This window comes from Enterobacter cloacae complex sp. R_G8, assembly GCF_024599795.1.
Lineage (GTDB): Bacteria > Pseudomonadota > Gammaproteobacteria > Enterobacterales > Enterobacteriaceae > Enterobacter > Enterobacter dissolvens.
Genome location: NZ_CP102246.1, coordinates 1,144,644 through 1,259,986, shown reverse-complemented (window position 1 = coordinate 1,259,986; position 115,343 = coordinate 1,144,644). Strand labels below are relative to the sequence as shown.

Sequence of the window (115,343 nt, the reverse complement as noted above, 5' to 3'; positions counted from 1 at the left end):
GCTGGCAAAGGCGGGTACGCAAAGCGAGACTAAAGGGAAACGCAGCCGCGCTGAGTGGTTTGCGCTCTTTGCCGTCTGCGGTGAACTTGGCGCGGTGCTGGGCCCGGTTGCCGGGGCTTTGCTCACGGGGCTGGGGTTTCGCCAGGTGGCACTGGCTGGCGCGGGGGTCTTCGTCGTCGCGCTGATTGTGCTCTACTTCTGCCTTCCGGCTGCGCGACACAGCAAGCAGACACTCACAATTGTTCCCTGGTGGACGACCTTCCGTCAGCCGCGTTTTGTCGCTTTTATCATCGCCTACAGTTCGTGGCTGTTGAGCTACAACCAGCTCTATCTGGCGCTGCCGGTGGAGATCCAGCGCGCCGGCGGTAACGAGAAAGATCTCGGCCCCCTGTTTATGCTGGCCTCTGTGCTGATCATCACCTTGCAGCTTCCGCTGGCGCGTTTCGCCCGACGCGTGGGCGCGGTAAGAATTTTGCCGGTGGGCTTTTTGCTGCTCTCGGCCTCCTTTGCGAGCGTGGCGATGTTCGCCCCGGCTGCGCCATCAGAGGGCTGGCTGCGGTTACTTCCGTCCGTGTGTCTTGTGACGCTGTTGACGCTGGGGCAGATGCTGCTGGTGCCCTCGGCAAAGGATCTGGTTCCACGCTTTGCAGAGGAGTCGACGCTTGGCGCGCACTACGGCGCACTCGCCACCGCTGGCGGTGTTGCGGTGCTGGCGGGAAATTTACTGTTTGGCAGTCTGCTGGATCGCGCCCTGGTGCCCTCACCTCAGGCAATGTATCCCTGGCTGCTGCTGGCCCTGTTCCCGTTATGCAGCGCGGTCGCCCTGAACGTCATTTGTCGCCCCTTCAGGGGCTGAAGCCGTTACTTTTTGGGGCGATACTTTTCCGGTAATTCCGGTACCGGACGACGATCGTCCAGCAGATGGCGTACCGTCAGGATCGGGTGACGCCATAGCATGCGTGGCCCTGCCCAACGCATTATCTGCTTCATCTCTTCACGCCTGGCAGGCTGGTAGCAGTGTACCGGACACTGTTTACAGGCCGGTTTGTCCTCACCAAAGACACACTTATCCAGACGCTTATCCGCATAGGCGTTCAGCACCTGATAATGCCCCGCTTCCTGAGAAGCCTCCGGGCACTGCTTTTCATACAGAGCGATCATTCTGGCGATCGTCTTTTTTTCTCGCGAAATTCGTTTACCAGACATAGCAGCTCACCGTTTGAAACATGCATCAATAATACCTTTTTATACCCTGATTTTCAGTTGTTGCATGTCGTTTTCTGAAGCCGCCTTCCACTATTAAGCCCACACTCGCCGTTTTTTACTGGTATTTTATACAGGCATTACAAACACACATTGCCCGTCGTTATGGAGGCTGTATGCAAGAGATCGCTATGACCAAACACTATCGCCACTTAAAAGTCGGTTATTTCAGAAAACGTCACGAAAACCGGAAAACCAAAATCCCGACACGCTACAGCGTACATGCGGCATTAAGCTTAAAAGGCGACTGGCTTGAGCAGGCAGGGTTTACCACCCACTCTCAGGTGCGGGTGGGCGTTGAACAGGGGAAAATTGTCATCGAACTACTGAAAGAAGATCTCAGCGAGAACAGAAGAAAATAGGACGCTTACCGACGGTAAATAGAAACCCTCTGGGCCCTTGTTTCAGAATGGTATAGTTCAATTTATGGTTCGGGTAAATAAAGAAATCAGGCAACACGTCGCCGAGCACGTTATCCGGCAGAGAATCTTCGTTAACGTCATGGATCTTAACGGAGGTAAACTGGAAAGAGTCCTTGTTTTCAGTCCAGATATAAGACACGTCTCTTCGGATAGACGCTATCGCCTTATCGTTTTTAAAATACGTACCGCCTACCGCGACAACACCGGTCTGCTTCTGCATGGTATACATAAAGTCCAGCGTAAGGTGTGCGCGGACATCCTCATGATAAACAACAACAGAAACTGAACAGGCTTCCGTATCATGTTTTTTTTCTAAGCGATAATGGTAAAGCCAGGACGCCAGTGCGCCCGCAGCAAACAGTAAGAGACACATTATGGCAGTGGACTTTTTAGTCACTGATTGTACCCCCTGAAATAAAGCGTAACGCACCCTGCATCTTCTTCTTGTTCATACGGTTTTCTGCAAATAAGTACCGAAAGTGCCGGAGCCGTACTGGTTGAGGAGAAATAGACCCACGGGTATTTTTTACAATCGAGCCCCGTTTGCATGATAATTTTTTTATAACGCGTGTAGTTTCCGATGCTTTTAATATCATCGTTTCGTGAGAAAAAATGGCACCCATTTTCGGTGCTGCTTATGGTGTAATCTTTAAAAAAATCTTTCTTTGAATAGTCATGCACGGCCAGATGGAGAATAAAATAGCCCAGCCCAAAAGAGAGGGCCATAAAAAGCAGTGGAAGATAGCGACGATAGTGATGACGCGGGGTCTTATCCTTCACCTGAACGGCAGCAGTTTCCGCAATAGCCTCTTTCGGGACGGTGACAGGCCGGGCTTCTGCTGTCGCGCTTTCTGATTCTGCTACGTCGTTTTCAATTCGGGCGACCTTAACTTCTTTTTTAATCTGGAACCCTTTTCTGGGTACCGTGGCAACCAGCGTGTCGTCAGTCTCTCCCGTCGTGCGCAACCCACGCCGGATGATGGAGATATTCTGATAAAGGGTATTGGCCGGAACTAACATTCCGTCTTCACCCCAAACTTTAGTGAAGAAATCCCTTTGATTAACCACTTCCGGGGCGGACTCAAGCAGGAGAACCAGGCAACGACTGGCTGGCGTGGTCAGAATGACGCTTAACTCCGGTCGGGCCATAGAGACAAGTAAGTTTTTCTCTGGACAAAATTTAATATTATCGTTAATTATCCAGAACATATGATACTCACTATGCAATAAACAGAATCAGAAAACAGTTGCCAGAGTTAGCAAGTATACTCTGCGAATATTCCTTGTCAAAGCAGTAAGTTATGGCGTTTGTTCAGCAGTAACGCTGAAATAAAAATAATATGAGCATAATAGAATATTGTGCCCACATCGAAGACAAATACGTTTTTGAAACAGAAAAAGTAAGGTTCACGTTATATTCTGACGCCTTTATTCCCGTTTACGTTTAATACGCAAGGAATATCGCGCGGTGTTCCTGTAGCGTTACCGGACCAGCGCGCCTGCCGCAATTGCGGCAAGACAGGCCCACGTCTTCAGCATCGCTGGAATCAGGTACGCATTTTAGTCGAAAGAGCCTGCACGTCTGTTTTCCTGTCCAGCAGAGTCCGTTATCATGGTCCGTGAACGATTCATGATAAGAAACGCAGGATGTCATGCGTTCCAATGAGAGAGTAAGAAACCTGACAATAAAAAAGACAACTCATTGAAATTGAAAAAAATGGACACGGTAACCTAATGAGTACACTTGAAAATTTCGACGCCCACACCCCAATGATGCAGCAGTACCTGAAGTTGAAAGCACAGCATCCGGAAATCCTGCTGTTTTACCGCATGGGCGATTTTTACGAGCTGTTTTATGACGATGCTAAACGGGCATCGCAGCTGCTCGACATCTCTCTGACCAAACGTGGCGCATCGGCAGGTGAGCCTATCCCGATGGCAGGCATTCCGCATCATGCGGTAGAAAACTACCTGGCCAAGCTGGTGAATCAGGGCGAGTCGGTGGCCATCTGTGAGCAGATCGGCGATCCGGCCACCTCAAAAGGCCCGGTAGAACGCAAGGTCGTGCGAATCGTCACGCCAGGCACCATCAGCGATGAAGCCCTGCTCCAGGAGCGCCAGGACAACCTGCTGGCAGCACTCTGGCAGGATGGTAAAGGGTTTGGTTACGCCACGCTGGATATCAGCTCCGGACGGTTTCGTCTGAGCGAGCCGGCTGACCGGGAAACCATGGCTGCCGAACTCCAGCGCACCAACCCGGCGGAACTGCTGTATGCCGAAGATTTCGCCGAAATGGCGCTGATCGAAGGTCGTCGCGGTCTGCGCCGCCGTCCGCTGTGGGAATTTGAAATTGATACCGCGCGCCAGCAGCTCAATCTGCAGTTCGGCACCCGCGATCTGATTGGCTTTGGGGTGGAAAACGCCCCGCGCGGGCTGTGCGCCGCGGGCTGCCTGCTGCAGTATGTGAAAGACACCCAGCGCACCGCCCTGCCGCATATCCGCTCTATCACCATGGAGCGCCAGCAGGACAGCATCATTATGGATGCGGCCACGCGCCGGAATCTGGAGATCACTCAGAACCTGGCGGGGGGTGTTGAGAACACTCTGGCATCCGTCCTCGATAACACCGTGACGCCGATGGGCAGCCGCATGCTGAAGCGCTGGCTGCATATGCCCGTCCGCGATACGGATACGCTCGTTTGTCGTCAGCAGACCATTGCCGCGCTGCAGGATCGCTACACCGAGCTGCAGCCCGTGCTGCGTCAGGTGGGCGATCTGGAGCGTATTCTGGCTCGCCTGGCACTGCGCACGGCGCGGCCTCGCGATCTTGCACGGATGCGTCACGCCTTCCAGCAGCTACCGGAACTGCGTGCTCAGTTGAGTGACGTTGACAGCGCACCGGTTCAGAAACTCCGCGAAACCATGGGCGAGTTCGCTGAACTCCGCGATCTGCTTGAACGCGCGATCGTTGATGCGCCGCCGGTTCTGGTCCGCGACGGGGGCGTCATTGCCCCTGGCTATAACGAAGAGCTGGACGAATGGCGCGCGCTGGCTGACGGCGCAACGGATTACCTCGACAAGCTGGAGATCCGCGAGCGCGAACGTCTCGGACTCGATACCCTGAAAGTTGGCTATAACGCGGTACACGGTTACTACATTCAGATCAGCCGCGGACAGAGCCATCTGGCGCCGATTCACTATGTGCGTCGCCAGACGTTGAAAAACGCTGAGCGCTACATCATTCCTGAGCTGAAAGAGTATGAGGACAAAGTTCTCACCTCGAAAGGCAAAGCGCTGGCCCTGGAAAAGCAGCTTTACGACGAGCTGTTCGACATGCTGATGCCACACCTCGCGGACCTGCAGTTAAGCGCAGGTGCGCTGGCGGAGCTGGATGTGCTGGTGAACCTGGCAGAGCGCGCTGAAACGCTGAACTATACCTGCCCGACCTTTACCGATAAGCCCGGCATTCGCATTACCGAAGGCCGCCATCCGGTGGTGGAGCAGGTACTCAACGAACCGTTTATCGCCAACCCGCTGAGTCTGTCACCGCAGCGCAGAATGCTGATCATTACCGGTCCGAACATGGGCGGTAAAAGTACCTATATGCGCCAGACAGCACTTATCGCGCTGCTCGCGTATATCGGCAGCTACGTGCCGGCGCAAAAAGTGGAGATTGGCCCCATCGATCGTATCTTCACCCGCGTGGGTGCGGCGGACGATCTGGCCAGCGGTCGTTCCACCTTCATGGTCGAAATGACTGAAACCGCCAATATCCTGCACAACGCAACAGAACACAGTCTGGTGCTGATGGATGAAGTCGGACGCGGCACCTCAACCTACGACGGACTGTCGCTGGCGTGGGCGTGTGCCGAAAGCCTGGCGAATAAAATCAAGGCCATGACGCTGTTCGCGACGCACTACTTTGAACTGACGCAGTTGCCGGAGAAAATGGAAGGCGTGGCAAACGTCCACCTGGATGCACTGGAGCATGGTGATACTATCGCCTTTATGCACACGGTGCAGGATGGTGCGGCGAGCAAGAGCTATGGTCTGGCCGTCGCGGCGCTGGCGGGTGTGCCTAAAGAGGTGATTAAACGCGCGCGTCAGAAACTGCGCGAGCTGGAAAGTCTGTCGCCGAATGCAGCCGCCACCCAGATTGATGGCACGCAGATGTCGCTGCTGGCTCCTGCGGAAGAGACCTCCCCCGCCGTTGAAGCGCTGGAGAATCTCGATCCAGATTCCCTGACGCCGCGTCAGGCGCTGGAGTGGATTTATCGGCTGAAGAGTCTGGTGTAGTTCTCTGCGATCTTTGCCCGGTGGCGCTGCGCTTACCGGGCCTACGGGTTTTGTAGGACGGGTAAGGCGAAGCCGCCACCCGGCAAAACAGACCGCACGATGTTACCGCCCGGTAAGTGTAGCGCCACCGGGCTTTTTTTTACAACAATGGCGGAATGGTTGGCACCTGCGGCGCCTCATCAATATCCTTCTGCGTCATGCGGAACGCTTCCGGATAATGTTCACGGCTGGTACGACGCAGCGGCTCGGTATCGCGCCAGGTATACAGACAGTGCTGGCACTGATAAACCGTCCAGACCCCTTTCACCGGTGATGTGGCCATCACCTCAATATGCTCATCGGCACAACGTGGACAAATCATCTTTTCCTCCTTATTGACGTGCTGCCAGCATCGCGGTCAGCTTTTCAGCCCAGGCTTTGGTTTCAGGTAAATCCTGCACCGGCTGGCTGTAGTGACCGCGGTTATCCGGCGCGACAGGCGTGGTGGCATCAATAATCAGCTTGTCAGTGATCCCTGCCGGGCTGGAGCCCGGGTCGAGCTCAAGAACCGACATGTTCGGCAACTGCACCAGATCGCCTGCCGGATTCACTTTCGAGGACAGCGCCCACATCACCTGCGGCAGGTTGAACGGATCCACGTCTTCATCCACTATGATCACCATCTTCACGTAGCCCAGACCGTGTGGCGTGGTCATGGCACGCAGGCCAACTGCGCGGGCAAAACCGCCATAGCGTTTTTTGGTGGAGATAATCGCCAGCAGGCCGTGGGTGTACATGGCATTCACCGCCTGGACTTCCGGGAACTCTGCTTTTAACTGCTGATACAGTGGCACACAGGTCGCCGGGCCCATCAGGTAGTCAATCTCGGTCCAGGGCATCCCCAGATAGAGCGACTCGAAAATCGGTTTGGTGCGGTACGAGACTTTATCAATTCGCACTACCGTCATGTTGCGCCCGCCGGAATAGTGCCCGGTAAACTCACCGAACGGCCCTTCGATTTCACGTTTACGGCCTTCAATCACCCCTTCCAGGATCACTTCTGAACCCCACGGCACATCGAAACCGGTCAACGGTGCCGTGGCAATCGGATACGGGCTTTCACGCAGCGCCCCGGCCATTTCATATTCGGATTGATCGTATTTCAGCGGCGTCGCACCCATCAGGGTGATTATCGGGTCGTTGCCCAGCGTAATCGCCACCGGAAGATCTTCACCGCGCTCTTCGGCTTTATGCAGATGCAGGGCGATATCGTGCATCGGCACTGGCTGCAGGCCGAGCTTACGTTTGCCCTTCACCTCCATACGATAAATACCGACGTTCTGCTTGCCGAAGTGGTCCGGGTCGAGCGGATCGCGCGACACGACACACGCTTTGTCGAGATAAAAGCCCCCGTCCCCGTCGTTGAGACGGAACAGCGGCAAAATGTCGAACAGGTTGATGTCTTCGCCGTCTACCGTATTCTGCGCCCACGCAGGATTAGCGCGCCGCTCGGGCGTAACCGGGAATTTATCCCAGCGGCGAATGAATTCGTCGATCTGCTTTTTTACCGGCGTATTTGCAGACAATCCCATGGAGATAGCGTGGTTTTGCCAGGAGCCGATGGTGTTCATCACCACCCGGGCATCGGTAAATCCGCGAATGTTATCGAACCACAGCGCAGGTGCGCCGTCACCAATTCGTCCCGTCGCGTTGGCGGCCGCCGCCAGATCCGGTTCCGCATTGACCTCTTCTTCAATTTTCAGCAGTTGCCCTTGCTCATCGAGCGCCTGCAGGAAGCTTCTCAAATCATCAAATGCCATCTTTATTCTCCTGTGAAAAATGTTTCGCCGCCTGCAAACCGTTCCAGCGACGCGCTTTTGTATGCTCCAGACCAAACTGGTCGAGCACGCGGGTCACGATGTGTTGGGTGATGTCATCGGCGGTTTGCGGGTGGTTGTAATACGCAGGCATGGGCGGCACCATCGCCACACCCATGCGAGAAAGCGCGAGCATGTTCTCCAGATGAACAGTGCTGAGCGGCGTTTCACGCGGGACCAGCACCAGCTTGCGCCCCTCTTTCAGCACCACGTCTGCCGCACGGCCCACCAGCCCTTCGGCATAGCCCGCGCGGATCCCCGCCAGCGTTTTCATACTGCAGGGAATGACGATCATGCCGTCGGTGCGAAACGAGCCGGATGAAATGGTGGCGGCCTGATCGGCCGGGCTGTGGACAACATCAGCCAGGGCGGCGACATCCTGCGCGGTATAAGGCGTTTCCAGCTCGATGGTGGTTTTTGCCCATTTCGACATCACCAGATGGGTCTCGACCTCCGGCATGTCGCGTAACGCCTGCAGTAAAGCCACCCCCAGCGGAGCACCTGTTGCCCCCGTCATTCCGACTATCAATCTCATTCAGCACCTCAATCAATTCGTTCGCATACGAACATATTGAGTAAACTACTCCCGGAACGCCTGCCTGACAAGATCGTTCGCATACGATCACACTAAATGCTAAAAACTGCTGCGTTAAAATCGCAGGCAATAGCGGCTATCATAGGGGGAGAATTTTTTCGTCGGAGTGTTCATGGAACTGAGACAAGAAGCGTTCCACCTGTTACGGCAGCTTTTTCAACAGCATACGGCCCACTGGCAACATGCTTTACCGGAGCTGACCAAGCCACAATATGCGGTGATGCGCTCTATTGCCGAAAATCCGGGAATCGAACAGGTCGCCCTGACGGAAGTGGCGGTAAGCACAAAAGCGACGCTGGCCGAAATGCTGAGCCGCATGGAATCACGTGGGCTGGTGAAGCGCGAACATGATCCTGCGGATAAGCGCCGCCGGTTTGTCTTCCTGACGCCTGAAGGGGAAGCCCTGCTTGCAAGCTGTAAACCGGTCGGCAACGAGGTGGATGAGGCGTTTTTAGGGCGTCTCAGCAAAGATGAGCGGGAACAATTTACGGCACTGATCAAAAAGATGATGCACGATTAGTTCACGCGGGCACGCATAAAATCAATAAATGTCCGGACCTTAGCGGGCACATGCTGGGCATCCGGATAAACGGCATAGATGCCCTGCTGAGCAAAGGTGTATCCCGGTAAAAGCGATACCAGATCGCCCGAATTCAGTGCGTTTCGCACCAGCCACTCCGGCAGCAGCGCCACACCACATCCCGAATGTGCGAAAGCCATCAGCGCCTGGGCGCTATCGGCGTACAAGCGCGGGGCTTTTTTGATCTCAAAGGCAACCAGATTGCCATCCGCATCTTTCACCAGCCAGTGCAGCGGCGAAGGTAAACGCTCGTGAACGATCCATTCTGCCTGGGCCAGGTGTTCGAGAGATTCAACGGGATGGTTAGCCAGCCACCCGGGGGCGGCAACCGGCAGGATCGAAAAGTGTGAAATCAGGGCTGCGTGGTAGCGCGAATCAGCGAGTGTTCCCAGCCGGATGGCGACATCAAAGCGCTCCGAGATGAGATCGGCATGCTGAGACGACGAAACATGACGAACGCGGAGGTCCGGGTGCTGCTGGCTAAATTCGGCCAGCAAAGGCACAACCACCTGCGAACCGTACTCGGGCGTGGTGGTGATCCGCAATTCCCCGGTCAGGCCGGCATGGTTAGCGCGAACGTCATCCTGCAGGCGTTCAGCCTCCTGTAAAAGCCTGACGCTTCGCTGATGAAAAAGCACGCCCGCCTCGGTTAACGTCAGGCGACGGGTGGATCGCAGCAGCAGCGTGACTCCCAGCTCATCTTCCAGCTGGCGAATATTGAAGCTGACCACGGCCTTTGTCAGCCCCATCGACTCTGCGGCGGCAGTAAAACTGCCCGCATCCGCTACCGCCACAAACATCGCCGTTCGCTGGAGATTCAGCATCGTTAACCTTCATTATTGTCAAAATAGTTTTGACAGTATATCGCGAATTGTTGCGTTTATCGGCACCGGACAAGCCGATACGATACGCCCCTCACCGGAGGATCCACCATGACGTATCGCAGCAAAGTCGCCGTAGTCTATCTGCTGGGCTTTTTTCTTGATTTGATCAACATGTTTATCGCCAGCGTCGCCTTTCCGGCAATGGCGCAGACCTATCACGCCACGCCCTCTGCACTTGCCTGGGTCAGTAACGGGTATATTGCCGGCCTGACGCTGGTGATCCCGTTCAGCAGTGCCCTGACGCGCCGCATCGGGGCAAAGCACGTCATCCTTCTCTCGCTGGTTCTCTTTAGCGTAGCCTCCACCGCGGCAGGATTGTCTGCCACACTTGAAACTCTGATTGCCTGGCGAGTGCTGCAAGGCGTGGGCGGTGGCTTATTGATCCCCGTAGGGCAGGCGCTGACCTGGCAACAGTTTAAAGCGCATGAACGCGCCAGGCTCTCTTCCGCCGTCATGCTGGTTGCACTGCTTGCCCCCGCATGCTCACCTGCGTTAGGGGGCCTACTGGTTCAGGCTTTAAGCTGGCGGTGGGTATTTTTTGCTACCCTCCCGGTTGCTCTCCTGACCTTTGCATTGGCCTGTCTGTGGCTTAAGCATGAAATGCCAGCGATAAAAGCAAACCGACTGCTGAACCTGAGTTTGATCGCCGATCCGCTTCTGCGCGTTTCCATGATGGTTTATGTATGTGTCCCCGGCATGTTTATCGGAATAAACGTCACGGGCATGTTTTATATGCAGAGCGTGGCCAACATGACGCCAGCCGCGACGGGCATGCTGATGCTGCCGTGGTCTCTGGCATCGTTTATGGCCATCACCGCAACGGGCCGTTACTTTAACCGTGTCGGCCCCCGACCTATGTTGATCGCGGGATGCCTGCTTCAGGCGTCAGGTATTCTGCTTTTGCTCAACGTCAGTGCGACCACGGGCACGTTGCCAGCGACCGTTGCGTTTGCATTAATGGGCGCAGGAGGCAGCCTTTGCAGCAGTACGGCGCAGAGCAGCGCATTTCTGACAACGCGTCGGGAAGAGCTGGCTGATGCCAGCGCGCTGTGGAATCTTAATCGTCAGCTGAGTTTTTTTACGGGTGCCTTTCTGCTGGCACAGGTGCTGGATCTGGCCCAGAGGTATTTGCCCCCCGTCACCGCGTGGCATGGGATGTTTCTGGTTGCTTCGGCCATCACTCTGGTGCCCGTCATCTCTGTATTTCGTCTTAACAACCCGCAGGTGCTTACGCACCTGCAACAGGAGAAACCATGACGCCTTTCGAACACGACATCATTGATATTCATATCGCACTGGAAAGCTGGCTGGGTGCCGGTGAAGGTCATGTTGATGCCCTGCTCGCCCGTTTCCAGCCTGACTTTCTGATGGTTCCCCCGACTGGGGCGCATTTAAACCATGACGCCCTTGCCCGTTTTCTGCACGCCCAGCGTGGAAGCCGACCCGGCCTGAAAATCATCATTGATGAGTTAGCCACGATTCAGTCATGGGATAACGGTGCGGTACTTCATTATCGGGAGACGCAGACCCGCCCGGACCAGCCCGTCAACGTACGCTGGTCAACCGCGGTGCTCAATCGGGAAGGCGAGACGATCAGCTGGCGTCTGCTGCACGAAACAGCGCAGGCGTAAGAGATAAAAAAGGCCCGTCTCACGACGGGCCTTTTTCTGACGAAAGGTTGCTTATTCGCGGAACAGCGCTTCGATATTCAGACCTTGCCCCTGCAGAATTTCACGCAGGCGACGCAGACCTTCAACCTGAATCTGACGAACACGTTCACGGGTCAGGCCAATTTCACGGCCGACGTCTTCCAGTGTCGCAGCTTCATACCCCAGTAAACCGAAACGACGTGCCAGCACTTCACGCTGTTTGGCGTTCAGTTCGAACAGCCATTTAACGATGCTCTGTTTCATGTCATCGTCCTGCGTGGTGTCTTCCGGACCGTTGTCTTTCTCATCGGCCAGGATATCCAGCAGCGCTTTTTCGGAGTCGCCACCCAGCGGGGTGTCAACCGAGGTAATGCGCTCGTTGAGACGCAGCATGCGGCTTACGTCATCAACCGGTTTGTCGAGTTGCTCAGCAATCTCTTCTGCGCTTGGCTCGTGGTCCAGTTTATGGGACAACTCGCGCGCGGTACGCAGATAGACGTTCAACTCTTTGACGATGTGAATCGGCAGTCGAATCGTACGGGTTTGGTTCATAATCGCCCGTTCGATGGTCTGACGAATCCACCAGGTCGCGTAGGTGGAGAAGCGGAACCCACGTTCAGGGTCAAACTTCTCTACTGCGCGGATGAGACCTAAGTTGCCCTCTTCAATCAGGTCCAGCAGAGCCAGACCACGATTGCCGTAACGACGGGCAATTTTCACGACCAGACGCAAGTTACTTTCAATCATGCGACGGCGCGAGGCAACATCACCACGCAAAGCACGACGTGCGAAATAGACTTCTTCTTCGGCCGTTAACAGTGGGGAGTAACCAATCTCCCCAAGGTAAAGCTGAGTCGCGTCCAGTACACGCTGTGTGGCACCCTGCGATAACAGCTCTTCTTCAGCCAAATCGTTATCACTGGGTTCCTCTTCTACTAAGGCTTTTTCGTCAAAAGCCTCTGCTCCGTTCTCATCAAATTCCGCATCTTCATTTAAATCATGAACTTTCAGCGTATTCTGACTCATAAGGTGGCTCCTACCCGTGATCCCTGAACGAGACACCCTGGCTGGCATGCCCCGTCAATTTATCGCTGCGGCAAATACTGCAGCGGGTTTACGGATTTCCCCTTGTAACGAATTTCAAAATGCAAGCGTGTAGAACTGGTTCCGGTGCTACCCATGGTAGCGATTTTTTGCCCCGCCTTAACTTCTTGTTGTTCCCGGACCAGCATTGTGTCGTTATGGGCGTAGGCACTCAGGTAATCATCGTTATGTTTGATGATGATAAGATTACCGTAACCGCGCAGAGCGTTACCGGCATACACAACGCGTCCGTCTGCGGTCGCGATGATAGCCTGTCCCTTACTTCCTGCGATATCGATCCCTTTGTTCCCTCCTTCGGAGGAAGAGAAGTTCTCGATAACCTTACCGTCAGTTGGCCAGCGCCAGGTTGAGATTGGCGAACTGGAACTCATACTGCTGGCAGTCGGTTCAGTAGAGCTAACCACAGGTGCCGTAGCCGGTGCTGTGACAGCAGTCGCAGTCCCTTTATTATTCGGCAACATTTTGTTAGCAGTCTGATCACCTGAATCTTCAGAATACGTAATTACAGGTTGTGAAGCAACCACCGTGGTGGATTTTTGTGCAGGCTTAACGCTGTTATTTTGCGCGGTCACATCCGCTGCAGAAACGGTGTTACCAGGCGTAAGCGGCGTACCCGTCGCGTTGCCCACCTGGAGCGTCTGCCCGACTTCCAGCGCATACGGTGCCTGGACGTTGTTGCGCTGCGCGAGGTCACGGAAATCGTTCCCGGTGATCCACGCGATATAGAACAGCGTATCGCCACGTTTCACGGTATAGGTGCTGCCGCCGGTATAGCTGCCTTTCGGAATGTTCCCATACTGACGGTTATACACTATGCGGCCATTTTGGGTCTGAACAGGTTGTTCGACTGGCTGAATCTGTGTTGGCTGTGTAACAGGTTGTTGCACAGGCTGAATCTGTGGTGTTTGCTGCGGCGCAGCAGTACCCATTTTAGGCGGCGGCGTGATCAACATTCCGCTGGACGTGTTACCGGAGCCGCTGGTTCCGCCGACGGAACTGACAGGCGCAGGTGCATTGTTAGAACTCGTACAGCCTGCCAGCCAGAGCGAAACCAGTGATAATGCCGCAACACGGCTGATGGTGAATTTAGGGCTTCCCGCGCTCATTTATCCCCCAGGAATGTGTTAACTACCAGTGATTTAAAATTAACCGTGATGGCACGACTCTTTCGCGCCACACCATACGCTGAATTTGCCTTAATAACCCTGGATAATTCCGAGTCTTAGGCCAGTTCCCCCTTTACCAGAGGCACAAAGCGCACGGCTTCTACGGTATCGATAATAAACTCGTCGCCACGTCGACGAACGCGCTTCAGCAGCTGCTGCTCATCGCCAACAGGCAGAACAAGAATGCCCCCCTCATCCAGCTGCGACAACAGGGCCGCAGGGATCTCAGGTGGAGCGGCCGTCACGATGATTGCGTCAAACGGGGCGCGAGCCTGCCAACCCTGCCATCCATCACCGTGTCGTGTCGAAACATTGTGTAAATCAAGTTGTTTCAGGCGACGACGCGCCTGCCACTGTAAACCTTTGATCCGCTCGACGGAGCACACATGATGCACCAGATGCGCCAGAATCGCTGTCTGATAACCGGACCCGGTGCCAATCTCCAGCACGCGGGAGTCGGGGGTGAGCTCCAGCAGCTCCGTCATGCGTGCCACCATGTAGGGCTGCGAAATCGTCTGGCCTTGCCCGATGGGCAACGCCACGTTCTCCCACGCTTTGTGTTCAAACGCCTCATCTACAAATTTCTCACGCGGAACCTGGGCGAGCGCATGCAGCACATGCTCGTCGCGGATCCCCTGTGCGCGAAGTTGTTCCAGAAGAGTTTGTACACGTTTGCTTACCATTGCGCGTTCACTCCTGCGCGATCAAGCCAGCCCGACACCACATCATGCGCGCTATACGCGGTTAAATCTACGTGCAGTGGCGTCACCGAGACATAGCCTTCATCCACGGCAGCAAAGTCGGTATCCGGCCCCGCATCGCACTTATCGCCAGGAGGGCCAATCCAGTAAAGCGTATTGCCGCGCGGATCCTGTTGCGGGATAACCTGATCGGCCGGATGACGGCTTCCGCAACGCGTGACGCGAATGCCCTTGATTTCATTCAGCGGGAGATCCGGCACGTTGATATTAAGAATACGCCCGGTGCGCAGCGGTTCACGGTTCAGCGCCCGCAGGATAGAACAGGTCACCACGGCTGCGGTGTCGTAGTGGGTGTGACCGTTTAGCGACACCGCCAGCGCCGGAAACCCAAGATGACGGCCTTCCATTGCGGCCGCCACGGTTCCGGAGTAGATCACGTCATCGCCAAGATTCGGCCCGGCGTTAATCCCGGAAACGACAATATCCGGGCGCGGGCGCATCAGCGCATTCACACCCAGAAACACACAGTCCGTCGGCGTGCCCATCTGCACGGCAATATCGCCATTTTCAAAGGTAAAGGTGCGAAGCGACGACTCCAGCGTCAATGAGTTAGACGCTCCACTGCGGTTACGATCGGGAGCCACGACCTGCACATCCGCAAATTCGCGAAGGTGTTTCGCCAGCGTCTGAATGCCTGGCGCATGGATCCCGTCATCGTTACTCAGCAATATTCGCATAATCACCCGACGTGTTGATAAGTTCCCTGACAACACTGGTGGCAAAGCTACCTGCCGGTAGCCAGAAGCGTAACTCAACGGTTACGTCATCCCACCAGTTCCAGCTTAACTGCTGCGGGTAGAGCAACATCGCCCGGCGTGCTGCTTCGACTTTTTCCCGCACCAGCAATGATTGTAATTCCTGCGCTTCGGCAACGGCTGCCTGCTCCGCGGCCAGCGCGTCACCCTGCGTACCCCAGTCGCCCGAGCCAGGCAAGGCCGCGGTGATCATCAGCGTTTTGGCGTCCACACGCGACTGAACATCGGCCATTTCGTCAGCCGTTGCCACAAACCAGCTGCCGCGTCCCGCTAATTGTAGCGCATCGCCGACAACAACTTGATTCGCGTCCGGTTTTTTCAGCCGTTCGCTTACGATCTGATTAAACAACGCACTGCGGGCCGCCGACAACCAAAAACTGCGTTTATTCCTGTCACGCACCGGCGCATCGCTTTGCGCCCAGCGCAGTGCGCCCTGCAGGTTACTGCCGCCGATACCAAAGCGCTGCGCACCAAAGTAGTTCGGCACGCCGTGGTCATTAATGGCCTGCAGACGCTTTTCCACGTCGTCACGGTCGGTCACTTCACGCAACACCAGAGTAAAGTTGTTACCTTTCAACGCCCCCAGACGCAGTTTGCGCTTGTGGCGCACGTACTCCAGCACCTTACAGCCCTCAAGCTCAAATTTGCTTAAATCAGGCATCGCATTACCGGGAACGCGCGCGCAAAGCCACTGTTCGGTGACCGCGTGTTTGTCTTTTTGTCCCGCGAAGCTCACTTCGCGGGCATGGATTTTGAGGAATTTCGCCAGCGCATCGGCCACAAAGCGGGTATTGCAGCCATTTTTGAGGATGCGCACCAGGATATGCTCGCCTTCGCCGTCCGGCTCAAAGCCCAAATCTTCCACGACCACGAAATCTTCGGGGCTGGCTTTCAGCAGCCCACTCCCCTGCGGTTTACCGTGCCGGTAGGTCAGGTTGTCAAAATCGGTCATTTGCTCGCCTTCACCAGCAGCGCCACGGCTTCGCAGGCGATGCCTTCGCCGCGACCGGTAAAGCCCAGTTTCTCGGTGGTGGTCGCTTTAACGTTAACGTCATCCATATGGCAACCCAGATCTTCAGCGATAAATACGCGCATCTGAGGAATATGCGGCAGCATTTTGGGGGCCTGGGCGATGATCGTCACATCGACGTTACCCAGGGTGTAGCCCTTCGCCTGAATACGGCGCCAGGCTTCACGCAACAGCGCACGGCTGTCTGCCCCTTTAAACGCCGGATCGGTGTCCGGGAACAGCTTGCCGATATCGCCCAGCGCCGCCGCGCCCAGTAAGGCGTCGGTTAAGGCGTGTAACGCCACGTCGCCATCAGAATGCGCCAGCAGCCCTTTTTCATACGGAATGCGCACGCCGCCAATGATAATTGGGCCAACGCCTCCAAAGGCGTGTACATCAAAACCGTGTCCAATTCGCATTATGCCTTCTCCTGATGGGTCGAACGGGTAAGATAAAATTCCGCGAGCTGTAAATCTTCCGGACGCGTCACTTTTATATTATCAGCGCGCCCTTCAACAAGCGTTGGGTGGAAACCGCAATACTCCAGCGCAGAGGCTTCGTCCGTTATGGTCGCACCTTCCGTAAGCGCCCGCGTTAAGCAGTCGTGGAGTAATTCACGGGGGAAAAATTGTGGCGTCAGCGCGTGCCATAAATCGACACGTTCAACGGTATGGGCGATAGCCTGTTTACCCGGCTCAGCGCGCTTCATGGTGTCGCGAACCGGGGCGGCCAGAATGCCACCGACTTTACTGGTTTCACTTAGCGCCAGCAGGCGCGCAAGATCGTCCTGATGCAGACACGGGCGCGCAGCGTCGTGGACCAGCACCCATTGGGCATCGCCGGCGGCCTGGATGCCCGCCAGTACGGAATTGGCGCGCTCGGCGCCGCCATCAACGACGGTGATCTGCGGATGATGTGCCAGCGGTAACTGTGCGAATCGGGCATCGCCCGGACTGATAGCGATGATCACGCGCGTCACTCGGGGATGCGCCAGCAGCGCCGCCACAGCGTGTTCGAGGATCGTTTTATCGCCAATAGAGAGGTATTGCTTGGGACATTCTGTCTGCATGCGCCGGCCAAAACCCGCGGCCGGCACCACGGCGCATACGTCCGAAAAAGTCACTGCCATGTCGTAATCCTGGGCCTGATTATCGATTGTTCTGTGCTGAGCCCTGATTGCGTTTAGACGCATCCGGAACCAGACGATAAAAGGTTTCGCCCGGCTTAGTCATACTGAGTTCATTGCGTGCGCGTTCCTCAATCGCCTCTTGCCCGCCATTGAGGTCATCAATTTCAGCAAAGAGTTGATCGTTTCGCGCCTTAAGTTTGGCGTTTGTTGCCTGCTGAGCCGCGACGTCATCGCTTACCCGGCTATAGTCGTGCAGTCCGTTCTTACCGAACCACAGCGAATATTGCAGCCAGATCAGCAAAGCCAGCAACAGCAGCGTTAGTTTACCCATCCTGCCCCCTGAAAAACGGCATCTTCATCCCACAACGCCCCCGGCGCTCTATGCCGGAGTAACAGAGATGCCGCAACATCGCGGGCAAATGTACCACATTTTTTCCGCAGAATCGCCCTGCACAATATCGTCACACAGTTGGTTACGGTTTGAATTATGGCTGAAGTTAGCCCATGAGCCACAAAAATAACAGACCAAACATCAGGACCACCGTCACAATCGTGACAACGGTACTGTAAAGCAGTTTGCCGTTAAGCAGCGAATGCAGGGCAATGCCGACGACAACCGCCACGGGCATCAGCGCCAGGAAGAAGGGCCAGGTGTAGAGAAAGAAGAACAGCGTGTTACCGCCGTAGATGAGAAACGGGATGCCCAGCGCCAGCAACCACGAGACGAAGCCGACGAAGGCCCCGGGAAATGACCAGGTCGTCTCGTCGTCGGTCGCTATCGGATCCGACCCGGTGGTAATCATGTAGTTTTCACTGTTGCGCATAGCTAATCCTGTGACCGTGACTCATCGTTCGGGGAGACAGCTCCCGAACGATACCGTCTCAGGATCTGATAATATCGTCCCGTCTGAGCAGGTCTAATAATTGGCTTACTAAATTTGTTACCAATTGTTGACCTTCCAGGTGAATCTCAGGGGATTCAGGCGCTTCGTAGACCGAGTCGATGCCGGTGAAGTTTCGCAGTTCACCCGCGCGGGCTTTTTTATACAGCCCTTTCGGATCGCGCGCTTCACAGATTTCCAGCGGCGTATCGACAAACACCTCGATAAAACGATCCTGACCGACGCGCTCGCGCACCATCTGGCGCTCGGCGCGGTGAGGCGAGATAAACGCGGTCAGCACCACCAGCCCGGCATCCGCCATCAGGCTGGCGACTTCCCCAACCCGACGGATATTCTCTTTGCGATCCTCATCGCTGAAGCCCAAATCACTGCACAGGCCGTGACGCACGTTGTCGCCGTCCAGCAGGTAGGTGCTTACGCCCTGCTGATGCAATGCCTCTTCCAGCGCCCCCGCAACCGTCGATTTACCGGAGCCGGACAGCCCGGTAAACCACAGCACAACCCCACGGTGACCGTGGAGTTGCTCGCGCTGAGCGACGGTGACCGGATGAGGATGCCAGACGACGTTCTCATCATGGGCGGCCATTACTTGCCTCCCAGCAGATCGCGCGCACCCCAGTGCGGGAAGTGCTTACGCACCAGCGCATTCAGTTCAAGCTCAAAGGCGCTGAATTCCGACACCGCTGTCGCCTGTTGATTAGGCTCGCGCACCATGCCAGCACCGACGGTGACGTTGGTCAGGCGATCGATAAAGATAAGCCCTCCCGTTACCGGGTTTTGCTGGTATTTGTCCAGCACCAGCGGCTCGTCAAAGGTGAGATCCACCAGGCCGATACCGTTCAACGGCAACTCGCTCACTTCACGCTGGGTCAGATTATTGATGTCCACCTGGAACTGAATACCGTCCACGCGGGCGCGTGTTTTCTTACCGGCAATTTTGATGTCGTAGCTTTGACCTGCCGTCAGCGGCTGTTCAGCCATCCACACCACATCCACAGCAGCACCCTGCACCGCTGCCAGCGTTTCGTGCGCATCCACCAGCAGATCGCCGCGGCTGATATCAATCTCATCTTTCAGCACCAGCGTTACCGCTTCACCGGCGCCGGCTTCCTGCAGATCGCCATCAAAGGTGACGATACGGGCAATGGACGATTCCACACCGGACGGCAACACTTTGACGCGCTGCCCCACCGTGACGGAGCCAGAAGCGATTGTGCCGGAGAAGCCGCGAAAATCGAGGTTCGGGCGGTTAACGTACTGCACCGGGAAGCGCATTGGCTGGGTATCCACCACGCGCTGAATTTCAACCGTTTCCAGCACTTCCAGCAGCGTCGGGCCGCTGTACCACGGCATGTTGGCGCTCTGGGAGGCGACGTTGTCCCCTTCCAGCGCGGAGAGCGGTACAAAGCGGATATCGAGGTTACCCGGTAGCTGTTCAGCAAAGGTCAGGTAGCTCTGGCGGATCTCCTCAAACGTCTCTTCGCTGAAGTTCACCAGATCCATTTTGTTCACCGCCACCACCAGGTGTTTGATCCCCAGCAGCGTGGAGATGAAGCTGTGACGACGGGTTTGATCCAGCACGCCTTTACGGGCATCGATGAGCAGGATCGCCAGCTCACAGGTTGATGCACCGGTGGCCATGTTGCGGGTGTACTGCTCATGCCCCGGCGTGTCGGCAATAATAAATTTGCGCTTCTCGGTGGAGAAATAGCGATACGCAACATCAATGGTGATGCCCTGCTCGCGCTCCGCCTGCAGGCCGTCCACCAGCAGCGCCAGGTCGAGCTTTTCGCCCTGGGTACCATGACGTTTGCTGTCGTTATGCAGGGAAGAGAGCTGGTCTTCATAGATCTGACGCGTGTCGTGCAGCAGACGACCAATCAGCGTGCTTTTACCGTCATCAACGCTACCGCAGGTCAGAAAGCGCAGCAGGCTCTTGTGTTGTTGCGCATGCAGGTATGCTTCTACGCCGCCTTCATTGGCAATTTGTTGGGCAATCGTGGTGTTCATGGCGGCTCCTTAGAAATAACCCTGACGTTTCTTCAGTTCCATCGAGCCTGCCTGGTCGCGGTCAATGACGCGGCCCTGTCGCTCGCTGGTGGTCGATACCAGCATCTCTTCGATGATCTCTGGCAGCGTTTGCGCGTTGGACTCCACCGCGCCGGTCAGCGGCCAGCAGCCGAGAGTACGGAAACGCACCATCTGTTTTTTGATCACTTCCCCAGGCTGCAGGTCGATACGATCGTCATCGATCATCATCAGCATGCCGTCGCGCTCCAGCACCGGGCGCTCAGCCGCCAGGTAAAGCGGAACGATTTCGATATTTTCCAGATAGATGTACTGCCAGATATCCAGCTCGGTCCAGTTGGAGAGCGGGAAGACGCGAATGCTTTCGCCTTTGTTGATCTGGCCGTTGTAGTTGTGCCACAGCTCGGGACGCTGGTTTTTCGGATCCCAGCGGTGGAAGCGGTCACGGAAGGAATAAATACGCTCTTTGGCGCGGGATTTCTCCTCGTCACGGCGCGCGCCGCCGAAAGCGGCGTCAAAACCGTACTTGTTTAGCGCCTGCTTCAGCCCTTCGGTTTTCATGATGTCGGTGTGTTTAGCGCTGCCGTGAACAAACGGGTTAATGCCCATCGCCACCCCTTCCGGGTTTTTATGCACCAGCAGCTCACAGCCGTAGGCTTTGGCGGTACGGTCGCGGAACTCGTACATCTCACGGAATTTCCAGCCGGTATCAACATGCAGCAGCGGGAACGGCAGCGTGCCCGGATAAAACGCTTTACGCGCCAGATGCAGCATCACGCTGGAATCTTTGCCGATGGAGTACATCATCACCGGGTTAGAGAACTCGGCGGCCACTTCGCGGATAATATGGATACTTTCCGCTTCGAGCTGTCGCAGGTGAGTAAGTCGTTTTTGGTCCATAACCGTTCCTTAAGCCAGATTCACCACAGAGGAGCCAAACCCCTCTGAGTCTGTTGTATGTTGAAACCAGGCGAGCGTGCTGTGCAGCTGTACCACTTCGCCCACCACGATAAGCGCGGGCATCGGGGCGTCTTTCGCCAGGATTGCAAGGTCTTGTAGCGTACCGGTCACCACACGCTGATCGACGCGGGTGCCGCGAGAAATGACAGCCACCGGCGTTGTCGCCTCGCGACCGTGCTGAATAAGTTGTTCACTGATATCCGCCGCCTTCATCGTGCCCATATAAATAGCCAGCGTCTGTCGGCTCTGTGCCAGATGCGACCAGTCAAACGGCGTGCTGTCGGCCTTATAATGGCCAGTCACAAAGGTCACGCTCTGGGCGTAATCGCGGTGCGTAAGCGGAATACCGGCATAGGCCGTTACCGCGGAGGCCGCCGTAATGCCCGGCACCACCTGGAACGGTACGCCCGCTTCGGCGGCCGCCTGCAGCTCTTCGCCACCGCGACCAAAGATGAACGGATCGCCCCCTTTCAGGCGCACCACGGTTTTACCCGCTTTTGCTGCGGCAACCAGCATCTGATTGGTATCGTGCTGCGGTACCGAGTGCTCGCCTGCGCGTTTACCCACGCAGATTTGCTCGGCATCGCGACGGATTAGCTCGCGCACGCCATCGGTGACCAGATGGTCATAGAACACCACATCCGCATCCTGTAGCACCTGCAGGCCGCGTAAGGTCAGTAACCCGGCATCACCCGGCCCGGCACCCACCAGAATGATCTCCCCGCCCGTGCTGCCGGGATTATCCAGTTCGTCTTCCAGGAGCTGCTGCGCCGCCGTTTCATTACCGGCATGCATCAGGCTGGCAAAGCGGCCACGGAATACCCGCTCCCAGAAGCGACGGCGCTCCGTTACGCTGGTCAGGCGGGTTTTCAGATGGTTGCGCCAGTAGCTCGCTTTCTCTGCCATACGGCCGAGACTGGTGGGTAACAGCGCTTCAATCTTTTCACGCAGCACGCGCGCCAGCACCGGCGCGGTACCGCCGGAGGAGATCGCCACCAGCAGCGGCGAGCGGTCGACAATCGACGGGAAGATAAACGAACACAGCGGCTGATCGTCCACGACGTTCACCAGCCGGTGACGGGCCTGAGCCGCGTCGGAAATCCGGCGGTTGAGTGCGCTGTCTTCCGTTGCCGCAATCACCAGCACGACGCTGTCGATTTGTGACTCGTCGAACTCCGCCTCGTCCACGACCCGCACTTGCGCCCCTGCACGCTCAAGAAACGCGATTTTGCGATCGGCGATCTCACCCGTTCCGACAACCAGTACGGGTCTCTCTTTTATCGCGGCAAACAGGGGCAGATAGTCCACAAACGCACACTCACTCAAAATCAGGAATAGTGGGACTATAGGGGGCGGTTTAGACCGAATGAAATTACGAATTGGAATGAGTAGTTACTCAATGGAATAACGCTCTGGAAAAGCAAATATCAAAAAGTGCTTAACACGCGAAATTTCGGGCATTTAAGAGCAATTCAAATTGTGTCCGCGCGATCACAGTTTCATACTAAGCGGGTTAAAATTTTGCTCTGTTTTTAAGGACTCACTATGTTTTCCGCAACGCGCCACCGTATTGCAGCCCTGGCGCTCGGCGTTTGCTTTATCCTTCCGGCTCAGGCAAAAAATCAACCGTATGGTGAAATCGCCAATATGCAGGCGCGGCATATTGCCACCGTTTTTCCCGGCCGCATGACCGGCTCACCCGCGGAAATGCTCTCCGCTGACTATCTTCGCCAGCAGTTTGCCGATATGGGCTACCAGAGCGATATCCGGTCGTTTCACAGCCGCTACATCTATACCTCACGCAATAAAACCAAAAACTGGCATAACGTGACCGGCAGTACGGTGATTGCGGCACACGAAGGTAGCTCGGCTGAGCAGATCATTATTATGGCGCACCTGGACACCTACGCCCCCTTGAGTGACGCCGATACCGATAACAATCTGGGTGGGCTGACGCTGCAGGGCCTGGACGATAACGCGGCAGGTCTCGGTGTGATGCTTGAACTGGCCGAGCGAATGAAAGACATCCCGACAAAATACGGTATTCGCTTTGTGGCCACCAGCGGTGAAGAGGAAGGCAAACTCGGCGCTGAGAATCTCCTTAAGCGCATGAGCGCGGAGGAGAAGAAAAATACGCTGCTGGTGATTAACCTCGATAATTTAATCGTTGGCGATAAGCTCTATTTTAATAGCGGACAGAGTACGCCGGGTACCGTGCGTAAACTGACCCGTGACCGTGCGCTGGCGATTGCGCGCAGCCATGGTGTCTATGCCACAACCAATCCGGGTGGCAATCCTGCTTATCCGCGCGGAACGGGCTGCTGTAACGACGGCGAAGTGTTCGATAAAGCGGGTATTCCGGTGCTGTACGTCGAAGCCACAAACTGGGCACTGGGCAAGAAAGATGGCTATCAGCAGCGGGCGAAAACGAAAGCCTTTCCTGACGGCACGAGCTGGCATAACGTGATGCTGGATAATCAGCAGCACATTGATAGCGCGTTGCCGCAGCGGATTGAGCATCGCAGCCGCGATGTGGTGAAAGTGATGCTGCCGCTGGTGAAGGAGCTGGCGAAAGCGGGGAAAGCTTGACGTCGTGCGGCCTGATGCCCTCACCCTAACCCTCTCCCACCGGGAGAGGGAGGAAAAATCATTACCCTTCGTGCAACCCGCACTCGCGCTTCAGCCCAAAGAATCGCGTCTCTTCTTCCGCCATTCCCGGTTCCCATTTGCGCGTGGTGTGGGTATCCCCCACTGACAGATAACCCTGGTCCCACAGCGGATGGTATTTCAGTCCGTGTTTTTGCAGGTACTGGTACACCGTCCGGTTATCCCAGTCGATGATCGGCAGCACTTTAAACACGCCGCGCTGCACTGCCAGCACCGGAAGCGTGGCCCGGCTGCCGGACTGTTCGCGGCGAAGACCGGCAAACCAGGTCTGCGCGTTCAGCTCTTTCAGCGCACGGTTCATCGGCTCGACTTTGTTGATCTCATTGTATTTCTCAATGCCCTCAACGCCCTGCTCCCACAGTTTGCCGTAGCGCGCCTCCTGCCAGGCCGCGCTCTGCTCTGCGCGGTACACTTTCAGGTTCAGCTTAAGCTTGTCCGTCAGCTCATCGATAAACTGGTAGGTTTCCGGGAACAGATAGCCGGTATCGGTGAGGATCACCGGAATATCCGGGCGGATCTGATTCACCAGATGCAAACTGACCGCCGCCTGAATGCCAAAGCTCGACGAGAGCACGTAGTCACCCGGCAGATTTTCCAGCGCCCACGCCACGCGCCCTTCGGCGTCGAGCTTTTCCAGCCGGGCGTTAGTTTCTGCGAGCGCCAGAATACGTTCGACTTTTGGCAATGCGTTAAGCGCGTTTAGATCGAGTACGGACATAATTACCTCTCGTGGTTACTCCCAGAAATCCCTTGCGGGATCGAGCACCGGGCGAATAATGCCCGCACGCACCGTAAAGTCGCCGAAGCCTTCACCCGCTTCGCGCTCTTTCGCCCAGCGCCCGACAAGCTCGTCGATGGAATCGAGAATTTCTGGCTCAGTGATGTTCTCGCGGAACATACGCGGAATACGTGTACCGATACGGTTGCCGCCCAGATGCAGGTTATAGCGACCCGGCGCTTTCCCCACCAGTCCCAGTTCGGCCAGCATCGCGCGGCCGCAGCCGTTCGGACAACCGGTAACACGCATAACAATATGCTCGTCCGGAATGCCATGTTTTTCCAGGATCGCTTCCACCTTATCGGTGAAGGACGGCAGGAAACGTTCCGCTTCCGCCATCGCCAGCGGACAGGTCGGGAACGACACGCAGGCCATGGAGTTTTCACGCTGCGGCTTCACCGCATTCATCAGCCCATGGTCACGCGCCAGTTTCTCGATCTTCGCCTTCTGACTCTCCGGCACGCCGGCAATAATCAGGTTCTGGTTGGCGGTAATGCGGAACTCACCTTTATGGATCTTCGCGATTTCCAGCAGACCGGTTTTCAGCGGACGCCCCGGATAATCCAGAATACGCCCGTTTTCAATAAACAGCGTCAGGTGCCATTTATTGTCGATGCCTTTGACCCAGCCGATACGATCGCCGCGACCGGTGAATTCATAAGGACGGATCGGCTCAAATTTGATCCCCGCGCGACGCTCCACTTCCTCTTTGAACGTGTCAACGCCCACGCGCTCCAGGGTGTATTTGGTTTTCGCGTTTTTACGGTCGGTACGGTTGCCCCAGTCGCGCTGGGTGGTAACCACCGCTTCCGCCACGGCCAGCGTGTGCTCCAGCGGCAGGAATCCGAACTCGCTCGCGGTGCGGGCATAGGTCTTCTTGTTACCGTGTTCAATGGACAGACCGCCGCCCACCAGCAGGTTAAAGCCCACCAGCTTGCCGTTTTCGGCAATCGCCACAAAGTTCATGTCGTTGGCGTGCAGATCGATGTCGTTCTGCGGTGGGATCACTACCGTGGTTTTGAACTTACGCGGCAGATAGGTCTGACCGAGGATCGGCTCTTCATCCGTGGTGGCCACTTTTTCCTGATCGAGCCAGATCTCCGCATAGGCGCGGGTACGCGGCAGCAGGTGCTCAGAGATCTTCTTCGCCCACTCATAGGCTTCAGCGTGCAGCTCAGACTCATACGGGTTAGAGGTGCAGAGCACGTTACGGTTCATGTCGTTGGCCGTCGCCAGCGCGTCCAGACCGACGGAGTGGAGCATCTGGTGTACCGGCTTCACGTTCTTCTTCAGAATACCGTGGAACTGGAAGGTCTGACGGTTGGTCAGACGGATGCTGCCGTAAATCGTGTTTTCGCCGGCAAATTTATCAATCGCCTGCCACTGTTTGGTGGTGATCACCCCGCCCGGCAGGCGGCAGCGCAGCAGCATCGCGTGACGCGGCTCCAGCTTCTGTTCAGCACGCTCGGCGCGGATATCGCGATCGTCCTGCTGATACATACCGTGGAAACGGATCAGCAGAAAGTTGTCGCCTTTGAAACCGCCGGTGAGACCGTCATTCAGATCTTCAGCAATGGTGCCGCGCAGATAGTTGCTTTCCAGCTTCATGCGCTCGGCGTCGGTCAGTTTACCTTCGACCACCAGGGGTCCTGGATGTTTTTCGCTCATTAGTAGACATCTCGCTGATAACGGCGCTCAACGCGCAGCTCACTTAAAAATTCATCCGCCGCTTCGGCATCCATACCGCCGAATTCGGCAATCACTTCCAGCAATGTCTGCTCAACGTCTTTCGCCATGCGATTGGCGTCGCCGCAGACATAAATGTGGGCACCGTCATTGATCCAGCGCCACAGCTCTGCGCCCTGTTCGCGCAGTTTGTCTTGTACGTATACTTTTTCTTTCTGATCGCGCGACCAGGCCAGATCGATGCGGGTCAGCACCCCTTCTTTCACGTAGCGCTGCCACTCAACCTGGTAGAGGAAATCTTCGGTAAAGTGCGGGTTGCCGAAGAACAGCCAGTTTTTGCCCGGAGCCTCGTCCGCCGCACGCTGCTGCATAAAGGCGCGGAACGGCGCAATGCCGGTGCCCGGACCAATCATAATCACCGGTGTTTCCGGGTTCGCCGGCAGACGGAAGTTGTCGTTGTGCTCGATAAAGACGCGCACTTCACCCTCTTCCTCCACGCGGTCAGCCAGGAAACCTGACGCACCACCCGTACGCGGGCGGCCTTCGATGTCGTAGCGCACCACCCCCACGGTGATATGGACTTCGCTCTCGACTTCAGCCTGCGACGACGCAATGGAGTACAGGCGCGGCGTCAGCGGACGCAGCAGGCCGATCAGCGCATCAGCATCCAGCTGTGCCGGAGAGAAACGCACCATATCGACAATTGGCGTGGTCGCCGCGTAATGCTGCAGCTTCGCCTTATCACCAACTAACGGCAGCAGCGATTCGCTACGCGTTAAGGTGGCATAGTTCTCAACGATATTGGCGGTATTCACCGTCAGCTCGAAGTGCCACTGCAGCGCTTCAGAGAGCGGCTGCGTTTTGCCTTCGACGGTGACAGGCTCGTCGCCTTTCAGCCACAGCAGTTCAACCAGCTCCTTGACCAGCGCCGGATCGTTTTGATACCAGACACCTAACGCATCGCCCGGCTGATAGCGCAGACCGGAGTCGCCCAGATCGATTTCGATATGGCGAACATCTTTTTCAGAGTCGCGGCCGGTAATTTTTTGATTAACCGACAGGCTTGCTGCCAGCGGTGCCTCTTTGGTGTACGGGCTGGTGTGGATCTCGTTGACCACGCCGGTCGCGGTGATCGCAGCCTGCGCTGGCGTCTCTTTCGGTACGCGTGCTTTCAGCACGTCAACAATGCGCGCACGCCATTCGGCAGCGGCAGTCTGGTATTCTACATCCGCATCAACGCGGTCCAGCAGACGCTCTGCGCCCAGCTCCGCCAGTTTGCTGTCGAAATCTTTACCGGACTGGCAGAAGAATTCATAAGAGGTATCGCCCAGGCCGAACACGGCAAACGCAGTGCCATCGAGTCTGGGCGCTTTTTTCGAGAACAGGAATTTATGCAGCGCGACCGCCTCTTCAGCGGGTTCGCCCTCGCCCTGTGTTGAGGCCACAACCACCAGCAGTTTTTCTGACGCGATCTGTTTGAATTTATAATCCCCGGCGTTCACCAGGTTCACGTTCAGTTTGGCGGCCAGCAGGTCGTCACGCAGCGCTTCTGCCACGCGGCGGGCATTGCCCGTCTGGGAAGCGGAGATAAGCGTAATGGCAGGAATTTCTACCGCCGTTGCCGGAGCCGCAGCCACAGCGCCAGGCTGCTGGTTGAGCATTCCCCAGAAATAGCCGGAGACCCAGGCAAGCTGGGTGGGAGAAAAATCAGAGGTGGCAGCCTGAAGGCGCGCCAGTTGCTCCGGGTTCAGGGGAAGCAAATTTGAAGGTGGGGCCTGTGTTGTCATGCGTCGTTATGTTCCAGTAGCCAAGCGGACTTTAAGCGAATAAATCCAAACTGAAGATAAGGTTAACGGCGAGGATAATAACAATTAAAGAAGGGATGGAAATAATAAATAACCAAATGGACTAACCTGTTTTAGTTATCGTTCTTAACGGTAAAAGCGATAAATTAAGCCACTGTAATCTAAAGATAAAAACGGCATCAACGCGCCATTTTTGCCGGAGTGAAGGTAAAGGCCGTTTTAGTTAATGCTAAAAATTGTGCTTTCCGGTACTATGCGGCGGTTTTTTCCGCATTACTGAGAGCGATCATGTCCACCACACTGTTTAAAGATTTCACCTTCGAAGCCGCCCACCACCTTCCGCATGTTCCTGAGGGGCATAAATGCGGCCGTCTGCACGGGCATTCGTTTATGGTGCGTCTTGAGATCACCGGTGAAGTTGATCCGCATACCGGTTGGATCATGGACTTTGCTGAGCTGAAGGCAGCATTTAAGCCAACGTACGATCGTCTGGATCACTATTACCTGAACGATATCCCGGGACTTGAAAACCCGACCAGCGAAGTGCTGGCAAAATGGATTTGGGATCAGATGAAACCGCTGGTGCCACTGCTGAGCGCAGTGATGATCAAAGAGACCTGCACGGCAGGCTGCGTGTATCGCGGCGAGTGATACTTGCCGGGTGGCGGCTTCGCCTTACCCGGCCGACAAAAGCCTCGAACCGTAGGCCCGGTAAGCGCGAGCGCCACCGGGCTTTTTTTAGGCAATATTCAGGTATTTGTGCGTCTGCATCGACAGGCGCCAGTTACGCGCGATACAGGTTTCAATGCACAGGCGCGTGGCGTCTTCTTTCTGGCTAATCGGCTGCAGCGCAATCACGCGCTGTTTTTCATCGGTCAGCGTGGCCAGCAGTTCATCCAGCGCTTCGATATCCCGTACTCGCCCTACCGGGTGTTTAATCTCATCAGCACGTTCCAGCGCCTGAGAAAGGACGTCGTAGCCGCCGCGCATGTTCACTTTAGGCGATACCGTCACCCAGGTGGTATGGGAGCAGCGCACTTCATGGGTGCCGCTGGTTTCAATCTGGCAGCTGTAGCCGTTCTTTTCGAGCAGTTCGGTCAGCGGCGTCAGATCGTGGATGCAGGGTTCGCCCCCGGTGATCACCACGTGGCGCGCCGTCCAGCCCTGGCGACCAATAATGGCCAGCAGATCTTCCGCACTGGCTGCGCCCCACTTATCGCTCTCTTTGGTTTTCGCCAGAACACTGAACAGTGACACTTCCCGATCTGCGAGTTTATCCCACGTATGTTTGGTATCACACCAGGCACAGCCAACCGGGCATCCCTGTAAACGAATAAAAATAGCGGGAACGCCGGTAAAGTAACCCTCGCCTTGCAGGGTCTGGAACATCTCGTTAATCGGGTACTGCATAGTCATCTCAGTTAAGGGGATAAACGATAAGTATCGCAGATCCCCGTGAGATGGTCATGCTCGATCGGTGCTTTGCGCGTCAATTGCCGCCATAAAACGCCCGGTAATCTGCTGCGGGCGGGTGATTGCCCCACCCACCACCACCATGTGCGCCCCCAACGCCAGACATCTGGCGGCGCGTTCCGGGGTGTCCACGTTACCTTCGGCCACCACCGGTACCGTGACGGCTGCCAGTACCGCTTTCAGAAACTGACAGTCATCCTCGGGTAAGGCGTGTCCGGTGGTCTGCGCGGTATAGCCGTAAAGCGTGGTCCCGACACAATCAAATCCCAGCGCCTGCGCCGTGACGGCCTCATCAACAGTGGCTATATCAGCCATAAGCAGCACCGAAGGGTAACGGGTCCGAATGCGCGATACCAGCGTTGCCAGAGACTCCCCGCCAGGCCGCGCCCTGTTGGTCGCGTCAAGCGCAATGATTTCCGGGGAGACGGTCATCAGTTCATCCACCTCTTTCATCGTCGCGGTGATAAACACCGCGCTGCCGGGATACTCCCGCTTGATGATGCCGATAACCGGCAGCGTGACCTGCTCTTTTATCGCCTCGATATCCACCACGCTGTTGGCACGGATGGCCGCGGCCCCTCCTTGCTGTGCGGCCAGCGCCATCCGCGACATAATAAACGGGCTATGCAGCGGTTCATTCTCCAGCGCCTGACAGGAGACGACCAGTTTTCCCTTCAGGGTATCCAGTACAGTTTTCATTACGATAAGATCTCTTCCACTTCGTTTTTGATAATCGTGACATGCGGGCCATAAATGACCTGAACGCCGTTCCCGCGCACAATCACGCCGCGCGCGCCGGTGGCTTTCAGCGCCGCGTCATTCACTTTGCTGCCGTCTTTGACCGTGACGCGAAGACGCGTGGCGCAGCAGTCCACTTCTTCCAGATTGCCTTTTCCGCCCAGTCCCGCGATCACCGCCGCTGCGCGCTCGCTCTGCGCAAAGGTCACTTCATTGGCCATCGGCTCTTTTTCCCGACCCGGCGTGGCAAAATCAAAGCGATTAATCAGATAGCGGAACGTGAAGTAGTAGAGGAAGAACCACGGTACGCCCACCAGCGGCACTAACATCCAGTGGGTTTTGGCCTCCCCCTGCAAAATGCCGAACAGTACGAAGTCGATAAAACCACCGGAGAAGGTCTGCCCAATGGTGATGTGTAAAATATGCGCGAGCATAAACGCCAGCCCGTCGAAAATCGCGTGAATGACGTACAGCACCGGCGCGACAAACAGGAAGGAGAACTCGATGGGCTCGGTGATCCCCGTAAGGAAGGAGGTTAATGCCGCTGAAAGCAGCAAGCCCGCGACGCGTTTTTTGTTCTCCGGTTTAGCCGTGTGATACATCGCAAGGCAGGCCCCGAGCAAACCAAACATCATTGTGATAAAGCGCCCGGACATGAAACGCGACGTCCCTTCATAAAACTGGCGCGTCGAGGGATCGGCCAGCTGGGCAAAGAAGATCCGCTGCGTGCCTTCAACCAGTTGCCCGTTGACGATCTCGCTGCCGCCAAGCGCGGTGGTCCAGAACGGAAGATAGAAGATATGGTGTAAACCGAACGGGCCCAGCATGCGCAAAATGAAGCCGTACAGCAGTGTTCCCAGATAACCGGTCGCATCCACCAGCCCGCCCAGACCAAAGATCAGCTTCTGGAAATGTGGCCAGACTACGGTCATTAAGGCTCCGACCAGGATCGCAGCCAGGGAGCTGATAATCGGCACAAAGCGTGAGCCGCCAAAGAATCCCAGGAATTGTGGCAGCGCAATTTTATTAAACCGATGATGCAGCGCGCAGGTCACAAGACCAATGACCACCCCACCAAATACGCCGGTCTCCAGCGTCTGGATCCCCAGCGTCATGCCTTGCCCGACCGCCCCCGGATTCTCGTGCGCCAGTTTTCCGGTGAGGATCAGCAGTGCGTTAATGGTGGCATTCATGACCAGAAACGCGAGTAACGCCGCCAGCCCTGCCGTACCTTTATCATTTTTTGCCAGCCCGACGGCGACCCCAACGGCAAACAGCACCGACAGATTCGCGAATACAATCGAACCGGCACTGCTCATGATGGTGAAAATAGCCTGTAACCAGCCCACATCTAAAAACGGATATGCCGTAAGCGTATTGGGATTCGATAACGCGCCGCCAATCCCCAGCAGCAGACCCGCCGCAGGCAACACGGCGATGGGCAACATAAAGGATTTGCCAAAGCGCTGCGCTTTTTCAAACCATCCGCCGGACGAAGCACCACTGAACATTTGCATCATTTTTTCATCCCCTCTGTTAACGATGAAAATTTTTACCATAATTATTGTTGTTAGTGAAAATTACCACCAAAAACCAGGAGGACGATCATACTTTTTCGAAATGACTGGCATCCCTGCCCCGCTTTCCGCCACACTAGGACGCAGAGAAACGCATTAAGGATCTAGCATGTCAGACCATGAAAACCTGCTGCTGAAGCTGCGCCAGGAGGCCTCCGGGTACAGCCCCACGCAAAAAAAACTGGGCGAGTTTGTGCTCAACGATCCTGCCCGGGTGCTCTACCTGACGATCACCGAACTGGCACGGGAGAGCCACACCAGTGAAGCCAGCGTAACGCGTCTTTGCCGGACGCTCGGCTGCAAAGGCTATAACGAATTCAAGATGGCACTGGCGCTGGATATCCAGCAGGGCCAGCCTGCACGCGCGGCCGGAGACGATATTGATAACGTGGTCGATGAGTCTGTTCAGGCGTTGCAGGACACCGCCAGGCTGCTCGACAGAGCGCTGCTGGAACAGGCCGCTCAGGCACTGCATCAGGCACACGCCGTGCAAATTTATGGCGTGGCGGCCAGCGCGATCCTCGGTGAGTATTTGCATTACAAGCTGTTGCGGCTCGGCAAACCCGCGCAGCTGTTTAGCGATATGCATCGTGCTGCCATGAATGCGACAACGCTTTCTGCACAAACGCTGGTGGTCGCCATCTCCAGTTCAGGTTCAACGCGGGATTTACTCCACGTCGTAAAACTTGCACGCAAACGCGGCGTTAAGGTGTTAGCGCTCAGCAATACGCCCCGCAGCCCGCTGGCTTCGCTTAGCGATATACAGCTGGTTGCCGCAAAACCGGAAGGCCCCCTCAGCGCGGGTGCGCTCAATGCTAAAGTTGGCGTAATGTTACTGGTCGAGTTGCTTACCACTTCCCTGATTGCGATTGATGCTCACTACAGTGACGTTAGCCAGCAAACCGCGAGCGCAACCCTTCCCTTATTACTGTAAAACCCTGCGCAGGTTATAAAAAATAGCCTGCGTCTGAGTAAGGTTGATTTTACTTAAGCACGCAGGGCGTTATTAATGATGAAGAATGATGGTGTAACAAATTATTTTATTTATTACATTTTGAATTAGCATGGAAACATGAAAAATAACCATTAAAATCAAAACTTTAAAATAAATTTATTTTAAAATTGAATTTTATCCATTGGGGCAATGTCCAATATCTCCACCTGATTTCCTTACCTTAAAATAAGCTTAAGACGCCGTCAGCGTTGCCATTTTTCTATTTAAATGCCGTTTACTTTTCCCTGCCTACAATCCGCCTCATCAATCATTATGAGACGGTATAGATTAATATGTTATTTATTACAGGCGTAACTGGTTTTCTGGGCGGTGCGGTACTTGAAAAAATACTTACCAGCAATAGTTCAGTAAAATTACTGCTGCTTGCGCGCGCCAGTGACCCGCAACAGGGGCTGGAACGCGTGCGGGACAACATGCGTAAATTCAAGGTTGCAGAGGAGACGCTGGCCGCGTTGAGCGAGGAGAATATCCTTATCGGCGATCTCAGCCAGCCGGAGGGGTTCCTGAACGACCCGCGTCTGGAACAGGTGACGCATGTTCTGAACTGCGCGGCCGTCGCGTCATTTGGTAACAATCCCCTGATCTGGAGAGTGAATGTGGAGGGGACGCTGGCGCTTGCCAGACGCATGAATCAGGTTGCCGGTTTGCAGCGCTTTCTGCATGTGGGAACAGCCATGTCGTGCACGCCGGAGCAGGATTCGCTGGTCGCCGAAAGCGCGGAGTTCAGAGAGAACGCTGAGCATCTGGTGGAATACACGTATTCGAAATCCACCATTGAACAACTGATGCGCCAGCACTGCCCCGACCTGCCGCTGCTCATCGCCCGTCCGTCCATCGTGGTCGGCCATACCCGTCATGGCTGTACGCCGTCGAGCAGTATTTTCTGGGTCTTCAGCATGGGGCTGATGCTGCAAAAATTCATGTGTTCAATGGAAGACAAAATAGATGTTGTCCCGGTGGATTACTGCGCCGATGCGCTGCTGATGCTGCTTAACAGCGCTGCGCAGCCGGGAGAAGTGGTACATATTTCTGCCGGAGAAGAAAACAGCGTGCGCTTTGCGGATATCGATAATGCGATGGCACAGGCGCTGGAGAAAGCCCCGGTCGGTGATAAGTATGCCCAGGTAAGCTACGAAACGCTGGTCAGAATGCGCCGTGAGTTGAAGGATATTTTTGGCCCCTGCAATGAACGTCTGATGCTGAGAGCAATGCGCTTGTACGGGGCCTTTGCCACGCTGAATGTACGTTTCAGCAACGATAAGCTGCTCAGTATGGGCATGCCTAAACCGCCGCGTTTTACGGACTATATTGCCCGCTGCGTACAAACTACCCGGGGGCTAAGCATCCCGGAGCAAATGGCGGTTGATTTCAAATAACCAAAAAAAATGCCAGTCTTCCGACTGGCATTTTTATTTTAAGGCTTAAGCAATTATGCCTGGCCTTTGATCTCTTTACGACCGTTGTATGGTGCTTTTTCGCCCAGCGCTTCTTCGATACGAATCAGCTGGTTGTATTTAGCAACACGGTCAGAACGGCTCATAGAACCGGTTTTGATCTGGCCAGCAGCGGTACCAACAGCCAGGTCAGCGATGGTAGCGTCTTCAGTTTCGCCAGAACGGTGAGAGATAACAGCGGTGTAGCCAGCGTCTTTCGCCATTTTGATCGCTGCCAGAGTTTCGGTCAGAGAACCGATCTGGTTGAATTTGATCAGGATGGAGTTAACGATGCCTTTCTCGATGCCTTCTTTCAGGATTTTGGTGTTGGTTACGAACAGATCGTCACCAACCAGCTGGATTTTGTCGCCCAGTACTTTAGTCTGGTATGCGAAACCATCCCAGTCAGACTCGTCCAGACCGTCTTCGATAGAAACGATTGGGTACTGTTTGGTCAGGTCTTCCAGGAAGTGAGTGAACTCTTCGGAGGTGAACGCCTTGTTGCCTTCGCCAGCCAGAACGTATTTACCGTCTTTGTAGAATTCAGATGCTGCGCAGTCCATCGCCAGCGTGATGTCTTTGCCCAGCTCATAGCCAGCGGCTTTTACTGCTTCAGCGATAACAGCCAGTGCTTCTGCGTTAGAACCCAGGTTTGGCGCGTAGCCACCTTCGTCACCCACAGCCGTGTTCATACCTTTCGCTTTCAGCACTTTAGCCAGGTTGTGGAACACTTCAGAACCCATACGTACTGCTTCTTTCAGGGTTTTCGCGCCAACTGGCTGAATCATGAATTCCTGAATATCAACGTTGTTGTCTGCGTGCTCACCACCGTTGATGATGTTCATCATTGGTACAGGCATGGAGTATTTGCCTGGGGTGCCGTTCAGTTCAGCGATGTGCTCGAACAGTGGCATACCTTTCGCTGCCGCAGCGGCTTTGGCGTTCGCCAGGGAAACCGCCAGGATTGCGTTCGCACCGAAGTTAGATTTGTTTTCAGTACCGTCCAGATCGATCATGATCTTGTCGATGCCAGCCTGGTCTTTAGCGTCTTTGCCAATGATTGCCTGAGCAATAGGACCGTTTACAGCGCCAACAGCTTTCAGTACGCCTTTGCCCATGAAACGGGATTTGTCGCCATCGCGCAGTTCCAGCGCTTCGCGGGAACCAGTAGAAGCACCTGATGGAGCAGCTGCCATACCGACGAAACCACCTTCCAGATGAACTTCGGCTTCAACGGTCGGGTTACCACGGGAGTCGATGATTTCACGACCGATGACTTTAACGATTTTGGACATTAGATTTTCCTCAGTACAAGTTAAACTAAAACTCCAGACAAACAACGCGTACCGAGGGTACGCGTTGCCGTTCTAACTTTTTTACTTCGCCTGACGCTTCTGATACTCGCTGGCGGCTTTCACGAAACCTGCAAACAGCGGATGCCCGTCACGTGGCGTTGAAGTAAATTCCGGGTGGAATTGGCAGGCGACAAACCACGGGTGGTTTGGCACTTCGATGATCTCGACTAACTGATCATCCCCGGAGCGGCCCGCAACACGCAGACCCGCAGCTTCAATTTGTTTCAACAACATGTTGTTGACTTCATAGCGGTGACGATGACGCTCAGTGATGACCGGTTCGCCGTACAGCTTACGAACCACGCTATCGTCAGACAGCTGGCAGGCCTGTGCGCCAAGACGCATAGTGCCACCCAGATCGCTCTTCTCGGTACGGACTTCGACGTTACCGTCTTCGTCGCGCCATTCAGTGATAAGCGCCACTACAGGGTACTTACAGTCTGGCACAAATTCCGTAGAGTTCGCGTTTTCCATTCCCGCTACGTTGCGCGCAAATTCGATCAGCGCAACCTGCATACCCAGGCAGATGCCGAGGTATGGAATATTGTTTTCACGCGCATAGCGTGCAGTGGCGATCTTGCCTTCTACACCACGGTAGCCGAAGCCGCCAGGGATGAGAATCGCATCCAGATCTTTCAGAATTTCGACGCCACGTGTTTCAACATCCTGCGAATCAATCAGCTTGATGTTCACGGAGACGCGGTTCTTCAGACCACCGTGTTTCAGCGCTTCGATAACGGACTTATAGGCATCCGGCAGTTCGATGTACTTGCCGACCATACCGATAGTCACTTCACCTGCCGGATTGGCTTCTTCATAAATAACCTGTTCCCATTCAGACAGGTTAGCTTCCGGACAGTTCAAGCTGAATCGTTTACAAATATAATCGTCCAGGCCCTGTGATTTCAACAGGCCCGGGATTTTATAAATGGAATCGACATCTTTCATTGAAATAACGGCTTTTTCCGGCACGTTACAGAACAATGCAATTTTCGCACGTTCGTTCGCCGGAACCGCGCGATCGGAGCGGCAAACCAGAATGTCAGGCTGAATACCGATGGAGAGCAGCTCTTTCACGGAGTGCTGAGTCGGTTTGGTTTTCACTTCGCCTGCGGCTGCCATGTAAGGCACCAGCGTCAGGTGCATGAACAGCGCGTGTTCACGACCGATATCAACCGCCAGCTGGCGAATCGCTTCCAGGAACGGCAGGGATTCGATATCACCCACGGTACCGCCGATTTCAACCAGCACCACGTCGTGGCCTTCGCCACCCGCAATGATGCGTTCTTTGATAGCGTTAGTGATGTGCGGGATAACCTGAACGGTCGCACCCAGATAATCACCACGGCGCTCTTTACGCAGAACGTCGGAGTAGATACGGCCAGTCGTGAAGTTGTTACGACGGGTCATTTTGGTGCGAATGAAACGCTCGTAGTGGCCAAGATCCAGATCGGTTTCAGCGCCGTCTTCAGTAACGAACACTTCCCCGTGTTGGATTGGGCTCATGGTGCCCGGATCGACGTTGATGTACGGATCCAGTTTCATCATGGTCACATTGAGGCCACGGGCTTCAAGAATGGCTGCGAGGGAGGCTGCGGCAATGCCTTTACCCAGAGAGGATACGACCCCGCCGGTCACAAAAATATAGTTCGTTGTCATGCTGAACCTGAGAAGTTAGGGTGAAACGATGGAATAACCAGGACGGGAAAGTAGTATACCCGAACACGGCGAGCGCCACAAACTTTCATTCTCCGTCTCCATTCCAGGCCATGACAAACATAAGGAGTGAGAAAATAGCCCCTTTTGGGTAAATGTTTTTGACGCAAATCAAGCGCTTGTCATTTAAAAAATCACACAAATTGCGCTTGATCGCAAAATTCCGTTAGAGATCAGATTCCTGGCGTTTTACTTCCTGCCAGACTTCTTCCATCACATCGAGGTCAATTCCGGTCATTTCCAGGCCGCGCGAGGCCACAATGCGCTCGACTTCGCGAAAGCGTCGCTCGAACTTAAGGTTGGCTTTTTGCAGGGCCGTTTCCGCTTTTACACCCAGGTGGCGCGAAAGGTTGACGGTGGCAAACAGCAGATCGCCCACCTCTTCTTCAAGCTTTGCTTCATCCACCACGGCCTGCTGCGCTTCGTGCATCACTTCGTCAATTTCTTCGTGGACTTTGTCCAGTACCGGGCCAAGCGAGTGCCAGTCAAACCCCACTGCCGAGCAGCGTTTCTGGATCTTATGGGCACGCATCAGGGCGGGCAGGCTCAGCGGGATGTCATCCAGCGCAGAGTGCTGGGATTTCTCAGCCCGCTCAGCGCTTTTAATCTGCTCCCAGCGCGCCAGTACCTCCGCGCTGTTGCCCGCTGTGGCATCGCCAAAGATATGCGGGTGACGACGCTCAAGCTTGTCGCTAATGGCGGCGCAGATATCGTCAAAATTAAAGCGCCCCTCTTCCTGCGCCATCTGCGCGTAGAACACCACCTGGAACAGCAGGTCACCGAGTTCGCCGCGCAGGTCGTCGAAGTCCTCACGTGAAATGGCGTCCAGTACTTCGTAGGTCTCTTCGAGGGTGTACGGGGCGATGGTCGCGAAGGTCTGCTCTTTATCCCACGGGCAGCCGTTTTCCGGGTCGCGCAGGCGTTTCATGATGCCGAGCAGGCGGTCGATTTGAGTCATAGTACTGTCCTGATGAAAAAATGCCGGGTGGCGGCGTTGCCTTACCCGGCTTACAGAAGAGGATGTTTAACCGCCGTGGAGACGACGCGCGTCAATCACATCCGGGACCTGGTTCAGTTTGCCAAGCACGCGGCCCAGCACCTGCAGGTTGTAGATTTCGATGGTCATATCGATGGTAGCAAGCTGCTCGCGGGTATCGCTGCGGCTGGCGACGCCCAGCACGTTGACCTTCTCATTGGCAAGAATGGTCGTAATGTCGCGCAGCAGTCCACTGCGATCGTTGGCGGTGACGCGCACCACCAGCGAGTAGCCGGCAGAGTAGCTTTCACCCCAGACCGCTTCAACGATGCGTTCCGGCGCATGCGACTGCAGCTCAGCGAGCTGGTCACAGTCGGAGCGGTGAATCGAAATCCCGCGCCCCTGGGTGATAAAGCCAACGATATCGTCGCCCGGGATAGGCTGGCAGCAGCGGGCGATGTGGTGCATCAGATTGCCGACGCCTTCCACCACCACACGACCATTGTCTTTGCTGCGCTGCTGCGGGGCGTAGGTTTTCTGCTGCAGCTGTTTCAGCGCCGCCGCATCCTGCTCTGCCGCACTTGGTTTGTTGAACTGCGCCTGCAGGAAATTCACCATCTGATTCAGACGAATATCGCCGCCGCCAATCGCCGCCAACAGCTCATCGAGCTCGTTAAAGTTGTAGCGCGGCAGCAGGAACTTCTCCGCCTCTTTCAGGCTGATGCCAATATGCTCCAGCTCATCATCCAGGATCTGGCGACCAGCAAGGATGTTCTTGTCACGATCCTGTTTACGGAACCAGGCGTGAATTTTGGAGCGTCCGCGGCTGGTGGTGACATACCCGAGGTTCGGGTTCAGCCAGTCGCGGCTCGGGTTTGGCTGCTTCTGGGTGATGATTTCGATCTGATCGCCCATCTGCAGCTGGTAGGTGAACGGTACAATGCGCCCGCCGATTTTCGCGCCAATGCAGCGGTGCCCGACATCGCTGTGGATGTGATAGGCAAAGTCGAGCGGCGTTGACCCGGCCGGCAGGTCCACCACGTCCCCTTTCGGGGTGAAGACGTACACCCGGTCGTCGAAGACCTGGCTGCGCACTTCGTCGAGCATCTCGCCGGAGTCGGCCATCTCTTCCTGCCACGCAATCAGCTTACGCAGCCAGGCAATGCGGTCTTCGTGACCGGTGCGCGCTCCGCCCGAGGTCCCCTCTTTGTATTTCCAGTGCGCGGCGACACCCAGCTCGGCGTCTTCGTGCATCTGTTTGGTACGGATCTGGATTTCAACCGTTTTGCCGCCGGGGCCCAGCACCACGGTATGAATAGACTGGTAGCCGTTAGGTTTCGGGTTGGCGACATAGTCATCGAACTCATCCGGCAGATGGCGGAAGTGCGTGTGCACGATCCCCAGTGCGGCGTAGCAGTCCTGCAGACGCTCCGCCACAATACGCACGGCACGCACGTCGAACAACTCGTCAAAGGCGAGGTGTTTCTTCTGCATTTTGCGCCAGATGCTATAGATATGCTTTGGCCGACCGTACACTTCGGCGCGGACGTTCTCTTCCTTCATCGACTGGCGCAACCCGCTGACAAATTCTTCAATATAGTGTTCGCGGTCGATACGGCGTTCATGCAGCAGTTTGGCAATGCGCTTATATTCCGCCGGGTGCAGGTAACGGAAGCAGTAGTCTTCCAGCTCCCATTTGAGCTGACCAATCCCTAAGCGGTTCGCCAGCGGCGCATAGATGTTAGTACACTCTTTGGCGGCGAGTACGCGTTCGTCTTCTGGCGCGTCCTTCACTTCACGCAGGTGAGCGATACGCTCGGCAAGCTTGATCACCACGCAGCGGAAATCATCCACCATGGCCAACAGCATGCGGCGAACGTTATCGACCTGTTCAGAGGAGACGGAATCGGTATGCGCCGCTTTGAGCTGACGAATGGCCGCCATATCGCGTACGCCGTGGATCAGCGCCACGACCGATTTTCCGACGCTTTCGCGCAGCACGTCTTCAGTGACGACGTCCGCATCGGCAAGCGGGAACAGAAGCGCGGCCTGCAGCGTTTCGATATCCATATTGAGCATGGATAAGATTTCGACCATCTCCACGCCGCGCCACAGCAGCAGTTCGGCGTCCGGATGCCCCAGCGTGGTGCGCTGACAATAGGCCCAGGTTTCGGTTAAGCGTTCACACGACTGCTGGCTGGAAATTCCCAGACTTGCGATCCATTTTTGAGGGTCAAACTCACCAGCTTTATTAAGATGTGCACTTCTTACCGCAACCATCGTCCTCTCCTTTAGGGACCAGGGCCTGTCGAAGTCGACAAGCCAAACAAATTAGATGTGCTCGAACAACACCATCGATTCCAGATGCCCAGTGTGCGGGAACATGTCCAGCATTGCCAGACGCTGAATCTGGTAACCCGCGCTGAGTAATGCCTCACTATCCCGGGCAAGCGTTGCCGGGTTACAGGAAACGTAGACCACGCGTTTCGGGGCGAGTTTAATTATATGCTGCATCACGCCCGGTGCGCCTGCGCGTGCAGGGTCGAGCAGAATTTTGTCAAAGCCCTGTTTCGCCCAGGGCTGCTGCGTGACATCTTCCTCCAGATTTTGATGAAAGATTGTCACATTTTGCAAGCCGTTCTGTTGCGCGTTCTCCTGGCCTTTTGCCACCAGCGCCTCGACGCCTTCCACCCCCACCACACTTGCCGCTTTACGGGCCAGCGGCAGCGTGAAATTGCCCATGCCGCAGAAGAGATCAAGCACGCGGTCGGTCGGCTGGACATCCAGCCACGTCAGCGCGGTTTCGATCATCTGCTGATTGACGCCGTCATTAACCTGGATGAAATCCCGCGGACTGAACGTTAAGCGTAGTCCGTTTGACGCATACCAGGGCGCTTCACCTGTAACCTGCTCCAGTATCTCGCTTTGTGGGGCGAGAAAAAGCGCCAGCTCGTGGGAATGCGAAAAGCGTTCCAGTTTTTCGCGGTCTTTTTTTGACAGCGGCGCGGTGTGGCGCAGCACCATCAGCGGACCATTGTTTGCCAGGACCAGTTCCACGTGACCGAGGTGGCGAACATTGTCCAGCCCGGACAGACATGCGTGCACCGCCGGGAGCAACGCCTCAAGACGGGGCACCAAAATGGGGCACTGCCTGATATCGACGATATCGCTGGAGCCCGCTTTGCGAAATCCCATCTCCAGCCGCTCGTTTTTGGGCTGATAGCTGAGACTCAGCCGCGCGCGACGACGATAGCCCCAGGGTTGGTCGTCAATGATGTCGTCAACGTCATGCCTGAGCAGGCGTGCCAGGGCGTGACTCTTACTTTTTTGCTGTAAAACTACGCTGGCATGTTGTTGCTGGCAGCCTCCGCAGACGCCAAAATGCGGGCACCGGGGCTCTGTGCGCTCCGGGCTGGTGGTCAGACGGCGCGATACTTTCCCGCGTGCGTACTGGCGTTTATCTTCCGTCAGCGTAATTTCTGCTCGTTCTGTGGGCAGCAAACCTGTTATAAACAGTGTCTTACCATTGTGGCGCGCCACTCCCTGACCAAAAGGATCAAGGTCCGTGGCTTCGACAGTAATGATCTGACGCGTCGTCACGCGTCGCTTTGCAGAGTAGAATTGCGCCATCGCCGGGAATTTTCTCAAATATACATAATTATCTTAATTGTCCCATAACGGAACGCCATGACCAACTACAGCCTGCGCGCGCGCATGATGATTTTGATCCTCGCCCCCACCGTTCTCATCGGTTTGCTGCTGAGTATCTTCTTCGTTGTGCACCGCTATAACGACCTGCAGCGACAGCTGGAAGATGCCGGAGCCAGCATCATCGAACCGCTGGCCGTGTCCAGCGAATACGGGATGAACCTGCAAAACCGCGAATCGATTGGTCAGTTAATCAGTGTGTTGCATCGCCGCCACTCGGATATTGTGCGTGCGATCTCCGTCTATGACGAGCATAACCGCCTGTTCGTCACCTCTAATTTTCATCTTGACCCGGCAGCATTAAAAATTCCTGACGGTACGCCATTCCCGCGCCACCTCACGGTGATGCGACGCGGCGATATTATGATCCTGCGCACGCCGATTATTTCGGAGAGTTATTCGCCGGATGAGTCCGCGCAATCCGACGCCAAGTCCAGCAGCAATATGCTCGGATATGTGGCGCTGGAGCTGGATCTCAAGTCGGTGCGGCTGCAGCAGTACAAAGAAATTTTTATCTCCGGCGTGATGATGCTGTTCTGTATCGGTATTGCGCTTATCTTTGGCTGGCGCCTGATGCGCGATGTGACCGGGCCCATCCGCAACATGGTCAACACCGTTGACCGCATCCGCCGGGGCCAGCTCGATAGCCGCGTGGAAGGGTTTATGCTGGGCGAGCTGGACATGCTGAAAAACGGCATTAACTCGATGGCGATGTCGCTGGCGGCCTATCACGAAGAGATGCAGCATAACGTGGATCAGGCCACCTCGGATCTGCGCGAAACGCTGGAGCAGATGGAGATCCAGAACGTCGAGCTGGATCTGGCGAAAAAGCGGGCCCAGGAAGCGGCGCGAATTAAATCGGAGTTCCTTGCCAATATGTCGCACGAGCTGCGTACGCCCCTCAATGGCGTGATTGGCTTTACCCGTCTGACGCTGAAAAGCGAGCTTAACCCCACCCAGCGCGATCACCTGCACACCATTGAACGCTCGGCCAACAATCTGCTGGCTATCATTAATGATGTGCTGGACTTCTCCAAGCTGGAAGCCGGCAAGCTGATTCTGGAGAGTATTCCGTTCCCGCTGCGCAGTACGCTTGATGAGGTGGTCACGCTGCTGGCGCACTCGTCGCATGACAAAGGGCTTGAGCTGACGCTGAACATTAAAAACGACGTGCCGGATAACGTCATCGGCGATCCGCTGCGCCTGCAGCAGGTCATCACCAATCTTGTCGGTAATGCCATCAAATTTACCGAAAGCGGCAATATCGACATTCTGGTGGAAAAACGCTCCATCAGTAATAACAAGGTCCAGATTGAAGTACAGATCCGCGATACCGGCATCGGCATTCCCGAGCGGGATCAATCCCGTCTGTTCCAGGCGTTTCGTCAGGCGGATGCGAGTATTTCACGGCGTCACGGTGGTACGGGCCTGGGCCTGGTTATCACGCAAAAACTGGTTAAAGAGATGGGCGGTGATATCTCTTTCCACAGCCAGCCAAACCGGGGGTCGACGTTCTGGTTCCATATCAACCTGGATCTCAACCCGAACGTGCTGACGGACGGTCCGGTGACGGATTGCCTGAAAGGCAAGCGCCTCGCTTACGTGGAGCCAAATGCCGCGGCAGCCCAGTGCACGCTGGATATCTTAAGCACCACGCCGCTGGAGGTGGTCTACAGCCCGACCTTCTCTGCATTGACCGTTGAGCATTACGACATCCTGCTGATGGGGATCCCGGTGACGTTTACCGGCGAACTCACGATGCAGCAGGAACGGCTGGCGAAAGCCGCGTCGATGACCGATTACCTGCTGCTGGCGCTGCCGTGCCATGCCCAGATCAATGCCGAAGAGTTGAAAAATGACGGGGCGGCTGCCTGTCTGCTTAAACCCCTCACCGCCACACGTCTGCTACCCGCACTGACGGCATATTGCCGTCTGAATCAACATGCCGTGGCGCTGGAGAATGATGAACAGAGGCTGCCGATGAGCGTCATGGCGGTGGATGATAACCCGGCAAACCTGAAGCTGATTGGCGTGCTGCTTGAGGATCAGGTCCAGCATGTTGAGCTGTGCACCAACGGTGCTGAGGCGGTTGAACAGGCTAAACAGATGCAGTTCGATTTAATCCTGATGGATATCCAGATGCCCGGGATGGATGGCATTCGCGCCTGCGAGTTAATCCGTCAGCTTCCTCATCAGCAGCAAACGCCTGTCATTGCCGTGACAGCGCACGCCATGGCCGGTCAGAAAGAGAAGCTGCTCAGCGCCGGAATGAACGATTATCTGGCGAAACCTATCGACGAAGAGAAACTGCATAACCTGCTGTTGCGCTACAAGCCGGGACATATCGGCGGAACGTACACCTTATCAGCCGAGCCGGTTGAGATAAGTGTGAATCAGAACGCCACCTTCGACTGGCAGCTGGCGTTACGCCAGGCGGCGGGTAAGCCCGATTTAGCCCGTGAAATGCTCCAGATGCTGGTCGCATTCCTGCCGGAAATTCGTAATAAGGTTGAAGAACAGCTGGTGGGTGAAAACCCGGAGGATCTGCTGGAGGCTATCCATAAGCTGCACGGTAGCTGCGGTTACAGCGGCGTGCCACGGCTCAAAAATCTCTGCCAGCTGCTGGAACAGCAGCTACGCGCAGGGACTTCAGAATCTGAACTGGAACCGGAGTTCCTGGAATTGCTGGATGAGATGGATAACGTAACGCGGGAAGCGATGAAAGTGTTAGGAAACTGAGGTATAAGCCCGGTTGCGCTACGCTTACCGGGCCTGCACCCTCACCCCGCCCGTCTCCCACAGGGAGAGGGAGAACTACATCCCCTGCCCGACTTTCAGCACCGCCGCGATATTCCTTGCGGTCATCCTGACGTTCTCGCTGGCATTTTCCAGCGCATCTTCCAGCGAGCAGATGGTGTAAATCACGCTAAACACCGCATCAATACCATGATCGTGTACCACGCCAACGTCCGCCGTCAGGCTACCTGCAATGCCGATGACGGGTTTGTTAAAGCGTTTCGCTACTTTCGCCACGCCCACCGGGACTTTACCGTGGATCGTCTGGCTGTCGATGCGACCTTCTCCCGTGATCACCAAATCCGCATCGGCCACCTGGTCGGCCAGGTGTAGCGCATCGGTCACGATCTCAATGCCCTGGCGCAACTGCGCGCCGCAAAAAGCGTACAGCGCGGCCCCCATGCCACCCGCCGCGCCGCCGCCAGCAAGGTTCAGCACATTGATATCCAGATCCCGGGCAATCACTCTCGCATACTGTGCAAGCGCGTTGTCCAGGGTAACGATCATCTCGGAGGTAGCCCCCTTTTGCGGACCAAATACGGCTGACGCACCATCCTTTCCGGTGAGCGGATTCGTCACATCACACGCGACTTCTATCCGGCACTCCGCCAGACGTTTGTCCAGCCCGCCAAGGTCGATACGGGCAAGTTTCCCCAGCTCGCTCCCGCCCTGTCCAAGGGGTTGTCCACTGGCATCCAGCAGTTTTGCCCCCAGCGCCTGCACCATGCCCGCACCGCCGTCGTTGGTCGCGCTGCCGCCAATGCCAATAATGATGTGTTTAACCCCGGCATCCAGCGCATGGCGGATCAGTTCTCCGGTTCCCCAGGAGGTGGTTTTCAGAGGATTGCGTTGCGAAGGGACGACCAGTTCCAGGCCGCTTGCGGCCGCCATTTCAATAAATGCGCTCTGCTCATCACCGGATAGCCCATAAAATCCTTCCACACGCTCGCCCAACGGGCCGGTCACCGGGACATGCACGATTCGCCCTTGTGTTGCGGCGACCATGGCTTCTACGGTCCCCTCCCCACCATCCGCGACCGGTAGTTTGACGTAAGTCGCCTCGGGAAAGATCTCGCGAAAACCACGCTCTATGGCCGTCGCGACCTCAAGTGCACTCAAACTTTCCTTATACGAGTCCGGTGCGATAACAATTTTCATAAGCCATCCTTACGCAAATTCACTACTTTAAGCATACACCCACCGGGCTCCCGAAAATGCCGACTCCCGCAGGAACCGGCACGTCGCTTAACGCACCATGCAGGGGCGTTTGTTGTTAAAGGTCCATTCCGGAATTAAGTATTGCATCGCCATCGCGTCATCGCGCGCGCCCAGCCCGTGTTTCTGGTACAGCTCGTGGGCTTTCATCACCTGATCCATATCCAGCTCTACGCCCAGACCCGGTGTCGACGGAACCTGCACCATGCCCCCTTTGATTTCAAACGGCTCTTTTGTCAGGCGCTGATTGCCTTCCTGCCAGATCCAGTGGGTATCGATCGCGGTAATCGTGCCCGGCGCGGCGGCTGCCACGTGGGTGAACATCGCCAGCGAGATATCGAAGTGGTTGTTGGAGTGCGAGCCCCAGGTCAGGCCAAACTCATGGCACATCTGCGCCACGCGTACTGAACCCTGCATCGTCCAGAAATGCGGGTCAGCCAGCGGGATATCCACGGACTGCAGGGACAAGGTGTGCCCCATCTGACGCCAGTCGGTGGCGATCATATTGGTCGCGGTAGGCAAACCGGTGGCGCGGCGGAACTCCGCCATCACTTCACGACCCGAGAAGCCTTGTTCAGCCCCGCACGGATCCTCCGCGTAGGCCAGCACGCCTTTCAGCTGCTTGCCGATGGCGATCGCTTCATCAAGCGACCAGGCCCCGTTCGGATCCAGCGTCACGCGCGCCTGCGGGAAACGTTTAGCCAGGGCGGAGATAGCTTCCGCCTCTTCTTCCCCGGCCAGCACCCCACCCTTCAGTTTGAAATCATTAAAACCATATTTTTCATACGCGGCTTCCGCCAGGCGCACCACCGCATCCGGCGTCATCGCTTCATCGTGGCGGAGCCGGTACCAGTCGCATTTCTCGTCCGGCTGGCTCTGGTACGGCAACGGCGTCAGTTTGCGGTCACCCACAAAGAACAGATAGCCCAACATTTCCACTTCACTGCGTTGCTGCCCCTCACCCAGCAGGGAAGCAACGTTAACCCCCAGATGTTGGCCTAACAGATCCAGCATGGCGGCTTCGATGCCGGTCACCACGTGGATGGTGGTGCGCAGATCGAACGTTTGCAGCCCGCGGCCACCCGCATCGCGATCGGCAAAGGTATTCCGCACGGTATTTAAGACGTTTTTATATTCGCCCAGCGTTTTTCCCACCACCAGCGGGATGGCGTCTTCAAGCGTTTTGCGGATCTTCTCACCGCCCGGGATTTCCCCCACGCCGGTATGCCCGGCATTATCTTTGATAATGACAATATTGCGGGTGAAGAACGGTGCATGCGCCCCGCTCAGGTTCATCAGCATGCTGTCATGACCGGCAACCGGAATGATCTGCATGGAAGTAACAACAGGGGTGGTCAACGTGCTCATGGTGCAATCCTTTTATCAGTGACGTCCAAAAACAGGGCGCTTACGGTCAAATGTCCAGCCGGGGATCAGGTACTGCATCGGCCCGGCATCATTACGCGCGCCGCCCGGCAGTTTTTTATACGCTTCATGAGCCTTGTGGACCTGATCCCAGTCAAGCTCCACGCCCAGCCCCGGCGCATCCGGTACCGCGATGGTGCCGTTTTTAATTTCCAGCGGATTTTTCGTCAGGCGGGCCTCACCCTCCTGCCAAATCCAGTGTGTGTCGATAGCGGTTGGGTGACCCGGTGCCGCCGCGCCAACGTGGGTAAACATCGCCAGCGAAATATCGAAATGGTTATTGGAGTGACAACCCCAGGTGAGCCCCCAGTCATCACAGAGCTGCGCCACACGCACCGCGCCTGAAAGCGTCCAGAAGTGCGGGTCTGCCAGCGGAATATCGACCGCGTTCAGCATGACCGCATGGCCCATTTCGCGCCAGTTGGTGGCGATCATGTTCGTGGCGACCGGCAAGCCGGTGGCGCGTCGGAATTCCGCCATCACTTCGCGACCCGAGAAGCCTTGTTCAGCCCCAACCGGGTCTTCCGCATAGGTCAGGACATCCCCCAGCCCTTTGCACAGGGCGATCGCTTCGTCCAGCAACCATGCGCCGTTAGGATCAACGGTGATGCGGGCATCCGGAAAACGTCTCTTAAGGGCACGCGCGGTTTCAATCTCCTGCTCGCCAGGTAATACGCCGCCTTTGAGCTTGAAGTCTTTAAAACCGTAGCGGTCCTGTGCCGCCTCGGCCAGCCGAACCACCGCGTCACTGGAGAGCGCCTCCTGGTGACGCAGGTGATACCACTCATGGTGACCCGGTGAGCGCGCCAGATAAGGCAGATCGGTTTTGTGGCGATCGCCAATGTAGAACAGATAGCCCAGTACCGTCACCGCATCACGCTGTTTGCCCGGTCCCAGCAGTTCGCAGACCGGAACGTTCAGCGCCTTTCCGAGTAAATCGAGCAGCGCGGCCTCCAGCGCGGCGACCGCATTGACGCGCAGTTCAAACGTCCAGGCGCCTTTGCCGAAGGTATCAAAGTCCGCCGACTGGTTGCCTTTGTGGACACGCTGAACCACTTTATTCAGACGGGCGACCTCCTGGCCGACTACCTGTGGAATGGCATCTGACAACGTCTGGAAAATCACCTCACCGCCCGGCGCTTCTCCAACGCCGGTGTTCCCTGCGCTGTCGGTCAGCACCACGATATTGCGGGTAAACCAGGCGTTATGCGCGCCGCCAATGTTAAGCAGCATACTGTCCTGTCCGGCCACCGGGATGACCTGCATATCGGTGACGACCGGGCTCGATTGTGTTGTCATCAGCCACGCTCCCCTACAGGTTTGAGTTCAATACGTTTGATATCACCCACCAGCACCAGATAGCTCAGGACCGCCACCAGGGCGTGCACACCCACATAAATCAGCGCACCGTTGAATGAGCCCGTGGTCCCGACGATATAGCCAATGGCAATCGGGGTGACAATACCGGAGATGTTGCCGAACATGTTGAACAGCCCACCGCTCAGGCCGCTGATCTCTTTTGGCGCGGTATCCGCCATGACCGCCCAGCCAAGGGCACCAATGCCTTTCCCGAAGAAGGCCATCGCCATAAAGCCGATGATCATCCACTCCGCGCTGACGTAGTTACAGAACACCATGGTCATCGAAAGCAACATGCCGAGCACAATTGGCGTTTTACGGGCGATGTTCAGCGAACCGGTACGACGCATCAGCCAGTCGGAAATCACCCCGCCCAGCACGCCCCCGACAAAGCCGCAGATAGCCGGTACAGAGGCGACAAAGCCCGCTTTCAGAATCGACATACCGCGCGCCTGCACCAGATATACCGGGAACCAGGTGATGAAGAAGTAGGTTAAGGCGTTGATACAGTACTGTCCCAGGTAGATGCCGATCATCATGCGTGAACCGACAAGCTGCTTGATCTGCGCCCATTTCTGGCTGAACGGGACTTTTGCTTTTTGGGTTTTCTGATCCATGTTGATCAGCGCCCCGCCTTCCGCAATGTACTCCAGCTCTTTCTTGTTTACGCCCGGATGTTGGTTCGGCTCGTGGATCACTTTCAGCCAGATAAAGCTGATGACGATCCCCAGTCCCCCCATGAAGAAGAAGACGTGTGACCAGCCCACTTCATGCGTCAGCCAGCCCATAATCGGCGCAAAGATCACCGTCGCGAAATACTGGGCAGAGTTAAAAATCGCCACCGCCGTTCCTCGCTCCTGTGCCGGGAACCAGGCGGCCACGATGCGGCTATTACCGGGGAAGGAAGGCGCTTCCGCTAACCCCACCAGGAAACGGAGGGTAAAGAGCGCAATGATAATGCCGAAGCCGCTGAAGATATCGACGAAGCCCTGCAACAGGGTAAACATCGACCAGATAAAGATGGACCAGAAGTAGACGCGCTTGGATCCAAAACGATCGAGCAGCCAGCCTCCCGGGATCTGACCGATAACATAGGCCCATGAAAATGCGGAGAAAACATACCCCATGCCAACCGGATCAAGCCCAATGTCTTTCGCCATTTCAGAGCCGGCAATCGACAGCGTGGCGCGGTCACCATAGTTAAAGGACGTGACGATAAACAGCATCACCACTATCCAGTAGCGAGCATTAGTGCGCTTCTCCGCGCTGCTCGCCGCGTGGCTTAATGTACTCATTGTTGCACTCCTGAAACATAGCTTTCGCCTGGTTCACTCTGTACAGCACCGGTAGGGTAATCAGAATGAGATTGGTGTTTGTCGTTTTGGTACGGCCTGAAGCCGTTTTATTGTGACCGGGAAAGTATATGAAGGAGTGACACGTTCTCTCACCGTGCAAAAACACAACATTGAGGGGCATGAGAACGGTTGTTTGTGGCAAAAGCCTAAGAGAGTGGAAGATGGTTCACGGAATTGGCGTTCAGGGCGGACGTTATCGCCGGGTGGCGGCACCGCCTGACCCGGCCAGGAAAACCCGTAGGCCCGCGCAAGCGAAGCGCCGCCGGGCAGGATGTTATTTGAGAAGTGTGGCCCAGTTCTCAACCCACGGGTTTGACTCGCTTTCGGGTTCGGGGTGTTCACCGGCGTCAATCAGCAGCATCTCGCCCACGCGCTGGGCGCTCTGTTCCTGAAGGAGCGCGTCGAACTGCTTACCGCCGCCGCAGAAATTGGCGTAAGAACTGTCGCCCAGGGCGATGATGCCGTAGTGCACGTTCGGCTGATAGCCAAGCCGGTCTTTAATGCCCTGGAACAGCGGCACGATGCTGTCCGGCAGATCGCCCTGCCCGGTCGTGGAGGTCACCACCAGAATGTATTTATCTTGATACTTTTCCCAGTCTGCCAGCTCCGGGTCTTCATAAACCGTGGCTTTATGCCCGTGGCTTGCGAGTATCGCTTCAGCCTCTTCCGCTACCAGCAGCGAGTTGCCGTACATTGTGCCGACAAAAATGCCTACTTCAGCCATGATGTGTTCCCTTAATTATTGCGCTTGCTGTTCATCCTGAACGTTGCCTGAGACAAACTCAACCCTTTCATTTTTGGGGAGTTGCCCCCGCCAGCCAAACTGTGACAGCGCCTGCATCCAGACATCATCCAGACCCGCATGGATCGTCAGCGGTTCACCGGTAAACGGGTGCGTCAGGCTCAGTTCGCTTGCGTGCAGCATCAGACGATCGCAACCAAAATGTTCGGCCGCGCTGCGGTTCTGCCGCAGATCGCCATGCTTGCTGTCGCCGATAATCGGATGACGCAAATGCTTCAGGTGTCGGCGGAGCTGGTGTTTACGCCCTGTTTTGGGCAATAGCTCAACCAGGCTGTAGCGGGTGGTGGGAAATTTGCTGGTTGCCACCGGCATTTCGGTGGTCGCCATACCGCGATACCCGGTTACCGCAGGTTGCGGACCTTTATCATCGCGGGCAAATTTATCGGCGATTTTGTCCAGCTCTTCCACCAGAGGATAGTCAAGCGTCGCGGCTTCTGTCAGCCAGCCACGCACAATCGCATGGTAGCGTTTCTGGATCTGATGCTGCTCAAACTGCTGCGCCAGCAGGCGACCGGCTTCGCTGGACAATCCCATCAGCAGTACACCGGAAGTGGGTCGGTCCAGGCGATGGGCGGTAAACACATGCTGACCAATCTGGTCGCGCACGGTCTGCATCACAACCACCTTCTCGTCACGATCCAGCCAGCTGCGATGCACCAGCCATCCCGACGGTTTGTTCACTGCCACCAGCCACTCATCCTGATAGAGGATCTCAAGCGTCATGCGTCATCACCGGCAAACAGCGCATCCAGCTTTTCCAGCTCAGCCAGCATGACAGCACGCGCCGGGTGGGTGGCCTCCAGCGCCATTTCATAGTAAGGCGAGACAGCAAACGCCTGCGGCAGCGGGTGTCCCCCTTCCAGCAGCGCATGCATACGGGGAATTAACACCCACTGAAGCCACTCAAACGGCGCCAGCGTATCCAGGCAGAACGGCTGGGTGCTTGCGAACGCTTCTGGCTGCGGCGCGGTCTCCTGCCACAGCTGATGTTGGCGCAAAAGAGCTTCGATGGCGTGCAACCGGGCACGAACGCTATCGTGTTGCGTCATAGTAACCTCAACTGAAAAAATGAACGGCGCGCAGCATAGCATTGCAGGCAGCAGAAATAAAAAAAGGGAGCACTGTAAAAACAGTGCTCCCGGTTCGTTTCGCAGCATTCCAGCTACAATTCATGCTCCCTGCTCATCCGTGACAACTTTTCCTGAAGCCCGAAGGCCTGGTCATCCGTAAACCTTTTGCATCCCGCGCACATCGTCCTGATATGTCTGTTTCATCCTGAAACGTCCTGGCCATCCTGACCCACCGTTCTTCCTGACCGGCTCTCGTTCTCCTTCCTGGAGGTGTCCCTTACGCATCCTGCGTTATCCTTTTGCTTCATCCTGAAGCCTTCCTGCAGCGCCATCCTGACGTGTCCAGTTTGAGTAACGCCATCATCCTGATGTTCGTTTCTCGTGTCGGCATCCTGTCGACAGAGATAGAATCCGCTATTCCGCTTCGTCTTACAACCCACCCTGTGAGGGTCGTAAGCTTAAGGATCGCAGGGATGATGAGTCAGAAACAGACTAATACCTTGATAGTTATAATAATATTATTCTTAATTCCGTAAGGTAATACTGAATGTTGCGGCGATCTCTCACAAACCGTGTAAGAGATCTCTCACACGCGCTGTAGCATGATGGATTACAGAAGCGGCTCAAGTCGGGTAAGGAAATCCGCAAGAGAGGGGGCGAGCGTCTCGCGATTGCGGGTGCCGATAGTCTCTTTGATCACCTCACCGGACAAGTTGCAGACGGAGATAACATCCAGTTCACTGTCCAGAGTGCCAATAAAGAGTGTCGGAGAAAGCTTAAGGCGTTTTTGCGTGACCAGATGACCAATCAGGTTTTCCTGAACACGCTGCAGATCGTCTTCGCTCCAGGTCTGCAACAGCGTCAGCGCCACATCACCAAAGCGGGCAGGCATATCCCCTGCAAACTGCGTGGTGTAAAACGCGTGAATCGCTGGTTGTACCACAAGGTCCATTGCGCGTTCAACCGCATTTACATTTTGCTCGCCACTCCAGGGCTGCGGTTGCCAGATAACGTAGTCATCCACCGAAGAGATAATGCAGGGCGACGGCACACCATATAAATCAGCACTTTGCGGCCACGTTTCGCGCGCATCATGCCAGGCGTCGCAGTAGCGGGTCGTGAAGGTCTTAAGGGCATTTGCAGTTTCGATATCCACCGATTTCTCTCTTCTGGTAAGACAGGATAAACTCAGCCCATAAGTGTACCTGTAAAGTGACTATGAAACATGTCTTACGAAAATCATCAGGCGTTAACCAGCTTAACGCTGGGCAAATCGACCGATTACCGCGACACCTACGATGCCAGCCTGCTGCAGGGTGTTCCACGCAGCCTCAACCGCGATCCTTTAGGATTACGTGCAGACGCGCTGCCGTTTGTCGGCGGTGATATCTGGACGCTGTATGAACTCTCCTGGCTTAATGCTCGCGGTCTGCCGCAGGTGGCGGTGGGCCAGGTTGAGCTGGACCACGCCAGCCAGAACCTGGTGGAATCCAAAAGCTTTAAGCTGTACCTCAACAGTTTTAATCAGACCAAATTCACCAGCCTGGAAGAGGTCCAGCGCACGCTGGAGCGTGATTTACGCGCCTGCGCCCAGGGCGACGTGAGCGTTGCGCTGTATCGCCTGAATGAGCTGGAGGGACAGCCCATCGCCCACTTTAACGGCACCTGCATCGACGATCAGGATATCGAGGTGGATAACTACGAATTCAGCACCGAGTACCTCGAAACTGCGGCGAGCGGGAAGATCGTGGAGGAGACGCTGGTCAGCCATCTGCTGAAGTCCAACTGCCTGATTACCCACCAGCCGGACTGGGGATCCGTGCAGATCCAGTATCGCGGCCCGAAAATTGACCGGGAAAAACTGCTGCGCTATCTGGTGTCGTTCCGTCACCACAATGAATTTCACGAGCAGTGCGTGGAGCGCATTTTTAACGATATCCAGCGCTTCTGTCAGCCAGAGACATTGAGCGTGTACGCGCGCTATACCCGTCGTGGTGGGCTGGATATTAACCCGTGGCGCACCAATACCGATTTTGTGCCTGCAACCGGTCGACTGGTGCGTCAGTAATATAAATATTTTCACAATATGGGCGAGTAATGAGGCGCTTTAGGTTGTGAAACGCCACACGCCAGGGCTATTGTAATCAACAGGGAATGACGATAATCGTCCCATAAGGAGCTCACTTGATTACACATATTAGCCCGCTTGGCTCAATGGATATGTTGTCGCAGCTGGAAGTGGACATGCTTAAACGCACGGCCAGCAGCGATCTTTATCAACTGTTTCGTAACTGTTCACTTGCCGTACTGAACTCCGGAAGCCTGACAGACAACAGTAAAGAACTGTTATCCCGCTTCGAAAGCTTTGATATCAACGTGCTGCGCCGCGAGCGCGGTGTGAAACTTGAAGTCATTAACCCGCCGGAAGAGGCCTTCGTCGACGGGCGGATTATTCGTTCCCTGCAGGCCAACCTGTTTGCCGTGCTGCGTGACATCCTGTTTGTTAACGGGCAGATCCACAACGCGGGCCGCTTCCAGCATCTTGACCTGGAAAGCTCGGTTCATATCACCAACCTGGTGTTTTCTATTCTGCGTAACGCCCGTGCCCTCCACGTTGGCGAAGCACCTAATATGGTCGTCTGCTGGGGCGGTCACTCGATTAACGAAACCGAATATCTCTACGCCCGTCGGGTGGGAACCCAGCTTGGTCTGCGCGAGCTGAATATCTGCACCGGCTGTGGTCCAGGCGCGATGGAAGCGCCAATGAAAGGTGCCGCCGTGGGTCATGCCCAGCAGCGATACAAAGAGGGACGCTTTATCGGCATGACCGAGCCGTCAATCATCGCCGCTGAGCCACCTAACCCGCTGGTTAACGAACTCATTATCATGCCGGATATCGAAAAACGTCTTGAAGCGTTTGTCCGTATCGCCCACGGCATTATCATCTTCCCGGGCGGGGTAGGAACGGCGGAAGAGCTGCTCTACCTGCTGGGGATCCTGATGAACCCGGCCAACAAAGATCAGGTTCTGCCGTTAATCCTGACCGGGCCGAAAGAGAGTGCCGACTACTTCCGTGTGCTGGACGAGTTTATCGTTCATACGCTGGGTGAAGCCGCACGTCGTCACTATCGCATTATCATTGACGATGCCGCAGAAGTGGCGCGTCAGATGAAAAAGGCGATGCCGCTGGTGAAAGAGAACCGTCGTGATACCGGAGATGCTTACAGCTTTAACTGGTCAATCCGTATCGCGCCGGATCTGCAGATCCCATTCGAGCCTTCGCATGAGAATATGGCGAACCTGAAACTCTATCCGGACCAGCCGGTGGAAGTGCTGGCCGCCGACCTGCGACGCGCCTTCTCCGGCATTGTGGCGGGTAACGTGAAAGAGGTGGGGATCCGCGCCATTGAGCAGTATGGCCCGTATAAGATCCACGGTGACCCGGAGATGATGCGCCGCATGGATGACATGCTGCAGGGCTTTGTCGCCCAACACCGCATGAAGCTGCCGGGCTCAGCTTACATTCCTTGCTACGAAATCTGTACGTAACGTTTCAATCGTTCATCTGAGGGCCGGGTCGCGTTCTGTCGCTACCCGGCTTTTTTTCGCATCAATTCATAGCCATCGCTTATACGATTTACAAACAGGCAGCGAACGCAAACGATTACCTGGATTTTGAAACCATAAATTATCAGCTTTAAAGCAAATTACTTATCAGAAAATCCTAAAACCCACCGTCTTTACAGCGTAAGACACCTATCTTAGGGGCCACTCTTTCAGGCCACATGTTGTTAATGGTAGCCTTCGCGCCCGTAAATTCTCTTTGATGTTTTTTTAACAGAGAAATGGTCTAAATATACCCACATCATGAGTGGATTATTGCATTTGGGATCGCGATCACTGATACATTCATAAGTAGAATGTATCTTTCCGCCCGCCAATAGTTACGGGTGAAAATTATTAAAAAACCGTCACTGAACGAATTTCATATTACCGTCAGGCATTTTTTCATCGGATTTGACTACAAACCTGACAATTTGCTTCCTCCAGGAGATACAGATGGAAACCACTCAAACCAGCACCGTTGCTTCGATTGAATCCCGAAGTGGTTGGCGCAAAACGGATACCATGTGGATGCTTGGCCTTTACGGCACAGCAATCGGCGCTGGTGTACTGTTCCTTCCTATCAACGCAGGTGTCGGCGGTCTGATCCCGCTGATCATCATGGCCATCATCGCGTTCCCGATGACCTTCTTCGCACACCGCGGTCTGACCCGCTTTGTGTTGTCTGGTAAAAACCCGGGTGAAGACATTACTGAAGTGGTTGAAGAACACTTTGGTATCGGCGCAGGTAAACTGATTACCCTGCTCTACTTCTTCGCGATTTACCCGATTCTGCTGGTTTACAGCGTGGCGATCACCAACACCGTTGAAAGCTTCATGACGCACCAGCTGCAGATGACGCCGCCACCGCGTGCCATTCTGTCTCTGATCCTGATCGTCGGTATGATGACCATCGTGCGCTTCGGCGAGCAGATGATCGTGAAAGCGATGAGCGTTCTGGTGTTCCCGTTTGTTGCCGCCCTGATGGTGCTGGCCTGCTACCTGATCCCACAGTGGAACGGTGCAGCGCTGGAAACCCTGTCCCTGAGCAGCGCATCTGCGACCGGTAATGGTCTGATGATGACCCTGTGGCTGGCGATTCCGGTGATGGTCTTCTCCTTTAACCACTCCCCGATCATCTCTTCCTTCGCCGTGGCGAAACGTGAAGAGTACGGTGCAGGCGCAGAGAAGAAGTGCTCCAGCATCCTGGCACGTGCACACATCATGATGGTGCTGACCGTGATGTTCTTCGTCTTCAGCTGCGTACTGAGCCTCTCCCCGGCGGACCTGGCGGCAGCGAAAGAGCAGAACATCTCTATTCTGTCTTACCTGGCAAACCACTTTAACGCTCCGCTGATTGCCTGGATGGCGCCAATCATCGCGATTATCGCTATCACCAAATCCTTCCTGGGCCACTATCTGGGCGCACGTGAAGGCTTCAACGGTATGGTGATTAAATCTCTGCGTGGTAAAGGCAAGAGCATTGAAATCAGCAAACTGAACAAAATCACTGCGCTGTTTATGCTGCTGACCACCTGGGCCGTTGCAACGCTCAACCCAAGCATCCTGGGCATGATTGAAACCCTGGGCGGCCCGGTTATCGCGATGATTCTGTTCCTGATGCCGATGTACGCGATTCAGAAAGTCCCTGCGATGCGTAAATACAGCGGCCATATCAGCAACGTGTTCGTTGTGGTTATGGGTCTGATTGCCATCTCTGCCATTTTCTACTCACTGTTCAGCTAATACCTCCAGCGCCGTCTTCGGGCGGCGCACTTCTCCTCTCTGACTGAAAGCAATGGACGCATCATGATTAGCGTATTCGATATTTTCAAAATCGGTATTGGTCCTTCCAGCTCTCACACTGTCGGACCAATGAAAGCCGGTAAACAGTTCACGGATGACTTGATTGCACGCGGTATTTTGCACGACGTTACCCGCGTGGTTGTCGATGTATACGGTTCCCTTTCCCTCACCGGTAAAGGCCACCATACCGATATCGCCATTATCATGGGCCTGGCGGGTAACCTGCCGGATACCGTAGATATTGATGCGATCCCTGGCTTCATCCAGGACGTTAATACCCACGGTCGCCTGCTGCTGGCAAAGGGTGAACACGAAGTGGAATTCCCGGTTGATCGCTGCATGAATTTCCATGCCGACAACCTGTCACTGCACGAAAACGGTATGCGTATTACCGCCCTGGCAGGTGACACCGCGGTTTACAGCCAGACGTATTACTCTATCGGCGGCGGGTTTATCGTCGACGAAGACCACTTTGGTCAAACCAATACCGCTTCTGTCGAGGTGCCGTATCCGTACAAAACGGCGGCGGATTTACAGCGTCACTGCCAGGAGACGGGCCTCTCCCTCTCTGGCCTGATGATGAAAAACGAACTGGCCCTGCACAGTAAAGCGGAGCTGGAACAGCACTTTGCTAACGTCTGGGAGGTGATGCGCGGCGGGATTGAACGCGGTATCACCACCGAAGGCGTTCTGCCCGGTAAGCTTCGCGTACCGCGCCGTGCAGCCGCCTTGCGCCGTATGCTGGTGAGCACCGACAAAACGACAACCGACCCGATGGCGGTGGTGGACTGGATCAACATGTTCGCCCTGGCGGTAAATGAAGAGAACGCCGCGGGTGGCCGCGTGGTCACCGCGCCAACCAACGGAGCCTGCGGTATTGTTCCGGCGGTGCTGGCGTACTACGACAAGTTTATCCGTGAAGTGAACGCGAACTCGCTGGCGCGCTATATGCTGGTCGCCAGTGCGATTGGGTCACTGTACAAGATGAACGCCTCCATTTCCGGCGCGGAAGTGGGCTGTCAGGGTGAAGTCGGCGTGGCCTGTTCCATGGCCGCAGCGGGTCTGGCAGAGTTGTTGGGTGCAAGCCCGGCGCAGGTATGCATTGCCGCCGAAATCGGCATGGAGCATAACCTGGGGCTGACCTGTGACCCGGTTGCCGGACAGGTTCAGGTGCCGTGTATCGAGCGTAACGCGATCGCCTCCGTGAAGGCAGTGAACGCCGCACGTATGGCGCTGCGCCGCACCAGCGAGCCACGCGTCTGCCTCGATAAGGTTATCGAAACCATGTACGAAACCGGTAAAGATATGAACGCCAAATACCGTGAAACCTCTCGCGGTGGTCTGGCAATGAAGATCGTCACCTGCGATTAAGCCGCTCAGGAAGCCTCGTTTTGCGAGGCTTCTTCCTGTTTTTCCTCACGCTATTCGTTTCATCCTGCCGACAGTGATACCCTTTAGCCATTAGAGTTAAGGGAGAATATCTGTGGCTGTTCATTTGCTTATCGTCGACGCGCTCAACCTGATTCGCCGGATCCATGCAGTGCAAGGTACGCCCTGTAAGGACACCTGTCTGCACGCGCTGGAGCAACTTATTCGCCACAGCGAACCGACGCATGTCGTGGCCGTGTTTGATGACGAGGCGCGTAATTCCGGCTGGCGACATCAGCGTTTGCCGGACTATAAAGCCGGACGCGCCCCGATGCCGGACGATTTGCATTCAGAAATGCCGATGATTCGCACGGCATTTGAACAGCGCGGCGTGCCCTGCTGGGGCGCCCAGGGCAATGAAGCCGACGATCTGGCGGCGACGCTTGCGGTCAAAGTGGCCAGCGCCGGGCATCAGGCAACCATTGTATCGACGGATAAAGGCTACTGTCAGCTGCTCTCTCCCACTATCCGCATTCGTGATTACTTCCAGAAACGCTGGCTCGACGCCCCGTTTATTGCCAGTGAATTTGGCGTCTCGCCTGAACAGCTTCCTGACTACTGGGGGCTGGCGGGGATCAGCAGTTCTAAGGTGCCGGGCGTTGCCGGTATTGGACCCAAGAGTGCCGCACAACTCCTGACGGATTTTCAGGATCTGGAAGGGATTTACGCCCGGCTCGATGAGGTCCCGGAAAAATGGCGCAAGAAGCTGGAGGCACATAAAGAGATGGCCTTTATCTGCCGGGATGTGGCGACGTTACAGACGGATTTACAGCTGGACGGGAATTTGCAGCAGTTGAGGTTAGAGCGTTAAGAGTCCCCTCTCCCCGTTGGGGAGAGGGTTCGGGTGAGGGGCCTATCGCTCGTCGCGACGCCCGCCCACGGCCGCCCACCAGCGACGAATATGCACCGTCACCTCTTCGCGGTCGTGATACAGCTGACGCGCCTGGATCTCCACGTTAATGCCGTGTTCATCCAGTTGCTGCTGAATATAGGCCAGGTTCTGAGAGACCTCCTCATAGCGCTTTTTCATTGGCAGCTTCAGGTTAAAGATGGTCTCACGGCACCAGCCGTTCACCACCCAGGAGGCCATCAGTGCCGCCACTTTCGCTGGTTTTTCCACCATATCGCACACCATCCAGGAGATGTTATTGCGGGTTGGACGATAGCGGAAACCGTCTTCACGCAGCCAGGTGACCTGCCCGGTGTCCATCAGGCTTTGCGCCATCGGGCCGTTATCAACAGACGACACCCACATGTTGCGTTTCACCAGCTGATAGGTCCAGCCCCCCGGGCATGCCCCGAGATCGACCGCGTACATGCCGTTGGCCAGACGCTCATCCCACTCATCCGCCGGAATAAAGACGTGAAACGCCTCCTCCAGCTTCAGGGTTGAACGGCTCGGCGCATCAGCCGGGAACTTCAGTCGTGGGATCCCCATAAAGAACGGAGAGTTGTTGTTGGTGTAAGAGTAACCGGTGTAGCAGCAGCCCGGGGCAATAAAGAAGATATGCACCACCGGACGCTTTGGCGTTTCGTAATTTGTCAGCACGCCGGCATCACGCAGCGCCGCGCGCAGCGGTACGGTGAACTTACGGCAGAACTTCATCAGCTCTTTGCTTTCGTTGGTGTCGGCCACCTCAACGCGCAAATCACCGCCCTTCTCGACCACGCCCTGCAGCATGCCCACAATCGGGGTGATGCGATCTTCTGGCGGAAGATCTTTCAACAACTCACCCGCGACAAACATCTGGCGCGCAAAGATCAGTGAGCTGAACGGCAGCTCGCGTGCCAGCTTATCCGCATCGTCAGGCTGGTAGCATTCGAACACCACATAGCCCGCATTATCCTTAACGCGCGCAAAACCGAAGACTTCTCGCTTCGCCGCTTTATCCGTAATTTCCGCGGCGCACTCTTTCTCAAACCCCGGGCGACAATATAAAACAACCTTATTCATGAACAACGCCCTTGCGTTTCAGACGGATAGCTCCGATAAACATTAATACCCACCCTGCCAGGAAGCTGACGCCGCCGACAGGTGTAACAAACGCCCACAGGCGCAAATGCGAGAGTGCAAGGCAGTAAAGGCTGCCGCTGAACAGCACCGTGCCCAGCGCCAGGAATACACTGCTCCAGTAAAACCAGATGCTGATCCGGCGCTGCATCGCCACCGCCAGCCCAAAAATAGCCAGGGTATGGAACGCCTGATATTCAAGGCCGGTCTGGATCCAGCCCATCTCAACGACGCCCAAAGACTTGCTTAAGACATGTGCGCCAAAGGCGCCCAGTGCAACAAAAATAAAGCCACTCACCGCGGCAAAAATCAGCATGAATCGGCTGGTCATGTTTCAGTCCTAAAGTAATGCGTGCCCGGCACACAAAAGTTATTGTTCATACCTGAAGCGGAATTTTTCTTGCTCGCTCGCCGCTTTCGCCAGTATCCACTGCCGGAAAGCGGCTATTTTACCCAGTTCTGCCTGACTGTCATGACAAACCAGATAAAACGCATTCTTGCTGACCAGTACATCATTAAAAGGGCAAACCAGACGGCCAGCCTCAATTTCGGACTGCGCCATGACGTTGTTCGCCAGCGCCACGCCCTGTCCGTGAATGGCAGCCTGTAGCACCATCGCACTGTGGCTAAAAATGGGCCCCTGCTGCACGTTTATATGATTAAGACCTAATTGACGGGTATAAGTTTGCCAGTCGCGGCGAGAAGCATCGTGTAATAGCGTATGTTGTGCCAGATCGGCGGGCGACTTTAACGCTTTATCACCTGTTAAAAGCAGCGGCGAACAGACCGGTAGCAGATATTCTGCGTATAATTTCTCGACACGCAAGCCTGGCCAGTTACCGCGACCATAAAAAATGGCGACATCCACATCGTCCGCCAGTTTGTCTTCCTGACGATCCACGGCCTGGATCCGAACGTCAATTCCCGGATAAGCTGAGTTAAAGCTTGAGAGTCTGGGCACCAGCCACTGAATGGCAAAACTGGGCAATAAACTTACCGTTAGTGCGCCTTTTGCACTCCTCGCCTGCAGCTTACGCGTGGCTTCCGTGAGCTGGGAAAAAATCTCTTTAATATCCTGAAAATAGCTCTGCCCCTCTTCCGTCAACAACAGTGAACGGTTGCGCCGGCGGAACAGCTTGAGGCCCAGAAAATCCTCCAGGGACTTGATTTGGTGACTTACTGCGGCCTGTGTCACAAAAAGCTCATCTGCTGCACGGGTGAAGCTCAGGTGACGTGCTGCTGCATCAAAAACGCGTAATGCATTAAGGGGTGGCAATCGCTTGGACATGGTTATCTGGCTTAGATGTTAACGAGATTTAACAAATAGGAAACAACGTTTAACCTATTAGTTTTTTTTATCTGAGCCATTATAATTTGTCCGTTGAGGAACTACCAGCAAATACCTATAGTGGCGGCACTTCCTGAGCCGGAACGAGAAGCTTTTTTTGGAATGCGTGTTCTGAAGGGCTTTTGGCTTACGGTTGTGATGTTGTGTTGTTGTGTTTGCAATTGGTCTGCGATTCAGACCACGGTAGCAACGCTACCAATTTTTCACTTCCTGTACATTTACCCTGTCTGTCCATAGTGATTAATGTAGCACCGCCAATTTGCGGTGCTTTTTTTTGCTTATCGATCTGTTAATGCTCGATCTCTTTCATCTCTTTCACGTCCGTGCGGTTAATCTGCTGCTTGTTCCCGTTAGCATCTTTATATGAAATCATCCCGGTATCGTTATCGGTTGTCGGTTTCCCTTCCGAAACAATGGAACGACCATCGTTAGTGTGCATGACGTAGTTGTTACCAGAACAGGCGCTCAGGGCAAAAGTAAACGCACAGGCAGAAATGATTGCAGCTGTCTTATTCATGATTCTTCTCCTTTAGCAATTAATGCTATTCAAACCTCGATTTATAACAGGCTAAAACATCCGCCTAACACTATTTAGCATAACCTGCTTTTTCAGGGGCATAGTGATAAGCAGACTATTCCGATAGAGATCATCCGCCTTGCCGTGGCGCGGAAATTGCGCGACGATCTCTGTAATGAGATGAGGAATTCCATGAACGCTTTCAGTCCTGCGCAGTTTCGCGCACAGTTTCCGGCGCTGGCCGATGCCGGTATTTATCTTGATAGCGCTGCCACCGCCTTAAAGCCACAGGCGGTGATTGAGGCAACGCAGCAGTTCTATAGCCTGAGCGCAGGCAATGTGCATCGTAGCCAGTTTGCCGAGGCCCGGCGCTTAACCGCTCGCTATGAAGCCGCACGCGATCAGGTTGCACGCCTGATCAATGCCGACAGCGGAAAAAACATCGTCTGGACACGAGGCACCACCGAAGCCATTAACATGGTGGCCCAGTGCTATGCCCGCCCCCTGCTCCAGCCAGGAGACGAAATCATCGTCAGTGAGGCGGAACATCACGCCAACCTGGTACCCTGGCTGATGGTGGCAGAACAAACCGGGGTACGGGTGGTGAAACTCCCGCTGGGGGCAGACTATCTGCCGGACGTGGCACGTTTACCGGAGCTGATTACACCGCGCAGCCGCATTCTGGCGCTTGGACAGATGTCGAACGTCACCGGTGGCTGCCCGGATTTGGCACAGGCTATCCGCATCGCGCATGCCAGCGGCATGGTGGTGATGATCGACGGTGCGCAGGGTGTGGTCCATTTCCCGGCCGATGTGCAAAAACTGGATATCGATTTTTATGCCTTCTCAGGACATAAGCTTTACGGACCAACCGGTATTGGGGCGTTGTACGGTAAGCCTGAGTTGCTGGCGCAAATGACGCCGTGGCTCGGTGGCGGCAAGATGATCACAGAAGTCTCTTTCGAGGGCTTTAAAACGCAGGACGTTCCTTACCGTCTGGAAGCAGGAACGCCGAACGTGGCGGGCGTCATTGGCCTGAGCGCCGCCCTCGGATGGCTCGCTGAAACGGACATTGTCCAGGCTGAAAGCTGGAGCCGGGGTCTGGCGACGCTGGCTGAAGAGGAGCTTAAAAAACGTCCTGGCTTTCGTTCGTTCCGCGTGCAGGACTCTAGCCTGTTAGCTTTTGATTTTGCAGGCGTACACCATAGCGACATGGTGACGCTGTTGGCCGGATATGGCATTGCCCTGCGTGCCGGACAGCATTGCGCCCAGCCGCTGCTGGCGGCACTTGGCGTGAGTGGTACACTGCGCGCCTCGTTTGCGCCTTACAATACCCAAAGCGATGTCGACGCACTGATTTCCGCGGTTGACCGCGCCCTTGAACTCCTGGTGGATTAATGACTAGCTCTGCTTTAGCCGGACACCCGTTTGGCACAGTGATCACAGAAGAAACGTTAAAACAGACCTTTGCGCCGCTCACGCAATGGGAAGATAAATATCGTCAACTGATCCTGCTGGGTAAGCAGCTTCCGGCCCTTTCTGACGATCTTAAAGCACAGGCAAAGGAGATCGCGGGGTGCGAAAACCGCGTCTGGCTTGGGTTCAGCGTATCCGGAGAGAAACTGCATTTCTTTGGCGACAGCGAAGGACGCATCGTTCGCGGGCTGCTGGCGGTGCTGTTAACCGCCGTCGAGGGTAAAAGCGCGGCGACGCTACTGGCGCACTCGCCGCTGACCCTGTTCGATGAACTGGGTTTGCGCGCGCAGCTGAGCGCCTCGCGCGGCCAGGGCCTGGTCGCCCTTAGTGAAGCGGTACAGGACGCCGCCCGTCAGGCTCAGGCCTGACGTTCCGCCTTCGCCATCATCTTCTTCAGGGCGTGAGATACCGCCACAAAGCCAAAGGAGGCGGTCACCATGGTGGCCGCACCAAATCCTGAGGCGCAATCCATCCTTTTAGGCCCTTCCGCCGTGCTTTTCATGGCACAGACCGAGCCGTCAGCCTGCGGATAAACCAGCGCTTCAGTCGAGAAAACGCAGTCGACGCCCAGCTTACCTTTGCTGTTTTTCACCACGTTGAAGTCGCTTTTCAGCCGTTCACGCAGTTTGGCCGCCAACGGATCCTGAATGGTTTTCGCCAGATCGGCCACCTGGATCTGCGTTGGATCAATTTGTCCGCCCGCGCCACCGGTGGTCACCAGTGGCACCTTGTAACGACGACAGTACGCAATAAGCGCCGCTTTTGGACGCACGCTATCAATCGCGTCAATCACGTAGCTGTAGCCTCTGCTCATGTAGTCAGCGACATTATCTGCCGTCACAAAATCATCAATCACCGTGACCCGACATTCCGGGTTGATCAGGCGGATACGCTCTGCCATGACCTCAGATTTTGCCAGGCCGACGTTGTCACGCAGGGCATGGATTTGACGGTTGGTGTTGGTGACGCACACGTCATCCATATCAATCAGCGTGATTGCGCCAATACCGGTTCTCGCCAGCGCTTCTGCCGCCCACGAGCCCACACCACCAATGCCCACGACGCAGACATGCGCATCCGCAAACAGCTGCAGGGCTTTTTCACCATAGAGACGTGCCGTACCGCCAAAACGCTGGCGCCACGCGTCGCTGATTACCACAGACATAAAACCTCAGATGTAAAAAGGGTGAGGTTTTTCCTCACCCTGAACAGTAATCCGTATTCCGCTCAGAATACCACAATCAGCCGCTGAATACGTTTCCGGCACCAGGCGCTGTCTTCAGCACCCATACGCGGCCATAGTGGTTATACCAGCCTGCACGGTGGCCGGCGTCCGGGCCAATCCCCTGATAAATATCAAAGTGCTGGCCTTTAATTGCGCCACCGACATCCAGCGCCACCATCAGACGTAACTCGTACTGACCGTTAAATTTACCGTTATTGTCCAGCAGCGGCACTTCTGCCAGCAGCGTGGTACCCGCAGGAATGATGGAACGATCCGATGCCACCGACGCACGGCCAATCAGCGGCACGGCGCTCGCCCCTTTCACCGGCGCAAAGTTTTGCGGTTTAAAGAAGACGAATGACGGGTTCTGCTCCAGCAGCTCACGCACCTCGGCTTCACTGTGTTTTTCGCCCCACTCGCGGATCGCCTGCATCGACATATCTTCTTTTTTCACTTCGCCTCGGTCGATCAGCACTTTACCAATGCTGCGGTAGGCATGGCCGTTTTTGCCGGCGTAGCTAAAGAAGTTCAGCGGAGAACCGTCACCAAAATCGATGTAGCCACTGCCCTGAACATCCATGATGAAGTTGTCCATCAGGGAGTTGCTGTAAGCCAGGACGTAGTTTTCGCTAAGCGCGCCGGCGTAGATCTCCGCGCGGGACGGCAGGCGGCCACGTTTTGGCGGCATACGATAAATGGGATACTGGAATTCGCCCTGACGCGTATGGCGCGCCTGGATAACCGGAGTGTAATAGCCGGTAAACTGCACGTTGCCGTAGTTGTCCGCCCCTTCCATCTGCCAGGCGTCGATACCAAACTGGCGCATGTTGCGCGTATCACCGCCCGCACGCAGCCAGTCCTGCACGGCGTTATAAACGCTACTCTGTGAGCCATACAGGCGCGGCGACGCATTGCGGATCTGGTAAACCTGCTCGGAGAAATCACCGGCGTTGATCGGTGCGCCGACAGCATCCGGCTGGTTAACTAAAGAGAAAGGCTGGGATAATTTCCCGTCTTTATACTGTTGACCGCGATCGGTCGGTTTAGAAGAACAGGCGGCAAGAATCGCTACCATTGCGCCCGTGATCAGATACTTTGCCCAACGTCCTTTCATTATATCTCGTCTTTAAGTTGCCCATTTCCGCGTGATGAAGATAACAAACCCACTGTTCTAAAGAAACGGAATCACATGCCCTTTGGCAAATTCTGAGCAAAAAATAGTCCAAAGGTTTCGATGCCGTTCAATTTACATACAAAATTAATGAATTATGTGAAAAAGGGGTTGCATCACAAACCTAACCGAGTATAGTGCGCATCCACGGACGCGGGGTGGAGCAGCCTGGTAGCTCGTCGGGCTCATAACCCGAAGGTCGTCGGTTCAAATCCGGCCCCCGCAACCAATTAAAATTTGATGAAGTATCTTCTACGAGAGTAGAAAGACGGACGCGGGGTGGAGCAGCCTGGTAGCTCGTCGGGCTCATAACCCGAAGGTCGTCGGTTCAAATCCGGCCCCCGCAACCAATCAAATTTGAAGAAGTAAGTTTCTACACAAGTAGAAAGACGGACGCGGGGTGGAGCAGCCTGGTAGCTCGTCGGGCTCATAACCCGAAGGTCGTCGGTTCAAATCCGGCCCCCGCAACCAATACTTCTAAAAACAATCAACACCCTTAAGGGTGTTTTTTTGTATCTGTCGTTTGTGAATTTGCCGGGCGTTAACCCGGCGGGCAGCATTATCCACGTCTTGCCAGCGTCGCCCCGTCAGAGAAATACGCCCTGATCCCTGCCAGAATCGACTCCGCCACTTCCTGCTGGAATTTAGCCGTCTTGAGCTTCCGCTCCTCTTCCACGTTACTGATAAACGCCGTTTCAACCAGGATAGACGGGATATCCGGCGCTTTCAGTACCGCAAACCCGGCTTGCTCAACGCTGTTTTTGTGCAGCTTGTTGATATTGCCAAGCTTACCCAGCACCGCTTTACCAAACTTCAGGCTGTCGGTAATGGTCAGCGATTGCACCATATCGAACATGGTGTGATCCACATAGCGGTCGCCGCTTTTGCTCACACCACCGATGAGATCCGAGGCGTTCTGCGTGTCCGCGAGGTAACGCGCCGCGGTACTGGTCGCCCCTTTGGTTGAGAGGGCAAATACTGACGATCCACTTGGCTGACGGCTGGTAAACGCATCAGCGTGGATAGAGACAAAGAGATCCGCACGCTGCTTCTGGGCTTTTGCCACACGCACTTTCAGCGGAATAAAGACATCTTCATTGCGCGTCATATAGGCGCGCATGTTGCCCTCTTTATCGATTAACGCTTTAAGACGGCGGGCAATCTGCAACACCACATCTTTTTCCCGCGTCCGGTATTTGCCTATCGCGCCTGAGTCTTCGCCTCCATGGCCAGGATCGAGCATGATCACAATCGGGCGATCGCGCCCTGCTTTCCCGGGCTGCGGGCCACTTTGCGCAGGTGGAACCTGTTTCTCAAGATTGCCCTGGTTGTAGTCTTCCAGTAATGCCAGAAGGGGATCCTGAATGTCCGTTGCATTTGCCGGATAGAGATCCATCACCAGACGTTCTTTGAACGTCGCAACAGGCGCAAGGGCAAACAGCTGCGGTTTCACATTCTGCTTCAGTTCAAACACCATGCGCACGGTTTGCGGATCAAACTGCCCTACGCGCGCCGATTTGATAAACGGATCATCACCTCGGATCTGCGCCGCCATCCCCTTCAGAACGGAGTTCAGGTTAACGCCTTCGAGATCCACCACCACACGCTCAGGGTTGCTGAGGGCAAACTGCTTATATTTCAGCACCCGATTGGATTCCACCGTGACGCGCGTATAGGTTGACGACGGCCAGACGCGCACCGCCACCACCTGACTTGTGGCGGCAAGACCCACCTGGCTGACGCTGAGCAGCCACATCGCCCCGGCCCCTTTTAACAAACGGCGGCGGCTTATTGCTGAATTGGATCCCGACATGCTTCTCCCGAGCAAGAAATCTGATTGACAGACAAAACATCAAAATTGACCGAAAACTTTAACGAATGACGCATAAACTGTCATCTATAAAAGGGTAAACAATCATACGTTAACGCACGGATTACTTATTAATTTCTGTGGGTCGCAGAAAATTTAGGCTTGCACATGCGGCCGCAATCGAATAAAAATACAGAAATTGCGAATAAACATTCATTAAGGGTTGTGCCATGGTGAAGGAACGTAGAACCGAACTGGTCCAGGGATTCCGCCATTCTGTTCCCTATATCAACGCCCATCGGGGAAAAACGTTTGTCATCATGCTCGGCGGCGAAGCCATTGAGCATGAAAACTTTTCCAGCATCGTCAATGACATCGGCCTGCTGCACAGCCTCGGCATCCGCCTGGTGGTGGTGTATGGCGCGCGTCCACAAATCGATGCGAACCTGGCCGCGCACCATCACGAGCCGATTTATCACAAGCATACCCGCGTTACGGATGCCAAAACCCTGGAGCTGGTGAAACAGGCCGCGGGTCTGCTGCAGCTGGATATCACCGCGCGCCTGTCCATGAGCCTGAACAACACGCCGCTGCAGGGGGCGCATATCAACGTCGTCAGCGGTAACTTCATCATTGCTCAGCCTCTGGGCGTGGACGACGGTGTGGACTATTGCCACAGCGGACGTATTCGTCGTATTGATGAGGAAGCCATTCACCGTCAACTGGATAGCGGTGCCATCGTACTGATGGGGCCGGTGGCCGTTTCCGTCACCGGCGAGAGCTTTAACCTCACGTCTGAAGAGATTGCCACCCAGCTGGCGATCAAACTGAAAGCAGAAAAAATGATTGGGTTTTGCTCTTCCCAGGGCGTCGTCAACGATGAGGGCGTGATTGTGCCAGAACTTTTCCCTAATGAGGCTCAGGCCCGCGTCGAAGCGCTGGAAGCCGAAGGGGATTATCATTCTGGTACCGTCCGTTTTCTGCGCGGTGCGGTGAAAGCCTGCCGTAGCGGCGTGCGTCGTAGCCACCTGATCAGCTATCAGGAAGACGGTGCCCTGCTGCAGGAGCTGTTCTCCCGCGACGGTATCGGCACCCAGATCGTAATGGAGAGTGCGGAGCAGATCCGCCGCGCCACCATTAACGATATTGGCGGCATTCTGGAGTTAATTCGCCCGCTGGAGCAGCAAGGGATCCTGGTGCGCCGTTCCCGCGAACAGCTGGAAATGGAGATCGACAAATTCACGATTATCCAGCGCGATAACCTGACAATCGCCTGCGCCGCGCTCTATCCGTTCCCGGAAGAGAAGATCGGCGAAATGGCCTGCGTCGCTGTCCATCCAGACTACCGCAGCTCTTCACGCGGCGAGATGCTGCTTGAGCGCGTGGCGGCCCAGGCGCGCCAGATGGGCCTGAGCAAGCTGTTCGTCCTGACCACGCGCAGCATTCACTGGTTCCAGGAGCGCGGTTTTACGCCTGTGGATATTGATTTGCTGCCTGAAAGTAAAAAAGAGATGTACAACTATCAACGCCGCTCGAAGGTGCTGATGGCCGACCTGGGATAATTCAACCTTCGCCGGGTAGCACTGCGCTCACCCGGCTTACATTTCTGACGTCCTTCAGAGGGACTCAAATATCGCGCTCAGGCCGCTTCGCCGTTCCGTACGGGTGGCAATCGCCTGCACCAGCACACGCTCATCGGTATAGAGCGACAAGCGCTGACGCGCACGGGTGATGGCAGTGTAGATCAGCTCCCGGGTAATGACGGGTGAAAGCTGGGTGGGCAGGATCAGCGCCGCATGGTTGAACTCGGATCCCTGAGATTTGTGTACCGTCATCGCCCATGCTGTTTCATGTTCAGGCAAGCGGCTGGGCTGTACGGACTTCACGCTACCATCCGGCATCAGGAACCAGACGCGAAGCCCCTGTCCACGATCAAGCGCAATGCCAATATCCCCGTTGAACAACCCCAGCGCGCTATCGTTGCGGGAGATCATGACTGGCCGACCTTCATACCAGCGTGAATGCGGCGTGCGGGTGATTTTGCGCTTTTGCGCAAGCAATTGCTCAAGCCTGTCGTTAAGGCCGCTGACGCCAAAAGGCCCTTCCCTCAGCGCACACAGCAACTGATATTCGCCAAACGCGGCAATGACCTGCGCAGGCGTATGTTGCTGCTGCACGCTCGTCAGGAAATGCTGATAGCCCTGCAGGGCATCATCCAGCATCGCCTGATACTCTTCCCCGGTTTGCAGCGATTTCTTCTCAATATCATTGAAGCTGCCGTCAAAAACAGCACTGGTCGCATGCCGATCCCCTCTGTTCACGGCCGCCGCCAGTTGGCCAATGCCGGAATCACTCCCGAAACGGTAGCTTTTTTGCAGTAGACACAGGCTGTCGCGCAGCGCCGCCGCGAGAGAGTGGCTTTCAGCTGCGAGCGAACAGCCGGTGAGGCGGGCTAACTCCTCAGCACGTTCCGCGGTATACCCAAGACTCGCATAGGTGCAGATATCGCCCAGCACAGCACCGGCTTCCACCGAGGCAAGCTGGTCACGATCGCCAAGGAAAATCACGCGCGCGTGGGAAGGTAAGGCGTCAATCAGCCGCGACATCATCGTCAGGTCGATCATCGACGCTTCATCCACGACCAGCACATCGAGATGCAGCGGGTTTCCGGCATGGTAACGCAGGCGCTGGCTGCCCGGCTGGGCACCCAGTAGCCGGTGCAGGGTGCTGGCTTCATTGGGGAAAAGCGCAAGCTGTTCCCGGGTGAGCGGCAGTTTTTGCAGCGCGCCACCTAACGACTCTGTCAACCTGGCCGCCGCTTTGCCGGTGGGTGCTGCCAGGCGAATACGGCATTTTTGCTCACCCGACAGCTGAATCAGTGCGGCAAGCAGTTTGGCCACGGTGGTGGTTTTACCCGTGCCCGGTCCGCCCGAGATCACCGAGATCCGTCGCGTTAAGGCGACGGCCGCCGCCACTTTCTGCCAGTCTGTCGCCTCATCTGAGGTAAACAGGGCATCCAGCGTTTGCCGGAGCTGCGCTTCTTCACAGGGAAGCGGTGCGTTTGTCTCGCTGAAAAAGCGCGCTACCGTCAGTTCATTACGCCATAGCCGGTTAAGGTACAACCGCTCGCCGATAAGGATCATGGGCGTCTGGGTATCGGCTCTGCTGACAGCAGGAGAGCTCAGCAAAACGGTCTGCCAGTCCACGGATTCGCCCAGCAGGGCAAAACAGGACTGAAGGGCCACAGGCATTTTTTCATCAATCGCCAGACGCGAAAGCGGCAGACAGACATGCCCTTCCCCCGCATCTTTGCTCAGGATAGCGGCAGCGAGCATCACGGCCGGCTGCTCGCCAGCCACCATCATGGCGAACTGCACATCAAGATGGCGCAGCAGTCGTTGTTCTACGGCTTCCAGCAGTAATTCCTGCATCGTCATGCCACCTCCTCCGTGCCTGCGGCAAACAAGCTGTCCATTTTTTCAATCAGTGCCTCGTCCGGGCGCGTACAGAAGATCCCCGAGCGCGGATCGGCGGCATCCACCCCGCGCAGGAAGAGGTAAATCACCCCGCCAAAATGGTCTTCGTAGCGGTAATTTGCAATGCGATGACGCAGATAGCGATGCAGCGCCAGGGTATATAACTGGTATTGCAGATCGTAACGATGCATCTGCATGGCAGAGGCCATCGCCTGTTGAGTGTAGGCTTCGCTGTTTTCACCCAACCAGTTCGATTTGTAATCCAGCAGGTAGTAACGCCCTTCATGGCGGAACACCAGGTCGATAAAGCCCTTCAGCATCCCCTGAACCTGACGGAAGTTAAGTGGCGGGCAACCGGCGGATAACGGGTCATACTCGCGGATCAGCGCATCCAGCGCCTCGGCCTTTAGCGGGCTGGCGATGGGAAGATAAAACTCCATCTCCACCTGCTTATCTTTAGCCGTCAACTGGCTGAGCGATATACCCTGTGCCGTCAGCGGGGCGTGAAGGATTGCACTGATCCATTCGGTGAGCACCGGCTGCCATTGTGCGTCGTAGCCCCCACTTTGCAACATTTTCAGTACCCACTCCTCAGAGACAGGTTGGGTGAAATCCAGCTCTTCAAACAGGCTGTGTAAAAATGTGCCCGGTGACGCGCCGCGCGGAAATTGATGAGGAGTCAGCACCGGTTCATCCGGCACACTTCCGGTTCCTGCGGCATCCACGTCAAGCTTAGGCATCAGATCCTGCGCAATGCTCTGCCCGTGCTGCTGTAAACCGGAGTAGCTGGTCACACGCCAGTCGTCTGCAACGGTTCGCGTAATCTGCCGGGCATGCAGCTCAGACGCCTGCTGCTCTGGCAGTTGCCAGCGGCTATTATCGGGTTGCGACGGAATATGCAGGGCAATATGTTCCCCGCAGAGTGAGTCGATACACAGACGCAACCCTGCCGCATCTTTGGGCTCGCCGAGCTGAATCAGCCTGCCCAGCGCGCTCAGATGAAAATCGGTCTCACCTGTCTTTTCGCCACGGCGGCGGAATAGCGGCGCGACACCCAGACTACAGTGCCAGACCGAGCGGGTCAGTGCCACATAGAGCAAGCGTAAATCTTCGGCCAGGCGCTCGGCCTCGGCCAGTTCAACGCTGGACTCTGCTTTACTGAGATCGAGCACCGCTTCGAAGGACTCACGATCGTGGTAAAAGGCCTGATCCTGCACCCGGTAATTGGCGATAAACGGCAGCCAGACCAGCGGATACTCCAGGCCTTTCGACTTGTGAATGGTGACGATTTGCACCAGGTGTTTATCACTCTCGAGACGCATCTGCTGGCTCGACGAGTTACTGTTCGGATCGGCAATTTGCTGCGCGAGCCAGCGCACCAGGGCATGCTCACTTTCCAGCTGCGTGCCCGCCTCCTGCAACAGTTCGCTGATATGCAAAATATCGGTCAGACGGCGCTCACCGCCTGCCGTGGCGAGCATATTCTCAGCAATGTGACGCTGCCTCATCAGTTCACGCAGCATCGCCATCACGCCGCGTTTTTGCCAGCGCTCGCGGTAATGCACAAACTCTTCGACCACCGCATCCCAGGCGGCTTCGTCGTTATTTAGCGCATCAATATCGCGCGCGTTCAGTCCCAGCATGCTGCTTGCCAGCGCGCTGCGAAGGGTGCTTTCCCGCTCCGGCGCCAGCACGGCCTGCAGCAACCACAGCATCTCCTGCGCTTCCAGCGTTTCAAAGACACTATCGCGGTTAGAGAGATACACAGACGGGATATTCAGTGACGTCAGGGCATCACGGATCAGCGCCGCCTCCTGACGACTGCGCACCAGCACCGTAATATCGGATGCCTTTACCGGGGTGGATTTATCCCCCTTCCACAGCAACGCCTCACCGCGCGTGCCTGCGCTGAGCCAGTCCCGGATCTGCGCGGCACAGTACTGAGCCATGGCATGTTGATAGTCCGCAACGCCACACCCCTCACCGTCCAGCAGCCAGAAATTCATCGCGGGTTGGGTCACGCCGTTGAATTCAAAGCGTAACGCGGCATTTCTGGCAGCGAATTTTACCGGCTGAAAGGGAATTTCCCGGAACATAAACGCCGACTCCATGCGGCTGAAAAGCGCGTTGACGCTCTCCACCATCCCCGGCGAGGAACGCCAGTTGGTGTCCAGGGTGTAGTGCGCCGCCACCTCGCTACGGGCTTTCATGTAGGTGAAAATATCCGCCCCACGGAAGGCATAAATGGCCTGCTTTGGATCGCCAATCAGCAACAGCGCGGTGTCGGGCTGCTGTCGCCAGATACGGCGGAAAATGCGGTACTGCTGGGGATCGGTATCCTGAAATTCGTCAATCATCGCCACCGGAAAGCGCGTGCGGATGGCGGCGGCAAGCGCCTCGCCGTTTTCACTGCACAACGCCGCGTCCAGGCGACTTAGCATATCGTCAAAACCCAGCTCCCCCCGACGGCGTTTCTCACGCGAGACCGCTTCACGGATCTCCGTCATGGCGCGGGTGATCATCAGGTCGTTGAGGGTTAACGGCTCTGCCAGCAGGGTTTCGATCTCAACAAACAGCGGGTGCTCCGGAACTATGCCATCGGCTTTGGTGCGCTCAACCAGAAAACGCCGGGAAAATTTTTCCAGCGCGTCCGGAAGCTGATAACCGCGTGTCTCTTCCTGCGCCCAGGCAGTGATCCTGTCGATCCATTTCCCCTGATTGCCACGGTTAAACTTGCGCCTGTCGATGCCGGAATTTTCGATAATAGCGTCAATCTCGCTGACAGACTCGAGCCATTTTTGCTTCAGGGCGGCAATCTTCGCGACAATTTTTTCATGGCGCGAGGCCAGCGTTTCATCTGCAGGCGGTGGGGATTTAATGACCGGGGCTTCCCCCTGGAGGTAGCGGTCAATGGCACGCAGAAGCTCCTCAGGCCCTTTCCACAACGCATGTACCGCTTCTGCGATATCTCGCTGTAAGGGATAGCAGTGGCGACGCCAGAAATCTGCACAGGCCTGATAGCGAAGCTCAGATTCATCTTCAATAAGCTGCTGTTCAAACAGCATGCCGGATTCAAACGCATTCAGGCTCAGCATGCGCTGGCAAAAACCGTGAATGGTGAAGACGGAGGCCTCATCCATTTGCCGTTCAGCCAGAAGCAGCCACTGTGCGGCCTGCTGTTTATCGGCAATCTCTTCCAGCAGGCTCGCGTAGAGCGGGTTATCCGTGCTTTCGCGCAAACAGGCGATGCGCAGTTCATGAATATTGACACGGATACGGCCGCGCAGCTCAGCGGTGGCGGCCTCGGTGAAGGTCACCACCAGCAGCTCCTCCACGCTTAGTGGACGTGGAAAAGCGGCATGACCGCCCAGCCCCAGCAACAGGCGCAGATACAGTGCGGCAATGGTGAATGTTTTTCCCGTTCCCGCTGAGGCTTCAATCAATCGTTCACCCTGTAGAGGTAAACGTAAGGGATCAAGAGGCTCAGCGGTATCGGTCATTCTTTCTTACTCCAGGGCATAGATTGCTGCAGGGCGCTGACGCTCTTCCAGATTTTCCAGCCTTTCGGGTTAACGTAGTCCGTTTTCCCGCTCTGGCTACCAGAAACCTGAGACAGAATGGCCATTCCCTGCGGTTTAACCACCGCCTGATGGAAGAAGTCAGCAACCTTCTGAGGCGTCAGCTGTTTTATCTCGGCCACTACTTTATCACGCGAATCAAATTTCAGATTACCGCGATCAAAATCTTTGCTCAGCTGGGATGCTTCTTCACCCAGCGTCTGCGGCGGTTGCATCACCTGCGCAATCACGGCCTGCTGGATCTGGGCGAACTCTTCCGGCTTCATGGCTCGCAGTCTGGCTTCCGCTTGCGGGAAGAATGCCTGGTAACGCTGCCAGAGATAAGCGGGTTGTTTATCGCTGCTCTGCAGCAGGAAACCCAGCCCCCACTGACGGCCGACGTTCATGGAGAACGCAAAGACCGCGTAACCAAGCTGCTCTTCTGTGCGCAGTTGATTGTAGAACCACGGCTGAATAATTTGTCCCAGAACGGCACTCTGCGCAGAACTGGTGAATTCATCATAGCCCGTAGGCACAAACACGGCGGCCAGCGCGGAATCCGTGCTGTTGCCTGCTTTTTCGAAAATCACATTCTGTTTTTTCTCAACCAGCACATCCTGGTTGCGGCACCACTCGTCGCCTTTTGAACCGAGCTGCTGACGTACGTTCTCTGCCAGCGTTTTGGCCTGCTCCTCGCTCATATTGCCGACGATAAGAAACTCCGGACGCGTGTTCGTTTTCAGCGCGTCGCGATAAGCCAGCACCTCTTTTAAAGAAAGGGATGGCAGCAGCGCCCGGCGATCTTCACGCTGGAAATAGGGGATTTGCGACAGCATTTGCGCCGGCATAATCGCCTGATCGTACGCTTTGCCTTTCTCAGCAGAATCCATCATCTGCGCATACCAGGACTTAGCCTGCTCAAACTGTTCTTCCGTTGGCGTGTAGCTGAAATAGCCCTCCAGCAACGCCTGGAACAGCTGAGGCAGACGCTGGGTATAGCCGTTTGCATTGACCATCAGACCGTTATTGGCGTTGGTAGAGAAGCTGATCCCACCCACGGCGGCCTGGTTGCTGAGCTGGTCAAGCGCGATACCGGCCAGATAGTCATTGAGCGCAAACATCACCTGATTTTTGGCGCTATCCATCGCTTTCGGGTTGCGAAGGACAACGCTGACATCGGCTTTTGGCTCACTGGCAAAATAGTGGCTTGGGGTGTACACCACGCGCAACGTCGGCTCATCAACAATAAGCTGCGGATGTGGATACGCTTTCGTGGTTTTAATCAGGGAGAAATCATCCGGGATATAGGGATTCAATTCCGGCAGCTTCAGGGCAATCTCTCCGGCCTTTTTCTGCCAGTCCGCGAAGGTTTGCGCACTGATTTTATCCACCTGATAAGGGGCATCCACAAAATAGGCCGTTTTGTTATGCGGCTCGTTCGGGCTGATGTACCAGATACGGGCATTCTGCGGGGTCATCATCGCCAGGCGCGCTTTTATCGCCTCAGCGTCGTACCGGTCGGCAATGTTGACCGCGTCCAGCGTATGTTCCACCGGCACGCGGATCATGGTGTCCGCCAGCCACTCAACGTAGTCCATGTCGCGGGTAATGGACGGATAACGGAAATCGAGGTCCAGCACGTGTGCCAGTTCGTCAAAGTAGCGTTTATCAACGCCTTTATCGCGCAGCAACGAGAGATAGCTGAAGATAGCCGCCACCACCTCATCACGGTGCGCCAGCCCTTTGTCGGTCAGGGTGGCGGAGATGGCCAGCACACCGCTGTTGCCGTTCACCACAGGATCGGAATCGGCACGGATCCCTTCCACCAGCCCCTGCTTTTGCAGCCAGTCAGAAAGCGTACCCGGACTACGGTTGCCAATAAGATAGGTGACCAGTTCATCCGTTTTACTGCGGAACTGTGCCGTATTGTTATCAATGCGGAACTCAACGCGTAACACCTTGCGCGGCAGAGCAGGCACGTAGTGGATCACGATCCCTTTCTGCGCGTCGGTAACTACCGGTACGTTAATCTGCGGCAGGCCGATATTTTTATTCGGTACCCGTCCAAACGTCTGCGCCGCCATGGCAGCCAGTTCTGGCAACGGTTTGTTGCTGTAGATAACCGCTTTCATCAGGTTAGCGGAGTAATATTTATCGCGAAACGCATGCAGCGCATCAAGCACCGGGCTGTTTGGTTTGTCACTCAGCGTCTCGAGGTTACCCCCGGAAAAACGGGAGCCAGGGTGCGCCGGGTTGATGGTTTCGGCGCTCACTTGCGCCATGCGCATACCGTCACGCGTGCGGGCCAGGGTCAATTCAGCGTTAACGGCGTTGCGTTCGCGGTCAGCATATTTTTTATCCAGCAACGGCGCGGCAATCGCATCAGCGAGACGGTCCACCGCCCCTTCCAGGGCATCATTTTCAACTTCAAGATAAAATGCCGTCCGATACGGTGCCGTACTGGCGTTGTGGCTGCCGCCATGCATTTTCAGAAATTCGGAGAGGCTATCCGGTTGGGGGTATTTTTTTGAACCCATCAGCGTCATATGTTCCAGATAGTGAGCAAGACCCGGGTGCGCTTCGGGATCTTCCAGCGACCCCACTGGCACCACTAACGCTGAAAGGGATTTAACCGCCTGCGGGTCGGAAACCAGCAGCACGGTCATCCCGTTATCAAGGCGTACAGCCTGATACTGACGGGTATCTTTTTCGCTCTTACGGATAGTTTCCTGAACGGGTTGCCAACCGGAGCCTGCCTGAGTGATGGGAGCCCAAAGGGCGACAAACAAAACAAACGCTTTGAACAAGGTGCTGCCTGGCATTAACGACCTCTTTATCACGGCTACATCATTAACAAACTGCGTGCTGGACACGCCAGCATCTCTTTCTTTCGGTACATCAGTCCGTGATAGCAGGTGCATCATAAATGAACACCCTTTTCTGCGCAATTTTTATACAGCAGTCAGGACTGATTAAATTTGAACAACGGTAACAGGTAACGTTGTGCCTCTTCCGTAATAGTCTCAAAGTATTCTGGCTCAAGCGTTCGCCATAAACGTTGATACCAGACATCATCACCTTCACCACGGACCATCATGTTACCTTCCCAGGCCTGAACAAATTTACTCCGCGCTTTCTGCAGTGAAGCGTCATCCGTTAACATCGCATCATTCTGCGCGTCATAACAGGCTTTTATCCACGCCCCGCCACTTTCAGGCAGTAACAGCAGCGGTTTGTTCATACCCTGACGATAGCCTTCTATGTACAGGGACAAGTAATGTAACGCCTGATCCGGGTCCATCGGTGGGAAGCGCCACTCGCCCTCTTTACGCACGAACATCCGGCTTTCACCTTGATTACCGCCAGCACTGTAGACAAGATGTTCGAGCCAGAGTTGCAAACCCTGCGAAACGCTCAGTATGGAAGGCCGCCAGCGCAGCAGCCCGTCCGGCTGAACCTGGGTCAGCCATCCCGTTAACTGGATACCGTTGCAGTTGAGGTCGATTTCAAGACTCGTGCCAGGCTGTCGGCATTCGATAACACGCTCAGCAAGCGCCTTCATCTCTGTACACTGCGCCTCCCAGACGATCTCCCCGAACGCACCATACGGTAATTGTCCCGCAGCGCGATAGCGGCGGAACAGTTTGTCAGCGTCTTCCTGCTCCACCAGCGCATTCAGCAGCTGGAGGTTTAACTGATAGCGCTCCAGCCCGTCCAGCGTAAACGGTTCTGCATCAGGGATTTCGCTCTCTTCAGAGCGGAAGTTAACCTGCAAACGCTGCTGGAAGAAGGCGCGTACCGGATGCGCCCAAAACCGCTGCAGTTGTTCGAAGGTCAGGGTTTCAATGGGCCGTGGGTCGAGCTCCTGAATGAAATCGGTATGCGCTCTCCCCTCTTTCTTCGCCGCGGGCAGCCACTCCTGGGCATAGCTCTGGTATTCGCTGGCGACGTAGTTCATCGGGTCAAACGGCATTCGGCTGTGACAACAGGTGATATGCGCTTTCACCCGCAGGTCGCTCTCATCGCAGTTACGTTCTTCATCCCCCGGCAGGTAGTGGCTCTGTCCGATATAGTCCACCAGTTCCTGCACCAGAACGGAGGGGAAACGCTCGCTGTTGTCCTGAATCGACCGACCGATATAGCTGATGTAGAGCTTGTTCTGCGCGGAAATCAGCGCCTCAAGGAAGAGGTAGCGGTCATCATCACGACGGCTACGGTCGCCCCGCTTCGGTGCCGGGCTCATGAGATCAAAGCCCAGCGGCGGCAGGGCGCGTGGATAAATACCGTCATTCATGCCAAGCAGACACACCACTTTGAAGGGGATGGAACGCATGGGCATCAGGGTGCAGATATTGATTGGGCCGGCAAGGAAGCGCTGGCTGATACGCTCCTGATCGAGACGCTGGGTCAATTCATCACGCAGAAGCGACAGCGGGATCGCTTCGTTATAGTGGGAGTTTACCCCCTCATCGACTATCGCCTGCCACTGCGTTTCAATCAGCGCCATCGCGGCTTCCGTGTCACTGTCCGGCAGGAAGAAATCATTGAGCACTTCCCGGCAAACCGGCAGCCATTCCTCCAGCGGACGCGGCTTCATCAACGCACGTCGCCAGCGGTTAAGCTGCATCAGCAATGAGGCTAAATGACCCACCAGCTCTGCGATTAACCCGCTGGACTCATCGTACGGCAGGACCTCATTCCATTCGCCCAGGCTGCTTTCCATGGCGTACCCCAGCAGCATACGCGTCAGACCAAACTGCCAGGTGTGCTGTCCGGTAGGGGGAAGCTCGAACTCCTGTACGTTGTCATCATCTATCCCCCAACGGACGCCAGATTCGTTCACCCACTGACGGAGGTAGCGCAGCCCCTCTTCGTTAATGTTGAAACGTGCGGCCAGCACAGGGACATCGAGCAATGCCAGTACATCTTCGGAAATGAAGCGACTGTCAGGCAGTGACAGCAGGGTGACAAATGCCTGCAAGGCCGGGTGAGACTGGCGAGCCCGGCGGTCAGAGATAGCGTAAGGCAGGTAGCGCTCTCCCGTCGCACTGCCGAAAACAGCCTGAATAAAGGGACTGTAGCTGTCGATATCCGCCACCATCACCACGATATCACGCGGTGTCAGTTCCGGATCGTCCTGCAGCATGGCGAGTAATTGATCGTGCAGGACTTCGACTTCACGCTGCGCACTGTGGCAAACATGCACGGTGATACTGCGATCTTCTGGATCCAGTCTCCGCTTCGTGTCGCTGCGTTCAAATTCTTCGGCCGTCACGCCCATCACCGCGCGATTTTCCAGATCCAGAATATCGGACTGGATATTGTGCAGCAGGCTGTCCGGCGTGATTTCAACAAACGCATCCACGTCGCCTTCGCCTGACGAGGTGATATCAGAGAGCATATGAATGTAGTCGCGGCCCAGCTTGCCCCATGAGGCGAGCAGCGGGTTTGGCAGGTTCTGTATGCCCTGTTCATCAAAAAGCTGCGCGGCAGAGGCGCTGTCTTTAAACAACGGTACGGTACGCTCTTCAAAGAGGCGTCGCCGCTGGCGCGTCACGAGCCGTGAAAGCCACCGGTCATCCTGAATGTCGCCCCAGTAGTGGCGGCATGGATTGGTGAAGAGAATATGGATGTCGGTGTGTTTACCGAGCGCCTTCAGCGCATCCAGGTAGACGGGTGGCAGGGCTGAAATACCACAGATGAACACGCGGGAAGGCAAGCGGGCCGGTCGTTCAGCGCTGTTTTCCAGTATGGAGATGAACCGTTGGTAGAGGTTCGCACGATGCCACTTAGGTTGACCAAGTTTTTCGGTATGCTCCACCAGCGCTTTCCACAGCGGTGCTTGCCAGACCTGTGCCTCCGGCAGGCCTTCCACCTGCTCACCCGCTTCCCAGCGAGTCAGCCATTCCGGACGATACACTAAATACTGGTCATAGAGATCCGCGGTACGCGATGCCAGCTGGAACAACTTGCGTTTGTCGGTATCGTCATTCAGATAGTGGCGCAGCATGGCAAACTCATCATGCGTGAGCATTTCTGGCAAAAGCGCCATCAGCTTCCAGCTCATGCTTTGTTTGTTGAACGCGCTCTGCTCGGGGATGTCAGGCAACACGCGGACAAACATCTCCCAGATAAAGCTCGCGGGAAGCGGAAAATCGATATTCGCCGCGATGCCAAATTTACGGGAAAGTGACATCTGCAGCCACTGTGCCATACCGGTGCTCTGCACCAGCACCATTTCAGGCTCAAAAGGATCGTCAAGCCGCTCGCGCTCAACGATAAATTCCATCAGCGCTTCCAGCACATCCAGACGATTTGAGTGGTAGACCCTTAACATAGACGCTCCCGACTACTGGCTAACCGGGCAATGCAAACGCGTCATCTCACCGCGCCGCCCCAGAGGAGAAATAAGTGTAACCGTGATGCTGACACATCCGGACTGTGTTGTCTGCACCCGGTTTATCTGCCAGCCTGCGGGCAGCGCACTGGCGTCCCGCTGCGACTGCGTCCAGGCGATATGCCAGAGCTGGCGATACTGACTAAACAGTGTAAACCGGGAGGCCAGCGCCCGGTGATAACCAGACAGCGCTGTCACCATCACCACCAGTAACATTATCGACAGCAGCACTTCAACCATGCTGAACCCTTTTTCTTTCTTCATGGCAGTTGGCATAACGCGCTCTCCTTGAGCGGACAAAAATCACTCCAGCCATGAGGTAAAAAACGTATGCGCCCGTCGGTAATCTCCCCGCCACGCCAGAGCAACTGTTCGCCTTCCCCGGCGATAAGTAACACCCGGGTCTCATTCAGAACACGCAAACATACACGTTGCGTTTGTCTCTGTTTGCACTGCACATCAGGCTGCAACGACCAGCGCTGAACGCGCCCCCACTCCAGCGCCGACTGCACCGCTGCCTGCTGCTGGATCGAACGGCTCTCACCGCCCACCAGTATGCTAAACGTTGTCAGCTGCTGGTTGAGACCGGTGAGGATTAGCGTGCCCAGCACCAGTAACAGCAGCACCAGCGCCAGCGATGCGACGCCACTCTCGCGGTTCACAAGTTAAATCCCATAACGGCATGGTGTGCCTGATAAGGGACGGCCAGCTTATCGTTATCCTTAGCGGTCAGATCTATATATAACGCAGGCGCAAACCCCGGATGTTCATGTTTACGCACCACAAAGGTGTGGATCACCAGCCTGTCCGGGTCTGTCAGCTTCTCCCATCCTTTTCCTTCACATGTCGCAGCCCCACGCAGGGTTTCCAGCGCGCCAGACTCCAGACGAAACCCCGTACTTTCATTTTCGGAAGCCGAGGTATCCCAGACGCCGTTACTGTTGGCATCCCATCTGACAATCACGCAGCTTCCCTCCCTGCCGATGGTCAGGCTCTGCCCCTGGCAGTCTCCCGCGCAATACCCCGCGCGCTGTAACTGCTTGCCAATGGCGAACAGCCGTTGCCAGATCTCTTCTTCACGTTCCAGCGCCCGGGATTGCAACAAAACAGCCCGTTGCAGCCCCGGTAAAAAACGCGACGTGCTCAGTAACAAAATGCTGCTGATCGCCATCGCAATCAGCACCTCCGTGAGTGAGAAACCGTGCTGCTTCATCGGCATGAATTTTCCCCTGCAAAACTACAGATCCTGATACGTCCTCCATTTGAGACGACGATCAACCACTCCCCTGCACCACTTTGTACCCGTATCCGCCCAGCCCACGCCGTATCTCTTAATCCGTAGAATCCTAATGAATGCGTAACTTCGCTTAGCACGACCTCAGGCCACAGGGGTCTGAGGACAAGCGGATTGTGATTCTCACATCCCTGTATGACAGAGCTCGCCAGGCAGGCTCCTTTTCCATCCTGCTGAAGCATAATCACGTGGTCACGGTTGTAACGATTGGCATCGTTTCGCAGAAACACGAGGTAATCGCGGACCTGACAGGCGACCTGCCACAACCTCTGCCGCTGCTGCCAGTTGTCCCAGCCGTATAGCCCTGTGGCACTCAGGATGATGACCAGCGAGATGGCAACCAGCGTTTCGATAAGCGTAAAGCCGTTCTCTTTTTTCATGCCGGGAGTGTGGCGAAACGCCGTGAACGTGACGAGCGACAATTCGAGGTTTTACGAGGCGTTATCCAGAGAATGTCATTCGTTGCAGCGTGTTGCACGCTGGCTGGACAACGCCTCGGAAAACAGAGTGAAGACGAAAAAAAAACCGGCGCGTAAGTGCGCCGGTTGTGTAACGATTTGCCGTATCAGATAGCGACAGGGGCTTTGATGCCTGGATGCGGGTCGTATCCCTCAATCTCGAAGTCATCAAAGCGATAATCGAAGATCGATTCCGGTTTGCGTTTGATAATCAGCTTCGGCAGCGCACGCGGCTCGCGGGTCAACTGCAGATGCGTCTGTTCCATGTGATTGCTGTAGAGGTGAGTATCCCCACCGGTCCAGACAAAATCACCGACGTCCAGATCGCACTGCTGGGCCATCATATGCACTAACAGCGCATAGCTGGCGATGTTAAACGGCAGGCCGAGGAAGACGTCGCAAGAGCGCTGGTAAAGCTGGCAGGAGAGTTTGCCATCCGCTACATAGAACTGGAAGAACGCATGGCACGGTGCCAGCGCCATTTTATCCAGCTCACCCACGTTCCAGGCAGAAACGATGATACGGCGCGAGTCCGGGTCGTTTTTTAGCTGGTTCATCACGGTGGTGATCTGGTCAATATGGCGGCCATCAGGCGTTGGCCACGCACGCCACTGCTTGCCGTAAACCGGACCCAGGTTGCCGTTTTCATCTGCCCATTCGTCCCAGATAGAGACGTTATTTTCGTGCAGATACGCAACGTTGGTATCGCCTTGCAGGAACCAGAGCAGTTCATGAATGATCGAGCGCAGGTGGCAGCGCTTTGTCGTCACCAGTGGGAAACCTTCTTGCAGGTTGAAGCGCATCTGGTGGCCAAAAATGGAGAGCGTGCCGGTACCGGTACGGTCATTTTTCGGCGTGCCCTCGTCGAGCACTTTTTTCATCAATTCAAGATACTGTTTCATGGTTCCTCAGGAAAGTTGTTGCTGTGGACGACGACGATACGCCCAAATCATCATAATGGCACCCGCTACGATCATCGGAATGGAGAGGATCTGCCCCATGCTGATGTACTGTACCCACTCGCCGGTGAACTGTGCATCCGGCTGGCGGAAGAACTCGACGATGATACGGAACGCACCGTAGCCAATCAGGAACAGGCCGGAGACAGCCCCCATCGGGCGCGGTTTGCGGATAAACAAATTCAGGATGATAAACAGCACCACGCCTTCCAGCGCCAACTCATAGAGCTGGGACATATGGCGCGGCAGAACGCCGTACGTATCGAAAATGGATTGCCACTCTGGATGCGACGGCAGCAGCGCCATGTCTTCCGCACGCGAGCCCGGGAACAGCATGGTAAAGGAAACGCTCGGGTCGACACGTCCCCACAGTTCGCCGTTGATGAAGTTGCCCAGACGGCCAGCCCCCAGACCAAACGGGATCAGTGGCGCGATAAAATCTGATACCTGGAAGAAATTGCGTTTGGTGCGTTTGGCAAAAATCACCATCACCAGGATCACACCAATCAGGCCGCCGTGGAAGGACATGCCGCCATCCCAGACGCGGAACAGATAGAGCGGATCGTTGAGGAACACCGGGAGGTTATAAAACAGGACATAACCAATACGGCCCCCCAGGAACACACCAAGGAAGCCCGCATAAAGCAGGTTTTCGACTTCGTTTTTGGTCCAGCCGCTGCCAGGACGACTGGCACGACGGCCGGCAAGCCACATCGCAAAAATGAAGCCCACCAGGTACATCAGACCGTACCAGTGAAGCGAAACAGGTCCTACTGAGAAAATGACCGGATCAAATTCCGGAAAATGCAGATAACCACTGTTCATCTGTCACCACAAGATGTTGTTATTCCGCTGAAAGTGGACAGCGGCAGAGATGCGCCCCGGCAGTCAGCAGAGGCTCCAAAGTTGCGAATCATAGCATAAGGCAGAGGCAGAGGATGCGTCAGAGATGTAAAAGATGTGTATAGAGGATGGTGCGGGTTGTTGCCCTCTCCCACGGGGCTGAGGGATCCCCACAGAAAAAGTGCGCACGAACGGCTCCCTCTCCTCCTGGGAGAGAGATAAAGGCTTCAGCGGCCACCGCGGATCAGACCGCCCATGCCACGTCGTTCCATAAATGCGGCGACCTGATGACGAACCTCCGTTGCCAGCTGCGCTTCAAGACTGCGCTCGGCCAGCTCACGGGCATCTCCGATGTCGATATGGCGTAGCAGGTACTTCACACGTGCGACAGCGCGACCGTTCATCGACAGATGTCGGTACCCCAGGCCAATGAGGATCGCAACGCACATTGAATCTCCGGCCATTTCACCACACAAACGCAAATCGATGCCGTACTGCTCCGCTTCGCGGGCAATCATCGCTAACGCCCGAATGATGGCCGGATGCAGGCTGTCATAGATACTGGCGACACGCGTGTTGTTACGATCGACGGCCAGAATATACTGCGTCAGATCGTTGGTCCCGACAGAGATAAAATCAACCCGGTTTGCCAGCTGCGGCAGCATAAAGACCATGGAAGGTACTTCGAGCATCACCCCGATCCGCGGTTTGGGGATCGCATAGCCGATCATCTCTTCAACTTCGCGGCCTGCACGTTCGATCAACCGTCGTGCTTCGTCGATCTCATCGATGCTGGTGACCATAGGCAATAAAATGCTGAGGTTCCCGGTCGCCGCATTCGCGCGCAACATGGCGCGCACCTGGATCAGGAAGATCTCAGGCTGATCGAGCGTAATGCGGATCCCGCGCCAGCCCAGGCACGGGTTTTCTTCACTGATCGGCATATACGGCAGCTGTTTATCCGCCCCAACATCCAGGGTACGCAGTGTGACCGGTTTATCGTTAAACATCTGCAACATGCCCTGATACTGCGCGACCTGCTCCTCTTCGGAGGGGAAGCCGCTTTGCAGCATAAACGGGATTTCGGTGCGATATAAACCGATGCCATCAATGCGGCTACCGAGCTTCTCTTCATGCTCGGGGCTTAAACCCGCGTTGAGCATGACTTTGATCCGCTCACCGCTTTTGAGCTGCGCAGGCAGATTAACGTCATCTTCCGCCAGCTTGCTTAATTCGTTCTCTTCACTGATAAGACGCTGGTATTCCTGGAGCAGAACCGGCTCAGGATCGACCAGGAGCTCACCGCGATAGCCATCCACCACCAGCGTGCGTCGGTGCAGCACCGAGGGCTGAATGTCTGCCCCCATAACGGTGGGGATACCCAAGGCACGTACCATAATGGCCGCATGGGAGTTGGCGGCGCCATCGCGCACCACCACCCCTGCCAGCCTGTCCTGCGGCAGCTCCGCCAGCGTCGTCGCGGACAGTTCATCGGCAACCAGCACAAACCGTTTTGGCCAGGCATTCGGCCCCTGGATCGTGTCATCAAGGTGGAACAGCAGTCGCTGACCGAGTGTACGTAAATCTCCCGCACGCTCTTTCAGGTAACCATCTGTCAGTGCGGCAAATTGCTCAGCAAATTTTTCGATGACCTTTTTAACGGCCCATTCCGCTACGGCACCTTTATCAACCTCGGCAAAAAGCTCACGGCGCAGACGCGCATCGGAGAGCAGGTGCGAATAGAGGTCAAAAATGGCCGCCGTCTCTTTTTGCGCCCCGGCGGCAAAGCGTTTGCTGTAACGCCGAAATTCGTTAGCCGCCTCTTCCAGCGCTGCGGTGAGGCGCTCGCGCTCAAGCGCTTCATCAAGGGTTGAGGCTTCGTAAACCTGCTCCATCAGCGGCAGGGTGGCGTCCATCCAGCCTTCAGCGATCGCCACGCCCGGCGACGCCGGAAGCGCGCGAATACGGGTATGACGATACTGACCAAACAGGGCGGCAAGCTGAGACTGGGAGAGGATCGCAGCCATCTGCGTGGCTAGCGTCACGAGGAAAGACTCTTCGCTTTCGTCATACTGACGCAGTTCGCGCTGCTGCACCACCAGGACGCCAAGCAGTTGACGACGCTGGATGATCGGTACGCCCAGGAAGGCGCGGAAACGCTCTTCTTTGACGGAGGGAATGTATTTAAAGCTGGGGTGTTTTTGCGCGTCGGCAAGGTTGATGGGCTCAGCCAGTCGCCCCACCAGGCCTACGATACCTTCATCAAAGGCGAGCGTAACGGTACGACCGCGTGGTTTTTTTAAACCACGGGTTGCCATCAGGTAATAGCAGCGCCGGTCATGGTCGGCCAGATATACCGAACAGACTTCGGTCTCCATCGCAAGACAGATGTCAGTGACCAGAATATTCAGCGCCTCGTTCAGACGAGGCGCACTGGCCACTTTCTCGACTATTTCTCGCAAGCGGGTGAGCATGATTTGCGTAGCTTAACCTCTTTTACGTCGCCAGGCAGGTGCGCTCTGCGGCTTAGGCGGGATCTCCTGAAGCTGCATGACAACACTTGCGAATTCTTTCATCACCCTTCGGTAAACATCGCGCTTAAATGACACGACCTGACGAACAGGATACCAGTAACTCACCCAGCGCCAGCCATCAAACTCCGGCGTACTGCTGGTTTGCATATTGATATCTGAATCGTTGCCCACCAACTGCAACAGAAACCACTTCTGTTTCTGGCCGATACAAACCGGCTTTGTGTCCCAACGCACCAAACGTTTCGGTAACTTGTAACGCAACCAGTTGCGGGTCGAAGCCAGGATGCGAACATCTTTTCGGCTTAAACCAACCTCTTCAAACAGCTCCCGGTACATCGCTTGTTCTGGGGACTCCCCTGGGTTGATCCCGCCTTGCGGGAACTGCCAGGAGTGCTGACCATATCGCCGGGCCCACATTACCTGGCCCTGACGATTACAAATTACTATTCCTACGTTCGGGCGGTAGCCATCGTCATCAATCACCGGACTACCCCAAACTAAACCTTATATATGAATGATTGTTTCACACTACAGGGAGGCGGTAAACCACTCTCTTACAGGCCTGCAACCTAATAACATTTGAATAACTCACAAATATGCGCAGAGTTATAAACAGATATGCGGCAACAAGGGCAATTTTATTCACCTTTTCTGTGGATATAGTTGTGAAGAAGTATGGAATTACCGATGAACAACCTGAAATGCCTTGCGCCACACCACTCCCCTGCCAGAAAACAACAATAATATTTTCATTAAGTTAGCTCTGTTTTTGGCGTTGCAGGAAGGAATAACGTGACGATCGTCACACCCATGATCATCATGCTGATGAAAGATCGAACAGCGTCGGTTTTATCCACAGATTGTGCCAATAACTTAGGCACAATTTGTGTGAAAATTGGATTTTCGTCGCACGTCAAGGCTGTAAATTGAAACAGTAGTCAGGGTTATTCCCAGTTATCCCACTTTTCTGTGGATAACATGGTGTAAGATCCTGTTTATTGTCAGTGACCAGAATTGAACAACCTATTTTTCAGCTCAGACAGAACGCCAGAAGATTAATAAAATAACAGATAAATCATATACATGGCATATTCGTACAGAAAAAGTTAAACTCTATCCACAGGGGACAATTTCTTAGTTTATTTTTTAATCAAAAGGTTACCACCATGCTTGCGCTCTCACCCATGCTTTCACCGCCAACAAGCGAAGCCCAGCTGCTTGAGCAGGCGCAGCGCCTGGCGGGCTTTTCGCTTGGTGAGCTGGCAGCGATGGCAGGCTTGCCGATCCCAAAGGATCTGAAGCGGGATAAGGGCTGGATCGGCATGTTACTTGAACTGTGGCTGGGGGCGAGCGCGGGGAGTAAACCCGAGCAGGATTTTGCAGCCCTGGGCGTCGAACTGAAGACGATCCCCATAGACCGTCTGGGAAAACCCCTCGAAACCACTTTTGTCTGCGTGGCACCGTTAACCGGTAATACCGGCGTAACGTGGGAAACCAGCCATGTTCGCCATAAACTGAAACGCGTGCTGTGGGTACCGGTTGAGGGTGAGCGCCAGATCCCGCTGGCTGAACGCCGCGTAGGGGCACCGCTGCTCTGGAGCCCGGATGAAGACGAAGAGAGACAGCTACGGCTGGACTGGGAAGAGTTGATGGATATGATCGTCCTCGGACAGGTAGAACGCATCACGGCCCGACACGGAGAAGTTTTGCAGCTGCGCCCGAAAGCGGCCAACAGCAAAGCCCTCACTGAGGCTATCGGTGCCCAGGGCGAACCGATACTGACGTTGCCGCGCGGCTTTTATCTCAAAAAGAATTTTACCGGTGCACTTCTGGCTCGTCATTTCTTACTAAAAACATAGTTTTTTACTCATTTTGCGAACTATCAAACATAATCGTCTGCTATTTAAGATTTTCCCCCTTTCTCCTTTCGATATATCAGGTTAATACTACACTATGATTTGATACGAGCCAGGTGAGGACGATAACGATGAAAAAATGGGCAGTGTTGATTTCAGCAGTGGGTTTAGCGTTTGCGGTATCGGGTTGTAGCAGCGATTACGTTATGGCGACGAAAGATGGCCGGATGATCCTGACCGATGGTAAACCTGAAGTCGACGATGATACCGGTCTGGTCAGCTACCATGACCAGCAGGGTAATAAAATGCAGATCAATCGCGACGAGGTTTCGCAGATTATCGAGCGATAAACCGATAAAGGTCAGTGGCTTGCTGGCCTTTTTGATTTTTTCCTTCCCCTTTTGCTTTCCCTCTGCCATGTTTATATTCCTTTGTCGGGAGATTCCTGACGCGGTCTGTATTTCTAATGAAGGAAGCCGGCTATGCATTATCACCGTATCCCCCACAGCGCTCTGGAGATAAGCCAACTGGGGTTGGGCACGATGACATTTGGTGAACAAAACAGCGAAGCCGATGCCCATGCACAACTCGATTATGCCGTCAGCCAGGGCATTAACCTGATTGATGTTGCAGAGATGTACCCTGTTCCTCCACGTCCGGAAACGCAGGGCCTTACCGAAACCTACGTCGGCAACTGGCTCGCCAAACGCGGGAATCGCGAAAAACTGGTTGTTGCGTCAAAAGTCAGCGGCCCCGCACGCAACAACGATGCCGGGATCCGTCCAAACCAGATCCTCGATCGCAAAAATATCCGCGCCGCGCTGGATGCCAGCCTGAAGCGCCTGCAAACCGACTATCTCGATCTCTATCAGGTTCACTGGCCGCAGCGTCCCACTAACTGCTTTGGAAAGCTGGGCTATAGCTGGAATGAGAGCGCCCCGGCCGTTACGTTACTGGAAACGCTGGAAGCCCTGGCCGAATGCCAGCGAGCGGGAAAAATCCGCTACATCGGTGTCTCTAACGAAACGGCCTTTGGCGTGATGCGCTATCTGCATCTGGCGGACAAACATGACCTGCCGCGCATTGTCACCATCCAGAACCCGTACAGCCTGCTCAACCGCAGCTATGAAGTGGGTCTGGCCGAAGTGACGCAATACGAAGAGGTGGAATTGCTCGCCTATTCATGTCTGGGCTTTGGTACGTTGACAGGAAAATACCTTAACGGCGCGAAACCTGCCGGGGCGCGTAACACCTTGTTCAGCCGCTTTACCCGCTACAGCGGTGAGCAGACACAAAAAGCCGTGGCGGCCTATGTGGATATCGCGAAACGTCACGGTCTTGATCCAGCTCAGATGGCCCTGGCCTTCGTGCGTCGTCAGCCGTTTGTTGCCAGCACTCTGCTGGGCGCAACGACCATGGAACAGCTGAAAACGAATATCGAGAGTTTCCATCTGAATCTGAGTGAAGAGGTATTAGCAGAGATTGAAGCGGTGCATCAGGTATACACCTACCCGGCACCGTAATAAAAGCCAACGGCAACCTGGTTGCCGTTTTTAATGTTTGCGCCCTCTCCCGTGGGAGAGGGATGGGGTGAGGGATGGGGTGAGGGCGTCAGGCCGCACTTATCAACGGCGACGCTGCCAGAGCCATAATCCGGCAATCGCCAGCGCAAACAGCGCGCCGAATCCTACGCCAATCCCCACGACCGGCACACCGACTTTAACCGCCAGCGAATAGAGCCCCAGCATTAACAGCATCGCCAGGTTTTCACCGAGGTTTTGCACCGCAATGGCATTCCCTGCGCCGACGGTCTGCTTGCCGCGCTCCTGCAGCAACGCATTAAGTGGCACCACAAAGAAGCCCCCCAGAATACCAATCAGGACAAGCAGCGCGTAGGCGGGTAGCAAGGCGTGCTGCAGCGAGAAGATAAGCACCACCACGCCAATCAGGATCCCCGCAGGCATGCAGCGCGCAACGGTCTCAAGCGTCACCAGCTTCGCCGCCGCGCCAGCCCCAACGACAATCCCAATCGCCACCATTGCGTTAAGATAAGTCGGTGTCGCATTGTCAGTAATCCCCAGCGCCACCGGCACCCACAGTACCAGCAGGAAACGCAGCGTGACGCCTGCGCCCCAGAACATGCTGGTGCCCATCAGAGAGAAGCGCGTCTCACCGTTACGCCACAGCACGCGGCAGGCGTTGAAGAAACTGCCTGTCATAGGCGTAAAGCGCCAGGATTGCCCCGGGCGAGCCACCGGCAGTTTTGGGATAAACAGGTTGGCTACCACCGCCCCGCCATACACTACCGCACACACGCTCAGCGCCGCCAGCACGTGCCAGTCAGCGAGTACGCCCCCCGCGACAGAGCCGAGCAGGATCGCCGCAATGGTGGAAGACTCCATTAGCCCGTTGGCCTTCACCAGCTTATCGCCGGTCGTGAGTTCCCCCAGGATGCCATACTTCGCCGGGGAGTACGCCGCTGCGCCAATGCCCACCAGCGTGTAGCCGATAAACGGGTTGATACCAAAACAAATACTGGCGGCGCCCAGCAGTTTCAGGCCGTTCGCAAACATCATCACCCGGCCTTTCGGGAAGCTGTCCGCCACCTGCCCAACAAACGGAGCAAAAATAATGTAAGCACCCACAAACACCATCTGCAGGATGGGCTGGCTCCAGTCCGGATAAAACTCGGCCTTCAGCAATGCCAGGGTGGCAAACAGTAACGCATTGTCACCGAAGGCAGAGAGAAACTGGGCGGCAATAACCGCCATCATGCCCTTCGACCAGAGTGAGGTGTTAGTGTGTACTGACTCACGCATTTTGCTGTTCCGCCTCGTCAACCATACCCTTCAGGGTCACGAAATCGGGCTTACCGCTGCCCAGCACCGGAAGCTGCTTCAGGTAACGAATATCGCGCGGTACCGCCAGCTCAGGAATGCCATGTTCACGCGCATGCTGTAGCAACCGATCGCGTTTCAGTTCGCTGTCGGTGGTGAACAACACCAGCGCCTCGCCTTTGCTGGCATCACTCTTCACGACCGTAGCATGCAGCTTGTCAGCGGATACCGCCGTCGCCAGTTGTTCAACCATCTCCAGCGAGACCATCTCGCCCGCAATTTTGGCGAAGCGTTTTGCCCGCCCCTGGATCTGCACGAAGCCCTGTTCATCGAATCGGACAATATCCCCGGTGTCATACCAGCCGGTCTCCATCTCGCCATTGACGTTTTCCGCCGTCGGCGCTTCCAGCCGGCCTGGGTTTTCCACACGCAGATAACCGTTCATCACGTTTGGCCCCTTGAGCTGCAGACGGCCACCGTCCTCAATGCCAGGTACCGCCAGCAGACGCGCATCCATCCCCGGCAAAATACGGCCTACCGTCCCCGGTTTCGCCGCCATCGGCACATTGATCGAGACTACCGGCGCACACTCGGTGACGCCATAGCCTTCAAGAATGCGCAGACCAAACTTGTCCTGCCAAATCTGGCGCGTGCTCTCCTGCAGCTTTTCCGCCCCGGCCACCACATAGCGCACGCGGTAAAAGTCATACGGATTGGCAAAGCGCGCGTAATTACCGAGGAAGGTAGACGTGCCAAACAATACGGTGCAGTTACGGTCATACACCAGCTCCGGCACAATGCGATAATGGAGCGGGCTTGGATAGAGGAACACTTCGGCACCGGTCAACAGCGGGGTAAAAAGCCCCACCGTCAGGCCAAAGGAGTGGAACAGCGGCAGCGCCGACATGAACCGGTCATTGGCGGTAAAGTCAGCAATGCTTTTAATCTGCTCCACGTTTGCCAGAATGCTCTTGTGACTGTGAACCACCCCTTTCGGGTTCCCCTCTGAGCCAGAGGTAAAGAGGATAATGGCGTCATCTTCCGGCTGCTGTTTGACCTGGGCAAGACGTGGCATCAGCAGGTGAGCGAAAATCCACAGCTTGTCACCCGTCGTCACGTCCGCTTTCAGATCTTCCAGGAAGACCCAGCGCACCTGAGTCAGTTGCTCCGGCAGGTGCCACAGTTTGCCTTTGTCGAGGAACTGGCGCGAGGTAAAGACGGTATTGATTTGAGCCGCGGTGATGGCGCTGGTCAGTCCTTTTACGCCTGCCGTGTAGTTCATCATCGCCGGAATACGGCCCCGGGAAACCGCACCAAAAATCACCGCCGCGCTGATCCCCGCGTTAGGCAGCATCAGGCCTATCTTTTCGCCTTTCTTACTGTATTTTTCAAGGATACGTCCCACGAACAATGTCTTGGTCAGCAGCTTGCGGTAGGTGTCCGGTGTGAAATTAATGTCTTCGATACAGTTTTTCTTCGCGCCATAGCGGTACTGCGCCGACAGCAGAGACTCATACAGCGTTTCACGCGGGCGAACGGCCATGCGCGCTTCCATCATGATCTGGTGCAGCATTTCACCGGCGATTTTACGGCGATCACGCGCACGCGGCGCGTCGGGCATCGGTAAAGAGGTTGGCGGCAGAATATGCAGGGTGATTTTCGGGAACAGGCGCTGCTTCACCAGCCCTTTCAGGCGACTGAAATGGGTAAGCTCTGCCCCTTCAATCCGCAGTGGCACAACGGTCGCATTTGACTTCGCCGCCACAAACCCTGCCCCGTCGTAGATTTTCATCAGCGAGCCGGTGACCGAGATCCGCCCTTCCGGGAAAATCACCACCGGACGTCCCTGCTCAACCAGACGTACCAGATGTTTAATCATCATCGGTTTTGTTGGGTCGAGCGGCACAAAGTCAATCAGCGGAGTGAGCCAGCGCATGTACCACTGCTGGCTGATCGAGGTATACACCGCAAACACCGGACGCACGGGCAGAAACAGCGCCAGCAGGATGCCGTCGATAAAGGAAACATGGTTTGGTGTAATGAGCACCCGTTCGCCACGAAGCGCCGTTGCATCGCCCGTTAAACGGATGCGAAAGAGGATACGGAAAAGTGTGCGGAAGAACCCAAAAAGCATCTCAACTCCCTTTGCCAGCCAGTGTGAAGGGTTAGTAAATGGTGGCAGATTACACGAGAAGTGGTACAGGAGCGACAGCAAATATGGAGGCGAAAAAAAACCTGCGCATCCGCGCAGGTTGGTGCAAGAGATGAGTACGAAACCGTACTAAGAAATCTCACCAATCAATACCTCTGGGATCTCAACTTTAGCAACGTCGCCATCTTCCCCGCTATCGGACAATCGCAACAGCCTGAGGCAAAGTGTAACTAAAGGTTCAGATTGACATTATTCCGACATGTCTGTCCGTGTAACGATTACACCGCAGGGGTTGTTCTGCATCACGTTTGTGGAGAGGGAGAGCCCGCTCCCCTTGAATGCGCGGCGCTTTTCCGCAACACTTATTGGCGTGTAAACGCTTACCCCCACTAAGAAGGTAATTAATGGCGACAATAAAGGATGTGGCCCGTCTGGCAGGTGTTTCCGTCGCGACCGTATCGCGCGTGATCAACGACTCTCCAAAAGCCAGTGACGCATCACGCCAGGCGGTGCAAAACGCCATGGAATCCCTGAACTACCATCCTAACGCTAACGCCCGTGCGCTTGCCCAACAGTCAACTGAAACCATCGGGCTGGTTGTGGGTGATGTCTCTGATCCTTTTTTCGGCGCCATGGTGAAAGCGGTTGAGCAGGTTTCTTATCAGACCGGGAATTTTTTGCTGATCGGCAATGGCTATCACAATGAACAAAAAGAACGCCAGGCTATTGAGCAACTGATCCGCCACCGCTGCGCGGCACTGGTTGTCCATGCCAAAATGATCCCCGACGCCGAACTCATTCATCTGATGAAGCAGATCCCCGGTATGGTGATCATCAACCGCATCATTCCCGGGTTTGAGAAACGCTGCGTGGCGCTCGACGACCGTTACGGTGCCTGGCTTGCCACCCGCCATCTGATTCAACAGGGTCACACCCGCATTGGTTATCTCTGCTCAAACCACCCGATTTCCGACGCCGAAGATCGCCTGCAGGGGTATTACGATGCCCTGCGTGAAAACGGCCTGCCGTGCAATGACCGGCTGGTGGCCTACGGTGAACCCGACGAAAGCGGCGGCGAACAGGCGATGACCGAGCTGTTAGGACGTGGAAGGAATTTCACGGCGGTCGCCAGCTATAACGACTCAATGGCAGCCGGTGCAATGGGGGTGTTAAATGACAACGGGATTGAGGTGCCGGGAGAAATTTCCCTCATTGGCTTCGATGATGTGCTGGTCTCCCGCTACGTACGCCCTCGCCTGACTACCGTCCGCTACCCGATTATCACAATGGCCACGCAGGCCGCCGAGCTGGCGTTAGCGCTGGCCGAGCAGCGCCAGCCGCCGGATATCACTCATCTGTTTAGTCCAACCTTAGTGCGCCGTCACTCTGTGGGTTCACCCGCCGAGGCCCCGGACGAATAGCGATAGAGATGTACCGTTTTATCCGGATATTCCAGCGCATCGCCCATATACTGCCAGCCGTAACGCTCATAGAAGTCACGGCAGGCAGACCAGAGATGCAGCGTCTCATACCCGGCCTGGACGGCATACTGGATAACATGCTGTTGCAGCAGTCCCGCCAGCCCTTTGCCTCGCGCCGCGTCATCAACATACAGGGCAGCCAGCCAGGGGCAAAGATCCTGTCGGGTGATCAGATCGCAGCGCCAGAGTCCCACGGTGCCCACAAGTTGTTCGTTCTCTACGGCAATAAAGGTCAGCGGTAATGCGCCCGGTGTCTGGCTGTGCTCAACAATACTGTTGAAAAATTCCCGGGATAACCCGTCGCCAAAGGCCTGCCAGATCCAGTCGGTCACCTGCTCAGCATACTGCGGTGCGGCGTAAAGAGGCAGAATAGTCATACCAGTTTCCCCTGGAAAATGGGCACGGATTCGAAGAGATAGCCGTCAAAATCCGGGGCATCTTCGTCAGAGAGTTCAAGTAAACTTTTTTTCACGTTTTCAAGATGCTGGAACATTGCCTGCCAGGCGCCCATAACGTCACGGCGGCGCAGCGCAGCCAGGATGGTTTGCCGGTCCCCCAGCCATTTCAGGCGGTACGCGCGACTGGCGATATGACCATTAAATTGCTGCCACAGCGGACTGCTGTCCATGTGATGCCAGATGCTTTCTACCGTCGCCAGCAGCATCTGATTTTGCGTCGCGCCAGCCAGCACCAGATGGAACATCTTATTGTTGTCCTGGCTATTATCGTCGGCGGCAATCGCGCGTTGCTCCTGCTCGATAATACGGCGCAGATTGTCGATGTCTGCACGGGTCGCCATTTTGGCGGCAAACGCGGCAATATTGCTTTCGAGCAGTTGGCGGGCCTGTAAAATCTCAAACGGCCCTACGTCGCTATTGAGAAAACGCTCTTCTTCGTTCTCGTGTTCTTCGGGGATGCGCATCACATAAACACCGGAGCCCTGGCGGATATCCACCGTGCCCTGCAACTCCAGCATCAGTAAGGCCTCGCGTACGATGGTGCGGCTTACGCCGTACTTCTCGGCAATATTGCGCTCAGGAGGAAGACGCGAACCAACGGGATAGTGCCCCTGGATAATCTGCGCCCGTAAATCCTCGCCAATTTCCTGGTACTGTTTTTTTTCCGGCAGGATGACAGCCTTATCCACGTTTTCACCTGTTTTTTCAGTTAATGCGCAGACCGGGCGTCCTCCCGGCCAGTTTGTGCGCTATTTTACCAGAACCAGCATGCTTTTCGCCTACTTCCATTCATCATCTACCTGAAGCGTGAGCACCCGCGTATCGCGTAGTTGCCGGAACCAGGAGGCCGATTTTTTTGCGCGTCTGGCACGCTGGTTATCCAGATCGATCTCAATCAACCCGTAGCGGTTTTTAAACGCGTTCATCGGCGAGACGTTGTCGGTAAATGCCCACAGCATATAGCCATGGCAGTTCGCCCCCTCCTCCCGCGCCAGCAGCGTGTAGTAGAGGTGCTCGCTGATGAAATCGATGCGGTAAGTGTCGTCGATAATCCCATCGCCATTGCGAAATTGCGCTTCGTTTTCCACGCCCATTCCGCTTTCCGCCACGAACCAGTCGATATTGCGATAGTCATTTTTGATCCGCATCGCCATGTCGTAAATAATGCGCGGGTAGATCTCCCAGCCGCGGGAGCGGTTCATTCGCCGCCCCGGCAGTTCAAACGGCTCGTAGTAGTATGCCGGGTGGAATGGCGTGTCCGGGTGCCAGGCGCGGGAAGGTGCCTTCACACGGTGCGGGTAGTAGAGGTTAATCCCCAGTTCGTCGACGGTGTTATCCGCAATCAGCGCCAGCTCGTCCGCAGTATAATCCCACTCAACCTGATGCTGCTCCAGCAGGGTAAAGAGCTCAGCGGGATAGCGCCCGTGTACCAGCGGGTCGAGGAAGACACGGTTGTAGAACAGGTCGTACATCTCAGCAGCCCGCAGGTCATGCGGGGCGCGGGAGCGGGGATAGGTCACCTCCGGGTTGAGAATGCAGCCCACAGAACCGCGATAGCCTTTCTCACGAAACAGCTTCACCACCTTTGCTGTCGCCAGCACCTTATGGTGATTCCACTGCATCCACGTGCCGGTATTCTGCTCATACGGCCAACGCAGCGCGTCCAGATACACACGGGTCTGCACGACAATCGGCTCATTGAAGGTAAACCAGCGGGTCACTTTGCCGTGATAGCGTGCAAATACCTTTTCCGCATAGCGGACAAACAGCTCAACCACATGCTTTGACGCCCAGCCGCCGTAGCTTTCCAGCAGCACACCCGGCAGTTCGTAATGCTCGAGGCAGATCATCGGCTCAATGCCCTGACGGTGCATCTCATCGAAAAGTGCGTCGTAATACGCTGCGTACTCTTCATCCACTGTCGCGTTTTCATAATCGGTTAAAAAGCGTGACCAGTTGATCGAGGTACGGTAGTGCGTCAGCCCCGCCTGCTTCATCAACGCCACATCTTCGCGAAAACGGTTGATAAAATCGGTCGCCACCGCCGGGCCATAGCCGTTGTGCCAGACGTGACGGTCGTTCTTGTACCAGAGGTCGATCCATGAATCCTGGCCCGCTTTTTTACCGCTCCAGCCCTCTGTCTGCCAGGCCGATGCGGCTGCGCCGAGAATAAAATCCTGCGGCAGGGTTATCTGTTTTGTACTCATCGCATCCTCACGGGTTGTCAGTGGCCTGCTGCAGCGCGGCCTGCTCTGCGCGGCGTGAAGCGATTTTCACAAACGGCAGATAGATAATGACGGCAGTCACAATGCAGATAAGCTGGGTGATCACCGCCCCCATCGAACCCGCAGTAGAGAGCCAGGCGTTGATCAGCGGCGGCGTCGTCCACGGCACCATCACCACCGCTTTACCGGCAAACCCGGTCACGGTGGCGAAGTAGCCGATGGAGCCCGTCACCAGTGGAGTGATAATGAAGGGAATGGCGAGGATCGGGTTAAGCATGATTGGCATACCGAAGATCACCGGCTCGTTGATATTAAAAATCCCCGGGCCGATGGAAAGCTTGGCGATCTCTTTCATCTCCTTGCGTTTGGTGGCAATCATCACCGCGATCAGCAGGCCGATAGTCAGGCCCGAACCGCCGATGCTCATATACACATCCCAGAACGGCATGGTGATAATGTTCGGCACCTCTTTACCCTGCTCAAACGCGCTCATGTTGACGGTGATCGCCCCCAGCAGCAGCGGCTCGCGGATCGGCTTGATCATCTGGTTGCCGTGGATACCAATCACCCAGAACAGCTGTGCAACGAACATCAGCAGCAGGATCCCCGGCAGACTTTGCACCACCCGCTCCAGCGGCTGTTGCACCACCTGATACACCGCGTCGTAGAGATACATCCCGGTGATTTGATGAAAAACAAACCCCAGCGTGGCAATGGCGGTGGTGGTGATAATCGCCGGGATCAGCGCGGAGAACGATGCAGCCACGTTAGGCGGCACGGTGTCAGGCATTCGGATCTTCAGCCCCTGGCGGTTCTCCAACCAGCAGTAGATTTCAACGGACAGAATGGCGATAAACATGCCCAGGAACAGGCTGCGGGTATCCGAGAACTGGCGCAGCAGCACATCTTTCACCACGTGCATTTCGCCATCCACCAGCATCTCCACGGTGGTTGGCGTCACACAAATAAAGCAGATCACCGCCAGCAAGCCCGGGAAAAGGGATTTGATGCCGTTGATGCGCCCCAGCTCAATGCCAATCAGGAATACCGCCCCAATGTTGAGGAAGTTCAGGGTGGCGTAATTCAGCGCGCTGGTGATCGGTTTTAGCGTGGCGAGAAACGACAACGACGAGAAGCTCGCCAGGCCGTTTTTCGGATCCAGCACCATATTGGAGATCAGCACAGAGAACGCCCCGACGATGATCACCGGCATTAAGGTAATGAAGGCTGACTTGATCGCCATAATATAGCGATAACTGTTGAATTTAGTGGCGAAACTGCCCAGAGCGTCGATCAGTTTTTCCTGCAATGCCATAGGGTATTACCTCAGTAAAAGGGCTTTTATTGAATAAGGTGTACAGCCGGATACTATTGGCATACCAAAAATAGCTTTATGAGGGTAATGGTTCTGTGATTAAGCTCTCAAGACCACTAGCGGTATTCCAGATTGTGATTTATGACCTATTTGGCATACCAATTTTAGCCGATTATTTCGTGCCGACGGATCGTTACCAAAAAGCGTGATCGTGATGGGCGTTTTGTCCTTCCCGCGTCGCTTATGCGCCGGATGGTCTGTGTTAAACTGCAGATCGTTACGTGGAATCAGGAATGTCTAATGGCAACAATGCTGGATGTCTCACTGCGCGCGGGTGTGTCGAAAGCCACGGTATCGCGCGTGCTGAACGGCACAGGTCAGGTGAAAGAGAGCACCCGTCAGCTGGTGTTCGCGGCAATGGAAGAGTTAGGGTATCGCCCGAATTTTCTCGCGCGTTCGCTTGCTAACCAGACCAGCAACAGCATTGGTCTGGTGGTCTCGACCTTCGATGGTTTTTACTTTGGTCGCCTCCTTCAGCAGGCCTCCCGGCAGACCGAAACGCACGGGAAGCAACTGATTGTTACCGATGGTCACGACGCGCCGGAGCTGGAAGAACAGGCGGTGCAAATGCTGGCCGATCGTAAGTGCGATGCCATTGTGCTTTACACGCGCTACATGAGCGAAAAAGCGATCATGAAGCTGATCCACTCTGTGCAAACCCCGCTGGTGGTCATTAACCGGGAAGTCAGTCAGGCTCCCGATCGCTGCGTCTTCTTCGAGCAGCAGGATGCCGCCTTTAAGGCCGTGGATTACCTGATAAATCAGGGCCACCGGGAGATCGCCTGTATTACCGTCCCCATCCACACGCCCACCGGGAAAGCCCGCCTGATGGGCTACCGTAAAGCGCTGGAAAAGCACGGCATTCGTCTGGATGAGCGTCGGATAAAGTACGGCGATGCGGGTATGACGCGGGGGTATGAACTGTGCAAGGAGCTGATTGCCGACGGTGTGCCGTTTAGCGCCCTGTTTGCCTGTAACGATGATATGGCGCTGGGGGCGTCCAAAGCATTGCACCAGGCAGGGCTGAAGATCCCGCAGGATATTTCGCTGTTTGGTTTTGACGATGCGCCCAGCGCAAAATGGCTGGAGCCGGCGCTCTCATCGGTCTATCTGCCGATAGACAATATGATTGTCACGGCCATCGATCAGGCGATCCGGCTGGCCAAAAACCAGCCGGTGGAGGCGATCCCGCCGTTTACCGGCACGCTGGTATTACGTGACTCGGTGACCACGGGGCCGTACTTCTCTCAAACGAGTTCCAGAGCCAGCAGCTCCTGAATGGTCTGGCGGCGACGGATCAGTCGCGCCTTGCCATTATCAAACAGCACTTCAGGCAGCAGCGGGCGGCTGTTGTAGTTAGAAGACATCGACGCGCCGTAAGCCCCGGTATCATGCAGCACCAGATAATCCCCAGGTTTGACGTCCGGCAGCGCGCGGGTTTCCACTTTACCGCCTTCCTGCTGGGTGAAGACATCGCCCGATTCACACAGCGGGCCTGCAACGACCGTATCAATACGTGGAGCGTTGGTTAAATCGCGGCCATCGGCGGCGAGCGCTGAAATAAGGTGATAGCTGCCATACATGGACGGACGCATCAGGTCATTGAAGCCGGCATCAATCAGCACGAAGTGGCGCGATCCCATCTCTTTCACGCTACGCACCTGTGCGACCAGCACGCCGGATTCCGCCACCAGGAAACGACCCGGCTCAATTTCGAGTTTCACCGGATGCCCTAAATGCGCGGCAACGTTGTCGCGTGCGGCACTCCACAGGCCGTAGTAGTGATCGGTATCGATCGCCTCTTCCCCTTCACGGTAAGGAATGGAGAGGCCACCGCCGGCGGAGATCGCCTCCAGATCTTGTCCGAAGTCGATAACCTGACGCACCATCGCACCACACACCTGCTCCAGGTGGCCATAATCCACCCCCGAGCCAATGTGCATATGAATGCCCACCAGCTTCAGGTCGTAACGCTGCAATACCTCCAGCGCCGCTGGCATATCGGCATACCAGATGCCGTGTTTACTGTTTTCACCGCCAGTGTTGGTTTTCTGGCTGTGACCATGGCCAAAGCCGGGGTTCACACGGAGCCAGACGCGGTGGCCGGGAGAAACCTGTCCAAGCTGTTCCAGCATATCAACAGACCCTGCGTTAACCGGGATCTGCAGTTCATGCACGCGGGCAAGCGTCGCGTCGTCGATCAGATCCGCAGTAAAGACAATTGCATCAGGATCGGTTTTAGGATCAAAACCAGCCGCCAGCGCGCGCTCGATCTCACCCAGCGACACGGAGTCAACCTTCACGCCCTGCTCGCGCATCAGGCGCAGGATATGGATATTGGAGCATGCTTTCTGGGCGAAACGCACCACGTCAAACTGATGCAGTGCGGCAATCTTCTCGCGAACGATCTGCGCGTCGTAGACCCATACCGGGCAGCCAAACTCGGCAGGCAGGCGCAGCAGGTTGTCGGCATTCAAATCGGTATCAGTCTGATTAAGCGGGCGTGGCATGGTCATCTCCGGGTCGTCACATTTTTTATGATTACGCCACAGCAGAAAGAGAATAAAAAATATCGTTTTATCGCGAGTCTATGCAAAAATGATATGGACAGTTCTCTGCTTTCAGGTGCCCTATGCCCGCCGTCAACTTACGCCATATCGAGATTTTTCACGCCGTGATGACCGCCGGCAACCTCACCGAAGCCGCGCAGATGCTGCATACCTCACAGCCAACGGTCAGCCGCGAGCTGGCGCGCTTCGAAAAAGTGCTGGGACTGAAGCTGTTCGAACGCACCAGGGGCCGGCTGCACCCGACGGTGCAAGGGCTGCGTCTGTTCGAGGAAGTTCAGCGCTCGTGGTATGGGCTGGACAGAATTGTCAGTGCGGCGGAAAGTCTGCGCGAGTTTCGTCAGGGCGAGCTGTCAATTGTCTGCCTGCCCGTCTTTTCACAGTCCTTTTTGCCGACGCTGCTCCAGCCCTTTCTTGCCCGTTATCCGGAGGTCAGCCTTACTATCGTGCCGCAGGAATCTCCGCTGCTGGAAGAGTGGCTTTCAGCACAGCGTCACGATCTGGGGCTGACCGAAACTCTCGCCACCCCCGCAGGCACGGAGCGCACAGAGCTATTTTCTTTAGATGAAGTTTGCGTTTTGCCCGCCGGACACCGGCTTGCCAGTAAAGCGGTGCTCACCCCTGCCGATTTCCATGGGGAAAACTACATCAGTTTGTCGCAGACCGACAGCTATCGCCAGCTGCTGGATACGCTGTTTTCCGAGCATCAGGTGAAACGCAGAATGGTGGTAGAGACCCACAGCGCCGCATCGATTTGCGCGATGGTACGGGCGGGCGTCGGCGTTGCCGTGGTCAACCCGCTGACGGCACTGGACTATGCTGAGAACGGGATTATCATCCGTCCATTTAGCGTGTCCGTTCCGTTTACCGTGAGCCTGATCCGTCCCCTGCACCGCCCGGCATCAGCGCTGGTAGACGCGTTTTCTCAACACCTTATCGAAGGAATACCTGCACTGAAAATCCAGTTATCAACATTCAAATTACGCAATTAAATGTTTATTATTGGTAAAATAAACATCTCAGCCCTTCCCCTTAGAAATATTAAAAATTATTTTTAATATTTATGATTTCCTGCCGTTCTCTGCCATCGCTATACTTCCCCTCAGTTAATTCACTTAATTAATATCAGCACCCCCCGCCTTATTCATTACGGAATTGAATGAGGTTTGATTGACATTGACAGGATGTTATTAATATGAAAATCACACCATTTTTGTGGAGTGCTCTGTTTATCAGCATCACTCCTGTTTGTCAGGCCAATATGTCCGTTTACCCAATGGCCGTTGATATGAACGATCAGGGAGAAGGCAGCGTCCGTGTTATCTCCCGCACTAACGATGTTCAGTATATCAAAACGACTGTCCTCAGCGTTTCCGGACGTAACACCCCACAGGAAAAAGAGACCGAAGTGTCTGTCGGTGGCGACAGTGGCCTCGTTGTCATGCCTCCCAAATTCGCGCTGCCTGCGGGTTCCAGCAAAATGGTTCGCCTGGTTTCGATGGCGCCCGTGCAGGAAGAAACAACCTGGCGCGTGAAGTTTGAAGCCGTGCCGCAACTTGATGACGAATCGATTGCCAATAAAGGCGTCAAAACGCAACTGACACTTAATCTGATTTGGGGCGTTCTGGTCAGCGTCCCTCCTGAACATCCGCGGTTGAATATGAGTTTGCAAACCGGCGGTAAAATTAAAAACGACGGTAATCAGCGTTTTAAAATACTTAAAGTCGGTCTGTGTAAAAAAGCACAGAGCGAAAAAGCGTGTACATGGCATGAGGTAAACGAAAACATCTACCCTCGAGCCAGCTACACGCCAAAGAATATATTGAATTACGATCGCATCGTTGTTCAGTATTGGGATTGGATTAGCAAGTCGACAAATAAAAAAGACTTTGTAATTCATTAATTAATTACTTACATGGAATATTAGTAAATGAAACGTATTATGACCAAATCCTTGCTCGCACTGGCCATGGTTTCTGTAATGGGTTCTGCGATTGCTGTTCAGAAAGATATTACTGTTACCGCAACCGTTGATGCTGCCCTGGACATGACCCAGGCTGACGGTTCTGCACTGCCGAAGAATATCGACATGCAATATTTCCCAGGCACCGGTCTGTCTCCGGCTTCTCTCCAGACTAAAATCTGGGCGAACGATGTCACGAAAGACGTGAAAATGAAGCTGGCTAGCGATTTCTCCCTGGTGAATAACCTGGGTGGCGCAACCGTACCCATGACCGTGAAATGGGGTACTCAGGCGCTGACCACGACCGATGCGACCCTGAAAGCAACCGACCTGTTCCCTAACACCACCACTGCCCTGAAAACCGGCTCCGTCGCAAAAACGCTGCTGATCTCCCAGGCCACACAAGAAGCACTGGAAACCGGTACTTACCAGGGTGTGCTGAGCATCTATCTGTATCAGTAATCGCCGTTACGTAAGGTAATGAATCGAAGGGGAAACCTTCGATTCATTTTTTCTCATCAGGGAACGATGAATGACTATGAAAAAGACGATTCTGGGCCTCTTGATTTTTAGCCTGCTTAATAGCGCAAATGCGCGCAATGAGAAGATCCCACCAGGATTTGAACTCATCGTTCTGGGTCAGAAAGAGTATGTCGATGTCTGGTTAGCCGGACGTAATCTTGGAAAATTTTACGCCACTGTTAACCTCGATACCGTGAAATTTGAGCGCCCCGATCAAATTATTGACGCGATGGCGTTGGATGCCGACACCGGTATCAAAAAGAAAATTACGGCAAAACTGAGCCAGCCTCTGGAACGGCACGGAGAATTAGCCTGTACCGCGATTAATACCAGCGCGGGCTGCGATTACCTGAAAACCGACGATGTGGCGCTGATTTATAACGACGAAAAAAATGCCGTTAACCTTTTTCTTAACGATCGGTGGTACCCGGACGATCGCCACAACGCCTTATACCTGAAGCCAAACAGTGATGATGATGTGGTGAACGCATTTATTCATCAGCAGGATATTAATGTCGCGGCGCAGGAAGACTTTAAATCCGTTTATCTCCAGGGAACGGGCGCGCTGGGTGTAACTGAAAACAGCTACCTCGGCGCTTACTGGAATTTTAACGGCAATGAAAACGACGGTGAAACTGAAACCAGCGCTGACGTCAGCGAACTCTTTTATCGTTACGACTATCTGAGCCGCTTTTATATTCAGGGTGGTCGCATGGATAGCCGAAGCCTGTTTAGCCTGGACGGCGGAAACTTTAGCTTTTCCTTCCTGCCCCTGAACACATTCGATGGCGTGCGGGCGGGTACGACTTTAAGCTATCTCAACCGGGAGCAGATGAATCAAGGTACACCGGTCAACGTGCTGCTTTCGCGCAGCTCACGCGTGGATGTGTATCGTGATAACCAGCTTCTCGGTTCCTTCTACCTGGCAGGCGGAAACCAGTCGCTGGATACCTCGTCGTTTCCGGCCGGTAGCTATACCCTTCAACTGAAAATCTACGAGAGCAACCAGCTTTCCCGAACAGAAGTGGTGCCATTTACGAAGACCGGTAGCATTGGGGATGGTCACATTCAGTGGTTTATTCAGATGGGACAACTGGTGGATGACAGCTCATCTTATGCCGACAGTAAAAATGCCTCTACCGCTCAGGCAGGGATCAGAGTACCAGTAACCGCACAAAGCGAGGCTACGCTCGGTGTCGCCAGTGTGGATAACGACTTTTCAGCTGAATTGGGTGGACACCTGACTCCCGCACTTGGCGCATTCGGCAATGCTGATCTGCAGGGCGGAGTCTACTATAACGACCAGGGCGGGCGCGGCAATATGCAGCAGCTGAGCTGGCACGCTGATGGATGGCCTTCATTGAGCGTCTACCGCAAAGACACCAGCGGCGGGCAATGCTCAGGTGACACAGACGCGAACGACTACGATCTGAGCTGTTTTGAAAGTATCAGCACGAGCGCATCTCAAAACGTGTTGAACTGGAATATTGCGTTGAACTGGAACAGAACCCGTAATCATGCGGATTATCATACCCGCTGGAACAACAGCGACAGCTTTACTGATAATTTCTTTAACCAGACCGACGCTAACACCACCACCGACAGTGTTCAGTTGAGTGCCACCCGCGCGTTTAGCCTGAATAACTGGATGGTGAATACCAACCTGGGGCTGTTCACTCGCGACGACAGCAACAGCAATAACGATCGTGGTGCCTACATCATGTTGACGTTCAGCGAAACGCCGCACATGGATGCTAACGCACGCAGTCGCACCACGACGATTAGCGCTGATTACCGTACCAGCAAGGAATCACAGGATCAGACCTCCTGGAATCTGTCCCGCACCTGGTATGACGACAACGTTAACCACCGTGAAGTGGGCATCAATCTTGGCGGAATCAACACCGACACGCTGGACTCCGGGATTAATGGCCGTATTGATGGTCTGTATGGCAATCTGAGCGCCAACCTGACGGACAGTTACGATCGTCAGAATCAAGAACATTTCACCGCTTTCACGGGGAGCTACAGTTCAACGCTGGCAATCAGCCGCCACGGCGTTCAGCTTGGTCGTGCAGGATATGGTGAACCGTCTGCGGCGGTGCTCGTAGCGGTCAATAACATTGATGACGAATCAGCTGAACAGCTCTCCGTTGATGCCTCTGCTAACGGCAGCAAAGCCAGCCTCACCGGAAATGGCTCGGTACTCTTCCCGTATACGGGCTATGAAATGGGCTATATAGAAGTCAGCGACAGCGCGCGTAAACACCAGAGCGGGACCACCAACCTGATTGCCGGTTCAGGCAAGCAAAACCTGATGCTTCTGCCGGGCAAGCTGCGCTATCGCGAAGTGTCCGCATCATTTAGCTATAACTATATTGGCCGCCTGATCCTGCCGGAGACGGTCAAACGCTTCCCGATAATTGGCCTGAACAGTTCAATGTTACTGCTGGCGAAAGATGGCGGCTTCACGCTTGAAATGCCTGGGGCTTCGCGCGATTTATACGTGCTGGCCGGACAGTCATTCCTGAAATGCCCCCTTAAAGTATTGAAAAAACGCGCCAGCATTCGTTACGCCGGGGAAGTCAACTGCGCCACCATAACCTACAACCAGCTTCCGCCCCAGATTCAGGTGCAGGCACAGCTGAAGCAGTCCCTGCGTAAGCAGGCGCTGGAAACGGCACAAAGGGAGAATGTGCAATGAGATTAAAAGCAGGGTTAATAGTATGCGGGTTATTGGCGGCTATCAATGTACAAGCAAAGATGTACTATGGTCCAACGCCTAATGTCTCTACTCAACAAGAATATGAACTCCCTTCTGGAGCACCCGCTGACGTATATTTATGGAAAGAGGATTATCCCGGTACTTCAGGGTATTACGATGCTGTTGGCACCTATAAATGCGCCTATTCAGATGTGCAGCAAACCTGCAGCCATCAAAGCGGGCGTTCAACGATCACTATCGTTTTAAAAGAAAAGCGAAGTGGCATGACACATTCGCTTAAACTACAAGCCTACATGACCGGAATAAAATATAACAACGCAGACCCCAGCCAGTCTGAAAGTTGCAACGCACGATACGCACTCAATAACCAAACCTATTTAAGTTGCTCGACAAGTTCATGGAGTATTGTTGACAACGCCAGGGTTCTTACAGCCTGGATACCACAGAGCGAAATGAATAATCTTCCAGTCGGTGGTGTGTGGGAGGGTGCTCTTAAGTTGCAATATAATGCGGCCGGGAGAACCCCCGTGAATTTTGTCGCCAATATCACCCTGAAAGGCAAAGCCACTGGCAAGCAGGATATTTTTTTCCCGGAGTTTAATAACGCCAATCCGCTGGTCCAACTCGATCTTCATCCTACAGGCGCGATCACCGGAAACAGCTTTGCTGAAGATGTTACCACGCTGGATATGTGCCTGTATGATGGTTACAACTCTAACAGCGACAGCATGAAGCTCTCCTTCGCCGATGAGAATAAAGGCGGGGCATCGCGTAAAAATGGTTACTATTCCATCTACAACACGGGTACCGCTGGGACAGGCGAAAATGAGCGCATCGACTATCGTCTTGAAATGTTTAATCCTCATACTAAAAGCTGGATGAGGGTCGATAATGGCCAGGGGTATGACATCTCTGCTGGCGTTAACGGCCAGGATCAGGTTCGCCCGGTGCACCTGCCCTCGATCAGTTATCCTGTTCTGTGCGCGCCAGCCCCACTACGACTGATTGTGGATAAATTCAGGGTTACCGACAAAACAGCGGGTTACTACAAAGGGACTCTACAGGTCTATTTCTCCCCCAGCCTGAACAGTATTTAACGCCTCCGGGCGGCGCTTACCGCCCGGCACTGCGCGTTATGACAGCATAAACTCTACCGCATCGGCAGCGTGAATGGCGGCAGTGTCGAATACCGGGATCGGGCTTCGCTCAACCGGCACCAGCAGGCCGATCTCGGTACAACCGAAGATCACCCCTTCAGCCCCCTGCCGGGCGAGCTTTTCAATTACGCTGACGTAACAGGCCCGGGAAGACTCGCTGAAGGTGCCGAGGCAAAGCTCATCAAAAATAATCTGATTAATGCGCGCCCGGTCGGCCTCATCCGGGATCAGGCTTTCGATACCAAACTCACTGCTTAACCGACCACGATAAAAATCCTGCTCCATGGTGTAACGCGTTCCCAGTAGCGCCACTCGTCGCATCCCTGCCGCGCCGATCGCGCGTCCGGTCGCATCCGCAATATGCAAAAACGGCAGCGAACAGCGCGTTTCTATGTGCGAAGCCACCTTATGCATGGTGTTGGTGCAGAGCAGGATCCCTTCGGCACCGGCACGCTGGAGCCCAAGTGCCGCCTGCGCCAGTATTTCCCCGGCTTTATCCCATTCACCGCTCGACTGACACGCTTCGATCTCATGAAAATCGACGCTGTGCAGCAGCAGGCTGGCCGAATGCAGTCCCCCCAGGCGTTGCTTCACCCCTTCATTAATCAAACGATAGTAGGGAATCGTCGATTCCCAGCTCATGCCACCCAGCAGGCCGATTGTTTTCATTATCCCTCCTTATCTGTTGATCCCAGTGAAGCAAACTTGTGATCGTGTTTCCAGTTCTTTGTCACACCGTTTCTTTTTCGCGCTACGTGATATAAATTAAATGAAACGATATTTCATTTAATGATGAGGGAAGCGATGTTTATTTTCCACCGCGAGACCACACTTGACGATTTGGGTAACGGCGTGACGCGTCGGATCCTGGCGCATAACGGTAAGATGATGGCGGTTGAAGTGAATTTTGAGCAGGGCGCAATCGGCCCGATGCACAACCATCCGCATGAGCAGTTAACCTATGTGTTGTCCGGCGAGTTCGAATTCACCATTGGTGAAGAGAGGCATGTTGTCACGGCCGGGGATACACTCTACAAAGCACCGCATGTGATGCACGGCTGCGTCTGCCTCAAACCCGGCACGCTGCTGGATACCTTTACCCCTATACGGGAAGATTTTCTGCAATAAAAAAGGGCGCTGATTTCAGCGCCCTTTTCATCTGCATCATTTATTCTGTTATCGGCTCTGGCAGCGGATTGCGGCTAAGCATCGCTTCACGCAGCAGAACGCTACCACAGGCAAACAGCCCACCGAGGATCCCCGCCAGCAGAACAATCAGCGCTTTCCCCGGACCATCTTTTTTCACCGGCATAGAAGGTGAAAGTTGATACTTAAAGGGTTCAAGTACAACATCTTCAACGGACAGCTTTTTCAGCTGCGCCAGATAATATTCCCGGTTCTGGAAATCGGCATTCAGCTCAGCCACGTCCTTGAGGTTCTTTTCAATCTGCAGTTTCTGCGCAATACCGTCAGCGCCGAGCGCCACGGAGTAATCCGGATCGTCTTTTACGGCCTGTCCGTTGCTGTAGACAGGTTTCTTAATGCCCGCCGCGTTAGCCACTTCCAGGGAATAGTTAAGACGCTGCAGGTTGGTGTTGTGAATATTGGTCAGACGCACCCGATCCAGGTCCAGCTGCTGCTCTACCACCTTCGTTTTCAGGGCGAGCTGGTTACGGATATTCAGCATGATCTCTTGCTCAACAATCGCGGCAATATACTTGATATACCCTTCCAGAACGGTTTGCGCATCTCCCGCCGTGGGGGCGGTGAAGCTGAGCGTCCAGGAGACGTAAGGCGCTTTATCGGCATCTTTCACCTGGGTGTTATCAATCGCTTTCATCTTCTCAGAGATATTGACCACCGCACAATGCAGCTCAAGCGGATCCACGTTTGTCCCCTCAAGCTGAGACATAACGTAAGGGGAGGATTTCATATACTCTTCAAGCAAGGACTGCGACTGAAACTTTTTGATAAACAGCCCAAAGACTTCATCACGGGACACTTTCACGTCCACGTCCAGCACCTGCAATGCAACCATCATCTGGCGCAGCGGGTTCCACTGCGTCTGTTCGGCTGGCGTGATCACCGCTTTACTGGTCCATTTCTGCGGCAGTAAAAACGCAATCGCCAGGCCTGCCAGCGCAAACGCGAACGTAATGGCGACGATGCGTTTTTTAGCGGCAAGCAGTACGTCTAACAGTCCCAGAAGGTCGATCTCTTTAGTGCTGACTGCCGGGGTGGCATAAGAAGGAAAATCGAGGTCCGTGTTTTTTTTGAAATCCATCGCTGACATAGCCGTTCTTCTGTTAAGAGTGCAGTTAATTTCTGCCTGGTGAGTTCAGGTGGTCCGATGATACAAGAAAGTAAGAATAATCTGAACGCGATATTGATCTATCTGTATACTGGCTATCAAAGTTAGTAGTTAGTACCTTCCCGGTATTATTGTTATTAATCATTCGCTTTACCTGCTCCCTTCGCTGACGGCCTGCCCTGATTGCCTGAATTAGCGTCAAAATGCCACCCTCATCACTTTATTGAAACAGCGTTTCGACACCGATCACATTTCCATCATTGCGCGAATGACGCGGGCCTAAATAACCATAATATAAAATAAAACACTGTTTTATTATTTAAGAACACCGGTTCTCATGACCTGAAACTCATACCATCATTTAACTCCCTTGATTGCCAGGTAGGTATGTATGAATGAAAACAAGCTGTTGGGGCTCGCATGGATATCACCCTACATAATTGGGTTGATACTCTTTACGGCTTTCCCCTTCGTCTCATCGTTTTTCCTCAGTTTTACGGATTACGATTTGATGAGCCCGCCGGTGTTTAACGGCATCGAAAATTATCGCTACATGTTTACCGAAGACACGCTCTTCTGGACATCAATGGGTGTCACGTTTGCGTATGTATTTTTGACCATTCCGCTGAAGCTCGCCTTTGCATTAGGGATCGCGTTTGTTCTGAACTTCAAATTACGGGGGATCGGCTTTTTCCGTACCGCCTACTATATTCCGTCGATCCTCGGCAGCTCTGTGGCAATTGCCGTTTTGTGGCGCGCGTTATTTGCGATTGATGGTCTGCTGAACAGTTTTATTGGGATATTTGGTTTCGACCCGGTGAACTGGCTTGGTGAGCCATCGCTGGCGCTGATGTCCGTCACCCTGCTGCGGGTCTGGCAGTTCGGTTCTGCGATGGTCATTTTCCTGGCGGCACTGCAAAACGTACCGCAATCGCAATATGAGGCAGCGATGATCGACGGCGCCTCCAGGTGGCAGATGTTCACGAAAGTGACCGTCCCGCTGATTACGCCGGTGATTTTCTTTAACTTCATCATGCAAACCACCCAGGCGTTCCAGGAATTTACCGGGCCGTACGTCATTACCGGCGGCGGGCCAACCTATTCGACCTATCTGTTCTCGCTCTACATCTACGACACGGCGTTCAAATACTTCGATATGGGTTACGGCGCGGCGCTGGCCTGGATCTTGTTCCTGGTGGTGGCCGTCTTTGCCGGTATCGCCTTTAAGTCGTCGAAATACTGGGTGTTCTACTCCGCCGATAAAGGAGGCAAAAATGGCTGATATTCAACACCTTTCCGCGGCCAGAAGCGTCGCAGAGCGCGAGGTTGCCCGTACGCAGCGCAGAGAGAAAATCAACGCCACCGTGCGCTATGTCATCCTGCTGTTTGTCGGCCTGCTGATGCTCTACCCGCTGGTGTGGATGTTCTCTGCATCGTTCAAACCGAACCACGAGATCTTCACCACCCTGAGCCTGTGGCCTGCGCATGCCACCTGGGACGGGTTTGTGAACGGCTGGAAGACCGGTACCGAGTACACCTTCGGCCATTACATGCTGAACACCTTTAAGTATGTGATCCCCAAAGTGATCCTGACCATTATCTCCTCCACCATCGTGGCGTATGGTTTTGCGCGCTTTGAGATCCCGTGGAAGAAATTCTGGTTCGCCACGCTCATCACCACCATGCTGCTGCCGAGCACCGTGCTGTTGATCCCGCAATACCTGATGTTCCGTGAAATGGGCATGCTGAACAGCTACATGCCGTTGTACCTGCCGCTGGCCTTTGCCACCCAGGGGTTCTTCGTCTTCATGCTGATCCAGTTCCTGCGCGGCGTGCCGCGTGACATGGAAGAGGCGGCACAAATCGACGGCTGCAACTCCATCCAGGTGCTGTGGTACGTGGTGGTGCCGATCCTGAAACCGGCCATTATCTCCGTCGCCCTGTTCCAGTTTATGTGGTCAATGAACGATTTCATTGGACCGCTGATTTACGTCTACAGCGTGGATAAATACCCGATTGCACTGGCGCTGAAAATGTCTATCGACGTTACCGAAGGTGCGCCATGGAACGAAATTCTGGCAATGGCGAGCATCTCCATTCTGCCATCCATCATTGTCTTCTTCCTGGCACAGCGCTACTTCGTACAGGGCGTCACCAGCAGCGGAATTAAAGGTTAAGAGGGAAATATCATGGCTGAAGTTATCTTCAACAAACTGGAAAAGGTCTACTCCAATGGCTTCAAGGCGGTACATGCTATCGACCTGAAAATCGCCGAAGGGGAATTTATGGTGATCGTCGGTCCATCCGGGTGCGCCAAGTCCACCACCCTTCGCATGCTGGCCGGCCTGGAAACCATCAGCGGCGGTGAAGTGCGGATCGGCGATAAGATCGTGAACAACCTCGCCCCGAAGGAGCGTGGTATTGCGATGGTGTTCCAGAACTACGCGCTCTACCCGCACATGACGGTGCGCGAAAATCTGGCCTTTGGTCTTAAGCTGAGCAAACTGCCGAAAGAGCAAATTGAGTCGCAGGTAAACGAAGCGGCCAAAATCCTGGAGCTGGAGTCGCTGCTTGACCGCCTGCCGCGCCAGCTTTCCGGTGGACAGGCCCAGCGTGTAGCGGTTGGCCGCGCGATTGTGAAAAAGCCGGACGTGTTTCTGTTTGATGAACCGCTGTCAAACCTTGATGCCAAGCTCCGTGCCTCGATGCGTATTCGTATTTCAGATCTGCATAAGCAGCTGAAGCAGTCCGGTAAACCGGCCACCACCGTCTACGTCACGCATGACCAGACCGAAGCGATGACCATGGGCGACCGTATCTGTGTGATGAAGCTGGGCCATATCATGCAGGTCGATACCCCGGACAATCTCTACCACAAGCCCAAAAACATGTTCGTCGCGGGCTTTATCGGCGCACCGGAGATGAACATTCGTAAAAGCCAGCTGGTGGAACAGGCCGGGCAACTGCACATTACCATCGGCAGTGAAACCATGCCGTTAACCCCACAAACGCAGGAGAAAGTCGCCGCTTACGCCGGCCAGGACGTGTTCTACGGCGTGCGCCCGGAATTTGTGTCGCTCTCTGACGCCCCCTTCCCCGACGGTGGCTGCAGCGGCGAAATGGTGCGCGTGGAGAACATGGGCCACGAATTCTTCGTGTACCTGAAGGTAGCGGACCATGAACTGACCGCCAGAATCCCTTCGGATGACGCTAAGCCAATGATTGATAAAGGTCTTAACCGTAAAGTCTATTTCCGCTTTGACATGAATAAGTGCCATATTTTTGACGCAAAAACCGAACTGAACCTCTCTCTCTGATGGAGTGATAAAAATGAAAAATGTGCTTTTAAGCGCAGCAATCTCCGCGACCCTGGGCCTTACCGCGTTGCCATCGATGGCGCAAAATACCGATTTACGTATGTCCTGGTGGGGCGGTAATGGCCGTCACCAGGTGACGCTGAAAGCGTTAGAAGAGTTCCATAAACAGAACCCTG

The 115,343-nt window shown here is 55.1% G+C and carries 101 protein-coding genes, 3 tRNA genes and 1 pseudogene (2 of these 105 cut by a window edge); 38 read left to right on the top strand and 67 right to left on the bottom strand.

Features of this window, described 5'->3' with window-relative positions; all coding sequences use genetic code 11:
• Positions 1-856, top strand: partial view of an MFS transporter gene (locus tag NQ842_RS06035; RefSeq protein ID WP_046889058.1) — the 3' portion only. Its footprint begins 365 nt before the window's first position; only the last 856 of its 1,221 coding nucleotides appear in the window; its start codon lies beyond the left edge, outside the window; the stop codon is at positions 854-856.
• 5 nt (positions 857-861) lie between these two features.
• Here the strand turns inward: NQ842_RS06035 and NQ842_RS06030 are convergent, their stop codons facing one another.
• Positions 862-1,206, bottom strand: a complete 345-nt coding sequence (locus tag NQ842_RS06030; protein WP_014833066.1) for a nitrous oxide-stimulated promoter family protein — start codon at positions 1,204-1,206, stop codon at positions 862-864.
• Between the two features lie 173 nt (positions 1,207-1,379).
• Between NQ842_RS06030 and NQ842_RS06025 the strand changes: the two genes are divergently transcribed.
• Entirely contained in the window at positions 1,380-1,625 is a 246-nt protein-coding gene (locus NQ842_RS06025; protein WP_014833067.1) for a SymE family type I addiction module toxin, read from the top strand.
• Here NQ842_RS06025 and NQ842_RS06020 read toward each other — a convergent pair.
• Both NQ842_RS06020 and NQ842_RS06015 read right to left on the bottom strand, forming a co-directional pair.
• A complete protein-coding gene (locus tag NQ842_RS06020; RefSeq protein WP_072095008.1) occupies positions 1,603-2,082 on the bottom strand; it encodes a hypothetical protein in 480 nt (159 codons plus the stop codon). The two genes, NQ842_RS06025 and NQ842_RS06020, sit on opposite strands and share 23 nt — an antisense overlap.
• Positions 2,079-2,894 (bottom strand): transcriptional regulator, encoded by an 816-nt coding sequence (locus NQ842_RS06015; protein WP_043951688.1) that lies wholly within the window; start codon positions 2,892-2,894, stop codon positions 2,079-2,081. The genes NQ842_RS06020 and NQ842_RS06015 overlap by 4 nt, the downstream gene beginning before the upstream one ends.
• A 525-nt stretch (positions 2,895-3,419) precedes the next feature.
• Here NQ842_RS06015 and mutS point away from each other — a divergent pair.
• Positions 3,420-5,981 carry a DNA mismatch repair protein MutS gene (mutS, locus tag NQ842_RS06010; protein ID WP_047361432.1) on the top strand — a complete coding sequence of 854 codons (2,562 nt, stop codon included), beginning with the start codon at positions 3,420-3,422 and terminating at the stop codon, positions 5,979-5,981.
• Positions 5,982-6,120: 139 nt separating this feature from the next.
• Here the strand turns inward: mutS and NQ842_RS06005 are convergent, their stop codons facing one another.
• From NQ842_RS06005 to NQ842_RS05995, 3 genes are read right to left on the bottom strand one after another with little or no spacing between them, the layout of a single operon-like run.
• The gene (locus NQ842_RS06005) at positions 6,121-6,342 is read right to left on the bottom strand and encodes a non-oxidative hydroxyarylic acid decarboxylases subunit D (RefSeq protein WP_003862116.1); all 222 of its coding nucleotides are present in this window, start codon (positions 6,340-6,342) and stop codon (positions 6,121-6,123) included.
• A gap of 10 nt (positions 6,343-6,352) precedes the next feature.
• On the bottom strand, positions 6,353-7,780 hold the full coding sequence (locus tag NQ842_RS06000) for a non-oxidative hydroxyarylic acid decarboxylases subunit C (protein ID WP_257256616.1): 1,428 nt from the start codon (positions 7,778-7,780) through the stop codon (positions 6,353-6,355).
• Positions 7,770-8,372: a non-oxidative hydroxyarylic acid decarboxylases subunit B gene (locus NQ842_RS05995; protein ID WP_014833072.1), complete on the bottom strand. Its 603-nt coding sequence runs from the start codon at positions 8,370-8,372 to the stop codon at positions 7,770-7,772. The genes NQ842_RS06000 and NQ842_RS05995 overlap by 11 nt, the downstream gene beginning before the upstream one ends.
• Positions 8,373-8,544: 172 nt before the next feature.
• Between NQ842_RS05995 and NQ842_RS05990 the strand changes: the two genes are divergently transcribed.
• Entirely contained in the window at positions 8,545-8,952 is a 408-nt protein-coding gene (locus NQ842_RS05990; RefSeq protein ID WP_014833073.1) for a MarR family winged helix-turn-helix transcriptional regulator, read from the top strand.
• Here NQ842_RS05990 and NQ842_RS05985 read toward each other — a convergent pair.
• The gene (locus NQ842_RS05985) at positions 8,949-9,836 is read right to left on the bottom strand and encodes a LysR family transcriptional regulator (RefSeq protein ID WP_257256615.1); all 888 of its coding nucleotides are present in this window, start codon (positions 9,834-9,836) and stop codon (positions 8,949-8,951) included. The two genes, NQ842_RS05990 and NQ842_RS05985, sit on opposite strands and share 4 nt — an antisense overlap.
• A gap of 108 nt (positions 9,837-9,944) precedes the next feature.
• Between NQ842_RS05985 and NQ842_RS05980 the strand changes: the two genes are divergently transcribed.
• Positions 9,945-11,153 carry an MFS transporter gene (locus NQ842_RS05980; protein ID WP_257256614.1) on the top strand — a complete coding sequence of 403 codons (1,209 nt, stop codon included), beginning with the start codon at positions 9,945-9,947 and terminating at the stop codon, positions 11,151-11,153.
• Positions 11,150-11,527 (top strand): DUF4440 domain-containing protein, encoded by a 378-nt coding sequence (locus NQ842_RS05975; protein ID WP_257256613.1) that lies wholly within the window; start codon positions 11,150-11,152, stop codon positions 11,525-11,527. The genes NQ842_RS05980 and NQ842_RS05975 overlap by 4 nt, the downstream gene beginning before the upstream one ends.
• A 51-nt stretch (positions 11,528-11,578) precedes the next feature.
• On the opposite strand, the gene rpoS is transcribed toward NQ842_RS05975, so the two are convergent.
• From rpoS to cysG, 13 genes are all read right to left on the bottom strand, one after another.
• Positions 11,579-12,571 carry an RNA polymerase sigma factor RpoS gene (gene rpoS, locus NQ842_RS05970; protein WP_013098493.1) on the bottom strand — a complete coding sequence of 331 codons (993 nt, stop codon included), beginning with the start codon at positions 12,569-12,571 and terminating at the stop codon, positions 11,579-11,581.
• A gap of 59 nt (positions 12,572-12,630) precedes the next feature.
• Positions 12,631-13,755, bottom strand: a complete 1,125-nt coding sequence (gene nlpD, locus NQ842_RS05965) for a murein hydrolase activator NlpD (RefSeq protein WP_014833077.1) — start codon at positions 13,753-13,755, stop codon at positions 12,631-12,633.
• 116 nt (positions 13,756-13,871) lie between these two features.
• On the bottom strand, positions 13,872-14,498 hold the full coding sequence (locus NQ842_RS05960; RefSeq protein WP_014833078.1) for a protein-L-isoaspartate(D-aspartate) O-methyltransferase: 627 nt from the start codon (positions 14,496-14,498) through the stop codon (positions 13,872-13,874).
• Positions 14,492-15,253: a 5'/3'-nucleotidase SurE gene (gene surE / locus NQ842_RS05955; protein WP_014833079.1), complete on the bottom strand. Its 762-nt coding sequence runs from the start codon at positions 15,251-15,253 to the stop codon at positions 14,492-14,494. The genes NQ842_RS05960 and surE overlap by 7 nt, the downstream gene beginning before the upstream one ends.
• Entirely contained in the window at positions 15,234-16,283 is a 1,050-nt protein-coding gene (truD, locus tag NQ842_RS05950; RefSeq protein ID WP_014833080.1) for a tRNA pseudouridine(13) synthase TruD, read from the bottom strand. The genes surE and truD overlap by 20 nt, the downstream gene beginning before the upstream one ends.
• Positions 16,280-16,759, bottom strand: coding sequence for a 2-C-methyl-D-erythritol 2,4-cyclodiphosphate synthase (ispF, locus tag NQ842_RS05945; protein ID WP_013098499.1), 480 nt, complete (start codon positions 16,757-16,759; stop codon positions 16,280-16,282). Before ispF ends, truD begins: the two co-directional genes overlap by 4 nt.
• Entirely contained in the window at positions 16,759-17,469 is a 711-nt protein-coding gene (gene ispD, locus NQ842_RS05940; RefSeq protein WP_063426794.1) for a 2-C-methyl-D-erythritol 4-phosphate cytidylyltransferase, read from the bottom strand. The genes ispF and ispD overlap by 1 nt, the downstream gene beginning before the upstream one ends.
• 19 nt (positions 17,470-17,488) lie before the next feature.
• Positions 17,489-17,800, bottom strand: coding sequence for a cell division protein FtsB (gene ftsB, locus NQ842_RS05935; protein ID WP_008499609.1), 312 nt, complete (start codon positions 17,798-17,800; stop codon positions 17,489-17,491).
• Positions 17,801-17,966: 166 nt separating this feature from the next.
• Entirely contained in the window at positions 17,967-18,293 is a 327-nt protein-coding gene (locus NQ842_RS05930) for a DUF3561 family protein (protein ID WP_013098502.1), read from the bottom strand.
• A gap of 58 nt (positions 18,294-18,351) precedes the next feature.
• Positions 18,352-18,957, bottom strand: coding sequence for an adenylyl-sulfate kinase (gene cysC / locus NQ842_RS05925; RefSeq protein ID WP_013098503.1), 606 nt, complete (start codon positions 18,955-18,957; stop codon positions 18,352-18,354).
• Entirely contained in the window at positions 18,957-20,381 is a 1,425-nt protein-coding gene (gene cysN / locus NQ842_RS05920; protein WP_050860306.1) for a sulfate adenylyltransferase subunit CysN, read from the bottom strand. Before cysN ends, cysC begins: the two co-directional genes overlap by 1 nt.
• A 9-nt stretch (positions 20,382-20,390) precedes the next feature.
• Positions 20,391-21,299 carry a sulfate adenylyltransferase subunit CysD gene (gene cysD / locus NQ842_RS05915; RefSeq protein WP_008499613.1) on the bottom strand — a complete coding sequence of 303 codons (909 nt, stop codon included), beginning with the start codon at positions 21,297-21,299 and terminating at the stop codon, positions 20,391-20,393.
• Positions 21,300-21,308: 9 nt separating this feature from the next.
• A complete protein-coding gene (gene cysG, locus NQ842_RS05910; protein ID WP_172666385.1) occupies positions 21,309-22,658 on the bottom strand; it encodes a siroheme synthase CysG in 1,350 nt (449 codons plus the stop codon).
• 246 nt (positions 22,659-22,904) lie between these two features.
• Between cysG and NQ842_RS05905 the strand changes: the two genes are divergently transcribed.
• Complete coding sequence (locus tag NQ842_RS05905) at positions 22,905-23,948, top strand: aminopeptidase (protein ID WP_014833084.1); 1,044 nt, start codon at positions 22,905-22,907, stop codon at positions 23,946-23,948.
• A 61-nt stretch (positions 23,949-24,009) separates the two neighbouring features.
• Here NQ842_RS05905 and cysH read toward each other — a convergent pair whose 3' ends face one another.
• From cysH to cysJ, 3 genes are read right to left on the bottom strand one after another with little or no spacing between them, the layout of a single operon-like run.
• Positions 24,010-24,744 carry a phosphoadenosine phosphosulfate reductase gene (gene cysH / locus NQ842_RS05900; RefSeq protein ID WP_014833085.1) on the bottom strand — a complete coding sequence of 245 codons (735 nt, stop codon included), beginning with the start codon at positions 24,742-24,744 and terminating at the stop codon, positions 24,010-24,012.
• Between the two features lie 15 nt (positions 24,745-24,759).
• Positions 24,760-26,472 carry an assimilatory sulfite reductase (NADPH) hemoprotein subunit gene (gene cysI, locus NQ842_RS05895; protein ID WP_014833086.1) on the bottom strand — a complete coding sequence of 571 codons (1,713 nt, stop codon included), beginning with the start codon at positions 26,470-26,472 and terminating at the stop codon, positions 24,760-24,762.
• Positions 26,472-28,277 carry an NADPH-dependent assimilatory sulfite reductase flavoprotein subunit gene (gene cysJ, locus NQ842_RS05890; RefSeq protein WP_014833087.1) on the bottom strand — a complete coding sequence of 602 codons (1,806 nt, stop codon included), beginning with the start codon at positions 28,275-28,277 and terminating at the stop codon, positions 26,472-26,474. Before cysJ ends, cysI begins: the two co-directional genes overlap by 1 nt.
• 306 nt (positions 28,278-28,583) lie before the next feature.
• Here cysJ and queD point away from each other — a divergent pair, with 306 nt between their 5' ends.
• The gene (gene queD / locus NQ842_RS05885) at positions 28,584-28,946 is read left to right on the top strand and encodes a 6-carboxytetrahydropterin synthase QueD (protein WP_010434567.1); all 363 of its coding nucleotides are present in this window, start codon (positions 28,584-28,586) and stop codon (positions 28,944-28,946) included.
• An 87-nt stretch (positions 28,947-29,033) separates the two neighbouring features.
• Here the strand turns inward: queD and queE are convergent, their stop codons facing one another.
• Genes queE through NQ842_RS05870 form a run of 3 tightly spaced genes read right to left on the bottom strand, consistent with a single transcriptional unit; the run spans position 29,034 to position 32,026 of the window.
• Entirely contained in the window at positions 29,034-29,705 is a 672-nt protein-coding gene (gene queE / locus NQ842_RS05880; protein ID WP_014833088.1) for a 7-carboxy-7-deazaguanine synthase QueE, read from the bottom strand.
• A 54-nt stretch (positions 29,706-29,759) separates the two neighbouring features.
• Positions 29,760-30,467 carry an N-acetylmannosamine-6-phosphate 2-epimerase gene (locus NQ842_RS05875; protein ID WP_014833089.1) on the bottom strand — a complete coding sequence of 236 codons (708 nt, stop codon included), beginning with the start codon at positions 30,465-30,467 and terminating at the stop codon, positions 29,760-29,762.
• Positions 30,467-32,026 (bottom strand): maltose/glucose-specific PTS transporter subunit IIC, encoded by a 1,560-nt coding sequence (locus NQ842_RS05870; RefSeq protein WP_096927755.1) that lies wholly within the window; start codon positions 32,024-32,026, stop codon positions 30,467-30,469. The genes NQ842_RS05875 and NQ842_RS05870 overlap by 1 nt, the downstream gene beginning before the upstream one ends.
• Positions 32,027-32,192: 166 nt before the next feature.
• Here NQ842_RS05870 and NQ842_RS05865 point away from each other — a divergent pair, with 166 nt between their 5' ends.
• Both NQ842_RS05865 and NQ842_RS05860 read left to right on the top strand, forming a co-directional pair.
• Positions 32,193-33,017 (top strand): MurR/RpiR family transcriptional regulator, encoded by an 825-nt coding sequence (locus NQ842_RS05865; protein WP_046889028.1) that lies wholly within the window; start codon positions 32,193-32,195, stop codon positions 33,015-33,017.
• Between the two features lie 347 nt (positions 33,018-33,364).
• Positions 33,365-34,474: an SDR family oxidoreductase gene (locus NQ842_RS05860; protein ID WP_257256911.1), complete on the top strand. Its 1,110-nt coding sequence runs from the start codon at positions 33,365-33,367 to the stop codon at positions 34,472-34,474.
• A gap of 53 nt (positions 34,475-34,527) precedes the next feature.
• On the opposite strand, the gene eno is transcribed toward NQ842_RS05860, so the two are convergent.
• From eno to rlmD, 5 genes are all read right to left on the bottom strand, one after another.
• Positions 34,528-35,826: a phosphopyruvate hydratase gene (gene eno, locus NQ842_RS05855; protein ID WP_013098515.1), complete on the bottom strand. Its 1,299-nt coding sequence runs from the start codon at positions 35,824-35,826 to the stop codon at positions 34,528-34,530.
• An 81-nt stretch (positions 35,827-35,907) separates the two neighbouring features.
• Entirely contained in the window at positions 35,908-37,545 is a 1,638-nt protein-coding gene (pyrG, locus tag NQ842_RS05850) for a glutamine hydrolyzing CTP synthase (RefSeq protein WP_013098516.1), read from the bottom strand.
• Positions 37,546-37,768: 223 nt separating this feature from the next.
• A complete protein-coding gene (gene mazG, locus NQ842_RS05845; protein WP_046889027.1) occupies positions 37,769-38,560 on the bottom strand; it encodes a nucleoside triphosphate pyrophosphohydrolase in 792 nt (263 codons plus the stop codon).
• A 66-nt stretch (positions 38,561-38,626) separates the two neighbouring features.
• Positions 38,627-40,858: a GTP diphosphokinase gene (relA, locus tag NQ842_RS05840; protein ID WP_013098518.1), complete on the bottom strand. Its 2,232-nt coding sequence runs from the start codon at positions 40,856-40,858 to the stop codon at positions 38,627-38,629.
• 51 nt (positions 40,859-40,909) lie between these two features.
• The gene (rlmD, locus tag NQ842_RS05835) at positions 40,910-42,208 is read right to left on the bottom strand and encodes a 23S rRNA (uracil(1939)-C(5))-methyltransferase RlmD (protein WP_257256612.1); all 1,299 of its coding nucleotides are present in this window, start codon (positions 42,206-42,208) and stop codon (positions 40,910-40,912) included.
• Positions 42,209-42,265: 57 nt separating this feature from the next.
• Here rlmD and barA point away from each other — a divergent pair, with 57 nt between their 5' ends.
• Complete coding sequence (gene barA, locus NQ842_RS05830; RefSeq protein ID WP_047361414.1) at positions 42,266-45,025, top strand: two-component sensor histidine kinase BarA; 2,760 nt, start codon at positions 42,266-42,268, stop codon at positions 45,023-45,025.
• Between the two features lie 75 nt (positions 45,026-45,100).
• On the opposite strand, the gene NQ842_RS05825 is transcribed toward barA, so the two are convergent.
• From NQ842_RS05825 to syd, 8 genes are all read right to left on the bottom strand, one after another.
• Positions 45,101-46,240, bottom strand: a complete 1,140-nt coding sequence (locus tag NQ842_RS05825) for a glycerate kinase (protein WP_014833096.1) — start codon at positions 46,238-46,240, stop codon at positions 45,101-45,103.
• Positions 46,241-46,327: 87 nt separating this feature from the next.
• The gene (gene gudD, locus NQ842_RS05820; RefSeq protein ID WP_014833097.1) at positions 46,328-47,665 is read right to left on the bottom strand and encodes a glucarate dehydratase; all 1,338 of its coding nucleotides are present in this window, start codon (positions 47,663-47,665) and stop codon (positions 46,328-46,330) included.
• 15 nt (positions 47,666-47,680) lie between these two features.
• The gene (locus NQ842_RS05815) at positions 47,681-49,021 is read right to left on the bottom strand and encodes a glucarate dehydratase family protein (RefSeq protein ID WP_257256611.1); all 1,341 of its coding nucleotides are present in this window, start codon (positions 49,019-49,021) and stop codon (positions 47,681-47,683) included.
• On the bottom strand, positions 49,021-50,376 hold the full coding sequence (gene gudP, locus NQ842_RS05810) for a galactarate/glucarate/glycerate transporter GudP (RefSeq protein WP_014833099.1): 1,356 nt from the start codon (positions 50,374-50,376) through the stop codon (positions 49,021-49,023). Before gudP ends, NQ842_RS05815 begins: the two co-directional genes overlap by 1 nt.
• Before the next feature lie 334 nt (positions 50,377-50,710).
• Complete coding sequence (locus tag NQ842_RS05805) at positions 50,711-51,160, bottom strand: flavodoxin (RefSeq protein WP_014833100.1); 450 nt, start codon at positions 51,158-51,160, stop codon at positions 50,711-50,713.
• 15 nt (positions 51,161-51,175) lie between these two features.
• Positions 51,176-51,961, bottom strand: a complete 786-nt coding sequence (truC, locus tag NQ842_RS05800; RefSeq protein ID WP_047361410.1) for a tRNA pseudouridine(65) synthase TruC — start codon at positions 51,959-51,961, stop codon at positions 51,176-51,178.
• Positions 51,958-52,287 (bottom strand): YqcC family protein, encoded by a 330-nt coding sequence (locus tag NQ842_RS05795; RefSeq protein WP_013098527.1) that lies wholly within the window; start codon positions 52,285-52,287, stop codon positions 51,958-51,960. Before NQ842_RS05795 ends, truC begins: the two co-directional genes overlap by 4 nt.
• A 631-nt stretch (positions 52,288-52,918) precedes the next feature.
• Positions 52,919-53,464 carry a SecY-interacting protein gene (gene syd / locus NQ842_RS05790; RefSeq protein ID WP_014833102.1) on the bottom strand — a complete coding sequence of 182 codons (546 nt, stop codon included), beginning with the start codon at positions 53,462-53,464 and terminating at the stop codon, positions 52,919-52,921.
• A 69-nt stretch (positions 53,465-53,533) separates the two neighbouring features.
• On the opposite strand from syd, the gene queF reads away from it, so the two are divergent.
• The 5 genes from queF to xni all read left to right on the top strand — a co-directional run bounded on the left by queF (position 53,534) and on the right by xni (position 59,956).
• The gene (gene queF, locus NQ842_RS05785) at positions 53,534-54,376 is read left to right on the top strand and encodes an NADPH-dependent 7-cyano-7-deazaguanine reductase QueF (protein WP_096927719.1); all 843 of its coding nucleotides are present in this window, start codon (positions 53,534-53,536) and stop codon (positions 54,374-54,376) included.
• Positions 54,377-54,492: 116 nt separating this feature from the next.
• Positions 54,493-55,857 carry a nucleotide 5'-monophosphate nucleosidase PpnN gene (gene ppnN, locus NQ842_RS05780; protein ID WP_008499641.1) on the top strand — a complete coding sequence of 455 codons (1,365 nt, stop codon included), beginning with the start codon at positions 54,493-54,495 and terminating at the stop codon, positions 55,855-55,857.
• A gap of 510 nt (positions 55,858-56,367) precedes the next feature.
• Complete coding sequence (locus NQ842_RS05775) at positions 56,368-57,657, top strand: HAAAP family serine/threonine permease (RefSeq protein ID WP_014833104.1); 1,290 nt, start codon at positions 56,368-56,370, stop codon at positions 57,655-57,657.
• Positions 57,658-57,720: 63 nt separating this feature from the next.
• Entirely contained in the window at positions 57,721-59,088 is a 1,368-nt protein-coding gene (locus tag NQ842_RS05770; RefSeq protein WP_047361408.1) for an L-serine ammonia-lyase, read from the top strand.
• A 112-nt stretch (positions 59,089-59,200) separates the two neighbouring features.
• Complete coding sequence (gene xni, locus NQ842_RS05765; RefSeq protein WP_014833106.1) at positions 59,201-59,956, top strand: flap endonuclease Xni; 756 nt, start codon at positions 59,201-59,203, stop codon at positions 59,954-59,956.
• 42 nt (positions 59,957-59,998) lie between these two features.
• On the opposite strand, the gene rlmM is transcribed toward xni, so the two are convergent.
• The 4 genes from rlmM to NQ842_RS05745 form a co-directional block, all read right to left on the bottom strand.
• Positions 59,999-61,099 carry a 23S rRNA (cytidine(2498)-2'-O)-methyltransferase RlmM gene (gene rlmM / locus NQ842_RS05760; protein ID WP_257256610.1) on the bottom strand — a complete coding sequence of 367 codons (1,101 nt, stop codon included), beginning with the start codon at positions 61,097-61,099 and terminating at the stop codon, positions 59,999-60,001.
• Positions 61,092-61,487 carry a DUF423 domain-containing protein gene (locus NQ842_RS05755; protein ID WP_003862756.1) on the bottom strand — a complete coding sequence of 132 codons (396 nt, stop codon included), beginning with the start codon at positions 61,485-61,487 and terminating at the stop codon, positions 61,092-61,094. The genes rlmM and NQ842_RS05755 overlap by 8 nt, the downstream gene beginning before the upstream one ends.
• Before the next feature lie 39 nt (positions 61,488-61,526).
• Positions 61,527-62,444: a glycine cleavage system transcriptional regulator GcvA gene (gene gcvA / locus NQ842_RS05750; protein WP_014833108.1), complete on the bottom strand. Its 918-nt coding sequence runs from the start codon at positions 62,442-62,444 to the stop codon at positions 61,527-61,529.
• Positions 62,445-62,793: 349 nt separating this feature from the next.
• Positions 62,794-63,021, bottom strand: coding sequence for a YgdI/YgdR family lipoprotein (locus NQ842_RS05745; RefSeq protein ID WP_008499648.1), 228 nt, complete (start codon positions 63,019-63,021; stop codon positions 62,794-62,796).
• Positions 63,022-63,213: 192 nt separating this feature from the next.
• On the opposite strand from NQ842_RS05745, the gene csdA reads away from it, so the two are divergent.
• Together csdA and csdE are read left to right on the top strand one after the other, a co-directional pair.
• A complete protein-coding gene (gene csdA, locus NQ842_RS05740; protein WP_257256609.1) occupies positions 63,214-64,419 on the top strand; it encodes a cysteine desulfurase CsdA in 1,206 nt (401 codons plus the stop codon).
• Entirely contained in the window at positions 64,419-64,865 is a 447-nt protein-coding gene (gene csdE, locus NQ842_RS05735) for a cysteine desulfurase sulfur acceptor subunit CsdE (RefSeq protein ID WP_125365615.1), read from the top strand. Before csdA ends, csdE begins: the two co-directional genes overlap by 1 nt.
• Here csdE and tcdA read toward each other — a convergent pair.
• A complete protein-coding gene (gene tcdA, locus NQ842_RS05730; protein WP_046889018.1) occupies positions 64,856-65,662 on the bottom strand; it encodes a tRNA cyclic N6-threonylcarbamoyladenosine(37) synthase TcdA in 807 nt (268 codons plus the stop codon). The two genes, csdE and tcdA, sit on opposite strands and share 10 nt — an antisense overlap.
• Positions 65,663-65,738: 76 nt before the next feature.
• Complete coding sequence (gene mltA / locus NQ842_RS05725) at positions 65,739-66,836, bottom strand: murein transglycosylase A (RefSeq protein ID WP_014833112.1); 1,098 nt, start codon at positions 66,834-66,836, stop codon at positions 65,739-65,741.
• Positions 66,837-67,045: 209 nt separating this feature from the next.
• Here mltA and NQ842_RS05720 point away from each other — a divergent pair.
• The 3 genes from NQ842_RS05720 (at position 67,046) to NQ842_RS05710 (ending at position 67,364) form a co-directional block, all read left to right on the top strand.
• Positions 67,046-67,122, top strand: a tRNA-Met gene (locus NQ842_RS05720).
• Between the two features lie 44 nt (positions 67,123-67,166).
• Positions 67,167-67,243: transfer RNA gene (locus NQ842_RS05715), tRNA-Met, on the top strand.
• Between the two features lie 44 nt (positions 67,244-67,287).
• Positions 67,288-67,364: transfer RNA gene (locus NQ842_RS05710), tRNA-Met, on the top strand.
• A gap of 88 nt (positions 67,365-67,452) precedes the next feature.
• Here the strand turns inward: NQ842_RS05710 and amiC are convergent.
• Positions 67,453-68,706: an N-acetylmuramoyl-L-alanine amidase AmiC gene (gene amiC / locus NQ842_RS05705; protein WP_014833113.1), complete on the bottom strand. Its 1,254-nt coding sequence runs from the start codon at positions 68,704-68,706 to the stop codon at positions 67,453-67,455.
• A 227-nt stretch (positions 68,707-68,933) separates the two neighbouring features.
• Between amiC and argA the strand changes: the two genes are divergently transcribed.
• Positions 68,934-70,265 (top strand): amino-acid N-acetyltransferase, encoded by a 1,332-nt coding sequence (gene argA / locus NQ842_RS05700; RefSeq protein ID WP_014833114.1) that lies wholly within the window; start codon positions 68,934-68,936, stop codon positions 70,263-70,265.
• A 54-nt stretch (positions 70,266-70,319) separates the two neighbouring features.
• On the opposite strand, the gene recD is transcribed toward argA, so the two are convergent.
• From recD to rppH, 12 genes are all read right to left on the bottom strand, one after another.
• Positions 70,320-72,140 (bottom strand): exodeoxyribonuclease V subunit alpha, encoded by a 1,821-nt coding sequence (gene recD / locus NQ842_RS05695; protein WP_257256608.1) that lies wholly within the window; start codon positions 72,138-72,140, stop codon positions 70,320-70,322.
• Positions 72,137-75,679 (bottom strand): exodeoxyribonuclease V subunit beta, encoded by a 3,543-nt coding sequence (gene recB / locus NQ842_RS05690; RefSeq protein WP_257256607.1) that lies wholly within the window; start codon positions 75,677-75,679, stop codon positions 72,137-72,139. The genes recD and recB overlap by 4 nt, the downstream gene beginning before the upstream one ends.
• Positions 75,676-78,558: a pitrilysin gene (ptrA, locus tag NQ842_RS05685; RefSeq protein ID WP_050860319.1), complete on the bottom strand. Its 2,883-nt coding sequence runs from the start codon at positions 78,556-78,558 to the stop codon at positions 75,676-75,678. Before ptrA ends, recB begins: the two co-directional genes overlap by 4 nt.
• Before the next feature lie 140 nt (positions 78,559-78,698).
• The gene (gene recC, locus NQ842_RS05680) at positions 78,699-82,073 is read right to left on the bottom strand and encodes an exodeoxyribonuclease V subunit gamma (protein WP_257256606.1); all 3,375 of its coding nucleotides are present in this window, start codon (positions 82,071-82,073) and stop codon (positions 78,699-78,701) included.
• A 12-nt stretch (positions 82,074-82,085) separates the two neighbouring features.
• Complete coding sequence (locus NQ842_RS05675) at positions 82,086-82,409, bottom strand: prepilin-type N-terminal cleavage/methylation domain-containing protein (RefSeq protein ID WP_046889785.1); 324 nt, start codon at positions 82,407-82,409, stop codon at positions 82,086-82,088.
• Entirely contained in the window at positions 82,394-82,795 is a 402-nt protein-coding gene (locus NQ842_RS05670) for a DUF2509 family protein (protein WP_046889786.1), read from the bottom strand. The genes NQ842_RS05675 and NQ842_RS05670 overlap by 16 nt, the downstream gene beginning before the upstream one ends.
• Positions 82,792-83,352, bottom strand: a complete 561-nt coding sequence (locus NQ842_RS05665) for a prepilin peptidase-dependent protein (RefSeq protein ID WP_153907460.1) — start codon at positions 83,350-83,352, stop codon at positions 82,792-82,794. The genes NQ842_RS05670 and NQ842_RS05665 overlap by 4 nt, the downstream gene beginning before the upstream one ends.
• Positions 83,343-83,807 carry a prepilin peptidase-dependent protein gene (locus tag NQ842_RS05660; protein WP_047361398.1) on the bottom strand — a complete coding sequence of 155 codons (465 nt, stop codon included), beginning with the start codon at positions 83,805-83,807 and terminating at the stop codon, positions 83,343-83,345. Before NQ842_RS05660 ends, NQ842_RS05665 begins: the two co-directional genes overlap by 10 nt.
• A 185-nt stretch (positions 83,808-83,992) precedes the next feature.
• A complete protein-coding gene (gene thyA, locus NQ842_RS05655) occupies positions 83,993-84,787 on the bottom strand; it encodes a thymidylate synthase (protein WP_014171447.1) in 795 nt (264 codons plus the stop codon).
• Between the two features lie 6 nt (positions 84,788-84,793).
• Positions 84,794-85,669: a prolipoprotein diacylglyceryl transferase gene (gene lgt, locus NQ842_RS05650; protein WP_014833123.1), complete on the bottom strand. Its 876-nt coding sequence runs from the start codon at positions 85,667-85,669 to the stop codon at positions 84,794-84,796.
• A 245-nt stretch (positions 85,670-85,914) separates the two neighbouring features.
• Positions 85,915-88,161: a phosphoenolpyruvate--protein phosphotransferase gene (gene ptsP / locus NQ842_RS05645; RefSeq protein WP_096927712.1), complete on the bottom strand. Its 2,247-nt coding sequence runs from the start codon at positions 88,159-88,161 to the stop codon at positions 85,915-85,917.
• Between the two features lie 12 nt (positions 88,162-88,173).
• A complete protein-coding gene (gene rppH / locus NQ842_RS05640) occupies positions 88,174-88,704 on the bottom strand; it encodes an RNA pyrophosphohydrolase (protein ID WP_013098553.1) in 531 nt (176 codons plus the stop codon).
• A 442-nt stretch (positions 88,705-89,146) separates the two neighbouring features.
• Between rppH and NQ842_RS05635 the strand changes: the two are divergent.
• From NQ842_RS05635 to NQ842_RS05620, 4 genes and pseudogenes are all read left to right on the top strand, one after another.
• Positions 89,147-89,233 (top strand): annotated as a pseudogene (locus NQ842_RS05635) (hypothetical protein); the annotation flags it as partial.
• Positions 89,234-89,387: 154 nt separating this feature from the next.
• Positions 89,388-90,080 (top strand): DNA mismatch repair endonuclease MutH, encoded by a 693-nt coding sequence (mutH, locus tag NQ842_RS05630; protein WP_014833124.1) that lies wholly within the window; start codon positions 89,388-89,390, stop codon positions 90,078-90,080.
• A 128-nt stretch (positions 90,081-90,208) separates the two neighbouring features.
• Entirely contained in the window at positions 90,209-90,427 is a 219-nt protein-coding gene (locus NQ842_RS05625; RefSeq protein ID WP_013098555.1) for a YgdI/YgdR family lipoprotein, read from the top strand.
• A gap of 132 nt (positions 90,428-90,559) precedes the next feature.
• Positions 90,560-91,600 carry an NADP(H)-dependent aldo-keto reductase gene (locus NQ842_RS05620; protein ID WP_013098556.1) on the top strand — a complete coding sequence of 347 codons (1,041 nt, stop codon included), beginning with the start codon at positions 90,560-90,562 and terminating at the stop codon, positions 91,598-91,600.
• A 102-nt stretch (positions 91,601-91,702) separates the two neighbouring features.
• Here the strand turns inward: NQ842_RS05620 and lplT are convergent, their stop codons facing one another.
• Both lplT and aas read right to left on the bottom strand, forming a co-directional pair.
• Entirely contained in the window at positions 91,703-92,896 is a 1,194-nt protein-coding gene (gene lplT, locus NQ842_RS05615) for a lysophospholipid transporter LplT (protein ID WP_038983856.1), read from the bottom strand.
• Positions 92,889-95,048, bottom strand: a complete 2,160-nt coding sequence (aas, locus tag NQ842_RS05610; protein ID WP_257256605.1) for a bifunctional acyl-ACP--phospholipid O-acyltransferase/long-chain-fatty-acid--ACP ligase — start codon at positions 95,046-95,048, stop codon at positions 92,889-92,891. The genes lplT and aas overlap by 8 nt, the downstream gene beginning before the upstream one ends.
• A 422-nt stretch (positions 95,049-95,470) precedes the next feature.
• On the opposite strand from aas, the gene galR reads away from it, so the two are divergent.
• Positions 95,471-96,487: an HTH-type transcriptional regulator GalR gene (gene galR / locus NQ842_RS05605; RefSeq protein WP_014833128.1), complete on the top strand. Its 1,017-nt coding sequence runs from the start codon at positions 95,471-95,473 to the stop codon at positions 96,485-96,487.
• Here galR and NQ842_RS05600 read toward each other — a convergent pair.
• The 4 genes from NQ842_RS05600 to NQ842_RS05585 form a co-directional block, all read right to left on the bottom strand.
• Positions 96,448-96,924: a GNAT family N-acetyltransferase gene (locus NQ842_RS05600; protein WP_046889792.1), complete on the bottom strand. Its 477-nt coding sequence runs from the start codon at positions 96,922-96,924 to the stop codon at positions 96,448-96,450. The genes galR and NQ842_RS05600 overlap by 40 nt on opposite strands.
• On the bottom strand, positions 96,921-97,694 hold the full coding sequence (locus NQ842_RS05595; RefSeq protein WP_013098561.1) for a GntR family transcriptional regulator: 774 nt from the start codon (positions 97,692-97,694) through the stop codon (positions 96,921-96,923). Before NQ842_RS05595 ends, NQ842_RS05600 begins: the two co-directional genes overlap by 4 nt.
• Positions 97,695-97,784: 90 nt before the next feature.
• The gene (locus tag NQ842_RS05590) at positions 97,785-99,212 is read right to left on the bottom strand and encodes a glycoside hydrolase family 1 protein (protein ID WP_248060350.1); all 1,428 of its coding nucleotides are present in this window, start codon (positions 99,210-99,212) and stop codon (positions 97,785-97,787) included.
• Between the two features lie 7 nt (positions 99,213-99,219).
• On the bottom strand, positions 99,220-100,545 hold the full coding sequence (locus NQ842_RS05585; protein ID WP_096927710.1) for a PTS sugar transporter subunit IIC: 1,326 nt from the start codon (positions 100,543-100,545) through the stop codon (positions 99,220-99,222).
• A 300-nt stretch (positions 100,546-100,845) separates the two neighbouring features.
• On the opposite strand from NQ842_RS05585, the gene NQ842_RS05580 reads away from it, so the two are divergent.
• Entirely contained in the window at positions 100,846-101,883 is a 1,038-nt protein-coding gene (locus NQ842_RS05580) for a LacI family DNA-binding transcriptional regulator (protein ID WP_050860325.1), read from the top strand.
• Here the strand turns inward: NQ842_RS05580 and lysA are convergent.
• A complete protein-coding gene (gene lysA / locus NQ842_RS05575; RefSeq protein ID WP_257256604.1) occupies positions 101,853-103,115 on the bottom strand; it encodes a diaminopimelate decarboxylase in 1,263 nt (420 codons plus the stop codon). The genes NQ842_RS05580 and lysA overlap by 31 nt on opposite strands.
• 122 nt (positions 103,116-103,237) lie before the next feature.
• Here lysA and NQ842_RS05570 point away from each other — a divergent pair, with 122 nt between their 5' ends.
• From NQ842_RS05570 to NQ842_RS05550, 5 genes are all read left to right on the top strand, one after another.
• The gene (locus NQ842_RS05570; protein ID WP_047361385.1) at positions 103,238-104,164 is read left to right on the top strand and encodes a LysR family transcriptional regulator; all 927 of its coding nucleotides are present in this window, start codon (positions 103,238-103,240) and stop codon (positions 104,162-104,164) included.
• Positions 104,165-104,367: 203 nt separating this feature from the next.
• Positions 104,368-105,075, top strand: a complete 708-nt coding sequence (locus tag NQ842_RS05565) for a fimbria/pilus periplasmic chaperone (protein WP_080468944.1) — start codon at positions 104,368-104,370, stop codon at positions 105,073-105,075.
• A 27-nt stretch (positions 105,076-105,102) separates the two neighbouring features.
• Entirely contained in the window at positions 105,103-105,597 is a 495-nt protein-coding gene (locus tag NQ842_RS05560; RefSeq protein ID WP_014833137.1) for a CS1 type fimbrial major subunit, read from the top strand.
• A gap of 76 nt (positions 105,598-105,673) precedes the next feature.
• The gene (locus NQ842_RS05555) at positions 105,674-108,361 is read left to right on the top strand and encodes a TcfC E-set like domain-containing protein (protein ID WP_257256910.1); all 2,688 of its coding nucleotides are present in this window, start codon (positions 105,674-105,676) and stop codon (positions 108,359-108,361) included.
• Positions 108,358-109,479 carry a CfaE/CblD family pilus tip adhesin gene (locus NQ842_RS05550; protein ID WP_080019577.1) on the top strand — a complete coding sequence of 374 codons (1,122 nt, stop codon included), beginning with the start codon at positions 108,358-108,360 and terminating at the stop codon, positions 109,477-109,479. Before NQ842_RS05555 ends, NQ842_RS05550 begins: the two co-directional genes overlap by 4 nt.
• Before the next feature lie 36 nt (positions 109,480-109,515).
• Here NQ842_RS05550 and NQ842_RS05545 read toward each other — a convergent pair whose 3' ends face one another.
• Complete coding sequence (locus tag NQ842_RS05545; protein ID WP_046889797.1) at positions 109,516-110,208, bottom strand: aspartate/glutamate racemase; 693 nt, start codon at positions 110,206-110,208, stop codon at positions 109,516-109,518.
• A 135-nt stretch (positions 110,209-110,343) separates the two neighbouring features.
• Between NQ842_RS05545 and NQ842_RS05540 the strand changes: the two genes are divergently transcribed.
• Complete coding sequence (locus NQ842_RS05540; protein WP_046889798.1) at positions 110,344-110,667, top strand: cupin domain-containing protein; 324 nt, start codon at positions 110,344-110,346, stop codon at positions 110,665-110,667.
• A 40-nt stretch (positions 110,668-110,707) separates the two neighbouring features.
• On the opposite strand, the gene wzz(fepE) is transcribed toward NQ842_RS05540, so the two are convergent.
• The gene (wzz(fepE), locus tag NQ842_RS05535; protein ID WP_257256603.1) at positions 110,708-111,832 is read right to left on the bottom strand and encodes an LPS O-antigen length regulator Wzz(fepE); all 1,125 of its coding nucleotides are present in this window, start codon (positions 111,830-111,832) and stop codon (positions 110,708-110,710) included.
• A gap of 409 nt (positions 111,833-112,241) precedes the next feature.
• Between wzz(fepE) and NQ842_RS05530 the strand changes: the two genes are divergently transcribed.
• The 4 genes in view from NQ842_RS05530 to NQ842_RS05515 are tightly spaced (at most 13 nt apart) and all read left to right on the top strand, a layout consistent with a single transcriptional unit that may run on beyond the window.
• On the top strand, positions 112,242-113,132 hold the full coding sequence (locus NQ842_RS05530) for a carbohydrate ABC transporter permease (RefSeq protein ID WP_063426844.1): 891 nt from the start codon (positions 112,242-112,244) through the stop codon (positions 113,130-113,132).
• On the top strand, positions 113,125-114,027 hold the full coding sequence (locus tag NQ842_RS05525; RefSeq protein ID WP_096927707.1) for a carbohydrate ABC transporter permease: 903 nt from the start codon (positions 113,125-113,127) through the stop codon (positions 114,025-114,027). The genes NQ842_RS05530 and NQ842_RS05525 overlap by 8 nt, the downstream gene beginning before the upstream one ends.
• Before the next feature lie 12 nt (positions 114,028-114,039).
• Positions 114,040-115,167, top strand: coding sequence for an ABC transporter ATP-binding protein (locus tag NQ842_RS05520; protein ID WP_014833146.1), 1,128 nt, complete (start codon positions 114,040-114,042; stop codon positions 115,165-115,167).
• Between the two features lie 13 nt (positions 115,168-115,180).
• Positions 115,181-115,343: the beginning of an ABC transporter substrate-binding protein gene (locus tag NQ842_RS05515; protein WP_014833147.1), read on the top strand. Its footprint extends 1,124 nt past the window's final position; 163 of the gene's 1,287 nt are visible here — the first part of the coding sequence; its start codon is at positions 115,181-115,183; the stop codon falls past the right edge of the window.

Bases quoted from the DNA above. Each gene is read 5' to 3' on its own strand.
- NQ842_RS05540 (WP_046889798.1), top strand. From the start codon at position 110,344: ATGTTTATTTTCCACCGCGAGACCACACTTGACGATTTGGGTAACGGC.
- NQ842_RS05930 (WP_013098502.1), bottom strand. From the start codon at position 18,293: ATGCGCAACAGTGAAAACTACATGATTACCACCGGGTCGGATCCGATA.
- ispD (WP_063426794.1), bottom strand. From the start codon at position 17,469: ATGGCAGTGACTTTTTCGGACGTATGCGCCGTGGTGCCGGCCGCGGGT.
- mutH (WP_014833124.1), top strand. From the start codon at position 89,388: ATGCTTGCGCTCTCACCCATGCTTTCACCGCCAACAAGCGAAGCCCAG.
- mutS (WP_047361432.1), top strand. From the start codon at position 3,420: ATGAGTACACTTGAAAATTTCGACGCCCACACCCCAATGATGCAGCAG.
- queD (WP_010434567.1), top strand. From the start codon at position 28,584: ATGTCCACCACACTGTTTAAAGATTTCACCTTCGAAGCCGCCCACCAC.
- NQ842_RS05530 (WP_063426844.1), top strand. From the start codon at position 112,242: ATGAATGAAAACAAGCTGTTGGGGCTCGCATGGATATCACCCTACATA.
- NQ842_RS05675 (WP_046889785.1), bottom strand. From the start codon at position 82,409: ATGCCAACTGCCATGAAGAAAGAAAAAGGGTTCAGCATGGTTGAAGTG.
- argA (WP_014833114.1), top strand. From the start codon at position 68,934: ATGGTGAAGGAACGTAGAACCGAACTGGTCCAGGGATTCCGCCATTCT.
- mltA (WP_014833112.1), bottom strand. From the start codon at position 66,836: ATGAAAGGACGTTGGGCAAAGTATCTGATCACGGGCGCAATGGTAGCG.
- cysC (WP_013098503.1), bottom strand. From the start codon at position 18,957: ATGGCCGCCCATGATGAGAACGTCGTCTGGCATCCTCATCCGGTCACC.
- pyrG (WP_013098516.1), bottom strand. From the start codon at position 37,545: ATGACAACGAACTATATTTTTGTGACCGGCGGGGTCGTATCCTCTCTG.
- NQ842_RS05865 (WP_046889028.1), top strand. From the start codon at position 32,193: ATGTCAGACCATGAAAACCTGCTGCTGAAGCTGCGCCAGGAGGCCTCC.
- recB (WP_257256607.1), bottom strand. From the start codon at position 75,679: ATGACCGATACCGCTGAGCCTCTTGATCCCTTACGTTTACCTCTACAG.
- NQ842_RS05990 (WP_014833073.1), top strand. From the start codon at position 8,545: ATGGAACTGAGACAAGAAGCGTTCCACCTGTTACGGCAGCTTTTTCAA.
- NQ842_RS05600 (WP_046889792.1), bottom strand. From the start codon at position 96,924: ATGACTATTCTGCCTCTTTACGCCGCACCGCAGTATGCTGAGCAGGTG.
- lplT (WP_038983856.1), bottom strand. From the start codon at position 92,896: ATGCGTGAGTCAGTACACACTAACACCTCACTCTGGTCGAAGGGCATG.
- NQ842_RS05660 (WP_047361398.1), bottom strand. From the start codon at position 83,807: ATGAAAAAAGAGAACGGCTTTACGCTTATCGAAACGCTGGTTGCCATC.
- tcdA (WP_046889018.1), bottom strand. From the start codon at position 65,662: ATGTCTGTGGTAATCAGCGACGCGTGGCGCCAGCGTTTTGGCGGTACG.
- NQ842_RS05985 (WP_257256615.1), bottom strand. From the start codon at position 9,836: ATGCTGAATCTCCAGCGAACGGCGATGTTTGTGGCGGTAGCGGATGCG.
- NQ842_RS06030 (WP_014833066.1), bottom strand. From the start codon at position 1,206: ATGTCTGGTAAACGAATTTCGCGAGAAAAAAAGACGATCGCCAGAATG.
- galR (WP_014833128.1), top strand. From the start codon at position 95,471: ATGGCGACAATAAAGGATGTGGCCCGTCTGGCAGGTGTTTCCGTCGCG.
- NQ842_RS05775 (WP_014833104.1), top strand. From the start codon at position 56,368: ATGGAAACCACTCAAACCAGCACCGTTGCTTCGATTGAATCCCGAAGT.
- ftsB (WP_008499609.1), bottom strand. From the start codon at position 17,800: ATGGGTAAACTAACGCTGCTGTTGCTGGCTTTGCTGATCTGGCTGCAA.
- NQ842_RS05805 (WP_014833100.1), bottom strand. From the start codon at position 51,160: ATGGCTGAAGTAGGCATTTTTGTCGGCACAATGTACGGCAACTCGCTG.
- amiC (WP_014833113.1), bottom strand. From the start codon at position 68,706: ATGTCGGGATCCAATTCAGCAATAAGCCGCCGCCGTTTGTTAAAAGGG.
- cysJ (WP_014833087.1), bottom strand. From the start codon at position 28,277: ATGACAACACAGGCCCCACCTTCAAATTTGCTTCCCCTGAACCCGGAG.
- recD (WP_257256608.1), bottom strand. From the start codon at position 72,140: ATGACGATGCAGGAATTACTGCTGGAAGCCGTAGAACAACGACTGCTG.
- NQ842_RS05825 (WP_014833096.1), bottom strand. From the start codon at position 46,240: ATGAAAATTGTTATCGCACCGGACTCGTATAAGGAAAGTTTGAGTGCA.
- NQ842_RS06025 (WP_014833067.1), top strand. From the start codon at position 1,380: ATGCAAGAGATCGCTATGACCAAACACTATCGCCACTTAAAAGTCGGT.
- NQ842_RS05665 (WP_153907460.1), bottom strand. From the start codon at position 83,352: ATGCCGATGAAGCAGCACGGTTTCTCACTCACGGAGGTGCTGATTGCG.
- ptsP (WP_096927712.1), bottom strand. From the start codon at position 88,161: ATGCTCACCCGCTTGCGAGAAATAGTCGAGAAAGTGGCCAGTGCGCCT.
- rlmM (WP_257256610.1), bottom strand. From the start codon at position 61,099: ATGAATAAGGTTGTTTTATATTGTCGCCCGGGGTTTGAGAAAGAGTGC.
- NQ842_RS05560 (WP_014833137.1), top strand. From the start codon at position 105,103: ATGAAACGTATTATGACCAAATCCTTGCTCGCACTGGCCATGGTTTCT.
- cysD (WP_008499613.1), bottom strand. From the start codon at position 21,299: ATGGACCAAAAACGACTTACTCACCTGCGACAGCTCGAAGCGGAAAGT.
- NQ842_RS05525 (WP_096927707.1), top strand. From the start codon at position 113,125: ATGGCTGATATTCAACACCTTTCCGCGGCCAGAAGCGTCGCAGAGCGC.
- lgt (WP_014833123.1), bottom strand. From the start codon at position 85,669: ATGAACAGTGGTTATCTGCATTTTCCGGAATTTGATCCGGTCATTTTC.
- NQ842_RS05870 (WP_096927755.1), bottom strand. From the start codon at position 32,026: ATGATGCAAATGTTCAGTGGTGCTTCGTCCGGCGGATGGTTTGAAAAA.
- NQ842_RS05980 (WP_257256614.1), top strand. From the start codon at position 9,945: ATGACGTATCGCAGCAAAGTCGCCGTAGTCTATCTGCTGGGCTTTTTT.
- NQ842_RS06015 (WP_043951688.1), bottom strand. From the start codon at position 2,894: ATGTTCTGGATAATTAACGATAATATTAAATTTTGTCCAGAGAAAAAC.
- NQ842_RS05570 (WP_047361385.1), top strand. From the start codon at position 103,238: ATGCCCGCCGTCAACTTACGCCATATCGAGATTTTTCACGCCGTGATG.
- NQ842_RS05815 (WP_257256611.1), bottom strand. From the start codon at position 49,021: ATGACAACACAATCGAGCCCGGTCGTCACCGATATGCAGGTCATCCCG.
- NQ842_RS05795 (WP_013098527.1), bottom strand. From the start codon at position 52,287: ATGACGCAACACGATAGCGTTCGTGCCCGGTTGCACGCCATCGAAGCT.
- NQ842_RS05960 (WP_014833078.1), bottom strand. From the start codon at position 14,498: ATGGTAAGCAAACGTGTACAAACTCTTCTGGAACAACTTCGCGCACAG.
- aas (WP_257256605.1), bottom strand. From the start codon at position 95,048: ATGCTTTTTGGGTTCTTCCGCACACTTTTCCGTATCCTCTTTCGCATC.
- ptrA (WP_050860319.1), bottom strand. From the start codon at position 78,558: ATGCCAGGCAGCACCTTGTTCAAAGCGTTTGTTTTGTTTGTCGCCCTT.
- lysA (WP_257256604.1), bottom strand. From the start codon at position 103,115: ATGCCACGCCCGCTTAATCAGACTGATACCGATTTGAATGCCGACAAC.
- eno (WP_013098515.1), bottom strand. From the start codon at position 35,826: ATGTCCAAAATCGTTAAAGTCATCGGTCGTGAAATCATCGACTCCCGT.
- NQ842_RS06000 (WP_257256616.1), bottom strand. From the start codon at position 7,780: ATGGCATTTGATGATTTGAGAAGCTTCCTGCAGGCGCTCGATGAGCAA.
- NQ842_RS05580 (WP_050860325.1), top strand. From the start codon at position 100,846: ATGGCAACAATGCTGGATGTCTCACTGCGCGCGGGTGTGTCGAAAGCC.
- nlpD (WP_014833077.1), bottom strand. From the start codon at position 13,755: ATGAGCGCGGGAAGCCCTAAATTCACCATCAGCCGTGTTGCGGCATTA.
- NQ842_RS05995 (WP_014833072.1), bottom strand. From the start codon at position 8,372: ATGAGATTGATAGTCGGAATGACGGGGGCAACAGGTGCTCCGCTGGGG.
- NQ842_RS06005 (WP_003862116.1), bottom strand. From the start codon at position 6,342: ATGATTTGTCCACGTTGTGCCGATGAGCATATTGAGGTGATGGCCACA.
- NQ842_RS05755 (WP_003862756.1), bottom strand. From the start codon at position 61,487: ATGACCAGCCGATTCATGCTGATTTTTGCCGCGGTGAGTGGCTTTATT.
- NQ842_RS05585 (WP_096927710.1), bottom strand. From the start codon at position 100,545: ATGGCATTGCAGGAAAAACTGATCGACGCTCTGGGCAGTTTCGCCACT.
- surE (WP_014833079.1), bottom strand. From the start codon at position 15,253: ATGCGAATATTGCTGAGTAACGATGACGGGATCCATGCGCCAGGCATT.
- NQ842_RS05905 (WP_014833084.1), top strand. From the start codon at position 22,905: ATGTTTTCCGCAACGCGCCACCGTATTGCAGCCCTGGCGCTCGGCGTT.
- ispF (WP_013098499.1), bottom strand. From the start codon at position 16,759: ATGCGAATTGGACACGGTTTTGATGTACACGCCTTTGGAGGCGTTGGC.
- truC (WP_047361410.1), bottom strand. From the start codon at position 51,961: ATGACGCTTGAGATCCTCTATCAGGATGAGTGGCTGGTGGCAGTGAAC.
- NQ842_RS05745 (WP_008499648.1), bottom strand. From the start codon at position 63,021: ATGAATAAGACAGCTGCAATCATTTCTGCCTGTGCGTTTACTTTTGCC.
- NQ842_RS05770 (WP_047361408.1), top strand. From the start codon at position 57,721: ATGATTAGCGTATTCGATATTTTCAAAATCGGTATTGGTCCTTCCAGC.
- cysH (WP_014833085.1), bottom strand. From the start codon at position 24,744: ATGTCCGTACTCGATCTAAACGCGCTTAACGCATTGCCAAAAGTCGAA.
- thyA (WP_014171447.1), bottom strand. From the start codon at position 84,787: ATGAAACAGTATCTTGAATTGATGAAAAAAGTGCTCGACGAGGGCACG.
- NQ842_RS05975 (WP_257256613.1), top strand. From the start codon at position 11,150: ATGACGCCTTTCGAACACGACATCATTGATATTCATATCGCACTGGAA.
- rlmD (WP_257256612.1), bottom strand. From the start codon at position 42,208: ATGGCGCAATTCTACTCTGCAAAGCGACGCGTGACGACGCGTCAGATC.
- cysN (WP_050860306.1), bottom strand. From the start codon at position 20,381: ATGAACACCACGATTGCCCAACAAATTGCCAATGAAGGCGGCGTAGAA.
- csdE (WP_125365615.1), top strand. From the start codon at position 64,419: ATGACTAGCTCTGCTTTAGCCGGACACCCGTTTGGCACAGTGATCACA.
- truD (WP_014833080.1), bottom strand. From the start codon at position 16,283: ATGACCGATTTTGACAACCTGACCTACCGGCACGGTAAACCGCAGGGG.
- gcvA (WP_014833108.1), bottom strand. From the start codon at position 62,444: ATGTCCAAGCGATTGCCACCCCTTAATGCATTACGCGTTTTTGATGCA.
- mazG (WP_046889027.1), bottom strand. From the start codon at position 38,560: ATGACTCAAATCGACCGCCTGCTCGGCATCATGAAACGCCTGCGCGAC.
- relA (WP_013098518.1), bottom strand. From the start codon at position 40,858: ATGGTTGCGGTAAGAAGTGCACATCTTAATAAAGCTGGTGAGTTTGAC.
- recC (WP_257256606.1), bottom strand. From the start codon at position 82,073: ATGTTAAGGGTCTACCACTCAAATCGTCTGGATGTGCTGGAAGCGCTG.
- NQ842_RS05625 (WP_013098555.1), top strand. From the start codon at position 90,209: ATGAAAAAATGGGCAGTGTTGATTTCAGCAGTGGGTTTAGCGTTTGCG.
- NQ842_RS05875 (WP_014833089.1), bottom strand. From the start codon at position 30,467: ATGAAAACTGTACTGGATACCCTGAAGGGAAAACTGGTCGTCTCCTGT.
- cysI (WP_014833086.1), bottom strand. From the start codon at position 26,472: ATGAGCGAAAAACATCCAGGACCCCTGGTGGTCGAAGGTAAACTGACC.
- queE (WP_014833088.1), bottom strand. From the start codon at position 29,705: ATGCAGTACCCGATTAACGAGATGTTCCAGACCCTGCAAGGCGAGGGT.
- NQ842_RS05520 (WP_014833146.1), top strand. From the start codon at position 114,040: ATGGCTGAAGTTATCTTCAACAAACTGGAAAAGGTCTACTCCAATGGC.
- rpoS (WP_013098493.1), bottom strand. From the start codon at position 12,571: ATGAGTCAGAATACGCTGAAAGTTCATGATTTAAATGAAGATGCGGAA.
- NQ842_RS05550 (WP_080019577.1), top strand. From the start codon at position 108,358: ATGAGATTAAAAGCAGGGTTAATAGTATGCGGGTTATTGGCGGCTATC.
- NQ842_RS05620 (WP_013098556.1), top strand. From the start codon at position 90,560: ATGCATTATCACCGTATCCCCCACAGCGCTCTGGAGATAAGCCAACTG.
- gudP (WP_014833099.1), bottom strand. From the start codon at position 50,376: ATGAGTACATTAAGCCACGCGGCGAGCAGCGCGGAGAAGCGCACTAAT.
- NQ842_RS05590 (WP_248060350.1), bottom strand. From the start codon at position 99,212: ATGAGTACAAAACAGATAACCCTGCCGCAGGATTTTATTCTCGGCGCA.
- barA (WP_047361414.1), top strand. From the start codon at position 42,266: ATGACCAACTACAGCCTGCGCGCGCGCATGATGATTTTGATCCTCGCC.
- queF (WP_096927719.1), top strand. From the start codon at position 53,534: ATGTCTTACGAAAATCATCAGGCGTTAACCAGCTTAACGCTGGGCAAA.
- csdA (WP_257256609.1), top strand. From the start codon at position 63,214: ATGAACGCTTTCAGTCCTGCGCAGTTTCGCGCACAGTTTCCGGCGCTG.
- NQ842_RS05555 (WP_257256910.1), top strand. From the start codon at position 105,674: ATGAAAAAGACGATTCTGGGCCTCTTGATTTTTAGCCTGCTTAATAGC.
- NQ842_RS05545 (WP_046889797.1), bottom strand. From the start codon at position 110,208: ATGAAAACAATCGGCCTGCTGGGTGGCATGAGCTGGGAATCGACGATT.
- gudD (WP_014833097.1), bottom strand. From the start codon at position 47,665: ATGAGCACGTTGACCACCCCTGTTGTTACTTCCATGCAGATCATTCCG.
- NQ842_RS05565 (WP_080468944.1), top strand. From the start codon at position 104,368: ATGAAAATCACACCATTTTTGTGGAGTGCTCTGTTTATCAGCATCACT.